Raw genomic sequence first — 114,635 nt, forward strand, 5'->3', positions numbered from 1 at the left:
CAAGACGAGCGACCGCGCCTTCTACGACACCGCGCGCCGCGCATCCGGCATGGATGAGGTGATCTTCGAGCGCAGCGATGGCCGCCTCACCGAAGGCAGCTTCACGAACCTGTTCGTGGAGCGGGACGGCCTGCTCCTCACGCCCCCCGCGAGCGACGGCCTGCTCCCCGGCGTCCTCCGCCGCCACCTTCTCGAAACCGGCCGCGCGCGCGAAGCGTCTCTCACCCGCGCCGATCTCGAAGGCGGATTCCTGCTCGGAAATGCGCTGCGCGGACTTTTTCGTGCCGCGCTGGTTGCCCCCGCAGGCGAGTGACTTTAAGAGGCCCGCGCACCTCTCATGCGGAGCCTCCCGATGACCTTCCTCTCCGACGCCATCCAGCGCATCCAGCCCTCCCCCACGCTCGTCGTCACGCAGAAGGCGGCGGCGCTCAAAGAGGCGGGGCGGAACGTTATTGGTCTCGGCGCGGGCGAGCCGGACATGCCGGTGCCGGATTTCGTCGCCGAGGCCGCCATCGCCGCCATTCGCGGCGGGCAGAACAAATATACCAACGTCGACGGCACCAACGCGCTCAAGGAAGCCGTGCGCGGTAAGTTCAAGCGCGACAACAACCTCGATTACAGTCTCGATCAGGTCACGGTGAACGTCGGCGGCAAGCACACGATCTTCAACGCGCTGCTCGTGACGCTCAACCCCGGCGATGAAGTGATCGTTCCCGCGCCTTATTGGGTCTCGTACCCGGATATCGTGCAGTTCTGCGGCGCGAAGCCGGTGTTCATCGCGGCCGGGATCGAGGCGGGGTTCAAGATCACGCCCGCGCGGCTCGAAGCGGCGATCACGCCGAAAACGCGTTGGCTGATCCTGAATTCGCCGTCGAACCCCACGGGCGCCGTCTACACGCGCGATGAAATCGCCGCGCTCGGCGAGGTGCTGCGCCGCAATCCGCACGTGTGGATTCTGTCAGACGACATGTACGAGCATATCATCTACGACATCGCGTTCGCCACGATCGCTGACGTCTGCCCGGACCTTTACGACCGTACGCTCACCGTGAACGGCGCTTCCAAGGCCTATTCGATGACCGGCTGGCGTATCGGCTTCGCGGGCGGCCCCGCGCAGCTCATCAAGGCGATCGCCAAGATCCAGTCGCAGTCGACCACGAACCCCTGCTCGATCGCGCAGGCGGCGGCAACGGCGGCGCTAAATGGCCCGCAGGATTTTCTGAAGGCGCGCGTCGAAACCTTCCGCGGCCGCCGCGACCTCGTCGTGTCGATGCTGAACCAGACCGACGGTCTCAAGTGCGCGACACCCGACGGCGCCTTCTACGTCTATCCGGACTGCACGGGCCTCATCGGCCGCAAGACGCCTTCGGGCACGACGCTGGCGACCGACGAAGACGTTGCGGGCTATCTGCTGGAGGCAGAGGGCGTGGCGGTGGTGCACGGCGGCGCGTTCGGCGTTTCGCCCGCGTTCCGCATCTCCTACGCGACGTCGACAGAGCTTCTGGAAGACGCCTGCACCCGCATCCAGCGCGCGTGCGGGGCGCTGAAAGCGGCGTAGCCTAAAGCAATTCCGTCACGACGTGGATGGTGAGGCCGACAAGGCCGCCCACCAGCGTGCCGTTGATGCGGATGAACTGGAGGTCACGGCCCACTGCGGCTTCGACGCGCTCGGTGACGGTGTCCGCGTCCCAGCTCCGCACGGTGTCGGAAACGATGCGCACAAGCTCGTCGCCGTAATCGGCAACAACGCCGACGATAGCGCGCCGCGCATATTTGTTGAGCGCGCCCCGTAGCGCAGGGTCGTTCTCGATGGTCTTGCCGATATGGCGCGCCGCCTCGCCGACACGCCCCGCCAGCGCCTGCTCCGGGTCGGCGAGCGACGCACGCAGCGATGTCTTGGCGTTCGTCCAGATGCCGTCGAGGAAACCACCGAGTTCGGGATTGTCGATCACCTCGAGCTTCAGCGTCTCGATGCGCGCCTGCGTTTCCGATTCGAACTGCATGTCGAACGCGAGGTCCTTCAGCGCCACCATCACCTTCAGGCGCAGCGGGTGTTCAGGATCGGCAGACATCTCGTTCAGCAGCCGCCGCAGCGCCTCGATGATCGAGTTCGCCAGCCGCTCGTCGAGCGAGGCCAGCCGCAGCAGCCACATCGTGCGCGCCTCCACGAGATCGCGGATCAGCCCTTCGTTCTGATCGAGCACGCGCGCGAGCCACGTGATCCCGGAATCGACGAGCGGCTGCAGCCGGCCTTCGTCGATCGAGCGGTCGAGCACTCGGCCTATCAACGGCGCGAGTTCGAAGCGGCGCAGGTTGCCGCCGATCGCGCCGCGTATCCAGCCCGAGACGGCCTCGTTGTCGAGCGCATCGAGAAGCTGGATGCCGAGCTTGCCAATGCTACCGCTGAGGCGCGTTTCGGCGGGCGGCGCGGAGAGCCAGCGGCCGACGGCGCCCGCCATGTCCACGCCCCGCATCCGGCGCGCAACGATCGCGGGTTTCAGGAAGTTGGTTTTCAGGAACGTGGCGAGGTTGTCGCCGAGCCGGTCCTTGTTCTTCGGGATGATCGCCGTGTGCGGAATCGGCAGGCCGAGCGGGTGACGGAACAGCGCCGTCACGGCGAACCAGTCCGCAAGTCCGCCGACCATCGCCGCCTCGGCGAAGGATTCGACGTAGGGCGCCCAGACATATGTTTCGCCAAGCAGGCGAGCCGCCACGAACACCGCCGCCATCAGCAGTAGCATTCCCGTCGCGACGACTTTCATGTGCCGCGCCGGGTCGGCGTTCACCCATGTGCGCGCTGAACCGATCGCCCCGTCCTACTCGGCGGGGGCAGCAGGCGCCGCCGCCGGCTTGCCCGGATGGTCGTGGGTCAGGAGCTTGCCAAGCTTGCCGCCGATCCAGCGCTCGAAGTCATCGGCAAGGCTGAAGCCCGCAGGAACGATGACCAGCGTCAGCAGCGTCGACAGGATAAGCCCGCCGATCACGGTGATGCCCATCGGAGAGCGCCACGCGCCGTCGCCCGTCAGCGAGAGCGCCGTGGGCAACATGCCCGCAGCCATCGCCACCGTGGTCATCACGATGGGCTGCGCGCGCTTGTGGCCTGCGTCGATGATCGCCGTCACCTTGTCGACACCCTTGTTCATCTCCTCGATCGCGAAATCGACGAGCAGGATGGAGTTTTTCGCAACAATGCCGAGCAACATCAAGAGGCCGATCAGCACGGGCATCGAGATCACCTGCCCCGTGAGATGCAGCGCCAGCGCACCGCCGAGCGGCGCAAGCAGCAGCGACCCCATGTTCACGAAGGGCGGCATGATGCGCTTGTAGAGCAGCACGAGCACCGCGAACACGAGCAGAATGCCCGAAACGACGGCGATCGTGAACTGCGTGACCAGTTCGGCCTGCATTTTCGATTCGCCGAATTCGACGCGCTCGACACCTGCCGGAAGGTTACGGAGGGTGGGCAGCGCAAGCGCCACCTTCAGGCCCTCGCCCTTCACATAGCCCTCGGCAAGGTCGGCACCGACGACGATACGGTCGCGCTGGTTGTAGCGGCGAAGGATCGACGGTCCCGCCCCGAAGCCTATATCGGCCACAACCTTCAGCGGTACCGATCCGCCGCTCGACGTCGGCACCGGCAGGTTTTCGATCGTCGTGATGTTCTTGCGCGAATCCGCCGGCAGGGCGACGCGGATCGGAATCTGCCGATCCGACAGCGAGAACTTCGCCACGTTCTGGTCGATGTCGCCGATCGTGGCGATGCGGATCGTCTCGCTGAGGTCCGCCGTCGTGATGCCGAGCTCGGCGGCAAGATCGAAGTGCGGCGAGATGACGATTTCCGGACGCTGCAGATCGCCTTCGACGCGCGGCGCGACGAACATCTTCTGCCCGCGCATTTCCTCGACGATCTTCATTGCCGTATCATGCAGCAGCTCGCTGTCGTCGCCGGCGATCATCACCGTCACGTCGCGCCCACCGCTCCAGCCGTCCATCGACTGGAAGGTGATGCGGGCGTCGGGAATCTTCTGAAGCTCTGGCGTCAGCTGCTTCTGATACTCGATGCTCGTGCGCTTCCGCTTGTCGCGAAGCTGCGTGTAGATCATCGCGTCGCCGGGCTTTTCGATATCGATGTAGCTGAGCTGCGTTTCCGGCTCCTTCAGAAGCACGGCGTTCGCGCGTTCGGCCACCGCGCGCGTCTGTTCGAGCGTCGTGCCCGGCACCATCTCGATCTTCAGCTGGGTCGAATCCTGGTCGGATTCGGGCTGGAAGGTGAACGGCAGCGTCGAGAACGACACGACCGTGAGCAGCAGCGCGAGTGCGCCCATCCCCATCACCCAGACACGGTGATCGGCAAGGCGCCAGAAGTGGCGTTTCCAATCCTGCCGCGCCCGCGCCTTCTCGGCCTTCCGCGTGTCGAGCGACCAGTGCAGCAGCGCGAGGTAGCGGTCCATCATCGGGCCGTCGCCGTGATTCTGCTCGCCGTGCGCCTTCAGGAAATAGGCGGCGATGAGCGGTGTGATCATGCGCGCGACCGCAAGGCTCATCAGCACGGCGACGACGACCGTGAGCCCGAACTGCTTGAAGAACTGACCCGTAACGCCGCCCATCAGGCCAACCGGCAGGAACACCGCCGCGATGGCAGACGTGGTCGCCACAACGGCGAGCCCGATTTCGTCGGCCGCATCCATGGAGGCCTGATAGGCCGTCTTCCCCATGCGCATGTGGCGCACGATGTTCTCGATCTCCACGATCGCGTCGTCGACAAGCACACCCGCCACAAGGCTGAGCGCCAGCAGCGACAGGTTGTTCAGCGTGAAGCCCATCAGGTCCATGAACCAGAACGCCGGGATCGCCGAAAGCGGAATGGCGGTCGCCGAGATCAGCATGGCGCGCCAGTCGCGCAGGAACAGGAACACCACGATCACGGCAAGCACGGCGCCTTCCAGCAGCGCCGCCATCGAGGCTTCATACTGCTGCTCGGTATACTTCACCGTGGTGAACATCGGCGTGATCTTCACCTTCGGATATTCTTCGGCGAGCTGGTCCATGACCTTGAGCGCGTCGTTGTAGACGGTGACGTCCGACGAGCCCTTGGCTTTGGCAAGGCGGATGCTCACCACCTGCCGCCCGTCGATCAGACCGAGACCACGCTGCTCCCCATAGGAATCGCGCACGTTCGCGACATCGGAAAGCCGGAGCGTGCGTCCGCCGACGCTGAGCTGCGTCGCACCGAGCGCCGCGGCGTCGGCCGCGTTGCCGAGCACGCGCACCGATTGTTCGGCGCCCGCGATTTCGGCGCGGCCGCCCGTTGCGTTGAGGTTGAGCTGGCGGAGCTGCTGGTTGACCTGCGCGGCGGTGATGCCCTGCGCCTGCAGCTTCATCGGATCGAGCTCGACGCGCATCTCGCGCGAAACGCCGCCGCCCCGGCTTGCCACCGCCATGCCGGGCACGGAAAGCAGCCGTTTCGAGGCAACGTTATCAACGAACCACGACAGCTCCTCGAGCGTCATGTCGACCGACTGCACCGTCCAGTAGGCGAGCACGCCGTCGATGTCCTCGCGCACCACCTGTGGTTCTAGGATGCCCTGCGGCAGGTCGCCGCGAACCTTCTGCACGGCGTCGCGCACGTCGTTGACGGCGCGGTCGATCGGCGTGCCGATGTCGAACTGCACCATCGTCGTCGATGTGCCCTCGGTCACCCACGAGGTGATCTCGTCGACGCCGCTCACATTCCGCACCGACGCTTCGACGATCTGCGTAATCTGCGTCTTCATTTCCGAAGGCGCGGCGCCCGGCTGCGTGATGATGATCTGTGCGACCGGAAAGCTCACGTCAGGGTTCTGGTTGATGTCCATGCGGATAAAGCTGACGATGCCCGCCAGCGTCAGCGCCACGAACAGCACGATCGGCGGAACCGGGTTCCGGATCGACCAGGACGAGATATTCCGCATCGTTTCGCTTCCTGCCGGCCGTAAGTTATTTCTGCGGCTTGTGCAGAACCGGGCTGACCTTCTCACCCGGATTGAGGAACGCACCGGCCGACAGCACGACCTGCTCCTTGCCGGTCAGACCGCTGGCAATGCCCACCCCGGCGGATGAGACCATGCCCACTCTGACCTCGCGGCGCTCCACCGTGCCATCTTTCGCCACCACGTAGACATAGCTGCTTTCGGCGTCGCCCATCACGGCGGATTCGGGCAGCAGCGGCCGGTCGGCCTTGCCCACCTCGATCCGGCCCGACGCAAAGCCGCCGGGACGCAGCGCCCGGTCGCCGGAAAGCGAGACGCGCACCAGTCCCTGACGGGTCTGCGGATTGATCACCGGCTCCACCATCCAGACCTGCCCGGCATACTGCGTCCGCGATCCGATCATCTGCACCGTCGCAGCCTGGCCGACCTCGATGGCGGCAAGGTCCTGTTCGGCGACGAGGGCGCGCATTTCCATCGCACCGTCCTGCGCCATGCGAAATACCGCCGGGCTGCCGGAGCTGACGACCTGTCCGGGCTCGACATTGCGTTCGAGGATGAGGCCGGCCTCCGGCGCGCGGATATCGAGCCGTCCGAGGCGTGCCTGCGACTCCCGAAGCTGCGCGGCGGCGACGCCCACGGAAGCATTGGCGCTGTCCCGGGTGGCCGTGCGCCGCTCGATGTCGGCTTTCGAGATGAACCCGCGCGCCACCAGCGACTGCGCCCGGTCGAGTTCGGACTGTGCGAGCGCCGCATCGGCGCGGGCACGCGTCAGGGAGGCCCTCAGCTGGTTCACTTCCTGTTCGAGCACCGAACGGTCGATGCGCGCCAGCACCTGTCCCTTCTGCACATAGTCGCCGGCATCGACGAGAACCGCCGTCACGGCCCCGCCCTCGCCCTGCACGCCGACCGGCATGTCGCGGCGCGCGGCAATGCTGCCGACCGCCTTCACGCTGTCCGCCACCTGCGTGACGCCGGGCACGATGACCGTGATCGAGGGGCGGCTGACTTCCGGGTTCTCGGCGGGCGCGTCGGCGCCACCGCCGAAGAACAGCCACGCCGCGACAGCCGCCGCGACGAGCACCGCCGCAACGATCAGCAGACGGCGACGACCGCCATCATCGGCCGATGCCCACGACCGGGAAACGCTGCTCTTGAAAGAGCTATCGACGGGTTGATGCATGTTCATCGCCAGTGACTGTGCCTGTTTTGTATCGAAAGGTGTATTACCTGAATAGGTCAGTTAGCGCAAGGTCCGCCCGACAGCATGAAAATTCGAGTTGCGCTCGAAAATCGTGTAAAGTCAGCGGCGATTAGCACGTTTCCGGCAGTCAAACGAGCCAATAACCGAATATTTCGAGACACGTTGCGTAGACTCCACACCAAGTTTCGGCTCGACAGCAATTCGATAAACGGATTTTATCATCGACGAACGCACGACAGGAGGATGCGTTCGCGGATCGCCTGTGCGGCATCCAGCCGCTCGGGCCCGCCCGCAGGAAACGTCAGGCACATCTACGGTTGTTCTGAAAACAACAGAAGGAGTGAGCAGATGGACTACGGTTTTCTCGGTTGGATCGTCGTCGGCCTCATCGCCGGCGCGCTCGCGAAGTGGATCATGCCGGGCAAGGATCCCGGCGGCATCATCGTCACGATCCTGATCGGCATCGCCGGTGGTCTCCTTGGCGGCTACATCGGCAGTATGCTCGGTCTTGGCGGGGGCAATCTCGTCAATATTCTTCTCGCCACGGCAGGCGCGGTCCTGCTTCTCTGGATCTATCGCATGATCAAGGCCCGGCAGGCGTAAGCACCTTCCAGTTCTTTCAACTTCGGTTCATGTCAGGCGGCGGATAGGGCAACCTGTCCGCCGCTGATCCGTTGGGGCGGAAAACGAAAGGAATGAAACACATGCGTACTGCAACGCTTCTCGCCATCGGCGCCCTCGCCGCTGCCGCGACCCCGGTCGCTGCACAGACGGCGCCGAGCGTCCCCGCCGAAACCCTGCTGTCGCTGACGGCGACCGGCGAGAGCACCCGCGTTCCCGACATCGCCGTGATCTCGGCGGGCGTCGTCACGCAGGCCGTGGAGGCGCGCGCCGCGCTTACCGCCAACAACAACCAGATGACCCGCGTCGTCGCCGCGCTCAGGAAGGCAGGCATCGCCGACCGCGACATCCAGACTTCGAACATCAACCTCAACCCGCAGTATACGTATGAGGAGCGCAAGGCGCCGCAGCTGATCGGCTATCAGGCGAACAACACCGTCACCGTGAAGCTGCGCAAGCTCGCGAGCGCCGGCGACGTGATCGACGCGCTCGTCACCGAGGGCGCCAACCAGGTGAACGGGCCGACATTCGGTCTCGACAAGCCTGAGGAGGCCAACAACGAAGCCCGCCTTGACGCCATCAAGAAGGCCCGCTCGCGCGCCGACCTCTATGCGGGTGCCGCGGGAATGCGCGTGAAGCGCATCGTCTCCATCACCGAAGGCGGCGGCTACCAGCCGCCCTACCCGATGCCCAAGATGATGGTCCGCGCCGAAGCCGCCGACATGGCGGCCGCGCCGCCGGTCGAAGCCGGCGAGGTCGGCACCAACGTCAGCGTGACGGTGGTGTTCGAGCTACAGTAGCCTCGGATCGCCCGACGAAGCGAGGGTACGCCATTGTGCGTCCCTCGACTTCGCTCGGGATGGTGGATGTAGCGCGAAAAAGGGTCTTCCTCCCGAGCGAGGTCGAGGGACGCACAACCCCGCTACAGCCCTAAACGACGGTCGCACCGCCGTCGATCACGAAGCCCTGCCCGCTCGTGAACCCGCCCGCCTTTGCGGCGAGAAACACCGCCATCCCTGCGATCTCATCGGGCTCGCCGATGCGCTGCAGCGTCGAATGCGCGGTCGCCTGCTTCAGGATTTCGGGATTGTCCCACAGTGCCTTTGCGAAATCGGTCTTGATGAGGCCGGGGCAGATCGCGTTCACGCGCACGTTGGCGGGGCCGTATTCGGCGGCGTAGTTGCGCACGAGCTGCAGGTCCGCCGCCTTCGAGATGTTGTAAGCGCCGATCATCGTCGAGGCCTTGAGCCCGCCGATCGACGAAATGACGATGATCGCCCCGTCCTTGCGCTCAACCATCTGCGGCGCGGCCATCTGGATCAGCCAGTGGTTCGAAACGATGTTGTTGTGCAAAATCTTGGTAAACTGGTCGTCCGCGATCCCCGCCATCGGCCCGAAATACGGGTTCGACGCGGCGTTGCAGACGAGGATGTCGACCTTGCCGAGCTTCGCCGTCGCACCGCTGATCAGCGCCTGAAGCTCTTCCTTCACGGAAATGTTCGCGGGGATCGCGATCGCCGCGTCGCGGCCCACGGCGGCATTGATCTCCGCCACCGCCGCCTCGCACGCGTCCAGCTTGCGGCTGGAGACGACGACACTCGCGCCGTGTTCCGCCATGCGGTGCGCGATCGCCTTGCCGATCCCCCGCGAGGAGCCGGTGATGACGGCAACCTTGCCGGTCAGGTCGAAAAGTGCGGGTATGCCCATGGTGTGTCTCCCTCAGACGCATTCAATGATGATCGCAGGCGCCGCTCTAAAGGAAAGCGCGGGCGTCCGGATACGCTTCAAACTCACAGCCTGTTTGCATCCTTCCCGCCTTTGGGCCACGTTCGCGCTTGAAACCGCTGGGAGAGATCGTGCGCCGGTTCAGACGCCTGCCGCCCCTTGAACCGCGCCTCCAGAGCGAAGCGCTGTCCGATACCGAAGGCACGCGGCTCGGGCGCAGTATCGAGCAGGAAGCCGCCGCGAGGCCCGGTCTATCGGGCATCCATTTGCTTGCCGACGCGCATCAGGCCTTCGCCGCGCGCATCCTGCTCGCTCGCGCCGCCGAGCGCAGCCTCGACGTGCAATATTATATCTGGCGCGGCGACCTTTCCGGGATGTTGATGCTGGAGGCGTTGCGCGAGGCGGCGGACCGGGGCGTGCGTGTCCGTCTGCTCCTCGACGACAACGGCATCGCGGGGCTCGACAACGTGCTCGCCGCGCTCGACGTTCATCCGATGATCGAGGTACGGCTGTTCAATCCGTTCTTCTTCCGCCACCCCAAGGCGCTCGGCTACCTCACCGATTTCAAGCGTCTCAACCGGCGGATGCACAACAAGAGCTTCACCGCCGATTGCCAGGCGACGATTATCGGCGGGCGCAACATCGGCGACGAATATTTCGCCGCGCGCGACGGCGACCTCTTCGCCGATCTCGATGTGCTCGCGATCGGCGCTGTGGTGAGCGATGTGTCGCGCGATTTCGACCGCTACTGGAACTGCGCCTCGGCATGGCCGGCGTCGCGCGTCCTCCCCGTCGTCGGCGCCGCGCAGCTTGAAGAGCTCGCGCAGCGCTCCGCCGCCGTCCACGCCGACCCGCGGGCGCACAGCTACGTGGAAACCGTCCGCTCGCTGCCTTTCATCACCGATATGCTCAGCGCCTCGCTGCCCTTCATCTGGGCGCCCGTGCGGATGGTGAGCGACGATCCCGCGAAGGTGCTCGATCGGGCGCGGCCCGGCACCTCGCTCGGCGAACAGCTGCAGGAAGCGATCGGCCGTCCGTCACGCCAAATGGGCCTCGTTTCCGCCTATTTCGTGCCCACCGCCGCGGGCGTCGAAGCGTTCGCCGCGCTCTCGCGCGAAAACATCGAGGTGAGCGTGCTGACGAACGCGCTTGAATCCACCGATGTCGCCATCGTCCACGCGGGTTACGCGAAGCGCAGGCAGGCGCTGATCCGCGCCGGGGTCCGCCTGTTCGAAATGCGGCGTCTCCGTGTGGGCACGCGCCGGAAGCGCCGCCTGCCGCTCGGTGTCGGCGGATCGGGCGCGAAGTCCGTCACCGGCTCGATCCTGCGTTCAAGCGGCTCGATGCTGCACGCCAAGACCTTCACGGTGGACCGCGCGCGACTCTTCGTGGGCTCGTTCAATTTCGACCCGCGCTCGGTCGCACTCAACACGGAGCTCGGCTTCGTCATCGAATGCCCCGAGCTTGCCGCCGACGTGCAGGACGCCTTCAAAAGCGCGATCCCCATGAGCGCCTACGAGGTAACGCTCAGCGACAAGGGTCGGCTGCGCTGGATCGAACGCGAGGAAGACGGCGAGATCGAAATCCACGACGTTGAACCGGGCACGACCCTGCTGCAACGCCTCGCAATCCGGGTTCTCTCCCGCCTGCCGATCGAATGGTTGCTTTAGAAAACCACCACGCTGCGGATCGATTTGCCCGCGTGCATCAGGTCGAAACCCTGGTTGATCTCCTCAAGGCCCATGACATGCGTGATCATCGGATCGATCTCGATCTTGCCGCTCATGTACATGTCGACGATCTTGGGAACATCGGTGCGGCCCTTGGCCCCGCCGAACGCCGTGCCGCGCCAGTTGCGCCCGGTGACGAGCTGGAAGGGCCGCGTGCTGATTTCTTTGCCCGCCTCGGCCACGCCGATGATGATGCTCGTGCCCCAGCCGCGATGGCAGGCCTCGAGCGCCGTGCGCATCACGTCGGTATTGCCGGTTGCGTCAAAGGTGTAATCCGCGCCGCCATCCGTCATCGCGACGATCTTCGCGACGACATCCTCTCGGCTCATCCCCTTGGAGTTGAGGAAGTCGGTCATGCCGAAGCGGCGGCCCCATTCCTCGCGATCGGGATTGATGTCCACGCCGATGATCTTGTTGGCGCCCGCCATCCGCGCGCCCTGCAGCACGTTGAGCCCGATGCCGCCGAGGCCGAACACGACGACATTGTCACCGACCTGCACCTTGGCCGTATTGATGACCGCGCCGACGCCGGTGGTCACGCCGCAGCCGATGTAGCAGCTCGACTGGAACGGCGCGTCTTCGCGGATCTTCGCCACTGCGATCTCCGGCAGCACGGTGAAGTTCGAAAAGGTCGAGCAGCCCATGTAGTGGTAGATCGGCTGGCCCTTGTAGCTGAACCGCGTCGTGCCGTCGGGCATCAGTCCCTTGCCCTGCGTGGCGCGAATCGCGGTGCAGAGGTTGGTCTTGCCCGAAAGGCAGCTTTTGCACTGGCGGCATTCGGGCGTGTAGAGTGGGATCACATGATCGCCCGGCTTCACGCTGGTGACGCCCTGCCCCACCTCGCGCACGACGCCCGCGCCTTCGTGGCCGAGCACGCTCGGGAAGATGCCTTCGCTGTCGAAGCCGTCGAGCGTGTAGGCGTCCGTGTGGCAGATGCCCGTCGCCATGATCTCAACCAGAACCTCGCCCGCCTTCGGGCCTTCAAGATCGAGTTCTACAATCTCAAGAGGCTTCTTCGCCTCGAAAGCCACAGCCGCGCGCGTCTTCATGAATCACCCCTCCGTCAGCGTATTGGTCACCCGTCTAGAGCCTGATCGTCTCAGATGGAAGCGCGTGCGCTTTCATCTGAAACGTGAATCAGTCTCTATTCAGAGGCTTAGATCCCATCAGGGATCTAAGCCGGGAACCTCCACCGCGCCAACCCCTTCCGCCTCGAAACTGGCGATGGGGTACGCGCAATAGTCCGCTGCGTAATACGCACTCGGGCGATGATTTCCAGAGGCTCCGAGTCCCCCGAACGGCATATTCGCCGCCGCGCCCGTCGTCGGCCGGTTGCGATTGACGACGCCCGCGCGACTTTCCTCGATGAAACGCGCCCAAAGCCCTGCGTCTTCGCTGATGAGCCCGGCGGAAAGCCCGAACATCGTGTTGTTGGCAGCGCGCATCGCCGCGTCGAAGTCGCGCACGCGGATCACCTGCACCACCGGCGCGAAAATCTCGGCGTCCGGTACATCGATGCCGGTCACGTCGAAGATTCCGGGCGTCACGAACGCCGCGGGACGTCCCCCAATGCCTGCGAACGGCCGAATCACCTTCGCCCCGCGCGACACGATCCCGTCCGCCGCCATCCTTGCCCCGGCCGCAGCCGCATCGGACACGAGCGGCCCCATGAAGGCACTGCCCGGTTCGTCCCAGGCGGCGATGCGCAGCCGCCCGGCCATCGCGTCCACCGCTTCGACGATCGCGTCGCCCACCTTGCCTTCGGGCACGATCAGCCGCCGCGCGCACGAGCAGCGCTGGCCGGTCGTCACAAAGCTCGACTGCACGATGATCGATGCGGCAGCGTCGGGCGAATCCCACGCGACAAGCGGGTTGTTGCCACCAAGTTCAAGCGCGAGGCTCACATGCGGACGGTCGATGAGCGCGCGCCGCAGTGCCGCGCCCGCCCCCGCCGAGCCCGTGAACAGCAGCCCGTCGATATCGCCTGCAACGAGCGCCTCGCCCGTCGTCCGCGCGCCCTGCACGATATTGAGAACGCCGTCCGGAAGCCCAGCCTCCGCCCACACCGCCACCATCGCCGCGCCGATGGCGGGTGTGATCTCGGAGGGTTTGAACACCACCGTATTGCCCGCGATCAGCGCCGGAACGATGTGCCCGTTCGGCAGGTGGCCGGGGAAGTTGTACGGCCCAAGCACCGCCATCACGCCATGCCCGCGGTGGCGCAACACGGCGCGGCCGAACGGCATGTCCGCCGCCCGCTCGCCGGTACGCTCGGCATAGGCGCGGACCGAAACCTCGACCTTGCCGACCATCGAGGCGATCTCCGCCTCGGTTTCCCAAAGGAGCTTGCCCGTCTCACGCGAGATCAGCCGCGCCAGCTCCGCCTTGCGGCTGCCGAGCACCTCGGCATAGCGCCGCGCGAGTGCGATCCGCTCGTCCACCGGGCTCGATCGCCATGCGCCGAGCGCAGCGCGCGCGCGTCCGATGGCAGCATTGCAGTCGTCCGCGCTTGCGGCGGAGCCTTCCCAAACCACTTCACCCGTGGCTGGATCGATCGATTGGAAAGTGGTCATGCCGATACCCTCACCGGATCGCCATTGCCGAGCTTCAGCGCGTCGGCGGCTTCCTTGCTGATAGTCACGGCGGTCTCGCCAACACGCGCGGCAGCACGAAGCGAACGAAAACCGTCGATCTGCGTCGTCGAAAGCAGCGCCTGCGCCTCGCCGGGCTCCCCGATTTCAAGCCGCAGCGTCCGCGTCGCGCGGATCGTGGCCACCTCGGCCGCCGGGCAGGTCATTGTCGGCCCACCGTCGAAAATGTCGATCAGACCCGAGCGTTCGAAGCCTTCCTTCTCCAGCAGCGCCAGCGCCGGCTCACCGTCGCGGTGCACACGGCCGATCGCCGCGCGCGCGTCCGCGTCGATGAGATCGACGTAGATCGGGTGGCGCGGCGCGAGATCGAGGATGAACTGCCCGTCGGTGGAGGTCACCATTCGGTCCGCCTCCTCGAAGGGCAGGCGGAAGAACTTGGAGGCGACGCCCTCCCAGAACGGCGACTTGCCGTTCTCATCGAACCAGCCGCGCAGCTCGGCCATGATCGTGTGCGAAAAGCGCGTCGGCTCGGCGCCGATCAGCATGTAGCGGGAGCGCGCGAGCAGGCTTCCCGCGCCGCCGCTCCGCCGCTCGGGCCGCAGGAACAGCGAACCGACCTCGGTCCAGCCGCCGCATTCGTTCACCAGCACCAGCGCCTGATGGTCGAAGCGCGTGGCCGTGGCCGACGAATATTGCGCGAGCGTCATCACGCGGAACGAGAAGTGCGGGCGTTTCAGCCCCACGGCGGCACGAACCCCGGCCAGCCCTTCGACCCGCCCGGTCTCCGTATCCTCAAGCATGATCGTGTACCACGCCTCGGCGGGCGCCACCGCGCCCGTGAAGCTCGCCTCGGCGAGTTCGAGACGCGCGGCAAGCGTCGCCTCGTCATCGGGCAGGCTGGTGAACCCGCGGCCCGAAAGCACCGCGAGTTCCATCATCACATCAAGATCGGCCGGCCGCGCCGGCCGGATCACCAGCATCAGGCCGCCTTGGCGAGGCGCGTCCGCGCATCGGCGAACGCCGCGTCGAGCCGCGTCACGACCTCCGCCGCCTCGGCGCTGGAAAGCAGCAGCGAAGGCAGCAGGCGCACGCAGTTCTCACCGCCGCCCGCAACAAGAATGCCGTGATCGCGCGCCAGCGCCATGAACTCGCGGTTGTTGGGCACGAGCTTCAGGCCGATCAGCATCCCCTTGCCGCGCACTTCGACGATCAGATCGCTGTGCTTGTCCTTCAGCGCGTTCAGCTGCTCCACGAGTTCCGCCGCGATCGCGCGGGCGTGCGCCAGCGTCTCTTCTTTCGCGATCTCGTCGAACGCCGCGATGCCCACGGCCATCGCCAGCGGATTGCCGCCGAAGGTCGAGCCGTGCGTGCCGACGACCATGCCCTTTGCGGCTTCCTTGGTGGCAAGGAACGCGCCGATCGGGAACCCGCCGCCGAGCGCCTTGGCGATCGCCATGATGTCGGGTTCAACGCCTTCGAACCACTGGTGAGCGAACAGCTTGCCCGTGCGCCCCATGCCGCTCTGCACCTCGTCGTAGATCAGCAGCACGCCGTGCTGCGTGCACAGGTCGCACACGCGCTTCAGCCACTCGCCCGTCAGCGCCCGCGCGCCGCCTTCGCCCTGCACCGGCTCCACGATCACCGCGGCCGTCGTCGGCCGCGCGATGGCCTCCGCGATGCCCGCTTCGTCGTCGAGCGTCAGTTGCACATAGCCCGGAAGCCGGGGACCGAACCCTTCAAGGTACGAAGCATTGCCCGATGCGTTCACCGCCGCATAGGTGCGACCGTGAAAGGAGCCTGCAAAGCCGATCACGTCGATCCGCTCCGGCGCGCCGTTCACGAAATGATAGCGCCGCGCGGTCTTCAGCGCGCCTTCGATCGCCTCGGAGCCCGAGTTGCCGAAGAACACGACGTCCGCGAAGGTCGAATCGATCAGGCGCTGCGCCAGCGCCTCCTGTCCCGGAATGCGGAAGATGTTGGAGACATGCCACAGCTTCTTCGCCTGCGCTTCCAGCGCCGCGACCAGCTTCGGGTGCGCGTGGCCGAGCCCGTCGGTGGCGATGCCCATCACGCAGTCGAGCCAGCGGTTGCCGTCGACATCATAGAGCCACGACCCCTCGCCGCGATCGACGACGAGCGGCGCCCGATTGTAAACCCCAAGCAAATTGTCGGACATGATCTTCTCCATCAAAAACTGTTCGGCGCTGCTTACCGCGTTACGCTGCGCGCGTCATCGCGAAGATGCCGGTCGCGTTGCCGCTGTCGAAGCGGAGGTCAAGAGCGCCGCTCGCGGGGTCCGCGTCGCGTGTGATGAACTCGTAGAACGAGCCCGGCACGGTGCGGCGCACACCGCCCGCGAACCTGCGCTCGAAGCTGTCGGCGCGAAACGCCGTCTGCCGTACGCGGCCGCTGCTCGACACCTCCACCGTGTCCTTCATCGGCCGGCCTTCGGCCTTCAGCCGCGCCGCGAGCGCATCGACATCAGCCACGCGGTCGGTCGCATGGTTGAAAGCGTTACCCTCCGTCGCGATCCACGCCGCCTCGCCCGAGCGCGCCAGCAGCGCCTCATAGTCGCCGAGCGTCACGAGATCGTGGTGGCAATCGAAACAAGCGACGATCGCGGGTAGCGCGACCAGCGCATCGGCAAACGGCACGCTGCCGTCCGTCGCGAACGCCGCGAGCACGTCCTGAGCGTCGGCGTTCAGCGGGTCGCGCGTCGTGCCGAACACGCGCTCGGCGACACGCACGAAACCCTCATCGAAACGCTCGACATGAAGCTCGCTCACGAAGAACTGCGGGATCGCCTCCGGTGCGTCCAGATGGCAATAGGCACGGCCCGTCATGCGCAGCGCGGGCAGCGGATACGTGTCGGCAACCCGGTAGCCGAGCGGCTCCAGAATGCGCTGAAACGCATCCTGCCCGGCGGGAAGCGCGCCGGTCGGGCCTTCGCGGAAGCGCACGGTGCGCAGTGCGCCGTGGTCGAAGGTGATGCGCTCGCCGCGCGCCACCGTGTCCGCCACATAGGCCGCGCCGCTCGGCACGCGCTTCAGCAGGTCGTCGAACAGCAGCACGTTCAGCGCCATCGCGAACGCCGCGCGCGAAACCGTCTCGCCGGTTTCGGCGAGCAGCGCCGGATCGATCGCAAGCGCGCCCAGCGCCCGCGTCCCCGTCACCAGCCGCTCGATCGCTCCTTCATTCGCATTCGACATGACAAGACTCCCTGCGTTCCAGCGCCGATTGTCAGGAAATAAACGATATGGCAAACAAGGAGCCTTCATTTGTTCATGCGAGTTTGGAATGAGCGAACGCCGCCACCTGCCGCCCATCGGCGCCCTCGCCAGCTTCGCCGCCGCCGCACGGCACGGCAGCTTTTCGCGCGCGGGCGAGGAGATCGGCCTCACGCAAAGCGCCGTCAGCCGCCAGATCGCGCTCCTCGAGGACTGGCTGCAGACGCCGCTGTTCGACCGCGCCGGCCGCCGCGTCGCACTCAACGCCGATGGTCGCGCCTATGCCGACGAAATCGCCCCCGCGCTCGATCGCATCCGCCGCGCCACCGCTCGCCTTGCGACGAAGCGGCCAGATAATGCTCTCAGCATCGCCACCCTGCCCAGCTTCGGGATGCGCTGGCTCGCGCCCCGTTTGCCCCGCTTCACGGCGGAACACCCCGACCTTGTCGTCAATTTCGCCGCGCGGTCGGACACGTTCGATTTCGCCGAGGAGGATTTCGACGCCGCGATCCACTTCGGCCTGCCCGATTGGCCCGGCGCCGCGCACGATTTCCTCTTCCGAGAAACCTCGATCCCCGTCTGTTCGCCCGCCTGGCTCGCCGCAAACCCGCTCGCCGCGCCCGCCGACCTCATCGGCAAGCCGCTCCTGTTCCAGACCTCGCGCAAGGACGCATGGACACGCTGGTTCCGCCTCGCCGGCGTCGCCGCGCCGGTTGCGCCCGGCCCCACCTTCGAGCATTTCCTGATGCTCGCGCAGGCCGCCGCGGCGGGCGCGGGCGCCGCGCTCATCCCCAGCTTCCTTATCGAGCCGGAGCTTGCATCAGGCACGCTCGTCTCGCCCTTCAATTTGCCGCTCGCCACCGACGACGCTTATTATCTCGTCTCGCCCGAAAGCGGCGGCAGCGAAGCCCTCGCCCGCTTCCGCGACTGGGTCGTGCGTGAGGCCGCAGCTTAAATGCCCTGCGTCCCTCGACTTCGCTCGGGATGAAATACCTTTGAACTCTGCGATCATCATCCCGAGCGAAGTCGAGGGACGCACGACGATCTCCCGCGACCGAATGGCCGCTTGGCCTGCGCTGCGCCTTCGCCTAATCCGCAGCGTATGACCTCCGCTGCCCGCCCCCGCGCCATTGCGCTCTGGCTTTATGTCGTCGCCGCGCTCGTCTTCGCGATGGTCGTCGTCGGCGGCATCACCCGGCTCACCGAATCCGGCCTGTCGATGGTGCGCTGGGAACCGATCTCGGGCGTCGTCCCGCCCTTGAACGACGCCGAGTGGAACACCGAGTTCGAAGCCTACAAGGCCTATCCCGAATACCAGAAGGTCAACCGGGGTATGGCGCTTGCCGAGTTCAAGGCGATCTTCTTCTGGGAGTATCTGCACCGCGTGCTCGGCCGCTTCATTGGCCTCGCCTTCGCCTTGCCGCTCGCGTGGTTCTGGGTCCGCCGCGCAATTCCCGATGGTTACAAACCGCGCCTGCTCGCACTTCTCGCGCTCGGCGCCTTGCAGGGTGCGATCGGCTGGTGGATGGTCGCCTCCGGGCTTATCGACCGGCCGGACGTGGCGCACGATCGTCTCGCCGTCCATCTCGGCACCGCGCTTTTCATCCTTGGCGGCCTCGTCTGGACCGCGCGCGATCTCACCGCCCACGCGCGCGGCGAGCGCCGTGCGCGGCTCACCGGCTTTGGCGCGTTCACACTGCTGGTCCTCGCGGTCCAGATCGTCCTCGGCGCCTTTGTCGCCGGCCTCAACGCGGGCCATGCCTTTGCCGAATGGCCGCTGATGGGCGGGCATTTCTTCCCCGAAGGCGTGCAGTGGCTGGAGCCCCTCTGGCGGAACGCTGTCGACAATCCCGTTGTCGTGCAATGGATTCACCGTTGGTGGGCATGGATCGCCGCTGCGTTTCTCATCGCCCTCGCCCTCCGCACGTCGCGCGAAAGCGGCGGCGGTGCGCCGCGTCTCGTCCTGCTGCTGCTCACCGCGCAGATCATCCTCGGCATCGCCACATTGCTCACCGGCGTCGCGCTCCACGTCGCGGTCGCGCATCAGGCCGTGGCCGCGCTCCTGGTCTGGGCGGCGGTCGCCTGCGCGCATGGACTCGGCAGGCCGGGGCGTCGAATGCGCTGATTCCGCACGCAAATTTCCTTGAATACTATAATACCCCACGCCTAAGCACCTATTTCGCTTGACGCTTTTGCGGCGCTCCATCATATGCCGCGCCGTTCACGCGGGCGGCTTCATGCGGCCCGCCTTTGTTTTGGGATCGAACCATGCACACCAAGTCCACGGTCTCGGCGAAGCCCGCCGAAGTCGAAAAGAAGTGGCTGCTGATCGATGCCGATGGCCTCGTCGTGGGCCGTCTTGCTTCGATCATCGCCAATCGCCTGCGCGGCAAGCACAAGGCGATCTACACGCCGCACGTCGATTGCGGCGACAATGTCATTGTCATCAACGCGGGTAAGGTCCGTTTCACGGGCAACAAGCTCAAGGACAAGACCTACTACCGCCACACCGGCTATCCGGGCGGCATCAAGGCCGTCACCGCCGGCAAGATTCTCGATGGCCGCTTCCCGGAGCGCGTGCTCGAGAAGGCCATCGAGCGCATGGTTCCGCGCGGGCCGCTCGGCCGCGCGCAGATGCGCAACCTTCGCATCTATGCGGGCGCAGAGCATCCGCATGTCGCACAGAATCCGCAGGTCGTCGACGTCGGGTCGATGAACCGCAAGAACAAGGTGGGTGCCTAAGTCATGGCTGAAGAGAAAATGGGTCTTGAGGATCTGAAGGATCTCACCGTCGAGACCGTGGCGAGCGCAGGCAGCCCCGTGGCTGTTTCCTCCGCGCCGTTGCGCGAGAAGGAAATCGACGCGCAGGGCCGTGCCTATGCGACCGGCCGCCGCAAGGATGCCGTCGCCCGCGTCTGGATCAAGCCGGGCACCGGCAAGATCACGGTCAACGGCCGCGATCAGACCGTGTATTTCGCACGTCCGACGCTGCGTCTCGTCATCAACCAGCCCTTCGACGTGTCGGAGCGCGGCGGCCAGTTCGATGTGATCGCCACCGTTTCGGGCGGCGGACTTTCGGGTCAGGCCGGCGCGGTGAAGCACGGCATCAGCCAGGCGCTCACCAAGTTCGAGCCGGAGCTGCGCGGTGTCGTCAAGGCTGCGGGCTTCCTCACCCGCGACAGCCGCACAGTCGAGCGCAAGAAGTACGGCCGCGCCAAGGCGCGCAAGAGCTTCCAGTTCTCGAAGCGCTAGTCCGCTCTCAAAAGCACGTTCAAAGGGCCGGCCGCAACGCCGGCCCTTTCCGTTTGCGGACAGTGCCATTAAGCCTTGGCGCCATGCTTCGAACCGCGCTTCTGTTCCTGATCGCCTTCGCGGCGCCCGCGCTTGCCGCGAGCGCTGTGCAGAACCCGCACACGCGTGTCGAACTGATCGCGGAAAGCACGGCGCCCGCACCGGGCAAGACGGCTGCGCTCGCGATCGTGACGACGCCGCGTCCGGGCTGGCACACCTACTGGAAAAACCCCGGCAGCGCGGGCATCGAAACGCAGGCGGCGTGGACGCTGCCGGGCGGCGTCACCGCGTCACCGATCCGCTATCCGGTGCCCTCGACGTTTACGGTCTCGGGCATCATGAACTATGTGTTCGAAGGCGAAGCGGCGCTGCTCGTCGACCTTTCCGTGCCTCAGCTTGCCCCCGGCACGCCACTCCCCGTGGCCGTGCGCGTCGACTACCTCGTCTGCGACGATGAACTCTGCGTCCCCGAAAGTGCCGACCTCGCGCTCGACCTCACGGTCGGAGACGGCGCGGCGGACGCCTCTACACAGCCCCGCTTCGAAAAGGCGCGCGCCGCTTTGCCCCGCCCGGTCGACTGGCCCGCGCGCTACGCCCATGCGGATGGCAAGTTCCGCCTCTCGGTCGATACCACCGGCGCGGGCAACGTCAGCCGCGCCTATTTCTTCCCCGAAGCCGACGGCGTCCTCGATTACGATGCCCCTCAGGCGGTGAGCCGCAGCGGCGACACGCTCATCATCGAAACCACGGCGGGCGCCAATGCCGATCCGGGCGCGGTAAGCGGCGTGCTGCGCCTCGACCGCGCCGACGGCAGCCATTTCGGCGCCAGCCTCACCGCAAGCGCGGGCGAAGTTGCGCCGGCGGGCGCGCCGCTCGCCTCCGCCGGACACGACCAGCATCAGCCGGGCCTTCCCTCCGCGCTCACCGCCTTCGCACTCGCCGTCCTCGGCGGCTTCATCCTCAATGTGATGCCGTGCGTGTTCCCGATCCTCGGCCTCAAGGCGCTCAGCCTGGCGAACGGCGGCCATTCCGAAAGCGCCGCACGCCGCGAAGCGCTCGCTTATACGGCGGGCGTCGTCGGCACCTGCGTCGCGCTCGGCGCGGTCATTCTCGCGCTTCGCGCGGCGGGCGCGCAGGTCGGCTGGGCGTTCCAGCTCCAGGATCCGCGCGTCATCTTCCTGTTGCTGCTGCTCGTCACCGCCATCGCGCTCAACCTCGCCGGGCTGTTCGAAATCAGCGCACCCCGCGTCGGCGGCGATACGCTCGCGGCGCGCGGCGGCACGCAGGGCGCGTTCTGGACCGGCGCGCTCGCCGCGATCGTCGCCACGCCCTGCACCGGGCCGTTCATGGGCCTCGCGCTTGGCGCCGCCATTCTACTGCCTACCGCGCTCGGCCTGCTCGTCTTCGCCGGGCTCGGGCTTGGCCTCGCCCTGCCCTTCATACTGATCGGCTTCATCCCCGCGCTCCGCCGCCGCCTGCCAAAGCCCGGCCCGTGGATGGTGACGTTCCGCCGCGTCATGGCGCTGCCGATGTTCGCGACCGCCGTCGCGCTCGCCTGGGTGCTCGGGCGGCAGGCGGGCGTTGCGGGCATGGCCTTCGGGCTCGCCGCCGCCGTGTTTCTCGCCGCCGGGCTCTGGTGGGTCGGCATCCGCCAGCACGGCGGGCGCCCCGCCACCGTGCCGCTCGCGGTTGCGGCGCTCTCTGTGGCAATGATCCTGCTCATCACGCCACGCGCGGAAGCGCCGGTCGCCAATGCGGCGCTGCCGAATGTCGAGCCCTTCACCGAAGCCCGCCTCGCCGCGCTTCGCGCCGAAGGCCCGGTGTTCGTCTATTTCACCGCCGACTGGTGCATCACCTGCAAGGTCAATGAAAACGGCGCGCTCTCCGCCCCCGCCGTCACCGCCGCCTTCACGGACGCCGGTATCCCCACGCTCGTGGGCGATTGGACCAACGCTGATCCGGCGATCACGCGCTTCCTCGAAAGCCATGGCCGGGCAGGCGTTCCGCTCTATCTCTTCTACGCGCGCGGCAAGGATGCAGAGGTGCTTCCGCAGCTTCTGAGCGAGGCGCTGATGCTGGAACTCGCCCGCCGCGCCTGATTATGGCATCCTCGCCCTTCACCAAAGGGAGACGAGACATGAAAACAGCCATCGCCGCTTTCGCTGCCATCGCCTTCGCGGGCACAGCCGCCGCAGCCCCGCAAGTCGGCAAGCCCGCCCCGGCCTTCACCGCGCAGACGGCAGCGGGAAAGACCGTCAGCCTCAAGGATTTCGCCGGGAAGACCGTCGTTCTCGAATGGACGAACAGCGGCTGCCCGTTCGTGAAGAAGCACTACGAGTCGGGCAACATGCAGAAACTGCAGGCCGATGCGAAGGCGAAGGGCGTCGTCTGGCTCACCGTCAACAGCAGTGCGCCGGGCAAGCAGGGTCACGTCGACGGTGCGCTCGCCGCGAAGGAGATGAAGGACTGGACCTTCCAGCCGACCGCTTACCTCCTCGATCCGGCAGGCAAGATCGGCAAGGCCTATGATGCGCGCGCGACGCCGCACATGTACGTCATCGACGGCAAGGGCGTGCTTCGCTACGCGGGCGCGATCGACGACAAGCCGACCGCGAACCCGGCGGACATCAAGGCCGCGAAGAACTACGTCACCGCCGCGCTCGCCGATGTCGCCGCCGGCCGCGCTGTCGCCGATCCGGTCACGCGCGCCTACGGTTGCTCGGTGAAGTACCCGGAGGCTTAAAGCGCCCTTAACCAGCGCGGCCCCACCATGACCCTCGCGTACGTGTATCTGTCTCGCGGGGTCGTGGGTCGTGATTATCTTTTTCGGGCTGGCCATAGTGCTTGTCTGCGTGTTCGGCAGTTTCCTGATCGCGGGCGGCGAACTCGGCATCATCGCCGGGGCGTTGCCGCAGGAACTGCTCGTCATCGCGGGTGCGGGCGCCGGTGCGTTCATCATTGCGAACAGCAGCACGACGCTGCGCCGCGCCGCCGCGGGCGTGCGCCGCGCGTTCGAAGGCGAGCGCTGGGGGAAGGCCGATTACCGCGATCTGCTCTGCCTGCTCTTCCTCCTCATCAAGACGCTGCGCACGCGCGGCGTCGTCGCGATCGAAAGCCACATCGAATACCCGGAAGAATCGCGCCTCTTCGCCGCCTTCCCCCGCATCGCTGCGGACCCCGCGCTCGTCTCCTTCATCTGCGACTACGTGCGCATGATGGCGATGAACTTCGAGGATCCGAACCAGATGGCCGACGCGATGGAGGCTGATCTCGATCGCCACATCGCCGAGGAGTATCAGGCGCAGGGCGCGCTCCAGACGCTCGCCGACAGCCTCCCCGCGCTCGGCATCGTTGCCGCCGTGCTCGGCGTCATCAAGACCATGGGCGCGGTCGATCAGCCGACCGAGGTCTTGGGCGCCATGATCGGCGGCGCGCTCGTCGGCACCTTTCTCGGCGTGCTGCTCAGCTACACCGTCGTCGGCCCCATCGCCTCCCGCCTCGCGCAGGTGATCGACGCCGAGGCGAAGTACCTCAGCCTCGTGAAAACCGTCATCGTCGCCCACCTGCAGGGTCAGGCCCCGCAGGTCGCCGTCGAACTCGGCCGCCGCACCACGCCTTCGAACCACGCCCCCAGCTTTGCCGAAATGGAAGCCGCGCTCGACGCCCTGCCGCGCGACCTCGTCTAGCGCTGGAATCCCCCCGGCATATCCGCTAAGCCGCGCGCCATGTCGCAAAAAATCCGCATCGCCGTGCTCGGAGCGTCGGGATACACCGGCGCCGATCTCGTTCGCCTCGCGCTCACGCATCCCAACATCGAAATCGCCGCGCTCAGCGCCAATGCCAAGGCGGGGCAATCGATGGCGGACGTATGGCCGCATTTCGCCCACGTGCCTTTGCCCGCGCTGGTACGCGCCGAGGAGATCGACTGGGCAGGCATCGACGCCGTGTTCGGCTGCCTGCCGCACGCCGCCTCCGCCGCACTGCTCTCGACGCTCATCGGCCCGCGCATCATCGATCTGTCGGCGGATTTCCGGCTGAACAGCGCCGAGACCTACGCCGAATGGTATGGCAACCCGCACCCGGCGCCCGAGCTGCTGCCCGATGCGATCTACGGCCTCACCGAATATGCCGCCGAGCTTCTGCCCGCCGCGCGCATCGTCGCCTGCCCCGGCTGCTACCCCACGGCGGCGCTCCTCGCCCTGCTCCCGCTCCTCGAAGCCGGCCTCGTCGGCCACGAACGGATCACGATCAACGCGCTTTCGGGCGTCTCCGGCGCAGGCCGCAGCCTCAAGGAGGCGAACCTCTTCGCCGAGATCGCGGAGGCCGTGCACCCCTACGGCATCGGCCGCCACCGCCACATGCCGGAGATCGAGCAGGAGCTTGCGAAGCGCGCGAACGGCGCCGTCACCATCAGCTTCACGCCGCATCTCGTGCCGATGAACCGCGGCGAGCTTGAAACCATCACGGTCGAGCTGATGCCCGGCAAGCGCGCATCGGACCTGCGCGCCGCGCTCGGCCACCGCTATGCCGCCGCGCCGTTCGTGCACCTTCTGCCCGAAGGCAAGGCCCCGTCGACGCGCATGGTGCGCGGCTCCAACCACTGCGTGATGAACGTGTTCGAGGATCGCATCCCCGGCCGCGCCATCGTGATCGTCGCGATCGACAACCTCGTGAAGGGCTCGTCGGGTCAGGCGATCCAGAACATGAACCTGATGTTCGGCCTTCCCGAAACCACCGGACTCCTGCAGGCGCCGCTTTTCCCATGATCGTCACCGAACGCCTGAAACTCCGCCCCTGGCGCGAGTCCGACCGTCTGCCGTTTCGGATGCTCTGCGCCGACAAGCGCGTCATGGAGCATCTCGGCGGCCCCCGCAGCGCGGCAGACGCCGACGCCGCGATGGAGCGCATGATCAAGAGCGAGAAGGAGCGCGGCCACTGCTTCTGGGCGGTCGAGCGCAAGTCGGACTTTTCGTTTATCGGCTTCTGCGGGCTTCTCGTCTGCGAAAAGCCCGGCACGCCCGTTGACGGCGAGATCGAGATCGGCTGGCGTTTCCGGCACGATTGCTGGGGCCAGGGTTTCGCCAAGGAAGCCGCCTACGCGAGCTTCGACTGGGGCTTCGCCAATCTCGATGTGGAGCGCATCATCGCGATCACCATGTCGGAAAACACGCGCAGCTGGGGGCTGATGGACCGCCTGCGGATGCGCCGCAAGCCCGAGCTCGATTTCTACGAAACCTCCGCCACCACGGGCGGCAAGGAAATGCGCATCATCACCTATTCCCGCTCGCGAGCGTGGGACTGATGCCGGTCTACAGCTACGAGGGCGCCGTGCCCGAAATCGCCGAGGACGTCTTCATCGCCCCGGGCGCGCACGTGATCGGCAATGTGAAGATCGGCGCGGGCTCCAGCGTCTGGTACAATTGCGTGCTGCGCGGCGATGTCGGCACGATCACCATCGGCGAATTCACAAACATTCAGGATGGCACCGTCGTCCATGTCACGGGCGGCGCGTACAACACCGTGATCGGCAGCCACTGCCTCATCGGCCACACCGCGACCATCCACGGCTGCACGCTTGAAGACAACGCCTTCGTCGGCCTCGGCGCCATCGTGATGGACGGCTGCGTCATCGAAGGCGACGCCATGCTCGCGGCGGGCGCGATGCTCACGCCGGGCAAGCGCATCCCTTCGGGCCAGATGTGGGCGGGCCGCCCCGCCAAATACGTGCGCGACCTGACGCCAGAGGAAATCGCCGGAAACCGCAGGGGGCCGAAGCACTACGCAAGGCTGGCGGAGGTCCACCGGAACCTGCCCGTCATCCGGCCCTGATGTCCGCCGCGATCACGCGCCGCCTCGCCGTTTCCGGGCTGGCCGCGACCGCGCTTGCGGCGTGCCTGCCCCGCCGCGATGCAGAAGGCGCTGCGGCGCGCATCGCCGAAATCGAGGCGCGAAGCGGCGGCCGCATAGGCCTTTTCGTGCGCGATACCGGCAGCGGCCGCACGCTCGCGCACCGCGCCGATGAACGCTTCGCCATGGCCTCCACCTTCAAGGCCCCGCTCGCCGCCGCGGTGCTTGCCCGGGCGGAGGCCGGAGCGTTCCGCCTCGATCGCCCCGTCCCCTACACCGCCGCCGATCTGCTCGCTTATGCCCCCGTCACCGCGCGCCATGTCGCGGAGGGGGCGATGAGCGTCGAGGCGCTCTGCGCCGCGACCGTGGAGCTGAGCGACAACACCGCCGCGAACCTGTTGCTTCCGCTCGTCGGCGGCCCCGCCGGGCTCACGCGCTGGCTGCGCGGCCTCGGCGACAGCGAAACGCGCCTCGATCGCACCGAGCCGACGCTCAACACCAACATCCCCGGCGACCCGCGCGACACCACGACACCGCGCGCGATGGCCGGAACGCTCGAAAAACTGCTGCTGACGGACGCCGCGCTCACGCCGGCCGCCCGCGCGCGCCTCACCGGCTGGATGGTCGCCTCGCCCACCGGGAAAGACCGACTCCGCGCCGGCCTCCCGGCAGACTGGCGCGTCGCAGACAAGACCGGCACGGGCATGAACGGCGCCGCCAACATCATCGCCGTCCTCTGGCCGCCCGCAGCAGCCCCGCTCGTCGCCGCCGTCTACATGACCGGCTCGAAAGCCCCCGTCCCCGACCTCAACACCGCCCACGCCGCCCTCGGCCGCGCAATCGCCGCCTGGCAAAACCCCTGAATCCCTGAAGCGGAGGGCAGAACGCCCCTCCTCTCCCGCCCGCGGGAGAGGATACGAAGCCTTGGCCAAAGGCCTAGGCGAAGTTGGTGAGGGACGTTACCCGACCGGAGACCAGCCCAGCCCGTCCCCGTCCTCGCCCACCGGCAGCCGCCGCAGCACCTTGCCGCTCGGCCATTCGACCTCCGCGACCGTGTTCGTCCCCGTCTCCGCGACGAACAGCCGCTTGCCGTCCGGCCGGAACAGGATCGTCACCTGCATCGCCTCGGCCTTGCCGCTCACCGGGATCGACCGCACACGCTTGCCCGTCTCCACGCTGTAAACGCCGAGCGCGCCCGCCTGCAGCTCAGACGTCACCGCGTGCTTCCCATCCGGGCTGATCGCGATGCGGATCGGAAACGGCCCCGTCTCGATGCGCCGCACCAGCGTATCGGTCGCCGTGTCGTAAACATGGATCTCGTTCGAGGCGCGGCTCGAAATCCACACCTGCTTGCCATCGGGCGTGATCGCGATGCCCTCCGCCTCGCGCCCGGCGGGCAGATGCGCAACCGTGCGCCCGCTACCCAAATCGATCACGCTCGCGTTGCCGCTCTTCATGTTCGCCGTGTAGGCGCGCGGCCGCGTCGGGTGCACCGCCACCATGTGCGACCCCTCCGCCTCCGTCGGGATCGATTGCAGCACGCGGCCGTCCGTGCCGTCGATCACCACCAGCGTCTTCGAAGCCTCAGCCGTCGCCAACAGGCGCCCGTCCGCCAGCCAGATCAGCCCATGCGGCCGCGAATTCGGCCCGATGTCCCACGTCGCGAGCCGCTTGCCGTCCGCCACCCCGTAAACGTCGATCGCCGCGCCGCCATAATTCACCACCGCCGCCCGCGCCCCGTCCGGCGACAGCGCCACCTCATGCGGATTGGCCCCGCTCGCCACCCGCGCGTGCTCCTTGCCGGTGGCAAGATCGATGAAACTCACCGTATCCTCGCCCTTGTTCCCCACAATGAGCGTCTCGGCCGAAGCCGGAAGCGCCGCAATCAGCAGCGCGGCGGTGAAGATGGTACGCATGAAGCTCTCCCGATGGTTCGGAGCATATTGGCTTAGGTGGGGCGGGAGGTCACGTGATCGTCCAGATTTCCCAAAAGAATCGAAATCTACGTGCTCTATTTGCGCCACCCTTCAATAGCTTTGCGAAGCCAATCCAGCTCTAGAGACCTTTTCGGCGTCGGTTTCACAATTTCCCTTAAACGTGAACAAAAAAGATCAACATCTAGAAAGTAATTTGGGTACGCCGTCCGCAGATCGGCTGCCCGGTCAACTTCAACAAGAACAGTATTATCACCCTCATTTTTCTCAGCATACTCATATCCTGTCATCGAAACACCTCTCGAAACAGGAGACACTGAAACAGTATTCTTCTTAGAATCAAACGTAATAAAGTAAAATTTGGATCCGGGTTTGATTATATTTTCCGCTATTTTAAACGCCTTATTATAACTAGAGAGCGTTTCTAATGCCCGCAATTTCCTATCTAAGTTAACAATTTCAGATTTTCGCTCCCCACCGTCTTCGGGCGTTCCAGGAACAATGCCGCACCCCTCCTCTCTCGCAATTTCAGACGACATAAGCGCGAAAAGGCGGAGCCAATCTTCGTTTCCGTACCCTCCTTTATTATCTTCGCCATTGACCATTCCAACAGCTTCGACAGCAGTGGCCCAAGCATGCTGTAATCGGGTACGAATCTGAATTTCAATAATAATAGGCTTCTTATTTAAAGAAACATATTCTCCAGTACCGACATATCTATATATAAGATGATGTGATCTGTACCCAGTTTCTCGAGGACTACTAATATAATCGTCCTCGCCTCTATATTCGTGAATTCCTTTTTTCTTATATATTCCCGATATATCCTTAACCTGCTGAACGCTGTCGACAATTGCGCGGCATCCAGCGATATCTTGCATCTGAAAAAAGGTATATGGAGCCGAACGCAGCTTTCTTCGAATAGATAGCAAGCGTTTCATACGAGCTGCAGTAGTAGCACCACTACAAACGCTTCCTGCTTTTCCAATAAGCTCTCGCCTCATGTGCTGCATGGGCAAAAGGTGACATGCGCGCCAGTTGTGAATAACGTTAAAAACTTCTTTGGCTTCGTGGAGGCGGTCCGGGTCATATGGAACACCATCACGAATGGCCTTGCCCGCTTCGACAATTTGACGTTTCGAATAGATAGGAGCGATTAAATCGGCCATTTCGTAAAAAGTCGATCGCCCGCCCCAGAAATTTAAGAAGTGGAACACTTACCACGGCTCCCAGAAAATTGGGTACGCGAATATTATCATTCACCGTTAAAACGGAGTGCGATCGGACAGCCTCATCTTGCCCACTTTGATCGGCAAGAAGAGAACTAGAACTGCCCCCTACCGATCCGCCCCCTTCGCCTTCCCCCAGCTCCGCGCTGCCGTGTACCCAAGGTAGCCCGTGCCGAAGAGCATGTAGAGCGGTTCGGGGATCGCCTCCAGGTAGGCGCCCATCCCCGCGCCGATCGCCTTCGCCATCGCGGGGTCGGCGGCGGCGATGAGGCCCATGGGGATGGACCAGAGCAGCAGCACGTACATCACGTAGAGGAAGCTTGGGCGCGCGCGGCTCGTCCACGGGTCCGCCGCGTTCGCCTCTGCGACGATCGCGGCCATGCGCGTTTCGATCAGCTTCAGTTCGTGGCTCCCTTCCAGCTGGATCAGCTCCAGCTTGGCGCGTTCGCGCGCCTCCTTGTCGGGGATGATGCGGTCGAGGAGCTTGGCGACGGGCGCGATGATGCCTTCCACGAGCGACATGGGGGTCTTCCTTTCGTGCGGGTTCAGGCGTGGAAATCGCCGATGCGGCCGGCGAGCCAGCCGAAGGTGAAGCTTTCGTTCGCGGGGCGCGCCTCGGCGAGTTCGATGTAGCGGGCGCCCTGCAGCGCTTCGAGCGCGCGCAGCAGCACGGTTTCGCCCGCCTTGCCGCGCGTCTGGATGATCGCTTTCAGCGCGGCGAGCGTCGCGGTGTCGATGCGGCGGCTTGGCGGGATGTCCGGCCAGTCGCGTTCGCGGCGGTTGAGCGCGTTGAGTGCGCGCTGGAGGAAGCCCACCGCCACGGCTGGCCCCATGTTGACGCCCGTGTCGAATAGCTCCGCCGCGATGCGCGGGGCGAGCGCGTTCACGCGGTCGAAGCCGGTGTCGTGCCAATAGCGTTTCCGGTAGATGTCCGCCGCCGCCGCGCGCGGCAGGTCGCGCATGGCGCCGCCGTATCCCGCCGCGCGCGCCGTGGCCTGCGTAATGCCGAAGTTGGTGGGGCCGCCGCGGTCGTCCGGGTGGTCGATGTAGCCGCCTTCGCGGCGCAGCAGCATTTCGATGAGATCGTCGATGGACGCCATGATGGGGCTCTCCTGCCTTGGGCGGCAGAACGAACCTATCCGGTTCCTATTTGTCAAATCCTATCGCGAAACCGGTACGCGACGGGTAATTTCGTCTACTTCGGGAAAATCTGGTCGGAGCGACAGGATTCGAACCTGCGACCCCCACACCCCCAGTGTGATGCGCTACCAGGCTGCGCTACGCTCCGACCGTGGCCCGCACTTAAGGGCCTTGGCGGGCAAAGGCAAGCCTTGCCCGCCGGTTTCTGCCTAGCTGCCCTGAAGGCTCGTCAGCAGCTTCTGCGCCGCCGGGCGGCTGTCGAACTTCGGCGCCTTCAGCGCTGTTTCCAGCGCCTCCACCGCCTTGCCCCGCTGCCCGTTCATCGCATAGGCGACCGCGAGGTGGAACCGCACGTCCGGGTCGTTCGGCGATCCCGCCGCCGCCTTCTGCAGCAGGCTGAGCGCGAGCTTCCTGTCGCCCTTGTTGCGGATCAACAGCCAGCCATACGTGTCCTGCACCGCCGGCACATTCGGCCCCACCGCATAGGCCTGCTTCCCCGTCGCGAGCGCCCGCTTGTCCCCCGTCAGCGAATAGGCCCAGGCAAGGTTGTTGAGCACGGTCACGCTCTTCTCGGCGTTCGGCAGTTTCCGCAGCGCCTCGTAGTTGGCGATCGCCGCCTTGTATTGCCGCTGGTTCATCTGCAGCTCGGCGATCGCGGCGAGTGCGATCGGATCGCGCGGGTTCGCCTTCTGATAGGCCTGCATCATGGTCACGGCCTGAGCGGGCTTGCCGGTCTGCACATAGGCCTGCGACAGCGCGCGCGCCGCCGCGATGTTGAACCTCGTCTTGCGCGCCGCCTCCAGATACGGGAGCGCCGCAGCGGCCTTGTTCTGCGCAAGATAGGCGCGGCCGAGCGCGAGGTCGGCGAAATTCTCCTTGGGCGCATGCTTGCGAAGCCGCTCCGCCCACTGCTTCGCCGCGTTCCAGTCGCCCTGCCGCGCCTCGAAGAACACGAGCTCGGAATAGACCGGAGTCGGATCGACTCGGGGCATCGTGAGGATACGCTGGTAGGTCGCGCGCGCGGCCGCGATCTTCTTGTTGGTCTCCTGCGCACGGGCCAGCATCACGCGCGGCTGCGGACTGTCCGGCTGTGCGTTCACGAGCCGGTTCAGGGCTGATTCGACCTGGTTCTTCTGTCCCGCCGCTTCATAGACGCGGGCCGCCGCCGACAGGGCCTGCGGCTGTTCGGGGAAGTCGCGCAGGATCGAGGCGACCTCGTCGAGCGCGCGCTTGTTCTGGTTCGTGTCGAGATAGGCGTCGGCAAGCTGCACACGCGGGCCGAGCTGCTTCGCGTCCACCGCAGCAGCCTGACGCAGCCATTCGACGCGCGCGGTCGCATCACCGCGCCGCGCCGCCGTTACGGCAAGCAGCGTCAGCGCGCGGCCATCGCGCTTGTTGTATTCAAGCAGCTGCTTCAGTTCACGCTCGCCCTCGGGGATGCGGTTCGTCGCGATCAGCACCTGCGCGAGGTTGCGCCGCGCTTCGGTGTAGTCGGACTTCTTCTCCAGCGCCGTGCGGAAGCTCGCTTCGGCCTTCTTCGTCTGTCCAAGGCCAAGCTCCGCCCCGCCGCGGATGTTGTAGCCCACCGGCAGGTTCGGATAGAGCGTGATGATCCGGTTGCTGGTCACGAGCGCCTTGTCAAACTCGCGGTCGCGAATCTGGATCAGCGTCAGCACCATCAGCGCCTGCAACGACTTGCTGTCGTCCTTCAGGACGTCCATCAGCCCTTCTTCGGCGGACTCGGCGTTGCCTTGCAGGAGCTGCGTCATCGCGAGCTGGGTTTTCAGTTCACCAGCCTTCGGCGCCTCTGTGACGGCCTTTTGCAGGTACTGCTGCGCTTCGGCCATCTTGCCCTCGCGGGCGAAGGCCGCGCCGTAGAGCGCGTAGGTACGGCCATCGGCGCTCCCGGAATCGATGATCGGCTTCAGCGTCTCGATGGCGCCGCGCGTATCGTTGCCCTTGAGCTGCGAGGCTGCATAGAGCTTGCGGGCAAGCACGGCATTCGGCGAGGCGCCGACGACCTTGCCAAAGAAGTCGGTGGCCTGTGCTATGTTGTTTGCCTGATAGGCGAGCATACCCTGCAGCATCAGCGCGGGCACATAATTCGAAAGCAGGCCCTTCGTGCGCGTCATCAGCTGGCGCGCCTTCTCGTACTGCCCGGCACGGGTTTCGAGCACGGCCTCCAGATAAAGCGCGAGGGGGTGATCGGGCACCAGTCCGTTAATACGCTTGAGATCAGCGCGCGCCTGGACTTCGCGCTTGAGGTCACCGAGCGTCGCGGCGCGCTCCAGCAGCGCCTCGATGTTGTTGGGATCGACCTCGAGCGCGCGATTGAAATAGGTGAGCGACGGTTCGAGCCCCTGTGAACGGCGCACAAGGTCGCCCTTCAGCATCAGGCCCTTCACGTTCGTCGGCTTTGCCGCAAGCACCTGATCGGCAAGCGCAGAGGCTTCCTTCAGCTTGCCGTCGGACGCATAGAAGCGCGCGACATCAACCAGTGTTTCCGGGTCGTTGGGCGCGATGCGGCGGGCACGCTCGAACTCCGCGCGCGCTTCGGGAACATTGCGCTGTTGGGTCAGTATCTGTCCGCGCAGCCGCGCTGCATAGGCGGCGAACTGCGGCTCGATCGTCCGTGCGTCGAGGAGATCCATCGCCTCGCCGTACTTGCGCTGCATCATCAGCGCGTGTGCGCGCAGGTGGCGGACCTTGGCCGAAGGAATACCCGCCTGCATGGCGCGCTCCAACTCCGTCTGCGCCTGAATGCCCGAGCCGAACTCCAGCGCGACACGCGCCTGAAGCAGCCGTGCGAGCCCGTTGTTGGGGTTCGCCTTCAGCGCCTTCATCAGCTGGATGCGTGCACTGCGGTAGTCGCCTGCCTGAAAGAGGCGGAAGCCCTGGACGTAGGCGTCGTTCGATTCGCTGCGGGCGTCGGCCTGCGCGGGAAAGGCGGCAATGCCGATGGGAGCCGCAAGCGCAAGGGTCGCCGCTGCAAGCTTGAAGAAGGTCTTGTTCAACATCTTTTTATCCTCAGTAGGACGGTTCGACTTGCCGTGGCCGCGTGCGACCTTTTTGTGTGATCCACGGCATTATGAACGTCAGGTCTCAATATTATATTGCTTTAGAAGATCATACAGTGTCGGCCGGCTCACACCGAGCAGCTTGGCTGCGTTCGACACGTTGGACTCGGTACGCGCCAGCGCCATGCGAATGGCGTTTCGGTCCGCCCGCTCGCGCGCGGACCGGAGGTTCAGGAAATCGTCGTCCTCGACTTCGGCAAGATCAAGATCGGCCGCCGAAAGCCGGCTGCCGTCCGCCATGATGACAGCCCGCTTCATGCGGTTTTCAAGCTCGCGCACGTTCCCGGGCCACTTCCAGGCCTCGATCGCCGCCAGCGCATCAGCATTAAAACCCTTCACCGGGCGCTTCATGTCGCGGGCATATTTGCGCAGGAAATGGTGGGAAAGCAGCACGGCGTCGCCCTGCCGTTCGGCAAGGGGGGGGATCTTGATGACGACCTCCGCGAGCCGGTACCAGAGGTCTTCGCGGAAGGCGCCGTCCGCGATCATCGCCTCAAGGTTCTGGTGCGTTGCGCAGACGATGCGGACGTCGACGGGGATCGTCTTGCGGCCACCGATGCGCTCGATCACGCGTTCCTGCAGAAAGCGGAGCAGCTTCACCTGCAGCGGCAGCGGAATGTCGCCCACCTCGTCGAGAAACAGCGTGCCGCCTTCGGCGAGTTCGATCTTGCCCTCGGTGGTTTTCACAGCGCCCGTGAACGCGCCCTTCTCGTAACCGAACAGCTCGGCTTCGAGGAGGTTTTCGGGGATCGCCGCGCAGTTGATCGCGACAAACGGCGCACCCTTGCGTCCGGAGCTGTCATGCAGCCCACGCGCCAGCACTTCCTTGCCGGTGCCGCTCGCGCCCAGCAACATCACGGAAACATCGGTGTTGGCCACACGCTCGATCATGCGGCAGACGCGGAGCATACTGTCCGAACTGGTGATGAGGCCGCCGAGCGCCTCGTGTCCGTCGCGCTCGGCCAGCTGACGGTTTTCCGCCTCGATCTCGTGGAGGTGGAATGCCCGCTGCACGATGAGGCCGAGCTGATCGATATCGACGGGCTTCTGGTAGAAATCATACGCACCGAGCGCGATCGCCCGCAGCGCGCTCTCCCGGGCGCCGTGGCCGGACGCGACGATCACCTTGGTATCGGGCTTGAGGGCCAGGATTTCCACGAGCGTCGCAAAACCCTCACTGGTGCCGTCCGGATCAGGCGGGAGGCCGAGATCGAGCGTCACCACCGCCGGCTCTTGGGCGCGCAGCAGCTCGATGGCAGCGCGGCGATCGCCCGCACAGAGCACTTCATAGTCCTCGTAAGACCACTTGAGCTGCCGCTGCAGCCCTTCGTCGTCTTCAACGACCAGTAGTTTCGGTGCCGTTTTGTTCGCCATTCAGCCTTCTCGCCTGTTCGCCAGCGGCGCCGCAGCCGCCGGCAACTCGATCGTAAAGCAGCTTCCCACGCCCGGCTCGCTTTCAACCAGGAGTTTGCCACCCATGTCCCGTGTCATTTCCCGTGCCTCGAACGCGCCTATACCAAAGCCCCCGGATTTGGTCGACTTGAAGGGGGCGAAGAGTTCGTCACGAATGAAGTCGGCGCTCATGCCTCGACCACAGTCGCGCACGCGCACGCGCACGACGTCGCCGGGCTCCACCGCGATCACGACCGGGCTTCCCGTTTCGCTTGCATCGACGGCATTCTGGACAAGATGGGTCAGCACCTGTTCGAAACGCTCCGCGGTGCCCTTCACCATGACATCCTGCCCGCAGCGATCGACGGTCAAGCCAGGCCATGAGCGGCGCGCCGTATTCGCGACCGCCTCCACAGCACAGCAAACATCAAATGTGTCCCCGGAAGGAACCGCCTGCACGCTTTGCTGGGAGAGGCGCGCCAGCAAATCGTTCATCTTGGCAACCGAGCTTTGTAGCGTTGCGATCATATCCGCCCGGAACTCGGGATTCTCGGCATGGCGTTCGGCGTTGCGCGCGACGAGGCTCAACTGGCTCACAAGGTTCTTGAGATCGTGCATGATGAAGGCGAAGCGCCGGTTGAACTCGTCGAACTTACGGGATTCCGCTATCTTCGCGAGCGCCGCCGCCTCGGCAACATAGCTCGCCGCCTGCCGCCCCACGGTACGGAGAATGTCGAAGTCCTCCCAGTTGAGCTCGCGCTGGGTGAGTGGCCGCTCGATGAGGATGAAGCCGATCGCCTCGTCGATATGAATGAGCGGCACCATCAGCCATGCCTGGGGGTCTTCAATCAGCCATTGCGGCAGCCTCAGCGCTGCATTCTCCCGCCCGCCCCGATGCTCCTCGATATCGAGGACACGGCCGCTCGCTTCAAAATGCGCCTTGAGGCGGGCCGCGCCTTCGATCCGTCCCGGCCGCAGCGTCCGGTAGTTCCAGCGGGCCAAGTGGGCGAAGCTATCGTCTTCCGCCGCGATGAACAGCGCACCGCCGGGCGAATCCACCGGCTGGCAAGCGGCCTGCACGACGCGCAGGTGCAGTTCGCCAAGCCCCGGCCCTGAACTCGAGACCGTGTTCACGAAGCGCAGCCATTCCTGTCGGTAATCGTACTTGTAGGCGAAGAAATGCTTGTTGATCTGAACACGCAGCCACGCGCGCGCGCGGCCCGAGAACAAGATGACAGCCGCGAGCACGGCCGCCGCGAAGATGAAGCTGATCTGGAGCAGCCGCCCCCAGTCCCCCCCCACCAGTCGCAGGCCGTAACCCGCGAGCGACATCAGCACGAGATAAAAGCCGATCGCGCCGAGCGACAGCGTATGGAACGCCGCCTGCCGTGAAACCTGCAGCTTCAGCCCCCTGTTGCGCGCGGCGGACAGATAGATGAGCGGCACGACAAACGCATTCACGAGCCCGCGCACCTCGACGAGGTCCGGTCCCATGTTCGGATCGAGCAGAAACAGCGTGTAGAGATTGAGGTCGTAGGCGAAGATACCGGCGAGCGCGATGCAAAGCAGGCGGATGCTCCAGCGGTTCGCGGGCGCGGAGTTCACATAAACGTTGTGCGTCAGCACCAACCCGCCGATGGCGACGGCGAGCCGCCCCATCGTATAGAAGTACTGCAGCCATCCCGGGACAGCGGCGCCCCGCATGAGGCTCCAGACGTCCCCCGCCAGCTGTAGCGCCACGACGACGCCAAGCGCGATAAGCACGCTTCGCGAAGGATTGTGCTCGGTATCCTGCCAGTTGCTGATGACGAGAACCGCCGCGAAAACGGCCCACGACGCCGAACGCAGCGTCTCCGCGATCGAGACGAGCACCGAATAGGCCGGATCGACGATGGGAACGAGCACGACGAGCATCGCCCACGCCGCCGTCGCCAGCGCCGCGCCGACCAGCCACATGTCCGCGCGCGACTGCAGTCGCCGATAGATCAGCAGCCCCGCGAGCAGCAGATAGCCGATCGCCGCCACGCTGTGGCTGAAGGCGCTGACATCGCTGTAGGCGGGCACGGCGCTAGCGCACCCCGTCTTGCCAGACGACGACGCGGACGGTCTGGATCAGGATGAGCAGGTCGAGAAACAGGCTGTAGTTCTTAATGTAGTAAAGGTCGTATTCGAGCTTGTGGCGTGCATCCATCACGCTCGCGCCATAGGGGTAGTTGAGCTGCGCCCACCCTGTGATGCCCGGTTTCACGATGTGCCGTTCCCGGTAGTACGGGATTTCCGCCGCCAGCTCCTCCACGAACACCGGCCGTTCCGGGCGGGGGCCCACGAAGCTCATGTCGCCTGTGAGCACGTTGTAGATTTGCGGAATTTCGTCGATTCGCGAGGCGCGGAGGATGCGGCCGACCGGCGTCACACGCGGATCGCCGGACTTCGCCCACTGCGCTTTCCCGTCCTTTTCGGCATCCGCCACCATTGAGCGGAATTTCACGACGTTGAAGGTCTTGCCGAACTGCCCCACCCGCTCCTGCCGGTAGAAGATGTCGCCCGGGCTGGTCAGCTTCACCGCGAGCGCGGCCACAATGAGGATCGGCGATGCGAGCAAGAGCAGGATGAGGCTCGCCGTGATGTCGAACAACCGCTTGAACATGATTGCAAGCGGCTCGGCGCCCAGAAAACCGTCCGAATAGATCAGCCAGGAGGGCGAGATCGAGCGCAGATCGACGCGCCCTGTCTGTCGCTCGAGAAAGCTGCTGATCTCCGAGACTGGAAAGCCCGCCAGCTTCACTTCGAGAAGCTTTTCGCTTGGTGCCGCGCCTCGGCGCTCATCGAGCGCCAGCACGACCTCATCGATCCGCAACTGCTCGCACAGATCGACAAGCGATGGCACCGAATCGATGGCCATCGCATCATCGATCGCGTTGCTGGTATCGGTGAGCCGCACCACACCGGCGGCTGTGAAATTCGAATCGGGCGCCTGCGCCGCGCGGGCGAGCCGCGCACCCCGCTGTCCCGCACCGATGATGAGCACACGGAATCGGAAGCTCTTCCACTTCACGATCCGCGACATGAGGACCCGCCATGCGAAGATCACGACGAACGTGAGCGCGATGGCATAGAGAACGACCGACCGCCAAAGATCGACATCCGGGAAGAAGAACAGGATCACCGAAATGGCCGTGATGCTGACCAGCATGGCCACGGCAAGCCGGCTCATCGCCATGCGCAGCGACCGGAAACAGTCCATCTGGTATGCGCCGATGCCGAGCATAACGAGGTACACGGTCAGCGAATAAAGCGCGAACTGCGGCGCCTGCTCGGCGATGCTGCCCGGGTCCATACCGATCTGTTGCGCCCGGAAAAGCCAGGCGGCCTGTGCCGAAAGATAGATCAGCACGATCTCGACAAGGCCGAGGATGAGCAACGGACGCGGGAGATAGTGGTTGAAAAGTCGAATCAAACGTGGCCACCCCTGCTCATAGGCTTCGACTACCCCCCTGCTTTGCCGACAGTTTACAATAGCTTGCTAGGAACACGCCAGCGACGGATTTATGGCGTGGATGCGCCAGACCGTGTTCGGCACCGCTTGTGACTGCCTTAACCCGGGCCTATTGGCTGTGCAGGTAGAGCAAGGCGGTGAACAAAGTGCAAACCACGCCCGTTATCCTTTCCGGGGGCGCCGGAACCCGCTTGTGGCCGCTGTCCCGCAACGCGACCCCAAAGCAGCTCCTCCGCCTCCTTGGTTCCGAAACGCTGATTCAGTCGGCCGCGCGGCGCGCGCCGGCCGAAAACGGCTTCCGAGCGCCGCTTATCGTCGCTGGAGAAGCGCATCTTACGGAGATCGAAGCGCAGCTCGCCGAGATCGGCGTTGCGCCGCGCGCGATCGTCCTGGAGCCTGCGGGTCGGAACACGGCGCCAGCAGTGGCGCTGGCCGCGCTCATGCTTCCAGAGGACGAGCTGATGCTCGTGATGCCGTCCGATCACATCATCAACGATGTCGACGCCTTCCGCGCCGCGATCGCACGCGCCAAGCCCCTCGCGCAAGACGGCTGGCTGGTCACCTTCGGCATCACGCCCGATCGCCCGGAAACCGGCTACGGTTACATCGAAACGGCCGAATCAATTGCAGAGGGCGTGCATCGCGTCGCCCGTTTCGTCGAAAAGCCGCCGCTGGAGACGGCGAAAGCCTATCTCGAAACCGGCCGTTTCTACTGGAACGCAGGTATCTTCCTGCTTCGTGCCGGCAGCTTCCTTGCCGAACTGCGCCGCCATGCCCCCGACATAGACGCCGCCGTGCGCCACTCAGTCGCGGACGCTGCCCATGAAGGCCCGATCCTTCGCCCCGACCGCGCGAGCTTCCTCGCCTCCCCGTCCGACAGCATCGACTATGCCGTGATGGAGAAGGCCGAGCGAGTCGCCGTCGTTCCCGTCGAGATGGGCTGGTCGGACATCGGGGCCTTCAACGCGCTTCTCGAACAGCTTCCCCGCGACGCGGCCGGCAATGCCGTGGGCGGCGACGTCATCGCACTCGATACTGCGGATTGCCTCATCCGCAGCGAAGGCCCCCTCGTTGCGGCCATCGGCGTCTCCAACGTCACCATCATCGCCACCGGCGACGCCGTCCTCGTCGTTGCGAACGAGCGCGCCCAGGACGTGAAGCGTATCATCGACACGCTAAAGGCGAACGGCCGTCACAACATGAGTTGAACGCGGCGAACGGCTTCGCTATAGCCGCGCCTTCGGCTGGAGACGTGGGTGAGTGGCTGAAACCAGCGGTTTGCTAAACCGCCGTACGGGGATACCCGTACCGAGGGTTCGAATCCCTCCGTCTCCGCCACCGAGCGCCTTCGAGGATGCTCAAAAAGTCCCAGAAAACCTTGCTTTTCAGCCGATTTCCGGCTAGCCTGTTCTCTCATTTAATCCCTTTGGATGCCCCCAAATCCCATGCTGTACGGGACAGTTTTGGGGGCACCGGTTTGAGAGATGGGGGCACTCGTGCTGACGGACCTCCAGGTGAGGAAAGCCAAACCCGCCGAGCGGGACTACAAAATCACCGATTCTGGTGGGCTGTACCTCTACGTGACGCGCAAGGGCGCGAAGTCCTGGCGCCTCAAATACCGATTCGCAGACCGGGAAAAGCGGCTGGTGTTCGGCCTCTACCCCGAGGTGTCTCTGGATGCGGCGCGGAAGCTGCGCGACGAAGCGCGGCAGCAGCTCCGCGACTTCCGCGACCCTGCCGTCGAGAAGCGCAAGCGGAAGCTCGCGGCGTCTGCCGCGGCGATGGAGACGTTCGAGAAGCTGGCACGCGCGTGGCACGCGCTGCAGGCGCCGCGTTGGGCACCGGTACATGCGGCAGACGTGATTTCCAGCCTTGAGAACGATGTCTTCCCGCACCTCGGCAAGCTTCCGATCCCGGCCATCGACAGCCGGGTGATCCTCGCGACCTTGCGCAAGGTCGAGGCACGGGGTGCGATCGAAACGGCGCGGCGGCTGCGCCAGCGCATCTCGTCGATCTTCTGCTACGCGATTGCCGAAGGCGTCGCCGATCATGATCCCGCCTCCGGCATCGTGAAGGCGATGAAGCCGGTGCCGAAGAAAGGCCGGCAGCCGGCGATGTTGCGGATCGAGGATGCGCGCGGCGTGCTGCTGGCGGCGGAAACCTCCGATGCAACGCCCGTGGTGAAGCTCGCGTCGCGGCTGCTCGCGCTCACCGCAGTGCGGCCCGGCGTCATCCGCGGGGTGACCTGGGACGAGTTCGAGAACATCGACTGGGATAGGTTCGATCCTGTCGTCAGCGGCGAGCTGCCGCTGTGGCGTATCCCCTCTGCGCGAATGAAGCTGGTGCTTGCGCGCAAGGACGAGACGGCGTTCGATCATCTGGTGCCGCTCTCCCGGCAGTCTGTTGCCGTGCTCCGCGCCATGCGAACGCTCACGGGCAGGAACCGGCTGGTGTTCCCGTCGCAGCGCCATGCGCATCGGCCGATGAGCGAGAACGCCATCGGCTATCTTTACAACCGCGTCGGCTTCCACGGCCGTCATGTGCCGCACGGCTGGCGCGCGAGCTTCTCGACGATCATGAACGAGGTTGCCGAGCGCAGCGCCCGCGAGAGCGGCCAACGCATCCTTGCCGAGCTCGATGCCAAGGTCATCGACCTGATGCTTGCGCATGTTCCTGCGAACACGGTGGAAAGCGCCTACAACCGGGCGGCGTTCATGGATCGCCGCATCGAGATCGCGCAGGACTGGGCGGACCTGCTGTGCGAGGGGCTCGCCGAGCCTGTCGATTTGCTGGAAGGCAACCGCCGCTAGCGGATCTCTGCGATCCATGCGTCGATCTCGGACTCATACCAGCCAACGCACGTCGCGCTGAATCGAACCGGCGCCGGGAATGATCCGGCCTTCACAGTGCGTGCGATCGTCGTGCGGCTGAGGCTGGTACGCCGGGTCACGTCACGGATCCCAACAAACCGGTCGGTGAGCAGCGGCACGCCCTACTCCGCCGGCAGGTCGTCGACATGGAAGAACATCGGGCTCTTCATCCATGCGCTGACGGCGGACTCGCGCCAGCCGGTGCAGCGCGTGGCGATCCGGACCTGGCGTGGGAACGTGCCGCTTTGCATCTTCCTGTAGAGTGTCGAGCGGCTGAGCCCGGTGCGGTCGAGGACGGCGTGCAAGCGCAGGATACGGTCATGGGACATGGCTGGTCCTTCCTTAAGCGGTTGTCAGCCCCCCTTGCGAAGATCAGGAAGTCCAGAATTGGCGCACGCGTCAAGAGTGCCAAAACAGTGCGCAAACAGGGAGATAGTACGTTCTGGAAGCATACGGACGCACGTGAACGCCGATTGATGCTTATTGACGCAAAGATATTTTTGATAGGGGCTGATAATTACCATCTCAGGAGGTTCCGCGGTGCAAAAGTCACGCGAATCACTTCGCGTCAAAAGTATAAAATCATGGAACCGGATGTCATTTCAGCAATTCCGCGTTCATGCGCATTGGTGTAGGCAGCGCGCAAGTCCGGCAATACAGCGGGACGCAAAGAACAGGGTCTTTTCTCATGACAGAACAGAACACGGCGCATCAGGAACTCCTGATGCTCACCGCCGAGATTGTCTCATCGCATGTCGCCAACAACACGGTCGCGGTCTCCGATCTGCCGATCCTCATCGCGAACGTCTACGCGGCGCTCGCGAAGCTCGGCGGCGTGGTTGAAGTGGAGAAACCCAAACAGGAGCCTGCCGTCTCTGTCCGTTCGTCGGTGAAGCCCGACTTCATCACCTGTCTCGAAGACGGCAAGAAACTCAAGATGCTGAAGCGCCACCTGATGACGCACTTCAACATGACCCCCGACGAATACCGGGCGAAGTGGGGTCTTCCCGCCGACTATCCGATGGTCGCACCGAACTACGCGCTGCAGCGCCAGGAACTGGCGAAGAAGATCGGGCTCGGCACCAAGCGCACGACGCCGGGGCGTGGCAAGAAGAAGGTCTGAGGCTACAGCCCCGCGCCGCCGCGTGCGGCGGCGCGGGGCTTCCTGATTATGTGACGCCAAGCGTCGAAGCGGATAGCCACCCCGCCCTCACGGGCGGGGTGTTGTCGTTTGTACCGTCCTGAGGATCGGGAGCGGGCGTCACGGGCTTTAGGCGGGCCTCGCCGGCCTGCAACCTGCCTGCGGCAGGTCTTCCACTCGCGTTCCAGCCCTTCGGGTGCACGCCGCCTCATGCGGTCCGCCTCTCCCCGTTCCTGCCGCCCGCCCCGCCCTCCGGCCGGGGCCGCGGCTGTTGGCAGGAGAAAGACGATGAACGGCAAATCTGTACCTGAACCCAGTGTGCCCCTTGAGCGCGACCGGCACGCGGTGATGCGGGCATGGCTGCGGAAGCTGCCCGAGCGGACTTTGATGGTGTTCATCGCCCACAGGGTCGAGGGCAAGGCCTACGCCGAGATCGCCGGTGAGCTGAGGATCGGCGAGTGGCGGGTGCGCTGGCATATGCGGAAGGCCATCCGGCACATACTTAAGATCGGCAAGCCCTACCGGGAAGCGTTCGCCGCGCTCGACCCGGTATCGCAGCAGGTCATGGAGCTGGCCTGGGACGGGCTCCTCAACGACCGGATCGCGCTGCGGCTCGGCCTCTCTGTCCGCGATGTCGAGACGCGCATGGCGGCGGCGCTGGTGGCGCTGCACAAGGCCGCAACCCTCTGATCAGGGGGTTGCGGCGTCCCTACTCGCGGCAACAGCCTGTTCTTGCAGTGCAAAGTCATGTCTGAGTTGCTAGGAAGGTCTCCTATGCGCACGAGCCTCGATCATCTTCCCTTGCCCAAGCAGCGCGAGCTCGAACGCGTCGTTGAGATTCTGTTCGAGGAGTTTGGTGACACCCTCGCGCTTGCCCAGCACCAGTGGAAGAAGAAGGGCCGCATCACCAAGGTTATCCTCTACGGCAGCTACGCGCGCGGCGGCTGGGTCGACGAGCCGCACACCGCCAAGGGCTACAAGTCCGACTTCGACCTTCTCGTCATCGTCAACGACAAGCGGCTGACCGACTATGTGACGTACTGGGCGAAGGCCGAGGAACGCTTCCACCGGGAGTACGGCATCACCAAGTCGATCAAGACGCCGGTCAACTTCATCGTGCACACGCTGCAGGAGGTGAATGACGGCCTTGCCCATGGCCGGTACTTCTTCATGGACGTCGCGAAGGACGGCATCGCGCTCTACCAGAGCGACGACAGCGTGCTCCATACGCCGAAGCCCAAGACGCCGAAGGATGCGCTCAAAATGGCGCAGGAATACTATGAAGAATGGTATCCAAGTGCCGGTGAGTTTTACGATGATTTTCGTTCAAATGTAGAACGGCAGCGTTTCAAAAAAGCGGCTTTTGAACTGCATCAGTGTGTAGAACGCCTCTATCACTGCGTCCTTCTCGTCTGCACATTCTATACGCCCCACGTTCACAACCTCGGTTTCTTGCGGTCGCAGGCCAACCTGATCGACCGCCGATTGATGTATGTCTGGCCCGAGGACAACCGCAAGCAGCGCGCGATGTTCGAGAAGCTGAAGCAGGCCTATGTCAAAGCCCGCTACTCGAAGCACTACCGGATCAGCGAAGAAGAACTAACATGGCTGGGGGAGCAGGTCGAGGAGCTCGGCCGTGTCGTCCATGCCGTATGCAGCGAGCGGATTGCGGAGCTGAAAGGGACGGCAAAGGGGTGAGTTTACCCTGTCTCGATTGCCCCCGTTCTCCACGATCCGGCACAGAGTGCAGCCTTTCAGTCTTGCAGCGGAAAAGCTGCCCGGTAGATCATGTCCGCGGCAAGGGACTGTCGGGCTCCTGCGTCTGCTTCGCGGCCGGGTCCTCATCATCCTCGTCTTGGTCATCGGGTGTCTGAAAGGTCGGTGCTGTGGGAACCGTGTCGTCAATCGGCGCGGCATCGGGGAGCATGTCGAACTCGTTGTCCATCGCCTGATCGCCCACCAGCATGAACCCGAAGAGCACGGCAGCGGCCAGTTCTGGCCTGATCGACCAGCGACGTGCAGATGCTGCGCGTGCCGGGCGAACCGCCGGCTGCGGCTCGCGGAGGGGCTGTGGCTGCGCGCGATTGAGCCGATCGGCCACGGCATCGCCCGTGCGCTTGGCGAGCGCGACGATGGTGAGGGTCGGGTTTGCCCAGCCCGAGCTGGGGAACAGCGAACTTCCGGCGACATAAAGGTTTGCGACGCCGTGCACGCGGCCTTCGGGGTCGCACACACCCTCGGCAGGGCTTGCGGCCATGCGCGTCGTGCCGATGTGATGGTAGCCGCCGATCGGATGCGAACTGATGAGCGGGTCGGTCGTCCAGCGGCGCCCGCTGCCGAGCAACCACTCGGCCACCGCGACGCGGCCCATGCCGAGACGTTCGAGTTCGTGCCCGAAATCCTCCACGAGTACGGCGACGCTTTCGACGTCGAGTTCGGTGAGGCGCCAGTCGAGCTTGATGCGCGGCACGCCGAGGGGGTCGCTTTCCGTGTCGAGCTGCACGCGGCTATCGGGGTTCGGCGCTTGCTCGGCGCGCACGAGGAGTGCGAGATCGAGGCCGCCCATCTTGTGGAGCAGCCATGGACGCAGCGGGTCGGCGTGTTCCTGAACGAACGAGGCCGCGCGCTTGGTGAGCATCCAGAGCCCGCGCCCGGCGCGGGTCGGCGCCGTCTTGTGCTTGAGGCCCGAATAGGCGCGCATACCGATGAACTGGCGCGCATCCGCAGGCTGCCGTCCCGCGACAATCATCGAGGTGTTGAGAATGCGGCGCTCCGCCTGCCGCGCGGCGCTCGGCGCGATGAGCGCGGCGACCTTGCGGCCGTTCAATCGGTGCCGCCGCGCGAAGCCCTTGAGCAGCGTCCATGCGGCGCCCTCCACCACGCGTCCGCCGCGCGCGTGCGGATGCTCCATGAAGAAGCGGCCGACAAGGTCGCGGTCGTTGCCGAGGCGATTCGCGAGCAGCAGGCGCGGGTTTTCAAGACCGCCAGCGGCAAGCACGAAGTAGCGGGCGTGGACGCGAAGCGTGCGCCCGGTGAGACTTTTCGCCTCGACATGCGTGACGGCGCCCGCTCCGCCGGCCGCGATGCGGGTGACAGTGGCGTGGGTGACGATGGTGCAGCGCGGATGCTCGCGGAGGTCCGCGCAGGCATCGAACGTGAAGCGATTGAAGCGCTCGTCGAACTGCCATGTGCCAAGCGTGAGCCGGGCAGGGTCGAGGTCGGGGAGCGGTACGCCCGCGGCCTTCATCGACTCGGCCGTATCCGGGCCCTGTGGGAAGCCCAGTTCCGCCCACGCCTCGCGGTAATAGGGTTCCAGCGTTTCGCGAGAGATCGGCCAGCCCGAGTGGGGCACCCAGTCGCGGTGTTCGAAATCGATGGGATCGAGTTCGGCACAGCGGCCGCCCCAGATCGCCGTGGTGCCGCCGAAGAAGCGCAGGCGCGAATCTTCGAGGTCGTAATAGTCTTCGCCGACATTGCGGCCCGCGCCGAGGCCCGCCGTGTCCGGCTCGTAGTCGAGGCCGCCGCTTTCGAGGAGGACGACGCTGCGCCCTTGCGCGAGCAGGCGGCGGGCAACACCTATGCCCGCCGCGCCTGCGCCGATGATGCACACTTCCGTCAGCCGCGTGGCCGGAATATCGTCATGTTCAAGGTCGAAGTGCATGGGCGTTGCTGCGATGGCAGATGATATCTGAACCAGCGATCAATGGGGAGAGAAGATTTCCAGAATCTGCATCGCGCATGGTGATGCGTACTTTTTTACGAAACGCAGAAGTGGCCGAAATCAGCCGCAAAGCTGTCATTGCCTGTGGCTTCTAGCCTGCCATGTGAGAGTTTCGGAAACTTGCCGTCACAATGAACGATCCGTCGCCGGCGCATCGCCACGGGGGTGAGGCTGTTACCAACCTCGGCACGGACGAAGCTCGCACTGCATAATGGCTACGGTCAGCACAGTGGCGAGAATAAGATACATATGTTTCATTGAATGATTTTCTATGATACATATGCCACTATGTCGCATTCAATCGGCTCCGAACACTGGTTGGCGCTGCTCCATCAGCTCCCGGCGAAGCCGCCCTACCTGCGCGTGAAGATTTGGCGCCGCCTGCAGGCGATCGGCGCCGTGCCGCTCAAGAACGCAGTGCATGTGCTGCCCCGGCAAGAAGAGAATGAAGCCGCCTTCCGCGAACTGCTCGCCGAGATCGAGTCGAGCGGCGGCGAGGCCGTCCTGATCGATGCGCGGATGATTGAGGGTCAGAGCGATGCCGATCTGCGCGGCCTTTTTGATGCGGGACGCGACGCTGACTATAATGAGTTGACACAGGCCGCGCGCCGCCTGCTCGAGACAGGGCCGCCCTCGGGCGCGGAAATCGCGAAGCTCCAGCGACGGCTCTCGGACATCATCCGACTCGACTTCTTCGGCGCGCACGGCCGCCAGGATGCCGAGGCGACCCTGCGTGAGCTGGACGCGCAGCGTTATGTCCATCCGGACGTCGGCCGCACAGGCGAGCAGGCACCCTTGTCTACCGCCGACCTCAAGAACCGCGTCTGGGTGACACGGCGCGGCGTCCATGTCGATCGTATTGCCAGCGCGTGGCTGATCCACCGGTTCATCGACCCCGAGGCGTGTTTCAAGTTCGTCGACGGCAAAAGCTACGCACCGCGGCCGGGTGAGCTGCGCTTCGATATGGTCGATGCAGAGTTCACACACGAAGGCGATCAGTGCAGCTTCGAGACCCTGTTGCTGCGCGCTGAACTGGAAAGCGACCCGGCGCTCGTCGCGATTGGCGAGATCATCCACGATCTCGACATTGGCGACGGCAAGTTCCGGCGCCCGGAGACGCCGGGTCTCGGCGCGATGCTGTCGGGGGTTTGCGCGTCGACTGACGATGACCTGCAACGCATTGCCAGTGGCGGTGACGCGCTCAACCAGTTCCACGCCTTCTTCAGTAATCGAAAAGCCGAGCGATGACCGTCACAACCGAGCTTCAGGAGAGCGCTGCCACGCCAGCGAAAGATCATGGCATCCCATTCGGCGATGCCGTGCGGGTGTGGGCGCGGATCGCGTCGCTGAGTTTCGGCGGCCCCGCGGGGCAGATCGCGGTCATGCACCGCATCCTCGTCGAGGAGAAGCGGTGGATCGGCGAGGAGCGGTTTCTGCACGCGCTCAACTATTGCATGTTGCTGCCCGGCCCGGAGGCGCAACAGCTCGCCGCCTACATCGGCTGGCTGCTGCACAAGACCAAGGGCGGGCTGGTCGCGGGCGCGCTGTTTGTGTTGCCCGGCTTTCTCGCGATCCTTGGGCTCAGCTTCGTCTACGTGTTGCTCGGGCAAACACCGCTGATCGAGGGGTTGTTCTTCGGTTTGAAGGCTGCGGTCCTCGCGGTCGTGCTTCAGGCGGTTGTCCGGGTCGGTTCGCGGGCACTCAAGAACAACGTGATGCGCGGGATCGCGGTTGCGGCCTTCGTCGCCATCTTCTTCCTTGGCGCGCCGTTTCCGCTGATCGTACTGGCGGCCGCGCTTGGCGGCTATGTCGGCGGACGCCATGGCGTTCCGGCCTTCAAGGTCGGCGGCGGGCATGGCCCGGCGAGCGGCGATGTGGTCCACGATCGCGACACTGCCCTCGGCGAAGGACTGCCAGACCATGCCCGCCCCGATCTTGCATGGTCGCTCAAAATCTCCGGCACGCTGCTGTTTCTTTGGCTGGCACCCGTCGCGGCGATGCTCGCGCTGTTCGGGCCGGATGACGTATTCACGCGCATCGCGACATTCTTCAGCCAAATGGCGGTGGTTACCTTTGGCGGCGCCTACGCGGTGCTTGCATACGTCGCGCAGGAAGCGGTCGGCACCTATGGCTGGTTGCAGCCCGGCGAAATGCTGGACGGACTCGGGCTGGCGGAGACGACGCCGGGGCCGCTGATCATGGTCACGCAGTTCGTCGGTTTCCTCGCGGCATTTCGGGATGCGGGCGATTTGCATCCGCTGGTCGCCGCGACGCTCGGCGCGATCCTGACAACCTGGGTAACGTTCGTGCCCTGCTTTCTGTGGATTTTCGGCGGCGCGCCCTTTGTGGAGCGGCTGCGTGGTAACCCGGCGCTTTCAGCCGCGCTCGGCGCAATCACTGCGGCAGTGGTCGGTGTGATCCTGAACCTCGCGCTCTGGTTCGCGATCCACACGCTGTTCAACGAGGTGCGGACGGTGAGCATCCTGGGCGGCGCTTTCGATGCACCGGTGCTCGCCTCGCTCAACCTGCCCGCCTTCATTCTCGCAGCCGGGGCGGCAATCGCGGTGTTCCGCTTCAAGGCCGGAATGATCCCGGTGCTGCTGGCCTGCGCCGGTCTCGGCGCGGCCTATGTATTCATTGCCTGAAGGAGACGCTCCAGTGACCGAAATCTCACGACGCACCGCCGTGCAGACCCTTGGAATGGGCGCCGTTGCGATGACCGCAATGGATAGCGCGGAAGCACAGCAGCCTGCGTCGGCCCTCGCGCCCGCCTTTGCCGGCACTTATCAGCCGAGGCCACTCAAATTCGATCCGGCGAAGCTCGACGGTCTTTCCGAACGACTGATCCGGTCCCATTGGGAGAACAACTACCAGGGGTCGGTCAAGACGCTGAACGCTCTCCGCCCCCGTCTGGCGGCGGCGCTTGCCGACAGTGAAGCGCCGGCCGCGATCTATGGCGGCCTCAAGCGCGAAGAGCTGCATCGCACCGGCTCGGTCGTATTGCACGAAATCTATTTCGACGCGCTGGGCGGCGACGGCGCGGCGGCAGGCTCGATCCGTGACGCGATCACGACGGCGTTCGGTTCTTTCGCAACCTGGGAGGCCGAATTCCGCCGCATCGGCATGAGCCTGGCCGGCGGGTCGGGCTGGGCGATTCTCGCCTACAACCTGCATACCCGCTCACTCAACAATCATTGGGCATGGGATCATATGCACGGCGCCGCCGCCGGCGTTCCGCTGCTGGTGCTGGATATGTACGAGCACAGTTTCCACATGGACTACGGCGCCCAGGCAGCCCGGTATATCGATGCCTGGTTCCGCAATCTCGATTGGGAGGCGATCGACCGCCGCTATGCGCAGGTGATCTGAGCCGCGTGGAGGGCGCGCCGGGCTCAGACGCTCATCCGTATTGTCAATGTGCGGCGCGCTGAGTACATGGCAATCGTGCTCGAACTGTTCGCCTCCCGCGCGCGGCGCTTTATCGCCGCACTTTGTGCAGCGCTCATGCTGCTGTACGCAGGGGCCGTTCCTGCAAAAGCGCTGAACAACATCCAGCACGCGTCGTCTGCGACAATCGACCATGAGCATGCGGCGCCTGGCACGCTTTCATTCGATGCGGTCCATGAACACGATGACGCACACCATGATCAAAGTGACGAGGCAGGGCGTGAACAGCCCGGTGATCATATTGCCGGTGGTCCTCACCATCATCATGGCGACAATGGCTCTAGCCTGATATTCCCAAGTCTCGCACGTTACCTCGAAATTGATTTTTCAGGAAAAATGCACGGTCTCCGCGCGGACCGACCGATCGCCGGTCTTGGCGCACTTGGACAAGAGCGCCCTCCCAGAACCCCGCTGAACGCCTGAGTTCCTGCGCCGCATCGTGAGGCGCGGGGTGTTTCCACGCCTTTCAGCGAGGCCGTTATCTCATGTTTTCCCAATATCGAGCGCGCTCCGGCGCGTGTGCCGTCCGTAGAGCGCTGCTCTTCGGCGTTCTGCTGGCCGCAGTCGCGCAGCCCGCACGGGCGCAGACCCTAACTCTGGACGAGGTTCTTTCCCGGGTCGCAAGCAGCGACCCCGCCGTTGCTGCCAACGCAGCGAGACTTGAAGCCGTGGATGCCGGCATATTGCAGGCTGACGTCCGGCCACGCGACGTGATCGGTCTCGATGTCGAGGATTTTGTGGGCACCGGTGCCTATTCGTCGCTCGACCGGCCGCAAACGACCGGCTGGTACGAGCGGACCTGGGAGCGCGGGGGCAAGCGGGAAGCGCGCATCGGCGCGGCGCGTGCCGATGTCGAAGTCGTGGCACAGCAAAACAGCGTTCGCCTGCTCGATCGCCTTGCGCGCGTGCAGGCGGCCTGGGTCGAGGCGCTGGCCGCCGAAGCGGCGATACCCGTGGCCGAAGCCCGCCTGACCGACCTTCAGCATGTCGAACGCGATGTGGTGAAGCGCGTGCGGGGGGCACTCGATCCACAGTTCGCGGCCGAGCGGGCGCGGACCAATGTGGCACAGGCCGAGATCGCACTGGAGCAGGCACGGGAAGCAGCGCAGATCGCCCGCGCGAACCTCGCGGCCTGGTGGGGCGGTTCGGGCGACTTCAAACTTGATCCGGCAACATTTAAGGCGCTGGACGTCACTGTCCCACCTCGCGGGGAGTCCGCCGATATTGCCTCTCTCCTCGCGGAACGCGCGGCCGCGGACGCGAAGGTGAAGCTCGCCGAAACCGGCAATGTCTCCGACCCGAGCGGTCGCATCGGGCTACGCCATTTCGGCGATGGCAATGATGTCGCCGTGATGATCGGCGGCTCGATACCGATCGGCGCCAAACGTGCCAATCGCGGCAATGTGATGCGGGCCGAGGCCGAACGACGCGCGCTGGAAGCGGATATCGCCGTGACGCGCGTCGAGATTAGTCGCGAGATCGACAAGCTCGCCGCCGATCGCCGGCTGATCGCCGCCGAGATCAGGCGGATCGACGCTGACGTGCTTCCCAGCGCTGAACGCGCGGTGCGGCTGATCCGTGACGGGCTCGCGCGCGGGGGCACGGCCTTCACCTTTCTTGAGTTCAGTCAGGCCCAGACCGTTGCCCACGACGCGCGCGCGCGTCGCGTCGACCTGCTTCGACGCTTTCATCTTCTGAGCGTGCGCCTCGACCGCCTGGCCGGCCGTCATGCGCCCCTGCTCGCAACCCTGGAGACCGTTCGATGAACACGAAACACTTGTTGAGGACGCTGCCCCTCCTGGCGGTCGTGCTGCTGGCGTCGTGCAGCGACGGCCCGCCGCCAAAAGAAAGCGGCGAAAAAGCTGCTGTCGCCGCCGGCGAATATGAACGTGGCCCGCATCGAGGCCGTATGCTTCGCGACGGTGATCTTGCGCTCGAGATCACCATCTTCGAGGACGGCGTCGATCCCGAGTTCCGCGTCTATGCCTATCGGAACGACGAACCGATCAAGCCGTCGGAGGTCAAGCTGACGATCGAACTGGGCCGTCTCGGCAACAAGACCGATCGCTTCAGCTTCACCCCGCAGGAAGACTTTCTGCGGGGCAGCGGTGTCGTCACCGAACCGCACAGTTTCGACGTTCGCGTTCAGGCCTCGGAAGGCGGGCGCAATCACAAATGGTCCTATCCCTCCTATGAAGGGCGTACCGTCATCACTCCGGAGGCTGCCAAAGCCGGAGGCATCAAGACCGAAGCGGCGGGGCCTGCAACCGTCAGCGACCTTGCCGACATGGGGGGGCGGATCGAGATCACGCCCGAGGGCAAGGGCGAAGTGCGTGCGCGCCTGCCGGGCCTCATCGTCTCGCTCAGCGGCAAGCTTGGGCAGCAGGTGTCGCGGGGCCACGTTCTCGCGCGGGTGGAGTCGAGCCATTCGCTCCAGACCTACGCGATCACAGCGCCGATCAGCGGCACGATCGTGGAGAAGAATGTCAACGTCGGCGATACGACCGGTGACCGCGCGCTTTTCGTCGTCGCGGATCCGACCAAGCTCCATGCCGAATTCTTCGTCTATCCGCGTGATGCTGAAAGGGTCCGCGTCGGGCAGTCGGTGAACCTCCGCAGCCTGTCGGGCGAGGTGCGCTTCGAAGGCGAGGTTGAGGCGATCCTGCCAACGGCCGATGTCGCGAGCCAGACGATGATTGCCCATGTTCATTTGCCGCCATCCGCCTCGCGTGTGTTCCGCCCGGGCATGGGCGTCGAGGGCAGCTTTGCGGTGGCGCAATCGAACGTGCCGCTCGCAGTACGGACGAAGGCGATCCAGCGCTTCCGCGACTTCGAGGTGGTCTTCGCGAAGGTCGGCAACACCTATGAGGTGCGGATGCTCGAAATCGGGCGCCGCACGCCTGAGTGGACCGAAGTGCTCGGCGGGCTTGAGCCGGGCGAGGTCTATGTCGTCGACGGTGCCTTCCTGATCCGCGCCGACATCGAGAAATCGGGGGCGAGCCATGACCATTGAGACAGCACCGCTGCAGGGAAAAACGCCCTTGCTCGAGCGGATGATCACAGGTGCGATCCGGTTCCGCTGGGCGATTCTTGCGATGGTCGCACTGCTTTGCGCAATCGGCGTCTGGAGCTTCCAGCGGCTGCCCATCGACGCCACGCCCGACATCACCAATGTTCAGGTGCAGATCAACAGCGAGGCGCCGGGTTTCTCTCCGCTCGAAGCCGAGCAGCGCGTGACCTTTCCGGTCGAGACGGCAATCGCCGGGCTGCCGGGGCTGCAATATACAAGGTCGGTCTCGCGCTATGGGCTTAGCCAGGTCACCGCGGTCTTCGAGGATGGCACGAGCATCTATTTTGCCCGTCAGCTCATCAATGAACGGCTGCAATCGGCACGCGAACAACTCCCGCCCGGCGTCACTCCGGAAATGGGTCCGATCGCAACCGGCCTCGGCGAGATTTTCATGTATACGCTCGAAGCCGTGCCGGGCGCGAAGAAACCCGACGGCACCGCCTATACGCCCGAGGATTTGCGGACGTTGCAGGACTGGGTGATCCGGCCGCAGCTTCGCAGCACGCCCGGCGTGACCGAGGTCAACAGCATCGGCGGCTACGAACGCCAGTATCATGTGACCCCGCTCCCCGCACGACTGTCTGCCTATGGGCTGACGCTCGGCGACGTCGTTCGCGCACTTGAGCGCAACAACGACAATCGCGGCGCGGGGTATGTCGAGCGCTACGGCGAGCAATATCTCGTCCGCACGCCCGGCCAGGCCGCGGGCATCGACGACCTTGGAATGATCATCGTCAGCAACCGCGGCGGCGTGCCGATCCGCATCGCCGACGTCGCAGACATCAACCTCGGCGAGGAACTGCGTACCGGCGCCGCGACCGAGAATGGCAAGGAAGTCGTGCTCGGCACGGTCTTCATGCTCGCGGGCGAGAACAGCCGCATCGTCGCACGCGCTGCCGCACAGAGGCTTGAGGAAGCCGCAAAGGCACTTCCGGGCGGTGTGAAAGCCGTACCGATCTACGATCGCACCGATCTCGTCGAGCGCGCGATCTGGACCGTCGAGAAAAACCTTCTAGAGGGCGCGCTGCTCGTCATCGTCGTGCTGTTCCTGCTGCTCGGCAACGTCCGCGCGGCGCTGATCACGGCGGCGGTCATCCCTATAACCATGCTGATGACGATCACCGGCATGGTCCGTGGAGGCGTGTCCGGAAACCTCATGAGTCTCGGGGCTCTCGACTTCGGCCTCATCGTCGACGGGGCGGTAATCATCGTCGAGAATTGCCTCAGGCGTTTCGGCGAAGCACAACACCAACTCGGTCGCCTGCTTGATCGGGAAGAGCGCTTCCGCCTCGCCGCTTCGGCAACGTCGGAGGTGATTCGTCCGTCGCTCTTCGGCGTGCTGATCATCGCGCTCGTCTATGTACCGATCTTCGCGCTCACGGGCGTCGAAGGGAAAATGTTTCATCCGATGGCGATCACCGTCGTGATGGCCCTGAGCGCGGCGCTCATTCTCTCGCTCACCTTCGTACCGGCGGCGGTCGCGCTGTTCGTCACGGGCAAGGTCGAGGAAAAGGAAAGCCGGCTGATGGGTTGGGCGCGGCGTATCTATGCACCCTCGCTCGACAGAGCGATGCGGCTGAGAACGCTGTTCGTGGCGGGTGCGGTCGGGCTCGTGCTCATCTCGGGCTTCGCCGCGAGCCGTATGGGGTCGGAGTTCGTGCCGAACCTCGACGAGGGCGATATCGCGCTTCATGCGCTGCGCATCCCCGGCACCAGCCTCAGCCAGGCGATCAGTATGCAGACCGCCCTGGAGGCACGCATCAAGCAGTTTCCGGAGGTCGACCGGGTGGTGGCGAAGATCGGCACGGCGGAAGTCGCAACCGATCCGATGCCGCCATCGGTTGCCGACACCTTCATCTTCCTGAAGGACCGGGAGGATTGGCCTGATCCGCGCAAGCCCAAGGCGGAGCTTGTTCGCGAACTGCAGGTGGCCGTCGCTGAAATTCCGGGAAACAACTACGAGTTCACCCAGCCGATCCAGATGCGCTTCAACGAACTGCTCTCGGGTGTTCGGGCCGATGTCGCGGTCAAGGTGTTCGGAGACGATCTCGATACGCTGCTCGAAGTCGGGCAGCAGATCGAAGGCGTCGCGTCGAGCGTCGAAGGGGCGCAGGATGTCAGCGTCGAGCAGGTCACCGGTCTGCCGGTGCTGCAGATCACGCCCGACCGCGCGGCGCTCGCCCGCTTCGGTCTCAATGTCGCTGATATCCAGGATGTCGTCGCCATCTCCATCGGCGGCGTCGAGGCCGGGCAGATATTCGAGGGTGACCGGCGTTTTCCGATCATCGTGCGCCTGCCCGAGGAAGCGCGGGAACGGATCGACGAGATCGGTCGTCTGCGCATTCCGCTGCCCGCCGTCGGCGCCTCTGTGGCGGAGACGATGGGCGCAGCATCCGACACGGGGCTGCGCGGCTTCGTGCCGCTCGCGGATGTGGCGAAGGTGGAGGTCGTCATCGGCCCCAACCAAATCAGTCGCGAGGACGGCAAGCGCCGCGTCGTGGTGACGGCCAATGTCCGCGGACGGGATCTCGGCTCTTTCGTCGAGGACCTTCAGGCCAGGGTCGGGGCAGAAGTCGAGGTGCCTTCCGGTTACTGGATCAGCTATGGTGGCACGTTCGAGCAGCTCATCTCGGCGGCGAAGCGCCTCCAGATCGTGGTGCCGGCTGCAATGCTGCTGATCTTCGGACTGCTCTATGCGCTGTTCCGTTCGGGCAGGGATGCCGCGATCGTCTTCTCGGGGGTGCCGCTGGCGCTCACCGGCGGTGTTGCCGCGCTGCTCATCCGCGACATGCCGTTGTCGATCTCGGCCGGTGTGGGCTTCATCGCCCTCTCGGGCGTTGCGGTGCTGAACGGCGTCGTGATGCTGAGCTTCATCCGCCAGCTCCGCGAGGGCGGCGCGGCGCTGGAGGAAGCGATCCGCGAAGGCGCGCTCACCCGTCTGCGTCCGGTACTCATGACCGCGCTCGTCGCCAGCCTCGGGTTCGTCCCGATGGCCTTCAACGTCGGCGCGGGTGCGGAGGTGCAGCGGCCGCTGGCTACCGTGGTGATCGGGGGGATCGTGTCTTCGACGATCCTGACGCTGCTCGTGCTGCCGGCGCTTTACCGCATGGTGCATGGCCGTGCGGCCGGGAAGCACGCGGCCCCGCAGAGCGAGCCCGCGCGGTCCTTTCAGTAATTCAGGAGACTATTGCATGTTTACTCGCACGATCGCGCCGCCGTGGATGTCCACCCGGAGGCTCCTGCTCGGCGTCAGTTTGATCCTCCTGACCCTCGCTGCGGGCGCGGAGGCCTGGGCACATAATGTCGCCGAAGGCGACAAGGGCTATATTCAGGAAAGCACCGGCTTTCTCTTCTGGCCCTTCGTCTATCTCGGCGCCAAGCACATGGTCACCGGCTACGACCATCTGCTCTTCCTCTTTGGGGTCATCTTCTTCCTTTACCGGATGAAGGATATCGGCCTCTATGTAACGCTGTTCGCGATCGGTCATTCGACGACGATGCTGTTCGGCGTCCTGAGCGGCATCAGCGCCAACGCCTATATCATTGATGCGATCATCGGCCTTTCGGTCGTTTACAAAGCGCTCGACAATCTCGGTGCCTTTCAGCGCTGGTTCGGCTTTCAGCCGGACACCAGGGCCGCGACGCTGATCTTCGGATTCTTCCATGGCTTCGGTCTTGCAACGAAGATCATCGAGTTCGAGATCGCGAACGATGGGCTGATCCCGAACCTCCTTGCGTTCAACATCGGGGTCGAGATCGGGCAATTGCTCGCGCTCGCCGCAATTCTCATCCTCATGGGCTACTGGCGCCGAACCTCAAGTTTCATGCGTCACGCCTTCGCCGCCAATGTGCTGCTGATGACCGCGGGCTTCGTGCTCGTCGGCTACCAGCTCGCCGGCTACGCAATCAGCTAATTCAAAGGAATCCGCCATGTTCAATTCCCAGCGCCCCCGTCTCGAAGACCTGCCGACCACCGGCCAGCTCCTTCGCGCAACTGGCCTTGCCATCATCAGTGCAGGTGCGATTCTGATCGCAATCGTTCTTCCCAGCGAATATGCGATCGACCCGACCGGCGTCGGGCGACAGCTCGGCCTGACGAAGATGGGCGAGATCAAGACTCAACTCGCAGAAGAAGCGGCACGTGATGCCGTGTCCGAAACCATGGCCCCTACGACCACGGCCGTACCGGCTGTGACCGAAGCCCCCACCGCCGCTGCGTCGACCGTTGCCACCGCGCAGCGGTCCGACACGATGACGCTTACCCTTGCGCCCGGCGAGGGCGCCGAGATCAAAGCGAAAATGACGAACGGTGCGCGTCTCGCCTTCGACTGGTCGGTTGAAGGTGGTCATGTCAATTTCGACACGCACGGCGATCCCGAAAATGCGCCGCGCGGTTTCTATCATGGCTACGGCAAGGGGCGTGAGTCGACCGGCGAGAAGGGGGAACTCGTCGCCGCTTTCAACGGCACGCATGGCTGGTTCTGGCGCAACCGCTCGGGGAGTCCGGTGACCATCACGCTGCGTACCGAAGGCGCCTATAGCGAAATTCGCCGCGTCGTCTGAGGACGCAGGCGTGACCTCCGGCCGGCCGGCTCGGCCGGAGGCATAGCAAGGACCAAAGCCATGCTCGATGTGCTTTCGAACCGGACGTATCGCCACCTCTTCCTCGCGCAGATCATCGCGCTCGTCGGCACGGGCCTCGCAACGGTCGCGCTCGGGCTTCTCGCCTATGAAATCGCGGGGGCGGATGCGGGCGCCGTGCTCGGCACCGCGATGGCAATCAAGATGATTGCCTATATCGGCATCGCTCCTGTCGTCGGTGCCTACGCGAACCGCCTGCCGAGGAAGACCTTCCTTGTCGCGATGGATGTGGTTCGCGGACTTGTCGCCTTGATACTCCCCTTCGTCGACCAGGTGTGGCAAATCTACATCCTGATATTCATTCTCCAGTCCGCGTCGGCGGGGTTCACGCCGTCCTTCCAGGCAACGATCCCCGATGTCCTGCCCGACGAGAAGGCGTATACGAAAGCACTGTCGCTCTCGCGGCTTGCTTATGACATGGAAAGCCTCGCAAGCCCCCTGCTCGCTGCGGCGCTGCTCGGCATCATGAATTTCCACTGGCTCTTCTCGGGCACGGCGATCGGCTTTGCCGCCTCGGCGCTACTCGTGCTGTCAGTGACCTTTCCGCAGTCCGAAGCGAAACCCGCAAGCGGCGGCATCTACGACAGAACGACGCGCGGCGCCCGCCAATATCTGAAAACCCCCCGCCTGCGCGGCCTTCTCGCCGTTACGCTTGCTGCTGCCGCAGCGAGCGCAATGGTCATCGTCAACACGCCGGTGCTCGTTCGCGGCGCGCTTGGACTCGGTCAAAGCGAGGTTGCGATCACGTTTGCAGCCTTCGGCGGGGGCTCAATGATCGCAGCGTTACTCCTGCCGCGCCTTCTCGACCGCACGACGGACCGCAGCGTCATGATCGCCGCGGCAGCTTGCATGAGTGTCGTGCTCGCACTGCTTGCCGCCTCATGGTCGCTTGCCAATGCACCGGGCCACTGGCCGACCGTCCTCGCGGGCTGGTTCGCGCTGGGGCTCTGCTATGCCGCGAGCATCACCCCAGGCGGCCGGCTGCTGCGGCGCTCGTCAGGCGCAGAGGGCCGCCCCGCATTGTTCGCAGCACAATTCGCGCTCAGCCATGTCTGCTGGCTCATCGCCTATCCCCTCGCTGGCCAGTTCGGTGCGCGCGCCGGCTTGGGCACGGCGTTCGGCGCAAGCGCGGCGATGGCGTTCGTCGGCACGTTGGTCGCGTGGTGGATCTGGCCACGGAAAGATCCCGAAATCATCGAGCATCGTCACGACGACTTGTCCGCCGACCATCCGCATCTTCGAAAAGAACACGCCGGAGGCACCGCTGGGCATCCTTACATCATTGACGAGCTGCACCGCAGTTGGCCTGATCACTGATTGCAGACGCATGCTACGTTTGGAGCGTCGAATGCAGATGCTTGTTGGAACGATTTTTCCGCTTTCCGGATGTGACCAGCTCAGAAAAGCGGGTGCGAAGTCGATGTCATGTCTGGTTCTGCTCGGCTTCGAACGCCCGTTTCCCCTTGCGCCGCCACAGCGCAACGACCGCGCCGCGCCGCTCCCTGTCCGCCTGCTGCACGAGCCCGAGCAGCGCCCCGTAGATCGCCGCCCTGTCATCCTCGACGAGCACGTCGAGCCTGGCCTTCACGACGAGCCCGCCGAGTTCGATGAGCCGGCGCGTCCGCTCGCGGCGCTTCACGACCCAGTCCCGCGTATCAGCCCGCGTCCGCCGCGCCTGTAGCCGATTGCGGAGAACGCGGAGCCGCTTCTCGGCGCGCAGTAGCCTTCGCAGTGCCAGCCTGAGCCTGTTTCCCGCGCAGAAAGAAAGCCGCGCCCGCCGTGCGCCATTCCTCCCTCTGTACCATGTCGGTGGCCGCGGCGGCGGTGATCAGCACGCCCGCAAGCACATCGGCCCCAAGCGTATCAGCACCAGTCGCGGTGACGAGCTGCCCAAGCTCTCTCAGCTTCCGGTCCTGAAGCGCCTTGGCCTTGTCAGCAAGCAGCTTCATCTCAGCATCATAGTCACGGGGCCTGCGCATGGGATGTAGTCCTTCCATTTGCGGTGATGTGCCCGAGGCTACGAGTCGTTCTGGCGCGCGGTAAAGAGGCCGAACCTTGGTGAGACCACCCGGTCCCTCGCGAGATTCGATCTTGTGAGGGCGCGCTTATACGTCGTGCCGACGTGGCTTGCCGGGTGTAGATCGTGTGCCGCCATGGCAATCTATCACTTCAGCGCGAAGGTCATCAGCCGGAGTACCGGCGCGAGCGCGCTTGCGTCCGCCGCGTACCGCTCGGCCTCGCGGCTGCACGACCAGCGCCTCGATCGCCATCACGACTTCACGAACAAGGCCGGCGTCATCCACTCCGAAGTGATGCTGCCCGAGAACGCCCCTGAGCAGCTTCGGAATCGCGAAGCGCTCTGGAACAGCGTCGAGGCCGCCGAGGTGCGCAAGGACGCGCAGCTCGCCCGCGAGGTCGAGTTCGCGCTGCCAAGGGAGCTGGAACAGGCGGACGCCGTTCAGGTGGCGCGCGAGTTCGTGCGAACCGAGTTTGTCGAGCGCGGCATGTGCGCAGACCTCAATGTCCACTGGGACATCGGCGCCGACGGCATGGCGAAGCCCCACGCCCATGTCATGCTCACCATGCGCGAAGTGGACGCGGACGGCTTTGGCGCCAAGGTGCGCGACTGGAACAGCACGCAGCTGCTGGAACATTGGCGTGAAGCCTGGGCTCAGCACCTCAACCGCGCGCTCGCCGAGCGCGACCTCGACATCACCGTCGATCACCGTAGCCTCGAGGCGCAGGGCATCGATCTCGAGCCGCAGAACAAGATCGGCCCGGCAGCATCGCGCATGGCGGACGTAGGGCTCACCGGAGAGCGTCTCGACGAGCACCGCGCCATCGCGCGCGCCAACGGCGAACGTATCCTCAAGCAGCCCGAGGTGGCGTTCGATGCGCTGACGCACAGCCAGGCGACGTTCACGCGGCGCGAGCTTGCGATGTTCGTGCACCGACACAGCGAGGGCAAGGACCAGTTCGACCGTGTGCTCGCCGCCGTCGAAGCCTCGCCGGAGCTTGTCGCGCTCGGGAAAGACGGCCGCGAGCAGGAGCGGTTCACATCCCGCGCGATGCTGGAGACCGAGCAGCGGCTCGAGCAGGCCACGGAACGCCTACAGAAGCAGGACAAGCACGTCGTCCGCGACCTGTTCCGCGACCATGCTGTCGCGCGCGCCGAGCGGCACGGTCTTGTGCTCTCGTCCGAGCAGCGCGCAGCGCTCGACCATGTCACCGAGCCCAAAGGCCTCTGTGTCATTGTCGGCTATGCCGGAACGGGAAAGTCGGCGCTGCTCGGCGTGGCGCGCGAAGCGTGGGAGGATGCCGGCTACCGCGTGCGCGGGCTCGCGCTCTCCGGCATCGCCGCCGAGAACCTCGAAGCAGGGTCGCGCATCGCGTCGCGCACGATCGCCGCGCAGGAGCACGCCTGGGCAAACGGCACCGATCGCCTGACGTCCCGCGATGTGCTCGTTATCGACGAGGCCGGGATGATCGGCACGCGGCAGATGGAACGCGTGCTGTCACATGCGAGCGAGGTCGGTGCGAAGGTGGTGCTCGTCGGCGATCCGCAGCAGCTGCAGGCGATCGAGGCGGGCGCGGCGTTCCGCTCCATCCATGAGCGTCACGGCGGCGTCGAGGTCACCGAGATCCGCCGCCAGCACGACGCCTGGCAGCGCGACGCCGTGCGGCAGCTGGCGACGGGCAGAACCCAGGAGGCGATCCAGGCGCTCAAGGAACATGACCGTGTCCATGCAGCGCCGACCGAGGCCGAGGCAAAGAAACAGCTCATCGACCGCTGGGACAGGGACCGGAAGGCGCAGCCGCAGAAGAGCCGGCTGATCCTCGCGCACACGCGCGCCGACGTCGCATCACTGAACCCACTCGCGCGCCAGCGCCTGCGGCTTGGCAAACAGCTCGGTGATGACGTCCGCGTCGAGACCACCAAGGGGCCAAAGCCGTTCGCGCGCGGCGACCGGGTGATGTTCCTGCGGAACGAGAAGAGCCTAGGGGTGAAGAACGGCTCGCTTGGGCGGGTCGAGAGCGTGGGCCCCGCGCGCATGGCGGTGATGCTCGATGACGGTAGGCCCCTGCAGTTCGACACGAAGCTCTACACCGACATCGACCATGGCTATGCCGCCACGATCCACAAGGCGCAGGGCGTCACCGTGGACCGGTCCTATGTGCTCGGAACATCAGGCATGGACCGGCACGGCGCCTATGTGGCGCTGTCGCGCCACCGCGAACGGGTCGATCTCTACTACGGCAAGGAGACGTTCAAAAACGAGCAGCAGCTGATCCGCACGCTCGGCCGTGACCGCGGCAAGGACATGGTCGGCGACTATGGGCCGGTCGCAGACAAGGCCGAGGCGTTTGCCGCGAGACGCGGCATCACGCTCCGGGAGCGGGTCAAGGCGATCACGGTCAAGGTCCGCGACATGTTCGAAGGGCTGCAGCTCAAAAGCACGCCGATCCAGGCTCCGCAGCCCCAGCTGGAGCCGGCGGTCGAGCAGTATGCGCGCACCGTGCACAAGGTCCGCGAGATGGGCATCGCAGGCGTGCCGATGAGCGAGCCCTTGCGCGCCATGCACGAACGCGACGAGGCCGCGCTCGATGCGATCCGGCCCGTCGCGGCGCGCGACCTTCGGAATGCATGGCGCGCGGACCTGAAGCTCCTCGACACGATGGCGCGCGGCGATGTGCGGCAGGCGCGTGCTATCCTCGATGAGGCCGAGCGTGTCCGCAGCGATCCCGCGTACCGCGCCGACCGGTTCGTCGCGGAATGGACAAAGCTCAGGAAGCAGCAGGAGCACGCCCGGTTCTGGGGCGAGGAGCACAAGCTCCCGAAGATCAACGCGGGCATGGCGGGACTTGCGAAGAGCCTCGAACGCGATGCGCAGATGGAATCCCTGCTGCGTCCTCGTGCCCGCGAACTCGGGCTCGGTATCGGCATGGAACCGGCGCGCGGGCTGTCCCGGGAGCTCTCAGACTGGTTCGGCCTCTCGCGCGGGCGGGGTCTTAGCCGTTAGGTTCAGACCATGGCAACCGACTCATCCCCGGCAGAGGCGTTCGAGGCGCTCAGGCGCGAGGTGGCGCTGCTCCGCCGCGCGCTCGAAGGGCTCGCCGCCGAGCAGAAGGCGCAGCCCGATTACAGCGGCGTGCTCACGGGCATCGGGGAGCGGATCAAGGAACAGAACGCAACGCTCGGCGCTATGGCCAAGGCGCCTGCGCTTCAGCTGACCCCCGAGGCGATCGGACAGCACATCCTGCGCGCCAGCCAACAGGTGCGCGCAGAGGAAGCCCGGCTGCTCGGGCACGCGCAGAACGGTATGGCGGCAGCAGCGCGTCAGATCGAGAGCGCGCTTGCCACCGCGCGGACGGCGCAGGACCAGCAGCGAGCCGTCAAATGGTACGCAGCGGCCGGCGCTTTCGTCGGCGCAGTGCTTATGCTGTTGGCATCGCTGATTGCGCCGGTTCTAGAGGCGCAAATTCAAGACGTCGCAGTCACCACCAATGCGATTGATGCCTCATATCGGGGGCATTAGGAGGGACATCTTGTACAAATACATTCTTTAAATATTTGATTTTACATTGTGATTATTAAAATTTCACTTTCCTCCGTCTCCGCCAAGAAGGGACTGTAAGCATTTGCTTTTTCACAGAAACTTGTAATTTCGGTCTGTAGTGCCAACTTGGCGCCAACTCTCGCGCCTCGTCGCAGGTTTTAGTGGGAGGGTCCCACACGCACTGATTCGCGCTTTAGTTTTTATTTTAATCGTCCGCACATATTGTTCAGTCGAGTGTGGACTCCAAGCGGGCGCGGAACTGGGGCAAGGCTCGCCCGAAATCAGCAAGACCGGCAAACTTCTCCGCTTCGCGAGCTCGGTAGTGGACGTGAGAGCGGCATTGCTTGCGCCCGGGCGCGTTCTCATCTGCGCACGACGGAAATTTCCGGTTGTTTCGCTGGATTCCTGCTCCAACTTCGGAACTCTTCGACGTCCCCCAACATTGAACGACGGATGGAACAGCCCAACCTACTCGACGGCTCCGCAATGCTCTGCAGCGCGCGGCGTTACTAGGGTTCGCGTTGCGCCCCGTCATTCTTTTTACGGTTCTTTGTGCGGGCGCCTTGCTCGCCGTCAGCTATTTGTCGGAACGTTACCCCGAGCATTTGCCTTGGACCCCGCTTAAACTCACACAGCCGATCGGATACTTCACGCCCTTCAAGCTCGCTCAGAGCCGGACGGATTTTGCCGCGTGTCGTGAACTGCTCACAGAAGCAGGCGTCCCTCACATGATTTTGCCGCCCGTCCACCAAGGCTCAGTGTGCGGTTACACAGATGGAGTTCGCAGCACTGGCAGGGTCGGTATTCGCTATTCGCCCACCGTTTCTGCATCCTGTGTGGTTGTGGCAGGGCTTCACGTGTGGGAGCGCGAGGTCGTACAGCCCGCTGCGAGGCGACATTTCGGGCGACCAGTTTCCGACGTAAAGACATTTGGAACCTACGCTTGCCGGCGTATCGGCGGCGGCTCCCGAGGCCGCTACTCCCAACACGCTCACGCTAATGCGATCGATATTGCCGCTTTCACCCTTGAGAATGGGCCGGATGTGAGCATTGCCGCCGACTGGCACGGGGGCGGAGCAGAAGCCGCTTTCCTTAGGGAGGTGCGGGACGGGGCCTGTCGCCTTTTTGGTACGACTTTATCCCCCGATTATAATGCCGCGCACCACGACCACCTCCATATTGACCAAACAGCACGAGGCGGGTCCACGGTTTGCCGATAGCCCCGTCGTACGCCGACTTCGCTCGTAAGAGGACTGTTTCTTTGTCCAGAGTGCTTGCAGCCTTCTGTGAAGTCGCGGCCCACAGAGCTGCCTATCACGCGGGAATGCGCCGGCCCACTGCAGGAGGCAGTTCTTGGGGCGTTTCGTGCGGCCTATCCTGGTCGGGTTCGTGGGGTACGATTTCGGGCGGGCTCTTTAATGGCTCATCCGGGGGAACAACCGGCGGCGGGGTTTCGGGCGGCGATTGCGGCTCGATCTTGTCCGGCTCTGGCAATCCCGGGTGCGTGGCCATTTTTATCGATTCCGATCGGCAATTGACCTGCCGTCTTCTTCCTCTTCCAGAAGAACCGCATTGTCCCCGTTTGCCGATAGCCGTACCTTCCCGTTTTCTACCGCCGCGACCAGTCCTGCGGAAACGTAATGATGATGATTGCCGTGCGACCCGCTGTCCGCTTTCGTGAGCTTAATACGGTCACCCTCAACCTGGTCGACCGTGCCAATGTGCACCCCATCGGCGCCGACCACTTCCATGTGCTCGGCAATTTTGTTGAGGTCGGTCATCTCTTATTCCTTTCCAGTGTCGGCAAATCCAACGCCCGCTCGGGTCTCGCCATTTGCTCAAAGATGCATCCGAAACGCGCCCAAGGGGCATATCGTTCCTCTCGGATCCCCCTCCTACAACGTTGCTGACCGTCATGATCGCGTGTTCCGAGACAAACCGGACGACGGATAGATATTCGCAGCCACGCTCATGTCGGCGACAACGGCGCCGCGCCGCCCGAGGGGACGCGGGACACCCGTCGTGGTGTCGCAAGCGGTCTGACGCTCTGCCTCGGCATTGACGAGTCCGCCTAGGAGTACCGCATAGGCGGACACATAAAGCCAGACGAGCAAAACCACGACGGCCCCCAGCGATCCGTACGTGGCCTGATAGGAAGCGAATTCGGCGACATAGAGACCAAATCCCAGCGTCGCAGCCAGCCACAACAGCGTGGCCAGAACCGACCCGAGCGTCAACCACCGCCAGTGCGCGTCTGCCCGGTGCGGCGCAAAGCGGTACATGGCGGCAATGGTAAAACTGCACAGGAGCGCGGCGGAAAACCAGGTGACGCCTCGCATTGCGTGCGCTGCAACGGGTCCAAACCCCTGCGCGAGCTCTCGCGCAAAACCGAGAGCCGAGGCCGCGAGCAGACCAAAGATGCCGAGGAGCACAGCCCCCACCACCAGAACCGCTGAAACGGCCGCACTGCGAACGATGCCCCGCACATCCTGCTCATCGTAAATCACATTGAGCGCCGCCATCACGGCGCGCGCCGCCCGGCTCGCACCAAAGATCGAGATGCCGAGGGCAATCGCTAGACCAAACCCCTTTTGCGCCGCCGCGGCGCGCGTGAGATTGAGCAATTGCTCGTAGATCAGCCGCGCCGCGTCCATTGGCACGAGATCGATGATGAGGCGCATATGGGCCGCGACTGTGGCCGGATCCGCGACGAGCCCGTAGCTCATCACCAGCGCCCCCAGCAGCGGCACGAATGACAGGAACGCGTAGAAGGCCACACCCGCTGCCATGAGCGAGAAATTGTCCGCTCTATTGCGACGCCAAACACGCAGAAGGATTTCACGCCAAGCCCGCGCCGGGAAAGCGAGAGGGGTGCTCGCCGTGGCGCCGCGTTCGGAAGGGGTCGGCACCTGCTCAGATTCCGGGGTACGTCTCGTCCTTCAACGCGGCGGCAAGGTGAACCGCGTTGGATGCAAGTGTCTCGGCCATCTGCCGCACAGTCTGTGGGAGCTGCTTGAGATCCTGGAAATCCGTCTTGCCCATGGCTTCCCCCACCCAGTAACAGGCGGCGTTCGCCGGCAAGGTCCACCCGACATCATTCAACGCCTGGAAAAGCTGCGCTGTCACGGCATGCGCGCCGTCCTCATTGCCGACAATCGCGACGACGGCCACCTTGCCGCTGGACGGCATACGACCTTTATCATCCGTTTCCCCCAGAAACGCGTCCATGCGTTCGAGCACGCGCTTGGCGACGCTGCTTGCCTGTCCAAGCCAAATGGGGGTTCCGAAGACAAGTATGTCGGCACCGAGAATACGGGTCCGCATGTCAGGCCAGGCATCGCCCTGCCCCTCGTCCGATGTGACACCGGCGCGCACGTCGTGCGCCGCAACACGGATCGTGCTGGCAATTGCCACGTCACGAGCCCTGAGTGCGTCCGTAACAACGCCGATCATGACATCGGTCGAACTTGTGGTGGTCTCTTCGCTTTTCAGCGTACAGTTGAGCGGCTGAGCGCGCAGCTTCATAAAGATGACTCCTGCTAACCGATCTAGAAACCATCGGCGTGGCAGATGTTCCCTGACTCTGGATCAGCGTTCGCAGGTGCAGGATAAGCTCTGCGGGTCAGACGGTGCGGGCGACATCAGACACGATTTTGATCCGAAGTGGCAGCCTCCCGTATGCGCGGCTTGAAGGTGATGACGCGGTAAACATAAAAAACAAGCAGCCCACCCATGATGGCCGCACTGACAGGTCCCAGGTATTTTTCAATCTGCGTATATTCTGAACCCAGCCAGAACCCGCCGGCCGCCAGAAGGCTTGTCCAGATGCCCGCCCCTAAAATGGTGAGCAGCGCAAAGCGCAGCGGCCGCATCTCGAAAATTCCGGCCGGAATGGAGACGAGCGTGCGAAGCCCCGGGACCACGTGCGCCAGCGGCACAGCCCATTTGCAGTGACGCGTGAACCAATCTTCGAGATCGTCGATCTGCGCGGCCGAAATCGTCAGCCAACGACCATGCCGGCTCGCTAAGCGGCGCAGCCGATGCCCGCCCAATCTGCGGGCCAGAGTGTACCAGAGAAAGGCGCCTGCGGTGGTTCCGATGATACCCGCCACAATCACGCCGACAATAATGAGATCACCCGACCCCGACGTGAACCCAGCAAGCGGCATGACAAGTTCGGAAGGAATCGGCGGAAACACGTTCTCGGCGAGCATGAGAAGCGCGACCCCCGCATAGCCGAGGTCCTCGATGAGTTGTGTGATCCAGTCGTTTATCGCCGTGTTCCTGAAATGTGCGGGACGTTTAACGATCAATTCATGACGGCGTTACGAGTTCCCGCCGCCGTCACACGAGAGCGGCCGGCAGCGCTTGCCAGAGTATTGCAACGACGGAGAGTGAAACGCCAAGAAGCGCGAGCGAGCGCATCCAGCGGGTGAGTTCGACGTCCGCCTGCACTGAGACGACGCGCACGAACAACAGCGCATTCAACACAAGACACAGCAGGGTGACGGCGACGGTCAGCAGTCGCGCGGTGTCGCTCGTGAGAAAAATGCTGGCAACTGCATAGAGCGCGAAAAAATGAAGCGCCCAGACCAGAAGCCCACCAAGGAAAAGCGTCCACGACATCAGGCCGCGCCCGGAAAGAGCCGTGTCAGCGAAGCGGCAAGGCCGCCTTGCGCGCCGGTGTAGGCCAGAAAGAGCACGACGAGATCCATCGTGTTGCAACGGGGGCGGACCAGCAAACCCCGCGCATTCCGCGCCGAAACATAGGCAGCCATGAGCATGCAGACGGCGATAAGCGCGCCCTGCTGCGCAAGAAAGGCGGAGACCACGGCCCCCTGCCCGCTTGCGCTCGGCGCGAGCCCGGCTTCAGTCCAACTTCGGATATCCAACGCGAAGGTCCCAAGCAGCAGAACGGCCGCGCACACGACGAGGACACCGGGCGTCCAGAGATGCGTTGCCGGCCGCGCGAGCATTCGCCGGGCAAACAATGCGAGGCCCGCGCCGCCACCGTATCCGGCGAGCAGTGGCACAAGCGACGCCGGTGGCGGCGGAGGCGTCCAGAAGGCGGGATGGATACCGTAGAGATACAGATAGGCGAACGCCGTCATGACAAACATCATGCCGATCACGATGAGGAGGATCACCATCGCCCACCAGCCGTGACTGTCGGAGCCCGTGCGATACGTCGGCACGCGAACCCCCGCACCGATATCGACCTCATCTGCTTCCACTTCGCGGTCAGTGTCCCAAAGCCATCGCATCATGGCGAGCACGCCGAGTACACCCGCCGCGAAGCCCGGCGTATAAGCCTGGACGGTGAGAAGGAGGAAGAACGCGGCCGTGAAGATCGCTGCGAGCAGTGGCCACGCCGATGGGCCAGGCATGATCTGGAGATATTGCGGCTCAGCACGCAGCGGGCTGGTGATCAGCGTTTCACGCCGGCCGGTTGCAGTGCCCGGGAGGAAATAGCGTCCCTCCGCTACGTCTCGCGGGAGATCAGGATCATCCCACAGGGGCTCGCGGCTCCTCACCACAGGAATGCTTCGCGCCGAGTAGAGACCTGCTGGCAGCCATTCGAGCGTCCCCCCGCCGTAGACGTTTCCAGCCCCGCCTTCCACTGTGAAGCGGAAGTTCCGTGCCGCATCCACGAGGAAGACGAGCACGCCAGCGGCAATCGTGAAGGCGCCCACCGTCGAGACAAGATTGGTGAGCTCGAGATCACGGCCAGGCAAATAGGTATAGACCCGGCGTGGCATGCCCATCATCCCAGTGAGATGCATCGGCAGAAACGTCACCTGCATGCCGATGAACATCAGCCAGAATGCCCATTTTCCCCAGGTTTCCGAGAGCGCCCGACGGCTCGTCATCGGTGTCCAGTAATAGAAGGCCGCGAACATCGGGAAAACCATGCCACCAATCAGGACATAGTGGAGATGCGCGACGATGAAATAGCTGTCGTGCGCCTGCCAATCGAACGGCACGAGCGCTACCATCACGCCGGTGAGCCCACCCATCACGAAGGTGACGAGGCCGCCGAGAAGAAACAATGTCGGCGTGTTGAAGCGCGGTTTGCCCAGCGCGAACGTCGCGATCCAGGAAAACACCTGGATGCCGGCCGGGATGCTAACCGCCATGCTCGCGGCCGAAAAGAAGCCGACTGACAGTGTCGGCATGCCCGTGGTGAACATATGGTGCGACCAGACGCCGAAGCTGATGAATCCCGTAGCGAGAAAGGCGAGAACCACGAGAGTGTGCCCGACCTGCGGCGTTCGCGCGAGCGCGACAACCATCATCGAAACAAGGCCCGATGCGGGAAGAAAAATAATGTAGACTTCGGGGTGCCCGAAAAACCAGAACAGATGTTGCCAGAGCAGGGGGTCGCCCCCGCGCGTCGCATCGAAGAACGGCCAGTTGAACGCGCGCTCGAGTTCCAGAAGCAGGGTACCGAGGATGACGGCCGGAAATGCGATGATGATCATCACGGCAAAGACGAGCATCGCCCACGCGTAGACGGGCATCTTTTCGAGCGTCATCCCCGGCGCACGTGTGCGCAGCACGCCGACAATGATCTCGATCGCGCCCGCGATCGCCGAAATCTCGATAAAGCCGATCCCGAGCAGCCAGAAATCGGCGTTGATGCCCGGCGAATAGGTCGTGCTGGTGAGCGGCGGATACATGAACCAGCCGCCGCTCGGTGCGAGGCCGACAAAGAGCGATGCGAAGAAGCAGAGGCCGCCCACAAAATAGGCCCAGAACGCGTAGGCAGAGAGACGCGGAAATGGCAGGTCGCGCGCCGCAAGCATCTGGGGCAGCAGCAGAACGCCGAGGGCTTCCATTGCCGGCACCGCAAACAGAAACATCATCACGGTGCCGTGCATCGTGAAGAACTGGTTGTAGGTTTCCGGCGGCAGCATGCCCTGAAGCGGCAGAGCGAGCTGGACCCGCATCGCGAGTGCCAGAATGCCTGCGAGCAGGAAAAACAGAAATGCCGTAGCGACGTAGAAAAACCCGATATAGTTGTTATTGACTGCGGTCAGCAGTTCCCATCCCTGGGGAGCACGCCAGACGTGTTCGAGCGCCTCGAGCTCGCCTTTTGGACGCGCCTCGCTGGAGGGCAGGCGTTTGTAGGCCGCCGGATCGAACCCGGTTTCGCTCACGTCTGCGCCTCGAGATAAATCGCAAGCGCTTCCAGTTCCTTGCCGCTGAGCACCTTGTACGGCGGCATCCGGTTGCCCGGCTTGATCGCCTGACTATCCCCGATCCAGCCCATCATCGTGCCCCGATTGTTGGGCAGGATCCCCGCCCCCAGCGACCGGCGCGAACCGACGTGTGTGAGATCGGGACCAGCCGTTCCGTTCGCGGTGCCAGCGATGCGGTGGCAGGCCGCGCAACCGCTTGAGCGAAACAGCTCCGCTCCCGCAGTTTCCCGTGCGCGCGCCTTGGGAGCACTCCGTTCCGCCATCAGACGTTCGAATGCCGCCGGCGTGTGCGCGACCACGACGAACCCCATCAGAGCGTGCGGACCCCCGCAATATTCAGCGCATTGCCCGCCGAATACCCCGGGGGCCGTCGCCTCGATCTGCATGATGTTGCGGCGGCCCGGGATCATGTCGAGCTTGCCCGACAGACGCGGTACCCAGAAGCTGTGAATGACATCGTTCGATTCGAGTTCGACGACGACGGGCCGGCCCGCGGGAATGTGAAGCTCGTTGGCGTCGCGCATTTGAACGCGCCCGTCCGCGCCGAGATAGTCGACACGCCACCACCACATTTCTCCCGTTACGCGCACGCGCATAGCGCCGTCCGCGGGCGATGCCGTGAGGTGCCGCGTAAGGGTCAGCCCGTAAATCAGCAGGGCCGTCAGCACGACGACGGGAAAAACGATCCCACCCGCCCAAATGACCGCCTTGCCGCCGAGCCGTGCCCGCAAGCGCTGCGATCCGAACAGCGCTGCCCACAGCGCAGCCAGCACGATAATGAGCACGAGGATCGCCATGGCGACCAGCACCCAAGATAGGGTCGCGATCGATCCAGCATAGGGGCCCGCCGGATCGAAAACCGGCGGCGGCCAGCCGGCGAGCGCCTCAGGCGTCATCGAGCGTATAAAGATAGGCGGCCACATCCGCTGCTTCCCTTTCGCTCAGCGGCATTGCCGGCATCGTGGTATCCGCAAGCAGCGCAGGCGCATTGCGGACAAAGCGGGCGAGCAGGTCCGGACGGTTCGGCAGGCGGCCGGCGATGAGCCCCTGCCGGGCAAAGCCGGCCAATGCTGGGCCGACGCTGCCCTCCGGCCAGGAAATCCCGGGAACGCGGTGACAACTCGCGCAACCAACGCGCGTCATGACAGCGCGTCCCCGCTCCACATTTGCCTGCGGCAGCGCATGCCGTGCGTCAGGCGGCGGCGCGCAGGCGAGAACAGCCGGCAAGAAAATCCATGCTGCCCACGCGTTTGGCACCCGTGTCCCCAATGTTGCACCTGTCAAGTCGTCGCAAGGCGGAACCAATTCAGCTGGCGGAGGTTCCGCAGAAATCGTGTTCGCCCCGTCCATCAGCCCAGGAAGTCTTTCCACCCTGTGCCTGGTGTTTGCGACGGGCTGCGGCATCGCCGAGCGTACCGCTGCCGACCGCTTTACCGAGACCGGCGAACTGATTGCGCTCAGCGGCGGCGACGCAGGCGCCGCGAATGCCTGCTTCACCTGTCATGGTCGCGACGGCCAGGGCAACGGTGCCGACACCCCCCGTCTCGCCGCGATCGATGCAGGCTACCTTGCTGCGCAGCTCGAGGCCTATGCAAGCGGCAGGCGCAAAAATGCCCGCATGGAAAACATCGCGCGCAAGCTGACGCTGGATGAATTGCGGATGGTCGCCGCTTATTATGCCTCGCTTCCCGCTCCGGTTCGCGTAGGCACGTCTTCCGATGGACGCGGTCGGAAGCTCTATCATGAGGGCGATTCCCGCCGCGGCATTCCCGCCTGCGTAACATGCCACGGAGCCGATGGGAGCGGCGTCGGTTCCGCTAACCCGCCACTCAGCGGTCAACCGGCCGCCTATCTTGCCGAACAGATTGCCGCATGGCAACGCAGCGATCGGCGCAACGACCCCGAAAATCTGATGTTGGACATCAGCCGGCGCCTTTCTCCAGAAGAGGCCGAGGCTGTCTCGGCGTATGCTGCTGCTCTGCCTTTGGGTCCTCCTCGTCCGGAATCTCGGGGAGCATCCCTCGAAGGACATCGTGGCGATCCCAGAAATGATGTTTCAGTGCCGCTGCCACGTGCAGCGGCACCAGGACGGTGAGTACAACGACAAGAACAAGGTGTATGTCCTCGGCAATGTCCATAATCTGCCAGCGCAGGACCAGCGGCAGCGAGTCGAACGGCAGCTGAGGCCACGGAACCACGCCTGCAAGATAGAGCGGCCCCGGCTCGGCGATCGCCGACCACATGACCCAACCGCTCAAGGGCAACCCGAAGAAGCAGACGTAAAACACCAGATGCGTGATATGGGCGAATTTGGTCTGCCAACCCAGCCGGTCCGCATCATTGACCGGCCCTGGAATCATCAATCTCCACACCCCCCGGCCAATCGCGAGGACGAGGATCACCAGACCTACGGCGCTGTGGACCTCATAGCCGGCCAGTTTGCCGCCGCCTGGCGGAAGAAATCCCACATAGGCGCCCCAGCCGAGTTGAAAGATCACGAGCGCTGCCATGACCCAGTGGAAGGCGATGCCCACGGGTGAATAGCGGCTGCGTTCGGTATGCCGCTTCGCCCAGCGTCGAAGTGCCGCGATCACGAACGCCCCACCACCTGCTCACTGGCGACCCAGCGCATGAATACATACAGGGCCGCAGCGAGATAGAGGCCAGCGGCCGGCACCCACATTATGAGCCCGGCGAGTTGCTGATCCTCGAGCGGCGACAGGCCCCACACCTGCGGTCCGAGAAGATGCGGCGCATAAAACGGATAACTGCTGAATGTCAGCAACGCGCCGAGCAGTCCCATCTGCACCATGGCCATCAGCAGTGCCGCGACAGCGTGGAGCGCGGGTGCACGCTGTACTGCGGCCCAGAAACCGGCTGCGCTGCCGAGCAAGGTAACTTGCATCACCCAATAGGCCGCGTCGTGCGAAAGCGCCCATGAATAGGCGGCGGGCGCATGCCAGAACCAGAAGATAGCGACATGCGCTGCGGTCCAAATGCCGACTGCAGGGCGCTTCGCCCCGGGCCATGCCACCGCGAGCAGCGGCGCCAGCACCGCCGTGAGCAACACGTGGTGGACCGCTCTTGCCGAGAACAGCGCGGACGTGAGCGCACATAGCGGTGAGACAAACAGCACGGCGGCAAGCGCTGTCGCGCCCAAAAGATTCAGACGCGCCGCCTCATCAGTTCGCCGCCAGACGATCCCGACAACGAGCAGGAGAGAAATAAGGACGAGCGGATCCATGTTCCACCGCTGCCATATTTCGGCAGGCGCCGGCGCCGCGCCGCAATAGGGAAACCAGGGATGCGTGATGTCCAACGTCGCTGCTCCCCTGCCCTGATCCGTTATGCGTGAACCCCGGCCGTGCCGCGCGGTTCCGAGCACACCGGGCGCGAAGGCCTGCTTAGCCGCTCGGCCAGAAAGCCGAGAAGCACGCCCGCGGCGACGTCGCTCGCGAAATGCGCCTTTCGCGGCAGCTGCAGCAAGCCGACGATTAGCGCGCCCGTCAACGCCAGCGGTGCCCGTTCTGGAAACACGTGAGCAAATGCCCGCGCGACGGCGACAGCGCCAGCCGTATGCCCCGAGGGAAAGGATTGGAGCGCGTGGGAAGACGACGTTCCCGGCTCCATCCTGTATGTCCGGTCTTCAAGCAGCGCTGTCGGCCGCGTGCGGTTGACGCTGCGCTTCCCGAGCGTCTTCAGAACGATCGCGACAAGTTCGGCGCGCGCCATGCGGAAACCTGCGTCGGCGACACGCCGCTTCGATGCGGCGATGCCGTACAGCGCCGTCAGTGCGGCAATGCCGAGCAGTGGGGCCTCGTCGCCGATCTTGCCTATATTTCCGAGTACTCGTCCGGCGGGGCTGTCGTAGAATCCGGCAGCTGAGTGCGTAATGGCGATATCGACCTTCTCAATGCGGTTGAGCGGCGCATCTTCCATGCCAATGTCCCCGGTCACTGGGCGACCGGCGATGCGGCAACCGGAGCAACGCGCCAGACCGTGTTCGACAGATCGTCGGCAACGAACAGCGCTCCCCGCGGATCAACCGCGACGCCGACGGGACGCCCACGGGCCTCACCATCGCTCAGGAACCCCGTGACGAAATCCACCGGCTTTCCGGCCGGACGCCCCTCTCGGAATCGCACGAAGACGACCTTGTAACCGCTGAACGATCGACGGTTCCAACTGCCATGCTCGCCGACAAATACGCCCTCGGCGAACGCCTGACCCAGCGCCGGCATGGAGAAGGCGAGACCGAGCGGAGCGACGTGCGAACCCAGGCTGTAGTCTGGGCGGACCGCCGACGCGACCATTTGCGAATCCTGTGGATGAACGCGCGGATCAACGTGCTGCCCCCAATAGCTGTAGGGCCAACCGTAGAACGCGCCTTCGCGAACCGCGGTCATGTAATCCGGAACGAGGTTCGCGCCGAGCTCGTCGCGTTCGTTCACCGCCGCCCAAAGACGCCCCGTTCGCGGCTCAATCGCCAGCGCGCTCGGATTGCGGAGACCCGTGGCATAGGGGCGGTGTGCGCCGTCCTCAGGGTCGATCTCCCAGATCATCGCGCGGTCGACTTCGGCGGCCATCCCCCTCTCCGTGATGTTGCTGTTGGAGCCGATCCCGACGTAGAGGCGGGATCCATCCGGCGAAGCCGCGAGCGCTTTCGTCCAGTGATGGTTCAGCGCCGAAGGAAGGTCTGTAACCTTCCTGCCGGCAGCCGTTATCCGGGTCTGCCCTGGCGTATAAGGATAACGGTAAAGTGCGTCCTGATTGGCAACGTAGAGTGAGCCGTCGACGTAAGCGAGACCATAAGGCGCGTTCAAGTCGTCCAACAGTATCGTTCGCAGTTCAGCGCGGCCATCCCCGTTCGTATCGCGGAGCAGCGTGATCCTGTCGCCGCCCTCCACATCGCTATGTCCACGGCCTTTGATGATGCCAGCGATCACGTCCTTGGGACGGAGCTTTGGGGCCCCACCGCCGCTACCTTCGGCAACCAGAATGTCCCCATTGGGGGCAACCAGAATTTGCCGTGGTATACGCAGATCGGTCGCGAGCGCAGTGATCACATAGCCGTCCGGTACAGTCGGCAGGGCGCCCCTCCAACTTGCCGGGGTTGCGATCTGCATGGCCGGAACCAGGCCCGTCTGCTGCTCTGGAAGCCGCGGCTCGCCACCGTACTGGGCCACGTCACCTTCACTGCCGCACGCGGCAAGCGAGGCTACACACAGAGCTGCGTATAGGAATTTTCCCATCAGACTGAGTCCCCCTGCCCTGCCGAAAAGGTCAGCCAGGCCGCTGCGATCGCCAACGCCGCGGTGAGAACAGAAAGAAACAAACCGGTTCCGGTGACCGAGTACCAGGCATCACGGCTGTGAAGGAGGATGTTGATAAGGCCCGTTACGAACATTGCGAGCCACAAAAGTACGATCACGATCGCGCGCCTGCGCCGAGTGCGCGCAATATCCACAATCGCCCATGCCAACGTCGGCACACCCGTCAGGAGACCGCCCACGATGAGCCATGCTGAAAAATTCGACCACTGAATCTCTGCCGTTTGCAGATAGGCTACATCCGCCGGAATCACGCTCGCAAACAGCGCGAGGGGGAAAGCAACGACGATGGCCTGCAACGGATGCGGACGCTGTGGCGAAACCCCCGATCTCATGCGTGTGCTCCTTTGATGCTCGGGCGCACAGGTCGCGTCTGCGGTACACGTGGCCCTGCATGGCCAACCGACCGGGCGCACAAAAGTTGCATAGCACCTTTAATTTGTCCGGAAATTCCGCACTTGCGCAAAGGAACTATCGGCTGTGCCGACGTTTAAGAGCGGCATCTACGCTTTTCGGGAGAAGAACGATGTCCAAAGCACGGTCACCACAGCAATCCAAAGCGACACATTCGCTACCCCGGCGAGGGCCGCTCGGCGACACCATTCCCGAAAGTGAGGACTATGGAACCGTCGAAGGTGGTGAGCCTCAAGAGCGCGTCGAGAAGCGCCCCAACATTGGAACAGTGAAACCGGATGAATATCCCGACCCTGCGCGTCTCGAGAAGGGAAACCCACGCAGCCGTTGAGCTCCTTTGCCGTTCAGGTGCGGTTACTGCCGGGGAAAAAGCGCTGTTGCCCGGCAATACCCAACCCGCACGCCGCTTGATGTCTCAGGCGAGTTTCATGCCTTCAAGATTCATAACATAGGTAAGATGCTTGTTCCCCGCCTCGCCCAGCGCCTTGTGAAGCTCGGGAAACAAACGGCTTTCCTCGTCCTCCATGTGCGCTTCCAGCTCGCCGCGGAACGCCCTGACCTTCTCGGACCATTGTGGCTGATCGCTCGGCAACTCGGACAGTTCGAACAACTTCTGTTTCACGTAGCCGTGCTCGTGATTGAGATGGTCAGCCGCTTCAACATCGCCGTGCTGCCGCAATGCCGGATAGACGACGTTTTCCTCCTGAAATGCATGATGCGCCAATGCCGACTTCAGCTTTCGCAACAAGGTGCGGCGCTGCAGCCTGTCTCCATTGTCGGTGCGCTCGATCGCATCGAAAATTCTTAGCACCGCACGGTGCTCAGTTTTGAGGCCATCCAGCCAGTCCCCCTTTACAGCCGTCATCGATTGCACGGCAGCCTTGCGACCCATGGTTGCGGCCAATCCCGCCAGCAGGCCCGCTGCAGCAGCGCCAAACATCGCGCCGCGTCCGTAGTGAGGTGGGGTGTTAGGTACGTCGTGCATTTCAGGTCTCCTTTTCTCTATTCATTTCAACGAGTGGTCCCCGCGCGGCTCCCACTCGCTGCATCGGTAGTCGGGACTAAAGAGCTGGAACCGTGTTCCCTCCGCCGAGCGGCAAATCCGGCTTCAATATGATCTTCGTTGCCTGGTCCTGTTCGTCATGGAAAAGCCTGTACCCTTCCGGACCCTCGTCGAGCGGAAGGCGATGGCTGATGAGGAATGTGGTATCGAGCTTGTCCTCGGCGATCGCCGCATAGAGCGCAGGCAAATAACGCTGCACGTGGGTCTGGCCCGTTTTCAGCGTCAGGCCCTTCTCCATAAGTGCGCCGAGCGGAAATTTGTCCACAAAGCCGCCGTACACCGCCGGCATCGATACGCGTCCGCCCTTTCGACACGCAATGATCACCTGGCGGATTGCATGCGCACGATCTGTCCCGAGGAACGTCGAAACCTTGATCTGATCGAGGATGTTGTCGGCAAACGCGCCATGCACCTCAAGCCCGACACAGTCGATGCAAGCGTCGGGACCGATACCCCCCGTCATTTCCATCAGCGCCTCGTAGGTCTTCGTGGTTTCGAAATTTATGATCTCGGCGCCGAACTGGCGCGCGAGTTCGAGCCGGTTTGGAAAGTGATCGATCGCGATCACGCGCTCCGCGCCCATCACGAAAGCGCTCTGGATCGCAAACAGTCCCACCGGACCACAACCCCAGACAGCAACGGTGTCACCCGGTTCGATCTCGGCGTTCTCGGCAGCCATCCAGCCGGTCGGCAGAATGTCAGTCAGGAACAATACCTTCTCGTCCGGGATGCTGTCGTCTGGAATGACGAATGGTCCCACATCCGAATAGGGCACCCTCACAAGCTCAGCCTGCCCGCCGGCATATCCGCCGGTCATGTGACTATAGCCGAACAGCCCTGCCATCGGATGGCCATAGAGTTCGCGGGCGATGTCCTGATTGTCCGCAGGATTCGAATTGCCGCAGGCGGAAAACTGCTGCTTCGAACAATGATAGCATGCGCCACAGCTGATCGTGAACGGAACCACGACGCGCTGCCCGATTTGAAGCGTGCTGCCCGACCCCACGTCTACCACTTCCCCCATGAATTCGTGGCCGAGGATGTCTCCGGCCTTCATCGTTGGAATGTAACCGTCGTAAAGGTGCAGGTCAGACCCACAGATCGCCGTGGAGGTCACGCGGATGATCGCGTCGCGGGGGTTCACGATTTCGGGATCGTCAACCGTCTCGACGCGGATATCATGTTTGCCATGCCAGGTGACAGCGCGCATCGTTATGCCTCCAGCTCTTTTGCGAGCATCTCGCGATTCATTGCATTGGTGGAGATTTCTCCCGTCTCCATAAGCTGCTTGAAACGCCGCAAATCGCGCCGGGCCTGAAGGCGGGGCTCGCGCTGAAACAGCTTGGCGACCAGCCTTCCGGCCAGGCCAGCGGGAGGATCATAGGCGATGATGGCCCGTACAACGGTGCCGCGCAGCCCCGCGTCGATGAATTCGACTTTGCCGCTGTTATCGATGTCAGCCCCTTCGGCCGATTGCCAGGTTATCGCTTGCCCCGGAATATCTTCGGTTATGATTGAATCCCACTCCACGGTCTTTCCCGCAGGTGCTTTCACGCGCCAGCGGGAACGCCGGTCGTCAATACAGGTTATCGACTCGATATTGTCCATGAAGACGGCCAAGTTCTCGAGATTGCGCCAGAAATCATAGAGCTCCTCCCGCGGTCTGTTGATCGTCACGGTTTCCGCCAGAAGTGCCCGGTCGGGCTTCGACGTCTTCGACGTCGTAATAGGCGCATCGTCGCGCGGTGGGTCGGCCTGACGCGTTTCCGGCATCTTCGTCTCCATGTATGAGAGTCTCGGATGCCAACCGCTGTCCGCCCCCATGGTTCCGCCGTTCGTCGCGATCCGCAACGTAGTGACGTCCTCGCGTTTCGCGTTCACGCCTACCCCGGCCTGACGAGCGGAACTCGGCCGCCTCAACATCGTTACTTATGTGCGTATTCTACGGCCTCTCACGCATCACAACGCCCGCAGAAACAATTTGCATATGCTGTTCGACAACTACCACGGCCTCTTACGAGTCGCAGTCATCTCGGTGATGGCCTACGCAGCACTGGTCTTCGTACTTCGCTTTGCGGGGAAACGGGCGCTTGCAAAACTGAATGCCTACGACCTCGTCGTCACGATCGCCCTAGGGTCCACATTAGCCACTGTGCTGCTGACAAGAAATGTCGCATTTGCGGAAGGGTTTCTGGCCTTTTTCATGCTCGCCCTGCTGCAGTGGTGCGTCGCCCGCCTGTCTATAGCCTCCCCCCGGTTTCGTAGCCTTATTCGTAGCCAGCCACGATTGTTGCTGAGCGACGGCCAATATCAACATGATGCCATGGTAGACGAACGCGTCACGGCATCCGAAGTCGATGCGGCCATCCGAAAAGCTGGTGTAGGCCGACGAGAACGGATTGCTGCCGTCGTGCTTGAAACGGATGGAAGCATGAGCGTGATCGAGAAGGACGACAAACCGTCCACCGTACTAGGCGACGTGAAGCGTTAGGACCCAAAAACAGGAGGCTTCGTGGATCGTGACGACAATCCTGCGCGTGATCGCACCGATCTTGCCGAGGATCGTACTTTACTCGCCCACGAGCGCTCATACGCTGGATGGATAAGAACGGGAATGGCGTCTTTGGGGATCGGGCTGGGGCTGAACGCACTCTTCCGATCACTCGAGCCGACTTGGGTAGCGAAAGCCATCGCGACCGGGTTTTTCCTAATGGCCGTCTTCATTTTCATCTCGGCGCAGCGGCGGGCCTGCCGTGTTCTCGAGCGCCTTCACGCGCACTGGATTTCGGAACTCCGTTCGGTCCGGATTCGCCTGCTCACCTGGGTACTTGTCAGCGTCACCTGCGTGCTGATCGTGGCCATATGGCTACTCGTTCCCGCCTAAGCAAACCTGCTATTGCGGGGCCAGCGTTTGGGCGACACGCATGGCGTCATCTCGAATACGCAGTAAATGCTCGGTTTCCACAGGCCTGTAGCGCCCAGCGTACCTCATCAGCGCAGGCACATTTCCATATTTTTCATATTGTTCGTGGAGTTGAACCATATCTTCGAAAGCGGCCTCCTGCTGACGTCGATAAAGTTGCTGCAAGCGGGTTCCCGTGGCGCCGCGGAGTTCATCAAGCTGCTCTGCCTGTTCCTGATTGACCGTTTCCGGAACCAGAGATGCGTGGCCGCTTGCCTTCGCCGCCGTGCGGAGGTCTTCCAACGCAGCCGTGTGCGTCGCTTGAAGCTCTTGCGCGAACGCCTTCATCGCCGGAGGTAAATCCCCCTTGGCCACAATTCGAGCGGCTTCCACCTGGTACAGGCTCGCCTGCGCGACTCGCAGGACGTAGTCGCGCGCAGACGACAAGGGTTCGCTCACGCCGGTTTCGGCGATGCGGTCCCGCGTCGCATTCAAGGCAGCTTCGGCGCCCTCCGGCGTGCGGGCAGGCACGGCGCCCGGTCCCCCGCGATCACCTTCGTCCGCCGTTTGCGCGGCGGTTCCGGAATCCGAGCCGCTTTGACCACAGCCCGCAAGCGCCGCGGTTAGAATGAGAAGTATGTGAATACGCATGACCGGGTAACGCAACGCGATGGAAATAGTTCATACCCGGTGTTCATTCATCTTGACCGCATCGATCGCGGAAGGGGGGTACGCAGTTCGTCGCAAAACTCATGTGATGTTTCGGATGCTCCGGAACGGATCGAAATTCCGTGCGCTCATGGGTGCATAAGACACTGAGGCCTCTGTGAAGGTCTGAGACCAACGGAGATTTGTATGGCAAGACCTTTCGCCGTCATTACCGGAGCTTCAACGGGCATCGGGTTCGAGCTGGCACGGATCGCCACCGGCAGCGGGTACGATGTCCTCGTTGTGGCAGATGAAGCACTGGTGGAAGCGGCCGCAGATGATCTGCGGCGCACGGGGACGGACGTGACCTGGCTACAGACCGATCTTGCCACGCTGGAGGGTGTCGACCGCCTGCTCGAGTCCGTGGGAGGGCGCCGGATTGATGTCTTGTGCGCGAACGCAGGACGGGGACTCGGCCGATGCTTCCTTGATCAGGACCCGGACGACTGGCGCCGCGTCATCAACACCAATGTGGTCGGCACTGTCTATCTTTTGCAGAACGTGCTGCGCCAGATGGTGAACCAGGGCAGCGGCCGGGTGCTCGTCACCGGATCGATTGCGGGCTTCATTCCGGGCAGTTTTCAGGCCGTCTACAACGGCACGAAAGCCTTCATCGACAGTTTCGCGGATGCCATTCGCAATGAGCTGAAGGAATTCGACGGTATCACCATAACGACATTGATGCCCGGCCCTACCGACACGGCCTTTTTCGAACGCGCCGACATGATGGACACGAAGGTCGGGGTCGATCCGGACAAGGCCGATCCCAAGAAAGTCGCGCGAGACGGATGGGATGGGATGATCGAAGGCAAGGATAATATCGTCTCAGGCTGGAAAAACAAACTCCAGGTGGCCGCCGCACATGTAACACCCCCAGGCGTTATGGCCGAGCAGCATCGCCGCATGGCCGAGCCGGGCACAGCCAACAGCTGAGGTGTCCGTTCGATTTCGCCCAACCCTGCTCAAGAAGCTTTAAGGATGCTCAAGCCGAGTCTCGACGCGCATCAGTGAGACCGCTGTTCTGCGCGGCTGTGAGAGCATGAAGTGAACGGCAACCGCAATATCTTCCGCGCGGAGCATTTTGTCCTCGTTTATAAGCTCTGCCTGCTTTCCAGCGGGAAAATCCGGATATTGGAAATCGGCTCCGGTAAACCCGGGTTCGACGAGGCCGACCTTGATATCCCGCTCGGCAAGTTCCTGGCGCAGAGACTGCGCGAAGCCCTGAATGCCGGCTTTCGCCGCAACGTAAACCGAAGTGCCCATTTTTCTCGATACCGCTGACATGGATCCTATGAATATGATATCGCTGCCGGGCTCCATCCGATCCGCTGCCAGCATAGCGGTCGCGAGATAGGCTGTGAAATCCGTTTCGATCTGATATCGCATGGCATCCTCCGCCGTGTCAGCGAGAGCTTCCGCCGGGACGGCGGCATTAACAACGGCGATATCAACCCCGCCGAGCCATTCCTCCGCCGCATCGAAAAATCGCCGCAGCTCTGCTGCGTCCGAAACATCCAGCGCAAGGCCCTCCCCCACCCCTACCTCGCGAATGCGCGCAAGCGCATCTTCGAGATGTTGTGGTGTACGACCGCAAACAAAGACTTTTACCCCGTAGCTCGCCAGCAAGACGGCGACAGCCCGGCCGATACCCGTTGTGCCGCCCGTTATGACCGCCCTCCGGGCGCCGAGAGGGGGTTGATACGTATGAGCATCCTCGCGATTCGTCATTTGCAGGTCTCCTTGGCAATACGGGACGCACGACGCCGAGCCATGTTCCGCGACGATTGTCCTCTCGTCGCAAATGCCACCGATGGGCAGGCGTCGATCGCCTGGCGCCTCGCGCGGAAAGCCGTGGAACGCAACTGCGTCAGGCTCGTTGCTTGGTCGATGTCAACAACAACCTGCGGCGCCGTCAACACTATGGACCGGGGCAATCCGGATATCGGGCGCAAGAGCAGATAGCAGGCAAGGAGACGCACATGAGCGGCGACAGTGAGTACGAGCCCAAAGACTCCAGAAATGTTACGGGTCAGGCCCACACCAAGGATGGCCGCTGGAGCGGAGATGAACAGCCGGCAGGGCACGGCAGCGAATACGAACCGCGCGATTCCAGAAATGTAACAGGGACGGCATCCTCTCCGGATGGGCGGTGGACGAACAAGAAACGGAAATCCGAACAGGCGGATGGAGATTCCGGCAATCCCGACACGGAGTGACGATAGCATTACAGGAGAACGCGGATGAAGACGGCTAGGGAGCGCGTGGTGGAGTGGCTTCGCGATGCTCATGCGATGGAGGAGCAGGCGCATACTATGCTCGGCAAGACTGCGCAGCAGATCGACGGACATCCGAATTTCCGGGCAGGATTGGACGCGCACGGAAAGCATAGCGCCAGACAAGCGGCGCAATTGAAATCGTGCCTTGAAACTCTGGGCGAAAGCACCTCGGCCGTGAAAACCGTGACGGGCCAGATATCGGCTTTCGCGCAAACGCTGAGTGGATACATTGTCGGTGATGAGCCCGTAAAGGCGGTATTGGCATCAGCCACATTTGCGCACATGGAAGCCACTTCATACCGAATCCTCGTCGCCGCCGCTGCGGAAGCCGGGATGAACGAAGTCGCCGCTGTCTGCCGTCCGCTTCTGACGGAAGAACATCAATTCGTCCGCTGGCTTGACGACCAGGCAGATATCGTCACGCGAGATTATCTGGACGCCAACGCCGCCGGAGGCTGACCGCGAGCGCGTCATTCGGAGGACATTCAGGTCCATGTTGTGAACCTTGCTCCGCAGCCGAATGTCAGCGACGCCGAACGCGAACGCGGCGTGCGGCTGCTGGTGGTGGAGGCGGCCTTTTCAAGCGGCACGAGTGCACTCACCAGCGGCGTGATTCTCACGGCCTTTGCCCTCCATCTTGGCGCATCCAATCTGTGGGTCGGCATTCTTGCGAGCGCCCCCTTTCTCACCCAGCTGCTTCAGCTGCCCGCAATTCTCGTCGTCGAGCGAGTGCGCGCGCGCAAACGTATCGCGGTGCTTTCCAGCGTTGTCGGCCGATCGATGCTGCTTTTGATGGCAGGAACCGCATTCTTTTCCGGGACGATGCCGCTTCTGGTATTTCTTCTCGCCCAATACGTCCTTTGCGGACTTGGCGCGTTGGGCGGCTGCGCGTGGAACGCGTGGATTCGTGATCTGGCACCCGAAGGCCGGCTCGGGCGTGTCTTCGCACGGCGGACAGCGTGGACGGCAGCTGTCAGTCTCGCCGCAGGCATCGCGGCGGCGCTCATTCTGGAACACACCGCGGATGGCTCTTTCGAGCGTAGCTTTGCCTTCGCCGGAATGTTCGTCGCAGGCTGCATCAGCGGTTTCATCAGCGCCGGGATTGTGGGCCGGATGCCCGAGCCCGAGATGCCCCCGCAAACGCGGCGCGCGAGCTTTCTCGATCTTCTGGGCGCGCCCTTTGCGGACATCAATTTCAGACGGTTGCTAGGGTTTACAGTCAGCTGGCAGTTCGCCGTCAACTTCGCAACGCCGTTTTTCACGGTCTTCATCGTCCAGCAGCTCGGCTTCGATGTCAGTCTCGTTATGATCTTGAGCGCGGGTAGCCAACTTACGAACCTTGTGGCACTCCGTTTCTGGGGCACGCTCAGCGATAGGTTTTCGAATAAATCCGTGCTGCTCGTTTCCGCTCCGGCCTACATCGCCGGCATCGTCGCGATGGCTGGCGCATCGCAATCGACAGACAGCACGTTCGTAATCGCCTGGCTTGCCGCCCTCCACCTGTTGATGGGCGCCGCTGTTGCCGGCGTAACTCTGGCGTCCACGAATGTCGCGCTCAAGCTTTCACCGCGCGGTGAGGCAACCGCATATGTCGCTGCAAATGCGCTTGCGACCGCACTGGCCGCCGGCCTCGCTCCGATCGTCGGTGGGATCCTCGCCGACTTCTTCGCAAGCCGGCAACTTGAGCTCCTCTTCCGCTGGACAAGCCCACACGGCGCCGTCATCTTCCCGCTGCGCCTCAGCCACTGGGACTTCTATTTTCTGATTGCAGGCGCGATCGGACTCTATGCCGTCCATCGCCTCACCCTGGTCGCGGAAGAAGGCGAGATCGACAGGCGCGAAATGGTAAGCGAGGTCATCCTGCATGCGCGTCGATCTATCCGAAATGCGTCGGGTATCGCCGGTCTCCGTGCGGCAACCGAGCTGCCATCCGCGTTGCTTCGCGATGCGCGCGTCCTGTTCCGCCTCGCACGGGCCCGGGGCCAGATGGAAAGCGCGCGCACTCTGGAGCAATGAACGACGAAGAACGATCTACCGCACGCTCAGCAAGCGCGGTATGATCCAGCGATCGGCAGCATAACTACTGCGCATTACTGCCATGTGATCACAAGGCTGCCCTGGGCCGGCACGCGGTAGTCGATCCGGTCTGCCGAATGGCTTATCGCTTCGAGCACCTCTCCCGTGGTCAGCGACACGTCGACCTTTGGCAGACGTCGGCGTTTTCGCCGAACGAGACTTAAACCCGCCGCGCAATGTTCGCCGCCGTGAAGGGTCATGGTGTATGTCCGCTCGCCGGTTCGCTCGAGCGCATGGACGAATTGATCGCAGTAGAGCCGGAAGGCGGCGCCCTCGATATCGTGAAATGCACGCGTGGCGAAGATGAGGGCGGCTCCAGCCCCATAGACTTCCTGACCGACTTGCCCGGCCGGCTGGCCATCAGGATAGATATCTTCCAACGGAAAGCTCAGTTTGCGGTCAATATGGCCGTTGCCTTCCCGCTGCTCGTCGGAAATGGCTTCGGGCGGAAGCGTGTCTGGATAGTAATACCACGCACGGTCGAGGGCATATCTGCAATATTCGGCGATCAGCATTCGCGCCGCCGGCTCCACGCCGGGTCCCGCATCGTTCAGATAGTGTTCGAAGGCCACGAACGAATCGAAACATTCGTATATGGCCATGTAAGGCGCATCCTGCAGACACGTCACGCCCAGGAAATTGCGATAATGAACGGCGCGTTCAATTTCACTTTCCCAGATCGCGCAATTGTGCAGAAAACTCGCGAGATAGACGTAACTTTGCTCGCGATAGACTTCCCGGTCCGTGATGCGCCATAGCCGCATACATGCTGCAGCGCCCCAGGCAGTCAGATTCGCCTGATAGTTGATGTTGAACCGGAGACCGACCGCCGCATCGATCGCCTTGCGTGCCTCGTCGAGATATTGCTTGTCGTCGGTAAGCGTAAACGCCTGCAGCATGACCCACGCATAGACGCCCGCCACATCGGTCTGGCCCCGTCCATCGGCGCCGGCTTCGGCCGTGATCACCGAAAAGTTCGTCACCTTGTACTGAACGGGCCATTTGTAATCAAAATGCCGTGCGGCCCGGATTCCAAAGCCTACAGACTTCAAAAATAGTCTCCGAGCACTCGCATCGCCATCGAGCACAAGGATGCCGAGATTGAGAAGTGGGTGATAGAGATACCAGCTATCGACCGCATCCGCGTCCTTGTCGTCTCCGACGTTTGGCAAATAACGCCGAAGTGTTTTCAGTCGGGCATCGTAGAACTTCCCGAGACCGGCCTTGAAAGCGGCTTCGAGCGGATGTGCCTTGCGATTCCATTTCCCCCAAGCATGAATGGCGGCGACCAGCGACATCTGGACCATGACATCGGGATATTCAGCATTCGTGTAGGGACGGACATACCGATGACCGTAATGACGGACGGTTGCTTCTGGAGCGTGCGACAAGTCATGAAGCGTTCGCTCTCCGCGCCAGATCCAGTCACGAAATTCGTATGTGGGCAGGTCAAGCATTTGATAGGCTGCGCCCAGCATCTGCAGAAACTGCCGCGCGGAATCGCGCTCGTCCATGGGTTCGTCGAAGCGAAAGACAAGGATCGCATCAGAGATCGTGAACTGAATACCGGCAGGGAGCGGGTCGGTTGGCGGCGTCCCACTCTGCGGCGGTGTCGGTAGAAGATAGCCAAGTTCCGGCCATTCTCCGCCCACGGCCCCATCGGGCTTTGTCTTCGTAGCCCGATAATAGTCGTTCATCGCTGTGAGATTCTGGAAATAGAGAATATTGCCGAACGCTGGTTCCGAAATCCGGAAATACAGCAATCCGGCGTTTAGGCCGCGCTGCGCCGCCTCAACGTGACCGGTCGCGCCAAGTGGATCGCCCCGCGCGTCTAACGGATAGAGGTCGCGCGGCATGAACGGTACGAGCATCGCAACCCTCGGCGTGAAGCGCACTGTCATGCGGAACTTGGTCAGCACACCTGCCCCAAGGCTGAACATCGCGACATGCTCGCCCATTGCGCTCAGAATTCTGAGACGAACGACTTCGTCGGACTCCGGCGATAGCACCGTACAGGAAAAATCTTCCGGAAGAAAAGCAACGCGGAGCGCTACCCCCCCGCGCTTTTCCCGCCGAATGAAAGCCCAAATGGAATCACCGCCGGCACACAATTCGACGGTCAAGTCATCCTTTTTGAAATCGAGCAAATGTCGCATGCTTTGCTCGGCAAGCGCATGTTGCAGCGCCACCACGTACGGGCTCACCCCCGGCGAGTGCCGACCGGCCGTTGGGCTCATAACATAAGCGCCATCTGTTCCAATGTTGTTCTACGTCCCAGACGATACCACTTCACAACGCTGGGTATCCTCATGGCTTGAGACCCCGCGCCTCCTCGAGATGCCCCTCCACGACAGAGGCGGTTTCATTCGCGAATGCCTTGAGCGCCGGCTCTGTACCCGACACCGCATAGTTGCGCAGCATCTTCAGGGCATTCTGGTGGGCGTCTACCTGCTCGGCGCTGTAAGCCTTGTCGAATGCCGCGCCTTCTAATGCCCGTAGCGCCTCGAGTTTTTCCGCCATTACGGGGTCCGGCGTCTCGGCCGGCGATACAACGCCTTGCGCCTTGCTTACCGCTTGCTTCAATTTCGCTGTCGATTGAGTGTGTGCGTCTATCATAGTCTGGGCAAAGGCCTTGACTTCGTCGGATGCGCCCCGCGACAGCGCGATGCGGGCTCCTTCGATCTCGAAGGCATCGCTTGCGGCGGCCGCATTCGCGAATTCCTGCGCCGATTGTGGTAACGCCGCGTCCAGAGCGCCGTCCGGCGCCATCACAGTCGTTGGATCGGCGGGTTTCGTAGTTAAACCCGAATCAGCCTCCCGGTCGGGGGACGGGTCTGGCGCATTCTCGTTTGCGGGTTTTTCATTGCACCCGGCAATGCCCAGCGCGACAACGGCAAGAACAATGCTCTTCTTCATGACAACGACTCCCAAGACCATTCTTGACCGAAACGTTGGTGCGTCCCGCCTGTTCCCCGCCCCTGCACGATCGGCCTGCAGGAGATCGAGATTTCGATACCATTGCAGGGGATGAAACGATCGGATGGCGGGCGGCGGAAACCTCTGCGTCGGTCATCCGTTCCTGCACGGCAATCAATTCAGGCCGAAGGCATCAGGCGCAATGACAGTCGTTACCAACCCGGCAGAGCTTGAAGAGGGTCTGTACCATCGCATTTCCGATCCCTCCTTTCCCTGCGTCGGCGCTAAGTCGGCGATGGCGCGAGGCACGCTCAGCGTATTGACCTGCTATTCCCTCACAAGTGGATGGGATGACCTCCGAATCCATCAAACCTTGCTGCACTGGGCTGCCGACTATCGCTCCCGGCCTGACGGCTTGCGGAGCCTTGCCGTGGTGTTTGGCGGACCTGCCTCGCTTAATGAGCAGGAATTCGAAGCCGCGATGTGGGAACGCATCCAGTCCTTTGCTGACAAGGACCACTGGCTGGGCCAGCCCTACGATCGCCGCGTCAGCGCGGACCCGGACGATCCCCATTTTTCGCTGAGTTTCGGGGGTGAAGCGTTTTTCGTCGTCGGCCTGCATCCCCATGCGTCGCGCCCTGCCCGGCGCTTCCCTTCGCCCACGCTCGTCTTCAACCTGCATGAGCAGTTCGAGCAACTGCGTGAGGAAGGCAAGTATGAGGGCATGCGCGAAAAGATCCTGGAACGGGATCGCGCACTCGCCGGCGACATCAACCCCATGCTTGCGCGCCACGGGGAAAAGAGCGAGGCACGGCAATATAGTGGCCGCCAGGTCCCGCCAGATTGGCGCTGCCCATTCAGGGACCCCCGGGCATGACCGAACCTATCGTAATTCCGCCCCGCCACGGCACCGCGTTCATTCTGCACGCCGGCGAAACCCTGGAGGTGATCGACCCGCTCGGCGAGCAGGTCAGCGATATGCTCGCGTTCAGTCGTGCCGATGTCCGTGAGCTGATCTCCAATGGCCGCACCTTTGACTACGAAGAAACCATCAGCCTCACGGTGGGCAATCGCCTCTGGTCTAATCGGTCTCGTCCGATGTTGGAGATTGTCGCCGACAGTGTCGGCCGGCACGATTTCCTGCTTACGCCGTGCAGCGAAGCCACCTTTCGACATTTCTATCCCGCAAAACCCGTTTACCGCGGCTGCATGGGCAATCTCGTGTCTGCCCTGCAATCCTATGATGTCACCGAAGACGCGATCCCGACCGCCTTCAACATCTTCATGAACGTTGTCGTCGACGGTCAGACCGGGCGCCTGCAGGTCCTCCCCCCGACAAGCAAGCCCGGGGACAGCATCCGCTTCCGCGCGCTCATGGATCTCGTCATCGGCCTGACCGCCTGTTCAGCCTACGCGTCCAATGGCGGCAGCTTTAAGCCGATCCATTATCGCGTCGTGCCAGAATGATCGTTTCTCATTTCGCTTTGCCGATGCGCGCCTGCAACGCGCTCACCGGTGTCGCGGCGTGTTTCAACCGCGTTGTCCGGTAACGAACACCGCCAAGCAACAGACGGGTAAGGAGCGCTGCCCACGATGTCACCGCACGCTCGGCAATCCACGCCGGCGCCCAAAGCGCGCTCGTCGCGGGATAGGCCTTGCGGCCGCCGTCTTTCCGGCGTCCGGCCTCTGCTGCGGCAATGCCGAGGGCGGCGAGCGCCAGCAGGGCCGGCATCCCCTTTTTTCGCGCCAGCCAGATGCTGGCCGGAAGCACCGTCAGCTGGGCGGCTAAGCGCACCGGTCTCGCCCATTCGTCATAGGCCTGGCGCGTGCGCTGCGAAAGAAAATGCCGCGCACTTGGAGGCCTGCGGGCAACGAATAGGTCGAGCTCAACGGCTTCCCGTCCCCCGGCCGCCTTCACCGTGCGTACCATTTCCAGATTTTCAAACAGCACCTCGCCGCTGTACCCCCCGGCATCCAGAAGCACAGACCTGCGAACACCCAACGTCCCAGGCCAATCCCCGCCGGACAGACGATTAAGCAGACTGCGCGCCGTATCCCAGCGGGCATGCCAGGGCAAGGGCACGAACATATTCTGGGGTCGAACAACATCGTAAGCCGACAGCAGATCGGTCATGCGCCCGATTTCAGCCCTCCGATACCGAATGTCGTCGTCAGCCACGATCACGGCTTCGTGTCTGGCGCACGCCAGCCCTGTCATGACGCCTGCGACCTTGCCGTTCGTCGTGCGGATCGACGGGCGTATATGCCGGACATAATTGCCCCAGGCATTCGCGTGCGCGTCGAAAATGGCATTTTCCGAACCATCGACCACAACGACATCGTCGATCGTTCGGCTGAGACGGCGCAGATACCCGCCCAGCACCCGAGCCTGTGAGACATGCGAAGCGATCGGAAGCACATAGCTTGCCGCGATCGGTGGCTCGCCTACACGCCATTTCGTTATGTTGGGCATGGACTCGCAACGAAGCCGATCTGGATTGGTTTCATGTCAGCGGGAGTGCTTGAACACAATCTCTCCCCAGACACGGGACGAACAGGAGAAGCCGTATGGAATTTACCGTTGATCGTCTTGTCTTTGGGCCCGACGACGTCGATCTCACGCGCTCCCCGCTTGCAGGGCACCTAGGAGTCGAGACATATGTGCTTGGCGCCTTTAATCCCGGCCTCACCCGCCTGCCCTCCGGTAATCTCCTCATGATGGTGCGGGTAGCAGAGGCTCTGCGGGATCCCATCGTAAATGGCTATGTTCACAGCATTCGCTGGGAGGATGGCCGCTACGTGCTTGACGCCTGGCCACTCGACCTCTGCGATACTGCGGACCCCCGCAAGTTCATGGTGCGCAGCGGCGCCTGGCGTGTCATGGCGCTGACATCCCTCTCATGGCTCTTGCCGGTCGAACTTGCGCCCGACTCGCTGGAGGTGGTTGCCGTTCATTATGATCGGGCCATCGCTCCACACGCCTCTTTTCAATGCTACGGCGTTGAAGATGCTCGAATTAGCCGGGTCGGCGGGCGATGGCTCATGACGACCTGCTCGGTAAGCCCGGAACGCCATTCAACGACGCTCTACAGTTCGAATGATGGTCTTCATTGGTGCTTCGAAGACATTGTCCTCGATCACCAGAACAAGGATATGTTAATCTTCGAGGGCTTGATCGACGGCACACACTGGGCGCTGACACGCCCGCTGGGCGACCTGTATTTCGCCTATCCGCCGCACTGTCCGTGGCGCGCGGGTCCTTCAATCAATTTTGCGACATCGCCCGATGCGCTCCACTGGAAGCCGCACGTCAACCCCGGAATTCGTCCGCGCGCCGATACCGTGGCATCCGCACGCATCGGCGGTGGTACGCCCCCGATTCTCACCAGCAAGGGCTGGCTTACCCTGTGGCATGGTGTCGAACCCAAGGAGATCGTGGGTATCTACCGCACCTATTGGTCATTGCTCGCCGCCGATGACCCTTCGCGCATACTCTCGACAGAGACCGCACCGCTGCTGGAGGCAAACGCCGAGCTCACCCAACCGCTCGAGGACAAGATGTACGTCCGCGACGTCGTCTTCTCCACGGGTATCGTTGAAGATGGTGACGATTTTGTCGTCGCCTCCGGGGAGGCTGACCTTGCCTGCCGGATGACACGCATTCCTCGGACATGCTTCGGACTATGAGTATCTCCGCCGTTTCCGCACGCGCGGACATACCGCAGGAGCCCAGGGAGATAGCGTATCTGGAGCAGCATCTCGCGCCGTAAGCGCCTTCGCGGAACCACCCTTCCCCCCCGTGCGTAGGGGAGCGCGGCTATCGGCGGGAGGAACATGATGAATAATCCTGAGACGTGCTGGGACATTGTCGTCATTGGAGCCGGCCCGGCTGGGCTCACGGCCGCGCTTTATTTGGCTCGCTATCGCCGCAAGGTGCTCGTCGTGCATGACGGCAACAGCCGCGCGCTGCGCATTCCCACGACCCACAATGCACCAGGATTCCCCGAGGGGATCGACGGCCCGTTGCTGATCGAACGCATGAGCCGGCACGCGGCGGCTTACGGCGCATGTACCCAAAAGGCCGAGATTATTGATATCGAGCGGTCGGCGGACAGCTTTCGGATGCGGTCCTCCGACGGCAGGGTGTGGGAGAGCCGGGCCGTCGTCCTTGCCAGCGGCATCCTCCTCAATCAGGTCGATCTCGCCGAGGATGTCCACGACGCCGCATTGCGCGCGGGCGTACTTCGCTACTGTCCGATCTGCGACGGATTTGAACACACGGACCAACGAATCGGTGTGATCGGCTGCGACAGCGATGGCGCCGCTGAAGCCCTGTTCCTGCGGCAATACTCGCCGGACATCACCCTGATGCCGCTGAGCCATCCCGCACTGTCCGAGGAGCAGGCTTCCGAACTTGCCCGCGCGGGCATCGTTGTGAAAACAGGCGCACTTCACGCGCTGAACCCCGGGCCGGACGGTATGGAGGTTCATCTCGAGGGCGAGGCTGCGCCGCTCCTCTTCGGTGTGATTTACCCGGCCCTCGGAAGCCGGCCACGTGCCGAGCTCGCTGTGCGAATCGGCATTGAACTGGAAGCCGAAGGGTGCGTTCCGGTGCGCTCGATCCGCGGCCGATGTGTTCCTGGCGTGTTTGCGGCAGGCGACGTCGTCGAAGGCCTCGATCAGATCAGTGTGGCAATGGGCCATGGCGCCCTGGCGGCGACCAGCGCGCACAACTGGCTCCGCGAGCAGGATCGGCAAACGCTTCAGGCGGCGTGCTAGTCTACCGGAAGGTTGAAATGCCCGCCCGCACCAGCGCGGCCCGGTATGAGGAAGCGCCGGAACGATTCCAAGGGTTGGAAGGTTGTGTCTGGAAGGGGCGCGGCGCACCCACGCGAGCGCATCGGACGACGGTCTTCAGGCTGCCGATCGTTCAATATTGGCTGAAAATTTTCATTCCTGAACACCGTGTTAAGGAGGGGTACGATGGCACCACGCCTGCCCGACATCGAGGGCGCAGAGACTGCGGAAAAGCGGGCGCTGACCGGGGTGGTCGGATTGGATGATGTTCTTGGGGGCGCTCTGGAACGCGGCTGCCTGTTTCTTCTGGAAGGAAGTCCCGGCACCGGAAAGACGACCGTCGCGACCCAGTTCCTGATCGAGGGTGCGGCTCGCGGTGAGCGTTGTCTCTACATCACGCTTTCGGAAACAGAGAAGGAGATGCGAAAAAGCGCGCGGTCGCACGCATGGGATCTTGCCGGGATCACGATATTTGAGCTCGTGCCGCCCGCCAGCCTGCTCGACGACGAGCACCAGCAGAGCCTGCTTTACTCGTCCGACCTCGAACTTGGCGAAACAACGCAACGCATAATCTCGGCGTTCGAAGCTTTGAAACCGGACCGCGTCGTGCTGGACAGTCTCTCGGAGATCCGGCTGCTCGCGCAAAGTTCGCTGCGGTACCGCCGGCAGATTTTAGCTCTAAAGCACTTCTTCGCGCTTCACCATGTCACCGTGCTGATGCTCGACGATCTGACGGCTGAAGTCGCCGACAAGACCGTGCATAGCGTGGCTCATGCCGTGATCCGGCTCGAGGAACTATCGCCGCACTACGGACCTGAACGTCGGCGGCTGCGGGTTGTCAAATATCGCGGTCACAAGTTTCGCGGCGGATTTCATGACTTTGTCATCAACACGGGGGGCGTGCGCGTTTTCCCACGCCTCGTTTCGGGGGAACACAAGGGGAGCTTCACGCGTGACACGCTTCCGAGTTCGTCCGCGGAACTCGACGCATTGCTCGGGGGCGGCATCGATCGCGGATCGAGCGTTCTCGTCCTCGGACCTGCCGGCACTGGAAAGTCCCTGCTCGCGCTCACCTTCGTTCTCGCGGCGATCGAGCGAGGCGAACGCGCTGCCATGTTCATTTTCGACGAGGAGTTGGGCGTCCTGTTTGCACGGGCTAAGGGCCTTGGTATCGACATGCAGTCAATGGTCGATGACGGCGCACTCCTCATCGAACAGGTCGATGCGGCACAATTGTCACCCGGTGAGTTCACACAGCGCGTTCGTGACGACATCGAAACAAATGGGGTCTGCACGGTCGTTATAGACAGCCTCACCGGCTACCAGGCCGCGATGCCGGAAGAAAGCGCGTTGGTCCTCCATATGCGCGAACTCCTGCAATATTTGAATCGCCAGGGTGCGACGACATTCCTGACGGTTGCGCAGCATGGCCTGGTCGGCGACATGAAGGCGCCGGTCGATGTGACCTATCTGGCGGATACAATCATCCTGCTTCGCTACTTCGAGGCATCAGGCAGGGTCAAACGCGCGATGTCCGTCATCAAGAAGCGAACGGGTGTCCACGAAAATACCATCCGGGAATATCGGATCGGCGGTGATCGCGGTCTCGAGTTGGGTCCACCCCTGGTCGGCCTTCAGGGGGTGCTGCACGGCGTGCCCACGTTCACGGGAGACCGATCGCCCCTGCTCGACGAGCGCCCGTGATCCCTCATCTCTCAGAAAGCGCACTCGTCCTGGCGCCTCATGGCCGCGATGCAGGGATCGCAGCCGCCGTGCTCACCGAAGCGGAAGTGCGTACCGTCGTTTGCGATTCACTCGCGGAGCTTCAGCGGAGGCTCCAACGTGGAGCCGGCTTTGCGCTCCTGACCGAGGAAAGCCTCCGCGGAGCCGACCTACGTGCACTTTCGGGATGGATTCGGTCACAGGCTGAATGGTCCGATTTTCCGTTCGTTCTCGTGACGCACAGGGGTGGTGGGCTTGAGCGCAATCCCTCCGCCAAGCGCTTTCTTGAGCTGCTCGGGAACGTCACGTTTCTCGAGCGGCCATTTCACCCGACGACGCTCGTCAGTCTCGCCCAATCGGCTCTGCGAGGTCGCCGGCGTCAGTACGAAGCTCGTGCCCGACTGGAGGCGCTTCACCGCGGCGCGGAAAAGTATCGCTCGTTGTTCGAATCGATCGACGCGGGTTTTTGCATCATCCAGATGATATACGACGACGCCGGCAGGCCGATCGACTATGTATTTCTCGAAACCAACCCTGCCTTCGAGAAGCAGTCGGGTCTCGTGGACGCCGTGGGACGCTCGATGCGCGCGCTCGTCCCCGCTCACGAGCGAAAATGGTTCGACATATATGGCGAGGTCGCGGCGACCGGAAACAAGGTGCGCTTCGAGGAGCATGCCGAGGCGCTCGGCAATATTTGGTATGATGTCTACGCATTCCGTGTGGGCGATCCGTCTGCACAGCAGGTCGCCGTTCTTTTCAACAATATTTCCGCTCGCCGCGAAATGGAACAGGCACTACGCGAGAATGAAGACAGACTGCGCCGTTTGAACGAGACGCTCGAGGCGCGCGTTACCGAGCGCACTGCCGAACTCGCCACAACCGAAAACGCGCTGCGGCAATCGCAGAAGCTTGAAGCCATCGGACAACTTACCGGCGGCGTCGCTCACGACTTCAACAATCTCCTCATGGCGATTATGAGCAGCCTGGCACTGCTGCGAAGGCGCGTGCCCGATCATCCGACGGTCCATCGCCTGATCGACAATGCCTTGCAGGGCGCCGAGCGGGGCGCCGCGTTGACCCAGCGCATGCTGGCCTTCGCAAGGCGGCAAGATCTCGCGGCAGAACGCCTTGATGTGCCAGAACTCGTCAACGATCTCGCCGAACTCGTCGGGCGCACGCTTGGACCTGCATGGCCTCTGGAACTGCACTTCACGGCCGATCTGCCTGCGGTGTTCGCTGATACCAACCAGCTGGAGATGGCGCTCCTCAACCTCGCGGTCAATGCCCGTGACGCGATGCCGGGCGGTGGTACCATCCGTATAACGGCCGAAAAGCGCGAATTGCCCGATGCAGACATCGCCGGCGTTCATTCCGGCACGTATATCGGGCTTTCAGTGATCGACACCGGGCACGGAATGGATTCAACAACGCTGGAACGCGCAACCGAACCGTTCTTCACGACCAAGGGAGTCGGCAAGGGCACAGGGCTCGGGCTTTCCATGATCCACGGCCTTGCGAGACAGCTGGGCGGCACGTTTACGCTGAAGAGTGCTCCGGGCGAAGGCACGACTGCGACGCTCTGGCTCCCCGTCGCGGCTGGCGTCGCTGGCGAACAGAGGCCAGTCTCACCGCCCCCTGCGGACGCGGAGCCTGCCGTTGGCCGTCTCAAGGTGCTTGCAGTGGATGACGACAGCCTGGTTCTTCTCAACACGTCCGCGCTTCTTGACGATCTCGGGCACCATGTTCTCGAAGCATCCTCCGGAGGCGAAGCACTGAAGCTTATTCAGCGCCATCCCGACATCGACCTTCTCATTACAGACCAGGCGATGCCCAACATGACCGGTACTCAGCTCGTCGAACACGTCGCGGATCTTCGGCCCGCATTGCCCGTCATTCTCGCGACTGGATACGGCGAAGTGCCGCCGGGGTTTGAAGACAGGATCATCAAGCTCGGCAAGCCTTTCAGCCAGAAACTGCTCAAGCAGGCTGTCGCCAAGGCCATAGGGCGCACTCATGCTGAGACCTAGCGAGGTCGCGGCTCATCATGGCAGGAAGGGCGCCCGATCAACCATCGCAATTTTCGTGAAACGGCAGTGCCGCAGCGTGCGCTTATCAGCGCGAAGTTTGGTCGCGTATCCGCCGCTACCCCCCGGGCTTTCGGCTTATTGAACAATAGCACCGCCCGGCCGCAGACGAACGCCCGCTGGTGATGCCGGCTTTTTATTTCGTAGGCGCGGAACGCTTCGACGTTCGACACATTGTTTCGTGAGGAGCCATTCAATAAAAGGAGCGCGCGTTGATTAAGTGGGCCATCATTTTCGCCATCGCCGCATTAGTGCTCGGTGTTCTGGGCTTCGGCGGGCTCGCCGGCGCCTCGATGGGTATTGCCAAATTCTTATTCGTCGCAGCCCTGATTGTGGCCGTTATCTTCCTCGTGCTGGGTGTTACCGCTGCGAAAAAGATCACGTGAAGATCCAGTCGATCGACCATTTGATAAGAGCGCCCGGCCCATTGTGCCGGGCGTTCTTTATTCGCGACCGGCCATGGGGCTTTCCGGCGCCTGCAGCGTTAGGGTAGTCGTGCGTTGAGTTCCCTTCGCGCGGCCGTGTCCCCGGCCCGGCGTTCTGCGTTGGGTTCGGCGGCGCGTGCGCTGGCTTCGGTCGCCTGCCGACCATACCGTTCGGCCAACTCCAGATGGATGCGTCGGGCTTGGGGATCATTGCTGGCTTCGGCCATCATACGGCAATGCGATGCGCGCATCCGGAGATAATCAGATGACATCGTCGCTTCTCCTGCTGGAATTCAAGGGCAGCTTCTCCCGAGGTCAGTCGAGACCGGCTCAATAGGTTCAAGGAATCGACTCGGCCTCCTTAACACACGGCGGGCGCTGTCCCGAATCAGGACAGGCTGATTTGCGATGAACCGTTCATCGCGTTCGTCCTCGTCCCCTTTTCCTTGTCATAACGCCCCCATGCCGCGCTCGATGACCAGCTTGCGCCGCCGCAGCAAAGGGCGCCGCCGCGTCGGGCGGGCTGCTCTAACCCGACCTTCGCGCGCGCCCAGAGCGAACTGAACCAAAGCCCGCCTGATCCGTTGAACGGCCGGAGGCCGCAATGGATCACGATCCGAAGATGGGCATGGGATGGGGACGCTTCGCGGCGATGATCGCGACGTCGACCGTCGTTATGTTCCTCCTGATGTACCAGCTCGTGTATGGCTGGGACCATGCGCTGTTCAGCCTGACACGGTTTATCGCTTCTCTTGTAATGGGCTGTGTCATGACAGCGGTGATGCTTGCTTTCATGTGGCGCATGTACCGGCCCGAGAAAGCAAAAATTGCAGTGCTTGCCACGGCTGTTATCGCGGGCGTGACGCTGCTTGCCGTGAACCGTAGCCAGGCCCTTATCGGCGACACGAGCTTCATGAAGGCGATGATCCCGCATCATTCGATAGCCATCAACAATGCACGAAAAGCTGATCTTCGTGACCCGCGCGTGCGCTACCTCGCAGATCGCATCACGCGCGATCAGGTGAAGGAAATTGCTGAAATGAAGATGCTGGTTCGCGACATCGAAAAAAATGGTAGGCGTGCAAACGCACCGCTGGCGGCCGGCCCTGCGACGTTGACAGCCGATGGCGCAAAAGAGGCTCAGGATTTGGTGAGCGGCAGGTTGCTTATAGACGAACCTTTATAGCAACGGCGGCGGGATTGCCTCGCCATGCCATCGCATTCCTGCATGACTATCTTAAGCCTGTCGGCCCCTGCCCCCTTGCCATGCCGGCTGTACCGCTATCGACATGGCACCGCCTATGCCGCCGCGCCACGCTTGTTTACGTGAAATACGGTTTGCGAAATTTTCCAGCGCAGCGCAGGGCTCCTATTTGGGCGCGCCGCTATACCCCGCCGCCTCTCGCAACTCTGCGGCATCCATCACATAACCATCGCTGACCACGGTCGTGACGCGTCGGAGCGCACCGAACTCGGTCGAGACGTCGCCGTCCACCAGGACCATGTCGGCCTCCTTCCCCACCGCGATCGAGCCGGTGCGCGTGTCTGCGCCGACGACGCGCGCCGGGACGATGGTCGCGCTCTGTAGCGCTTCGGCGGGGGTGAACCCGGCCTGCTTATAGATTTCGAGCTCGCGGACGAGCTCGATCCCCCAGCCGTCCGTGCCGGCGACGATCGGTACGCCGGCCTTGTGGAGCCGACCGACGAGCTCCACCATCTTCGCATAGCTGCGGCGATAATCGTCTCGCGTCAGTCCCTCGACCAGCGGATAGCCGCCGGCGGTGAACTGCGAGCGTTCGAGCACGGGGGAGACGATGCCCATGTAGGGCGCGTAAGCCGGATGGGGCTTTCCGCCATCGTGCGTGAGCATCCCTTCGAAGATGACGATGGTGGGGTCCACCTGTGTCTTGCGGCGGGCGAGATCGGCGATGAAGCCCGACATCAGCGGGCCATCGAGATCGACATCCTTGAAGTAGCGCGCCGGCCCCTCCATGCGCTGGCGGGTGTTCGCCTTGTCGATCACCGCGCGCGGCATCGCCTCCATCACCACGAAATTGAGGTGAGTGAGCTCGTCGTAGCCGGCGGCGACGGCCTCGCTCGGCTTCATCGTGGCGGGCACATGGCCGTGCACGTGGAGGCCGAGGCGGTGCGCCTCCGCTGCCGCAGGCGCGATCCACGCGGGGTTCATCGATGTGTAGAACTTCACGCCCCAGAGGCCCGCATCCTTGATGCGGCGCACGGCGGCGACAGTTTCCTCCGCGCTACTCACCACCTCGGCCCCCTGCGCGGCGAGCGGATCCTTCTTGTCCACGATGGCGGAGATGAAGGGCTCTCCCATCAGGAGTTTGCCCGCGGCGCGGCGCTTCACCACGTCCACCGCGCGGTCGAAGGTGGTGCCGGGGCTGCGGAAGCTGGTGATTCCATTCGCGATGTTGCTGAGCACGCTCCAGTCGTCGCCGATGTGGAGGTGGCTATCCCATATGCCGGGCACCAGCGTCTTGCCGCGACCATCGATGATGCGCGCGCCGGCGGGGGCTTTCAGCGATCCCGCCGCGCCGATGGCCGCGATCTTGCCGTCCCTCGCCAGAACCGCGCGGTTTGCAAGGAACGCGCCCTTGTCTGCATCGAAGAGCTGGACGTTATCGAAGAGGACCGGGGCTTTCGCGGCGGGATCAAGGAAGCGCCTGGCGATGCCCGCGACAGCCTCTGCCGTGGCAGCGTCCTGCGCGTCGCGAAGCTGGCGCAGCGCACCCTCGTAGCCCGCCGGGAGCAGCGAGATGTAGCTGACCTCGCCAAAATAGCGCTTGTTTTCGTCAAGCCACACGGGAACCGGCGAGGGCATGACGCCGCTGATAAAGGCGAGCTGGACTGTCTTGGGGCCGGAGGGGCCCTCGATCGTCTCCGTGCCGCCGAAGGTCATGCGGCCCTTGCCGCTCGGCAGGAAATCAAGGCCCTTGTCGCCCGCCGCCGCGAGCGCCTCGATGAGCGGAGCGCCCGCGATGCCGACGCCGCCCGCGGGGATGTACCAGCCTCCGGCCGGGGCCTCGCCTGCGTCGTTCGCGGTCTTCCAGGTCGCGCGGCCGTTTTCGACGCGGTACGCCTCGGCCGCGTCTCCCGACATGGTGACGCCGCGCACAGTCAGCGCCTCGATCGTGCCGCCGGGGCCGAACGTCGTCACCTGATCCATCTCGGTGATCCAGCCGCGCAGCTCCTGCGACCAGCGATAGGCCGTGCGGCCACCCTCAAGCTGCCAGCGCCACTGGCTGCCGTGCTGGCCCGCCTCGGACACGACGACATAGTGCGCCGCGTCCGCGGGCGGCTTCAGCAGCTGATCCTTCGGGACGGGCTTCGACTGCGGGGCTGGCGCGGGCGCGTCATGCGCACGTGCGGAGGCAAGAGCGGCAGACGCCAGCAGCGCCGCAATCAGAACCAAGCGCATCATCGGTCTCCCCATGTGCCAAGCACGGCAATATGTGGGAGCTAAGGGCAACATGCGCCGCAAAGCAAGCGTCGACCGTAAGGCCAGCCACCCTCGCTCACGTTTTTGATCCGATGGCTCGAGTCCGGAAGTGACCCCCAAGCGTGCCTCAAAGTCCTGTTTCGTAAAGAGAGGAAGTGCCTCCCCTTTGCCGAACATCATTCTCGACAAGACTTGGCAACACATCATGTGCCAGTCGCTGCAAGACGTCGATATAGTCGATCGCGCTGAAGATCACGCCATCGATGCCGGCATTGGCCATGCTTATGAGCTTCGCCGCCGCAGTCTGCGCATCACCGACAATTGGCGTTCCGGAACCGAGCGCCACCGTGCGCCGCATGAAGCGCATATGTTCCGAATCCTCGGCGACGCCGTTTTCGCGTGCCAGCGTTGAAATGAAGCCGTCGATGGCGGCGTGGTCCGCCCGGTCTTCGGAATAGTAGCGCAGATAGTCGGCCGCCTCGGCATCCGTGTCCTTCAGCACGAGCTGAGCATTGGTCCAGACCTGAACATCCCGACCATATTCGTCTCGCGCCAGCGCTTTGTATTTATTGACCTGAACCCGCCACTGATCGGGGTTCTCGCCGAAGAGACCTATAAGGCCTATGTTCGAATGGCGCGCCGCGAAGCGCATGCCGGTCTCAGAGAAGCCGGCATTCATGATCGGTACCGCACTGCCCTGCAAGGGCTGTGGGCGAGAGAGCGCGCCCTTCATGCTGAACCAGCGGCTGTCGACATCGAACTCGTGCGTTTCCGACCACAGGCGGCGGATCAGTTCCAGCCATTCCGCGAGATACTGATAGCGCTCTTCATGATCGAGCATCTCGATGCCAAACATCTCGAACTCGCGGCGATTCCAGCCGCCAACGACGTTCATGCCGAAACGGCCACCTGAAATCGCATCGATCGTCGCCGCCTGCTTCGCGACGATCAGCGGATGCACGGTTGGCGCATGCGTGGTCGCAAAAATCCCGATACGGCGCGTCGCCTGCGCGATCGCAGCGGCATAGGTGAAAGGCTCGATTACATCGTGCGAGGCGTGCCCAAAGTCTCCGTCCACATAGCCTTTCCAGCGCGCGATGGGTACGATGGCTTCAAGTCCGGTCTCGTCAGCCAGCTGCGCAATACGCAGACACTCTGCCCAGTTCGGCTTGAACAGTTCCGGCACGGTCGTAAGGGCCGGCATGGTGTTGGCACAGAATACACCAAGTTTGAGCCTGTTGTCGGAGTAAACGGGATGGTGCGAAACCGTCATTGCGCCAGAGCCTCGCGGCGGACGCGTATCCCGGCTTTCTCACGGTCCCATGTGTCCGCAGTCAAACCCTCTTTTCGCAGATCACCCTTGAGCACTTTGGCTGACGGCGTCTTCGGCAAAGCACTCATCACGCGGATATAGCGCGGCACCATGAAATAGGGCATGCGCGCCACAAGGAACTCCGTCAGCTCCGTCATATCGATCGTGCTGCCAGGCACGGGCGCCACCACGACCATCACCTCATCTTCCGAATACTCGCTGGGCACCCCGATCGCGGCGCACTCGCGCACGGAGGGGTGCGCGCAGACTTCCGCCTCCACTTCAAACGAAGAAATGTTCTCGCCGCGGCGGCGGATCGCATCCTTCATGCGGTCGACGAAATAGAAATAGCCATCTTCGTCCATGCGAAACGCGTCGCCAGTGTGGAACCAACCGTTTCGCCACGCCTCCGCCGTCGCTACCGGATTTGCGTTGTAACCACTGTTCATGCCCCATGGACGGTCAGTGCGGACGAGCATCTCGCCGACTTCCCCCACCGGAACCTCGCAGTCGTTCGCATCGACGAGTCGCACATCGACATCGGGGCGCGGACGCCCGCAGGTCCCCCGCTTTGTCGGATTTGCTTCTGACACGATCGGAGAAGAAATCTCCGTCATATTGAAGATCGTGTAGATATCGATACCGAACCGCGCCTTGAACGTCGGCGCGTCATCGGTGAACGGCACCATGAACGCAAGCTTCACCTTGTGGTCCCGGTCCCGGTCCGAAGGCGGCTGCTTGATGAGGAACGTCGCCATCACGCCGAGCAGGAAGACGACCGTGGTTTCCGTTTTTCGCACCACATCCCAGAACGTATCCGTCGAGTAGCTGTTGACCACCGCAACGGATGCGCCGCGCGCGAGCATTACGAACGGCGGACCCATGCCGCCGATATGGAAAATCGGAGCAACGGTCATGTAGCGGTCGTCTTCCGTCACCATCGGCCAGCTTTCGGGGCCGGCGTTGGAGAACATGTGAAGATACGACGACAGCACACCTTTCGAAGGGCCCGTTGTCCCCGATGTGTAGATGATCGACTGAATGTCCCATGGATTGATCGGCCGCTCGAGCGGCAGCAGGTCGGCTTCTGTACCGGAGAGATCGCCGAAGCGGCACGTTGGCAGGCCGAAATCCGTGGCCTCAAGATCGGTCGTCAACACGGCACGCTCAAGTCCGGCGATGTCAATCTCTGAAAGGCGCGGTGCGAGTTCCGGGTGGACGACGATCACCTTGGCGCCGGAATTCGCCACGACATGCGCCAGCAGCGCGCCGCGGTACGCCGTGTTGAACGGCACGAATACCGCGCCGATGTAATTAATGGCATAGAACACGAGCAGCGCATCGGGTCCGTTTGGAAGCCAGACCGCGACGTGATCGCCCTGCCGGATTCCAAGCGCCTGCAGGCCCGCGGCTTTCTCGATCACGCGCCTGCGAAGGTCGCGAAAGCTCCACTCCTCGCCGTCTTCGAAGATGACATGGGTCTTGTCCGGGCGCTCCACCGCCCAGCGATCCACGAGATAGCGTAGAACACACTGGTTCCTGTTCGGAATGCGTGGATCGTGAAAATCACGCGCGGCATCCTTCGGGTCCGCCATGGAAACTCCCCTCGTCCGTTTGTTCGTTGTTGCGGTTGGAAACGCTCCAACCGATGTGCACGCAGTCTTGCGCGCCAGCCTCAGTCGAGGCCAATCAGCCGCATGCAGGCGTGGGATACCTGCTCGATCACATCTTCGCGCTTGCGGCGGCTACCCCGCCAGTAGCAGTTGGGGATCCACGACAGCAGGCCGCCCATCCAAACCGACATCGCGGCAGCGTCATGCATCTTCACGAGACCGTCCGCCCGGCACTGCTCCACAAGGTGCGCGATCCTGAGATCGAACTCGTGGCGCAGCCGTAGAATCTGCTGCGCATCGACGTTGGTGAGGCTTTTCATCTCGCGCTGGTAGACGACGATATATTCCATGCGATCGATGATGATCGCGGCCACCTCGTGAAGTGCTGCCCGTAGACGATCGACCGAGTTTCCGGGCGCCGCCGCAGCGCGGTCCAGCGCATCCAGAGATTCCGTTACGCCCACAGCGCAAACAGAGGCCAGAATCTCGGCCTTGTTCTTGTAGTAGGTGTAAAGGTACGGCTTGGTGACGTTCAGCTCGTCTGCCACCATGTCGAGCGTTGCCGTTTCATAGCCTTTCTCGTGAAACAAGCGACTCGCAACCTCCAGGATACCCTGCCGCTTCAGCGCAACAACATCTGGCTTGGACATACGGCGCCCCCGAGGCCGTGCCTGACGCGATGCAGTCGCCGGCGGGACTTCGACCGTTCTGCTGCGTGTTGCTCTCTTCATGCGGCCCTTCTCAGGATTTCCAGTATATCGTCGGGCGACCGCACCGGACGTGGATTGGTCCGCCCCCAGATATCAAGCATGGTATATTCGGCAACTCGTTGGAAGCAATCTTCGCCAACACCCACGTCCGCCAGCGTGCGCGGCATGCCAAGCATTCGGATGAAACGGTCGAGCGCAGCGGAAGCCGTGCTTTCAGGTTCGCCAAGGCAGGCGCTGATCCGCTTCTGGCGGCTGTCATCGTATTCGGCGTTCCATGCGAGCACATAGGGCGACATCACGCAGGAGGTGTAGCCGTGCGGCACATCGCAGGTTCCGCCGAGAATATGGCCGATCGCATGGCTCGCGCCCATCGGAACGCCGCCGATGATGGAGATCATCGACTGCCAGGCGCCGACCTGACACTTCAGGCGCCCCTCGATATCACCGGAATCCCGCCTCACGCGGCTCAATCCCTCGACAAGAAGGCGCAGCGCGCTGTCCGCAAGCCCATCGGCGAAGTCGTTGGATTCGTAGGAGGCCAGCGTCTCCACCGCGTGATCGACCGCGCGCACGCCGGTCGAAAACCACAGCCACTCGGGCGTATGCTGCGTCAGTTCCGGATCGAGCACCACGGCGATGGGCGCCATGTTGCGGTGTTCGTAGCCTTGCTTGTGCATCACCGCTTCATCCGTCGCCCCGGACAGGGCATTGAACTCGCCGCCCGAAAGCGTCGTGGGCACGCAGATCACGCGTACGTCGGGACCAACAGTGATCGGGTTGATGACCTGCCCCTCGTCGGTGACATAGGTTCTGAGCGGCTCAAAGGCCTCCACCGTCCGCACATCATGCTTCAGCAGCAGCGCCATGATCTTGCCCGCGTCCGTCACCGATCCGCCGCCGATCGTGACGATCAAATCGGCATTGGCGGCACGCGCGGCATTCGCACCGGCAAGCACGCCCGATCGCGGCGCGTGCGGCTGTATGCCAGTCCAGGTTGCCGCGTGGCGCGCGCCAAGCGCAGCTTCGACATTGCGCACGGCATCCGTGGTGCTCGCAAGCGTTGTGCCAGCAAGAATAAACACGCGCTGCGCGCCCGCAAGCGCAGCCTGTTCCGCGACAGCCTCTGCAGCGGGCCGACCGATGACGACGCGCTCAGTCGAGGTGAAGCCCATTGTCGTGCCAGTCATGTCATTCTCCGCAGTTTTTCCGATGCTGGCATAACAAAATTCTACTGTCTAGTATATTCAATGAAACCCCGCACTACCGAGGCGCGATCGACAGCTTGACAAAACCATACCCACGGGTAGGCGAAGATGCAGTGTAATCGCTGATACAACTGGGAATGGACGACCGTGGCAACAGAAAGCGACAAGAACGCGGCAGGGCCGTTGTCAGGCATTCGCATCGTGGAGTTCGCCGGCCTCGGACCCACACCCTTTGCGGCCATGCTTCTTGCGGATTACGGTGCCGACGTGCTGCGGATTGACCGCAAGGGTCATGCCGCGCTCTCTCCCGGTGACGGCAGACAGGACTTTCTGAACCGCAGCCGCGCTTCGATCGCGCTCGACATCAAATCCGCCGATGGTTTCGCGCTTGCACGGCAACTGATCGGCAAGGCCGACGTCCTGCTCGAAGGCTATCGCCCCGGCGTGATGGAACGGTTGCAACTTGGTCCCAATGAGGCGTCTGCCCTCAATTCCCGGCTTATCTATGCACGCATGACAGGATGGGGCCAGAGCGGTCCCTTGGCGCACAAGGCGGGACACGATATCAACTATGTTGCGCTGACCGGGGGTCTCCACATGATGGGCAGCGCAGACGCCCCGCCCCCAGTCCCGCTCAATGTCGTCGGCGACTTCGGCGGCGGAGGGATGCTGGTCGTTTCGGGCATCCTGGCGGCGCTCGTGGAGCGGCAATCGAGTGGACGCGGCCAGATCGTCGATGCTGCCATGATCGACGGCGCAGCCCTGCTGCTGACCCAGCTTTATGCGTGGAAGGCGATGGGATTCTGGTCGCCTGAGCGCGCCGCGAACCTTCTGGATGGCGGCGCTTATTTCTACCGCTGCTATGAAACCGCAGACGGCTATGTTGCGGTCGGCGCGATCGAACCCCAGTTCCACGCCGCACTGATCACGGGGCTTGGCTTGAACCTTGAGGATTTTGCCAATCATATGAACCGCGCTCTCTGGCGTGAACGTGCGCGGACACTTGAAGCGCTATTCAAAACGCGCACGCGTGATGAATGGATCACTATTTTAGAACCGTTCGACGCGTGTGTAACGCCGGTACTAACGCAGGACGAAGCGGTACGTCACCCCGCGAACGCAAGCCGAAGTGTCTTCACAGGTGTCAACCGTGCACAGCCCAATCCCGCTCCGCGGTTTTCACGCACGCCTGCGCAAATCCGCAGCGCGCCGACATTGCCCGGCGAAGGCGGCTATGCTGCACTGAAAGCGTGGGGCATCCCTGAAGTAGAGATCAATGCTCTCGTGGCCCGCAAGAGCCTTTCCGCTGAGTAGACGCGATAAAGGCCTACCAGGCGACCTGAAGTTCGGTCAGACCGCGAAAGTGCACACCGCGCCAGTGCGGGTCCTGGATATCGACACGCATCTCCGGCAATCGCCTTGCAAGCGTGGCAAGCCCGATCTCCCCTTCCAACCGCGCCAGTTCCGCGCCAACACAGAAATGAATGCCGCCGCCGAATGTCAGATGTCGAGGCCCTTCGCGCGCAATGTCGAAGACGTCCGGGTCCGCAAAAACACGCGGATCGCGGTTGCCCGCGCCCAGCATCGCCATTACGCGCTGCCCGGCCACGATCGTGTGCCCACCCAATGTCGTATCGGCAAAGGCCGTGCGATACGTCATGGTAAGCGAGCTTTCGAAACGCAGGATTTCCTCGGATGCGGATGCTGCAAGCGTTGGATCGTTCACAAGCCTCGCCCACTCTTCGGAATACCGGTGCAGTGTCAGCAGCCCGTTGCCGAGCATATGGGCGGTCGTTTCAAACCCCGCGCCGAACAGTGCGATTGCAACGGTTGTCATCTCCCATTCGGAGAGGCCATTGCCGCCATCCCGCGCGTTTAGAAGTGCCGTGGCGAGATCGTCGCGCGGCTCGATGCGCCTGCGATCGAAGACCTTCTTGAAGAAGCGTTCAAGGAACAGAATCTGATCGTTAGCCAGCTTCAACTCATCCGGCGGTAACGGCCGCATTTCGAGGACGAGGAAGCTGTCCTGAATCGCCTTATTGAGCGCCATGAGGAGATCGTCATCCGCCTCGTCTGCATCAATGCCCAGCATATCGCACATGACGGCCGTGGGAAGCTTGTAAGCGAAATCATGGATAAACTCCATGCGGCCGCGATCAAACACTGCGTCCAGAAGCCGGTCAGTGATCTCCTGAATACGCGGCCGCATGGCCTGCACGCGACGGGCCGTAAGCGCCTGGGTCACCAGACCGCGAAGCCGCGTATGCTTCGGTGGATCTTGAAACACGAACACATCAGCGAGCCAGCGGTACGCGGGATGCGACAACACGTCAAAGTCATCACCGTAGAGAAGGCGAATGTTCCGCTCGAAGTCCCCCTGACCGAAGTTCTGGCGATCCATCACGATCGCACGAATATCGTCGTAGCGTGTCACCACCCAATACCCATGGTCGGACCAATGCACTGGATCGTGTTCGCGAAGCATCGCAAACGCCGGATAAGGATCGGCGAGCAATTCCGCATCGTTCGGATCCATCGCGAAACTGCGAAGCCAGCGCTCAGACGCGGTATCTGCCATCACGTAAGCCTTTCGGGGCTGTAGACCGGCCTGAACACCGAGCCCTCCGGCAAAACACGGACTGCGTGCACGCCGCCGAAATGCGCGGGAACGAGAAGTGACCCCATTTGCGCCGCTTCTTCGAGAACGGCACGGCGGCTTTCGCGCGCCATATCCTGATCCTCGCAAAACTGGCTGTTCCAGTCCGGATTATGAATTTGAATCGGATGGTGAAGGACGTCGCCCACAAAAAGGGCGGAATCGCCCCGCGCAAGAACACGCATCGCCAGATGCCCCGGCGTATGACCCGCGACGGCAAACAGATCGATTCCGGGTAGGACTTCAAAACCGGATTCGGCCCACTCCACACGGTTTTGATCGATCAGCGGCTGAACACTGTCTTCGAACACGCCGGCATTCACCGCCTTACCCGTCGCCGACGGCTCTGCGCTGGCATCATTCGGATCCCAGCAAGCACGATCACCCAGCGGCAGGATATATCGCGCATTAGGGAATGTCGCTTTCCAGCCTTCGTCCGAGCGTGTGGTGTTCCAGCCGACATGATCGATATGGAGATGCGAACAGACGACCGTGTCAATGTCACCGGGCTGGAAGCCCGCTGCGCTCAGCCGGGCCAGGAAATCCGTCTGCAGACCGCCGAAGATCGGAATTCCCGGCCGCTCCTTGTCGTTCCCCGCGCCGGTGTCGAACAGAATCTTTTCGGCGCCGGTATCGATCAGCCAGCTTTGCAGGAAGCCGTAGATGAGCCCGGTTTCGGCCTGATGATAATCCGGCACAAGCTCGTGTTCGTGTGGCAGCCAATGCGCTTCGTCGAATCCCCGGAACATTGCGGAGGGCGGCGCGAAACCGCCCTGCCATTCCTCAATCCTGTGAAGCGTCATGTCTCCAATGCGGAACCTGTTCATTCCCGGCGCCTCCCAAGCTGTCCGGGTCCGGACTACGGAACCCCCGACGTCCAGACCATGAAGATGCCGCGATCAGAATGCGTAACCTAGCGTGAACCCATAGGTACGCGGCGGGATGACCGAGCCGACTCGCACGAGCGCGAAAGTCGGCGCCGTTACGATGTTGTTGGAGATCGCGAACTTGTCCGTAAGGTTGCGCGCCCAGAGGCTCGCGGACAAGCCGCTTTCATGCTTGTAGGTGAGGTTCGCGTTCACAAGCGCATAGCCACCCTGTGCCGCATCCATGTTATTGAACTCGGTGAAATAAACCTTGCTTTGATAGCTCATGTCCGCACCGAGCGTCAGCTCGCCCGGACCGACCTCGACCGTGTAATCAAAGCCCGCGCCAAACGAGAATTTCGGTGCATTTGGCAGGCGCTTGCCATCAAGATCCGCGAGAGCGGGGTCCGACGGGCACGGGTCGTAGGAGATACCCGGTCGACTGACGGCCGCACCATAGTAGCCGTTGCAGAAATCCTGGAACTTCGCGTTGAGATAGGCGGCATAGGCATTGAGCGTCAGGTTTTCGTTCACACGCCCGCTGAGTTCAAGCTCGGCGCCATAATTCTTCGCCGCACCCGCATTGATCGTCTCCACGATGCTCTGCGCGTTGACGAAGCCCACCTGAAGATCGGTATAGTCGTAATAGAACACAGCGCCGCTCAGCAGGATGCGGTTGTCGGCAAGCTGCTGCTTGAAGCCTGCCTCATAGTTCCACACGAATTCTGGATCGATCACGGAATTCGCACTGCCAACGTTGATAACACCGGATTTGAAGCCGCGCGTGACTGTACCGTAAATCAGCGTTTCGTCGGCCGGACGCCATTCGACGAGCAACTTCGGCGTGATCGCGCCCCACCCCTTCTTCCGGTCGGTGGGAATATCGATCCCCGCCGCCTCGAAAGTGAACTGGCCGACGCCTTTGCGCCGTTCATAGCTGTAACGCGCACCGGCCGTGACCCGCAGCTGCGACGTCAGATCGAACGCAGCCTGCGCGAAGACACCGTAAGACTTCGTATCGACCGTACCACGCTGGAAATAGTTGCCGTCGTCGAACGTGTCCGCCGGCAATCCGAAGAGAAGGCCGAGATTTACCGTCGGCACCTTCACTTCGCCGTAGAGCTCCTCCTCGAAATACATGGCACCTGCGAGGATATCGAGGCCGCCACTCTTGTAATTCAGCAGCAGCTCCTGGCTGAACGAGTTGGCATCCTCCACGTAATTGTTCTGGCCATACATCCAGACGTCCGAAACGTCGAGGTCGGTCCTGTTGAAACGCTTGAAGTCGCGGTACGCCGTGATCGACTTCAAGTTGAAATCACCGGCGTCCCATTCGACAAGAGCGGTATAATTCTCGCCGTTCCGCTTGTTGATCGGCTCCTCGTCGGAATAAATGTTCCGAAGATTCGGCTTCTCGCCGCGCGCGGCGTAATAGTCGAAGATGGTTTCACCGCCGAGCAGATTGTGCGGCAGCGAATCCGCCGGAACGATCGTCGGTCCGAAGTAGTGGAAGGCGTAGTTGTTGTCGTCTTCCTCATAGTGCTCGACGATGAGCGAGGCTGTCAGTTCAGACGACAAACGCGCCTCGAGAATCCCGCGCACCGCGTAGGCATCACGGTTGTCGACATCAGAGCCTGTGAAGAGGTTCTTGCCGTACCCGTCGCGTTTTTCCTTCTTGCCCGCGATCCTGAAGAGCAGCGTGTCTGACGCGATGGGGCCTCCAACAGCGCCTTCCAGCGTAACGGCATCGTAGTTGGCGTAAGTGCCGCGAATATAACCCGAAAAATCGTCGGTCGGTTTTGCTGTAATAAGGTTGATCGCGCCGCCCGTGGCGCCGCGTCCGTAGAGCGTTCCCTGCGGCCCCCGCAATACCTCGATCTGTGCGAGATCGTAGAAGCCGGCCAGCTGCGCCGCCGGCCGCGAGATCATCGCCCCGTCCTGAAGGAACGCCACGGCACCGTCGGCACCAAGATCGATGCTGGTCATGCCGATACCGCGAATGAACGTACGGTTCACACCGAATTGGTCGCCGATCGAGACGTTCGGCACCGAAGACTGCAAGTCACCGATGTCCTGGATTCCTCCCGGCCCAAGATCCTGAGAGGAAATGGCCGAGACCGCCGCCGCCGTATCAGCCAGCGATGTGTTCTGGCGAGTCGCCGTGATAACGATTTCCGAGTTCTGAGGCTCGCCGGTGCCATCCGCGCCTCCCGCCTGCTGCGCGAGGGCAACGCCGGAGAACGACGCCGTCGTCAGCAGGCTCACACCGAACACAAATGCACATGAGTTCCGTCGCATAACAGCACCTCCCCGATCGTCTTATGACTTATGTCGTCAATGAGTATACTTGTGAGTAGTTTTTTGCAAGCGCCTTCGAAGTTCGGCCGTTTCCTATCAAAACGCGAGATTCAGGGCGAAAAACAGCCGTTTCTTCAATCCAGGCGCGGGACTGGTGGACCCTGACCCTCACAGGATCATACTGTTGAGTATAAACCGATTGAAGCGCGGCAGCGTTGTGTCAGCCGTTTTGGGTTCGATCGTGTTTGAAAACGAAATCGGCCGGATTAGCTTCCCGGGTCATCCGCCAGAAGGCATCGTTCCGCCATGGCGTGATCGCGACAATGCGGCCTCGCGCGTTTCGATACCAGTTTTCCGTACCGGGATGCGTCCACACCAGCTTTTCGTGCGCGGCGTCGACCCGATCCGAATAGTCGGTATAAACGTCTTCCCTGACGTCGACGGCGAGCGCATTTTGCCGGACCATTTCCTCGACGATCCGTAGCGCATAATGCGTCTGGTTCTCGATCGAACGGATCATGCTGCCGCCATGGCCGGCCCCGACATTCGGACCAAGCAATATGAAAAAGTTGGGAAAACCGGCAACAACGGTGCCGAGATAAGCAGCGGCATTGTCACCATCCCAAAAGTCGCTGAGAACCCGGCCGCCGCGACCGACGACCTCGTAAGACCCCAGGACATTGGCAGCCTGAAAGCCGGTGGCGAGGATCAGTACGTCTGCCGACGCGCTCTCCCCACTGCCCGCAACCAGCTTATCCCCTTGAACTTCCGCAAGCCTTTCCGGAATCAGACGAACATTTTCCCGTCGAAGCGTGCGGTACCAACCGTTGTCGAGCAGCATGCGCTTCGCAAACGGCGGGTAATCGGGTAAAACATGCGGCAGAAGATCCTGCCGATCTCCAAGCTCTTCAATCACATAGCGGGTGAAGTACTCGCGGTGACCATCATTGATGGCATTGACGGCACGTTCAGGGTGCGCCCACTCGGGATCCCGAAATAATGTACCATGCACGCGATCGTTGAACGTCCACGACAGACGCTGCTCGCACCACGCCCGGTACAGCGGCACGATTTGCAGCAGGTAGCGAACCCCTTCCGGCACAGGCTTCCTGAACTGTGGAAATGGGGCCGCCCACTGCTTCGAGCGCGCAAAAATCGTGAGTTCTGAGACACTTTCCGCAATCGCAGGCACGACCTGCATGGCAGATGCGCCGTTACCCACAACCGCAACGCGCTTTCCCGTCACGTCCAGGTCTTCCGGCCAATCGGAGGTGTGCACAACGCGCCCGGTGAAACTTTCGAGTCCCGGAATCTCCGGCACCAGCGGCATATTGAGTATGCCGACCGCGCTGAATACGAGATCGGCATAATGCTGCTCCGTGCCGCCATCCTTGTCGGTTACGCTCACCTTCCAGCGATTTTCGTTTTCAATCCATTCAGCCTTCTTAACGGTCGTCTCGAAGCTGACGCGATCGTAAAGCCCGTATTCAACCGCAGTTTCAACGAGATAGTTGGAAATCTCGCCCCGAAGCGGGAAATACTTGGACCAGTCCGCTCCGCGGAACGAGAAGGTGTAGGTAAGGTTCGGCGTATCGACGCCACAACCCGGGTAACGGTTTTCCCACCAAGTGCCTCCGAACTGCGTGTTCTTCTCGAAGATCCGGCATTCTATGCCCATCTCGGCAAGCTTTATCGCTGCGCATATTCCGGAAACGCCCGCACCGATGACAATGGCGCTCAAAGGCCGCTGGGAACGAGGCGTCGACACCTCCCCTTCAAGCCTCATCGTCGCCGCGATGACATCGCCATATTCTTCCGGCACGTCCTCGACCATGGCAACGCTCAGCATATGCGCAAGCTGGGCGTTAGAGGGGCGAGGCAGCGCAAGCTCGCCCCCTTTGAGCCAAGCGGTTATCGCTTCATAAGCCGCATCGCGAATTTGCCGCTGAAGCGCGTCGGGAAGTCCCGCGGAATCATTGTCATCAAGCCCTTTGCCGCGCTTCGGCGCAAACGGCGGCTGCAGCCATTTGGCATCGCCGGTCATCTGGAAGAGACACATGAGCAGAGAAGGTATGTTGCCCTCGTCGACACCCAAACGAAGTTTGGCATAGTCGACGCCTGCGTCCCCGGAAGGCCTGCCGGTAATCTTATCCAACCTCTATTCCTCTCACAGCGCCGCCATCATAGGTGGCAATAGCGCGAATTTAACATACTTGCCAGTATAATTTTATATAGAAACGCCGCGCAGCGTACCGTGATCGGAATACCATTTAGTATATTTAACGCATGTGCGCGCTCGCTCCAGGTTGCCCTGACAACCACCATGACCCAGCAGTTCCCTCTCAAGACCGAGCTTGGGCGTCTCACGCGGTTTCGCGTTGCGGACCGCCAGCGCCGAGAGCCGCATGGCACCACCTCAGGAAGGCAACTCGATACCACGAAAAATTCCATTGTATCGTGCGGGATCGGCGAGTTTTGCCCGATGCAGCGCAGGCACCATGACCGGCACCAAGAGACCTTTTAACCCAATGGTTCGAGTCCACGTGCTCGAAGCGAATCAGCTCCCAAGTTCGTCATAACTGAGGAAAAACACCGGGCCGCCGTACGTCAGAATGTGCTCGTCATATGCACTTTCCTCGATCCGTCGTGTCTCGCAGATCGTCACGATTTCGTCATCGTCGAGCATATAAGGCGTATCGAAGTTCTTGAGGTGGACCATCTGACCAGCGGCGTTCCTGAACGCAAGCACGGTCAGGGTGAACGCGATATCGCCGCCGAATATGCCGCTCTTTTCCCATGTTTCCGTCGTCATATCGACGGTTTCTCCGAATTGTCCGTAGATTCGGTTTCCCCTGAGGACCTCAACGACTGTACCCGTCTCCGCCGCAAAGCTGCGGCTGAAATCGAGGAAGCGGGCACCGGGACCGACGATACTCATCGGCGAGGGGGCATAAGCCATCCGAATCTGAAGCTGCTGTTTGAGGCAGGATGCATTCGAGGTTTGCAACATCGTGCGCATCCGATGGCGAAGCTGCAACGAGGGCAGGTCATGCCCGTTCTCCCATCGCGAAACCGACGCCTGTCGCACGCCAAGCTCTTCCGCCAGTGCGGCCTGAGAGAGGCCTGCCCTTCGGCGTAACTGCTTGATCAGGTTGGGCCAGCGCCGCGATTCAGCAGGTCTATTCGTCGGCAGGTCGGGCCGCCATACGTTTCCATACGCTCCTGACCTCCAGTGTTCATGGTCGCGAAATTGATCAGTCATGCAGCAGCCCTAGGTGCCCCCTGAAGCAAAACGAACAGGTAGCCCCCTATGACCGCGCATCGTTACATATCCGCGTTACTCGCCCTTCCCCTCTCCGCCGTCCTGGCGCCCTCCGCACACGCAGACGACGCCGCAACAGAAGACGAACAGATCATCGTCACCGCGATGCGCGGCAAGTCGAGCGCCGAGAGCGTCGCTGCGCGGACGGAAGTCATCACACGCGACCTCATCGAGCAGAAAGGCTACGTAACAGCCGCCGACGTGCTCAAGACGGTTCCCGGCCTCAGCGTCGTCCAAAGCGGCGGCGCCGGCACGCTGACCTCAGTCTTCTCGCGCGGTACAAATTCCAAGCATACGTTGGCACTCTTCGACGGCATCCGGATGAACGATGCATCGACACCCAACGGTCAATTCAACTTC

Annotated in this window: 104 protein-coding genes, 2 tRNA genes and 1 pseudogene (1 of these 107 running past the window's edge); 52 read left to right on the top strand and 55 right to left on the bottom strand. The window is 63.2% G+C overall.

The window, feature by feature from the left end:
* Both H2052_RS07375 and H2052_RS07380 read left to right on the top strand, forming a co-directional pair.
* A partial coding sequence (locus H2052_RS07375; protein ID WP_293779716.1) for an aminotransferase class IV occupies positions 1-313 on the top strand: 313 nt, incomplete at its 5' end.
* Between the two features lie 39 nt (positions 314-352).
* Entirely contained in the window at positions 353-1,558 is a 1,206-nt protein-coding gene (locus tag H2052_RS07380) for a pyridoxal phosphate-dependent aminotransferase (RefSeq protein ID WP_293779718.1), read from the top strand.
* A gap of 1 nt (position 1,559) precedes the next feature.
* Here the strand turns inward: H2052_RS07380 and H2052_RS07385 are convergent, their stop codons facing one another.
* From H2052_RS07385 to H2052_RS07395, 3 genes are read right to left on the bottom strand one after another with little or no spacing between them, the layout of a single operon-like run.
* On the bottom strand, positions 1,560-2,762 hold the full coding sequence (locus tag H2052_RS07385; protein WP_293779720.1) for a DUF445 domain-containing protein: 1,203 nt from the start codon (positions 2,760-2,762) through the stop codon (positions 1,560-1,562).
* Positions 2,763-2,816: 54 nt separating this feature from the next.
* Positions 2,817-5,951 (bottom strand): efflux RND transporter permease subunit, encoded by a 3,135-nt coding sequence (locus tag H2052_RS07390; RefSeq protein ID WP_293779722.1) that lies wholly within the window; start codon positions 5,949-5,951, stop codon positions 2,817-2,819.
* A 25-nt stretch (positions 5,952-5,976) separates the two neighbouring features.
* Entirely contained in the window at positions 5,977-7,149 is a 1,173-nt protein-coding gene (locus tag H2052_RS07395; RefSeq protein WP_293779724.1) for an efflux RND transporter periplasmic adaptor subunit, read from the bottom strand.
* A 369-nt stretch (positions 7,150-7,518) separates the two neighbouring features.
* On the opposite strand from H2052_RS07395, the gene H2052_RS07400 reads away from it, so the two are divergent.
* Complete coding sequence (locus H2052_RS07400; protein ID WP_293779726.1) at positions 7,519-7,773, top strand: GlsB/YeaQ/YmgE family stress response membrane protein; 255 nt, start codon at positions 7,519-7,521, stop codon at positions 7,771-7,773.
* 101 nt (positions 7,774-7,874) lie between these two features.
* Positions 7,875-8,591 (top strand): SIMPL domain-containing protein, encoded by a 717-nt coding sequence (locus tag H2052_RS07405; protein WP_293779728.1) that lies wholly within the window; start codon positions 7,875-7,877, stop codon positions 8,589-8,591.
* A 130-nt stretch (positions 8,592-8,721) separates the two neighbouring features.
* Here H2052_RS07405 and H2052_RS07410 read toward each other — a convergent pair whose 3' ends face one another.
* A complete protein-coding gene (locus H2052_RS07410; RefSeq protein ID WP_293779730.1) occupies positions 8,722-9,498 on the bottom strand; it encodes a glucose 1-dehydrogenase in 777 nt (258 codons plus the stop codon).
* Between the two features lie 149 nt (positions 9,499-9,647).
* Between H2052_RS07410 and H2052_RS07415 the strand changes: the two genes are divergently transcribed.
* The gene (locus H2052_RS07415) at positions 9,648-11,186 is read left to right on the top strand and encodes a phospholipase D family protein (protein ID WP_293779732.1); all 1,539 of its coding nucleotides are present in this window, start codon (positions 9,648-9,650) and stop codon (positions 11,184-11,186) included.
* Here H2052_RS07415 and H2052_RS07420 read toward each other — a convergent pair.
* The 5 genes from H2052_RS07420 to H2052_RS07440 form a co-directional block, all read right to left on the bottom strand.
* Positions 11,183-12,295: an S-(hydroxymethyl)glutathione dehydrogenase/class III alcohol dehydrogenase gene (locus H2052_RS07420; protein ID WP_293779734.1), complete on the bottom strand. Its 1,113-nt coding sequence runs from the start codon at positions 12,293-12,295 to the stop codon at positions 11,183-11,185. The two genes, H2052_RS07415 and H2052_RS07420, sit on opposite strands and share 4 nt — an antisense overlap.
* Positions 12,296-12,412: 117 nt before the next feature.
* Complete coding sequence (gene astD, locus H2052_RS07425) at positions 12,413-13,819, bottom strand: succinylglutamate-semialdehyde dehydrogenase (RefSeq protein WP_293779736.1); 1,407 nt, start codon at positions 13,817-13,819, stop codon at positions 12,413-12,415.
* A complete protein-coding gene (locus H2052_RS07430) occupies positions 13,816-14,817 on the bottom strand; it encodes an arginine N-succinyltransferase (protein ID WP_293779738.1) in 1,002 nt (333 codons plus the stop codon). Before H2052_RS07430 ends, astD begins: the two co-directional genes overlap by 4 nt.
* Positions 14,817-16,013, bottom strand: a complete 1,197-nt coding sequence (locus tag H2052_RS07435) for an aspartate aminotransferase family protein (protein ID WP_293779740.1) — start codon at positions 16,011-16,013, stop codon at positions 14,817-14,819. The genes H2052_RS07430 and H2052_RS07435 overlap by 1 nt, the downstream gene beginning before the upstream one ends.
* A 40-nt stretch (positions 16,014-16,053) precedes the next feature.
* On the bottom strand, positions 16,054-17,046 hold the full coding sequence (locus H2052_RS07440; RefSeq protein ID WP_293779742.1) for a DUF1338 domain-containing protein: 993 nt from the start codon (positions 17,044-17,046) through the stop codon (positions 16,054-16,056).
* 88 nt (positions 17,047-17,134) lie between these two features.
* On the opposite strand from H2052_RS07440, the gene gcvA reads away from it, so the two are divergent.
* The 11 genes from gcvA to bla all read left to right on the top strand — a co-directional run bounded on the left by gcvA (position 17,135) and on the right by bla (position 27,065).
* A complete protein-coding gene (gene gcvA / locus H2052_RS07445; protein ID WP_293779744.1) occupies positions 17,135-18,019 on the top strand; it encodes a transcriptional regulator GcvA in 885 nt (294 codons plus the stop codon).
* A gap of 147 nt (positions 18,020-18,166) precedes the next feature.
* On the top strand, positions 18,167-19,189 hold the full coding sequence (locus H2052_RS07450; RefSeq protein ID WP_293779746.1) for a COX15/CtaA family protein: 1,023 nt from the start codon (positions 18,167-18,169) through the stop codon (positions 19,187-19,189).
* Between the two features lie 143 nt (positions 19,190-19,332).
* Positions 19,333-19,806 carry a 50S ribosomal protein L13 gene (gene rplM, locus H2052_RS07455; protein WP_293779748.1) on the top strand — a complete coding sequence of 158 codons (474 nt, stop codon included), beginning with the start codon at positions 19,333-19,335 and terminating at the stop codon, positions 19,804-19,806.
* Positions 19,807-19,809: 3 nt separating this feature from the next.
* Positions 19,810-20,316 (top strand): 30S ribosomal protein S9, encoded by a 507-nt coding sequence (gene rpsI / locus H2052_RS07460; protein WP_293779750.1) that lies wholly within the window; start codon positions 19,810-19,812, stop codon positions 20,314-20,316.
* An 83-nt stretch (positions 20,317-20,399) separates the two neighbouring features.
* Positions 20,400-22,454, top strand: coding sequence for a protein-disulfide reductase DsbD domain-containing protein (locus tag H2052_RS07465; protein ID WP_293779752.1), 2,055 nt, complete (start codon positions 20,400-20,402; stop codon positions 22,452-22,454).
* Between the two features lie 38 nt (positions 22,455-22,492).
* Positions 22,493-23,098: a thioredoxin family protein gene (locus H2052_RS07470; protein WP_293779754.1), complete on the top strand. Its 606-nt coding sequence runs from the start codon at positions 22,493-22,495 to the stop codon at positions 23,096-23,098.
* A 70-nt stretch (positions 23,099-23,168) separates the two neighbouring features.
* Complete coding sequence (gene motA, locus H2052_RS07475; RefSeq protein ID WP_293779756.1) at positions 23,169-24,041, top strand: flagellar motor stator protein MotA; 873 nt, start codon at positions 23,169-23,171, stop codon at positions 24,039-24,041.
* 39 nt (positions 24,042-24,080) lie between these two features.
* Positions 24,081-25,121, top strand: a complete 1,041-nt coding sequence (gene argC / locus H2052_RS07480) for an N-acetyl-gamma-glutamyl-phosphate reductase (protein WP_293779758.1) — start codon at positions 24,081-24,083, stop codon at positions 25,119-25,121.
* Complete coding sequence (locus tag H2052_RS07485) at positions 25,118-25,657, top strand: GNAT family N-acetyltransferase (RefSeq protein WP_293779760.1); 540 nt, start codon at positions 25,118-25,120, stop codon at positions 25,655-25,657. The genes argC and H2052_RS07485 overlap by 4 nt, the downstream gene beginning before the upstream one ends.
* On the top strand, positions 25,657-26,184 hold the full coding sequence (locus H2052_RS07490) for a gamma carbonic anhydrase family protein (RefSeq protein WP_293779762.1): 528 nt from the start codon (positions 25,657-25,659) through the stop codon (positions 26,182-26,184). Before H2052_RS07485 ends, H2052_RS07490 begins: the two co-directional genes overlap by 1 nt.
* Positions 26,184-27,065, top strand: coding sequence for a class A beta-lactamase (gene bla, locus H2052_RS07495; protein WP_293779764.1), 882 nt, complete (start codon positions 26,184-26,186; stop codon positions 27,063-27,065). The genes H2052_RS07490 and bla overlap by 1 nt, the downstream gene beginning before the upstream one ends.
* A gap of 96 nt (positions 27,066-27,161) precedes the next feature.
* On the opposite strand, the gene H2052_RS07500 is transcribed toward bla, so the two are convergent.
* From H2052_RS07500 to H2052_RS07540, 9 genes are all read right to left on the bottom strand, one after another.
* Positions 27,162-28,118 (bottom strand): beta-propeller fold lactonase family protein, encoded by a 957-nt coding sequence (locus H2052_RS07500; protein WP_293779766.1) that lies wholly within the window; start codon positions 28,116-28,118, stop codon positions 27,162-27,164.
* 95 nt (positions 28,119-28,213) lie between these two features.
* Positions 28,214-29,353, bottom strand: a complete 1,140-nt coding sequence (locus H2052_RS07505; protein WP_293779768.1) for a RelA/SpoT domain-containing protein — start codon at positions 29,351-29,353, stop codon at positions 28,214-28,216.
* Positions 29,354-29,473: 120 nt separating this feature from the next.
* The gene (locus tag H2052_RS07510; RefSeq protein WP_293779769.1) at positions 29,474-29,887 is read right to left on the bottom strand and encodes a 3TM-type holin; all 414 of its coding nucleotides are present in this window, start codon (positions 29,885-29,887) and stop codon (positions 29,474-29,476) included.
* 23 nt (positions 29,888-29,910) lie between these two features.
* Positions 29,911-30,465 carry a glycosyl hydrolase 108 family protein gene (locus H2052_RS07515; protein ID WP_293779771.1) on the bottom strand — a complete coding sequence of 185 codons (555 nt, stop codon included), beginning with the start codon at positions 30,463-30,465 and terminating at the stop codon, positions 29,911-29,913.
* 111 nt (positions 30,466-30,576) lie between these two features.
* Positions 30,577-30,653, bottom strand: a tRNA-Pro gene (locus tag H2052_RS07520).
* 61 nt (positions 30,654-30,714) lie between these two features.
* Positions 30,715-33,522, bottom strand: coding sequence for an XrtA/PEP-CTERM system TPR-repeat protein PrsT (gene prsT / locus H2052_RS07525; protein ID WP_293779773.1), 2,808 nt, complete (start codon positions 33,520-33,522; stop codon positions 30,715-30,717).
* Between the two features lie 78 nt (positions 33,523-33,600).
* Positions 33,601-34,956 carry a PEP-CTERM-box response regulator transcription factor gene (prsR, locus tag H2052_RS07530; RefSeq protein ID WP_293779775.1) on the bottom strand — a complete coding sequence of 452 codons (1,356 nt, stop codon included), beginning with the start codon at positions 34,954-34,956 and terminating at the stop codon, positions 33,601-33,603.
* Complete coding sequence (prsK, locus tag H2052_RS07535; protein WP_293779777.1) at positions 34,957-37,038, bottom strand: XrtA/PEP-CTERM system histidine kinase PrsK; 2,082 nt, start codon at positions 37,036-37,038, stop codon at positions 34,957-34,959. It lies immediately after the preceding gene.
* 4 nt (positions 37,039-37,042) lie between these two features.
* The gene (locus H2052_RS07540) at positions 37,043-38,431 is read right to left on the bottom strand and encodes a TIGR03013 family XrtA/PEP-CTERM system glycosyltransferase (RefSeq protein WP_293779779.1); all 1,389 of its coding nucleotides are present in this window, start codon (positions 38,429-38,431) and stop codon (positions 37,043-37,045) included.
* A gap of 176 nt (positions 38,432-38,607) precedes the next feature.
* Between H2052_RS07540 and H2052_RS07545 the strand changes: the two genes are divergently transcribed.
* The 3 genes from H2052_RS07545 (at position 38,608) to H2052_RS07555 (ending at position 41,280) form a co-directional block, all read left to right on the top strand.
* Entirely contained in the window at positions 38,608-39,678 is a 1,071-nt protein-coding gene (locus H2052_RS07545) for a mannose-1-phosphate guanylyltransferase/mannose-6-phosphate isomerase (RefSeq protein ID WP_293779781.1), read from the top strand.
* Positions 39,679-39,716: 38 nt separating this feature from the next.
* Positions 39,717-39,808 (top strand) — tRNA-Ser (locus H2052_RS07550).
* A gap of 158 nt (positions 39,809-39,966) precedes the next feature.
* The gene (locus H2052_RS07555; protein WP_293779783.1) at positions 39,967-41,280 is read left to right on the top strand and encodes an integrase arm-type DNA-binding domain-containing protein; all 1,314 of its coding nucleotides are present in this window, start codon (positions 39,967-39,969) and stop codon (positions 41,278-41,280) included.
* On the opposite strand, the gene H2052_RS07560 is transcribed toward H2052_RS07555, so the two are convergent.
* Positions 41,277-41,459 carry an AlpA family phage regulatory protein gene (locus H2052_RS07560; protein WP_293779785.1) on the bottom strand — a complete coding sequence of 61 codons (183 nt, stop codon included), beginning with the start codon at positions 41,457-41,459 and terminating at the stop codon, positions 41,277-41,279. The genes H2052_RS07555 and H2052_RS07560 overlap by 4 nt on opposite strands.
* Before the next feature lie 3 nt (positions 41,460-41,462).
* On the bottom strand, positions 41,463-41,669 hold the full coding sequence (locus H2052_RS07565; protein WP_293779787.1) for an AlpA family phage regulatory protein: 207 nt from the start codon (positions 41,667-41,669) through the stop codon (positions 41,463-41,465).
* Between the two features lie 359 nt (positions 41,670-42,028).
* Here H2052_RS07565 and H2052_RS07570 point away from each other — a divergent pair, with 359 nt between their 5' ends.
* From H2052_RS07570 to H2052_RS07580, 3 genes are all read left to right on the top strand, one after another.
* Positions 42,029-42,463 carry a MucR family transcriptional regulator gene (locus tag H2052_RS07570; protein WP_293779789.1) on the top strand — a complete coding sequence of 145 codons (435 nt, stop codon included), beginning with the start codon at positions 42,029-42,031 and terminating at the stop codon, positions 42,461-42,463.
* Positions 42,464-42,769: 306 nt separating this feature from the next.
* Positions 42,770-43,171 carry a sigma factor-like helix-turn-helix DNA-binding protein gene (locus H2052_RS07575; RefSeq protein ID WP_293779791.1) on the top strand — a complete coding sequence of 134 codons (402 nt, stop codon included), beginning with the start codon at positions 42,770-42,772 and terminating at the stop codon, positions 43,169-43,171.
* An 84-nt stretch (positions 43,172-43,255) separates the two neighbouring features.
* Complete coding sequence (locus H2052_RS07580; protein ID WP_293779793.1) at positions 43,256-44,179, top strand: nucleotidyltransferase and HEPN domain-containing protein; 924 nt, start codon at positions 43,256-43,258, stop codon at positions 44,177-44,179.
* An 88-nt stretch (positions 44,180-44,267) separates the two neighbouring features.
* Here H2052_RS07580 and H2052_RS07585 read toward each other — a convergent pair whose 3' ends face one another.
* Positions 44,268-46,142: a GMC family oxidoreductase gene (locus tag H2052_RS07585; RefSeq protein WP_293779795.1), complete on the bottom strand. Its 1,875-nt coding sequence runs from the start codon at positions 46,140-46,142 to the stop codon at positions 44,268-44,270.
* A 348-nt stretch (positions 46,143-46,490) separates the two neighbouring features.
* Here H2052_RS07585 and H2052_RS07590 point away from each other — a divergent pair, with 348 nt between their 5' ends.
* The 10 genes from H2052_RS07590 to H2052_RS07635 all read left to right on the top strand — a co-directional run bounded on the left by H2052_RS07590 (position 46,491) and on the right by H2052_RS07635 (position 58,677).
* Positions 46,491-47,450, top strand: a complete 960-nt coding sequence (locus tag H2052_RS07590) for a chromate resistance protein ChrB domain-containing protein (RefSeq protein WP_366484335.1) — start codon at positions 46,491-46,493, stop codon at positions 47,448-47,450.
* Positions 47,447-48,847 (top strand): chromate efflux transporter, encoded by a 1,401-nt coding sequence (chrA, locus tag H2052_RS07595; RefSeq protein WP_293779799.1) that lies wholly within the window; start codon positions 47,447-47,449, stop codon positions 48,845-48,847. Before H2052_RS07590 ends, chrA begins: the two co-directional genes overlap by 4 nt.
* Before the next feature lie 13 nt (positions 48,848-48,860).
* Positions 48,861-49,571: a Fe-Mn family superoxide dismutase gene (locus H2052_RS07600; RefSeq protein WP_366484336.1), complete on the top strand. Its 711-nt coding sequence runs from the start codon at positions 48,861-48,863 to the stop codon at positions 49,569-49,571.
* A gap of 66 nt (positions 49,572-49,637) precedes the next feature.
* Positions 49,638-50,072 (top strand): hypothetical protein, encoded by a 435-nt coding sequence (locus tag H2052_RS07605; protein WP_293779801.1) that lies wholly within the window; start codon positions 49,638-49,640, stop codon positions 50,070-50,072.
* Positions 50,073-50,134: 62 nt separating this feature from the next.
* Complete coding sequence (locus H2052_RS07610) at positions 50,135-51,415, top strand: TolC family protein (protein WP_293779803.1); 1,281 nt, start codon at positions 50,135-50,137, stop codon at positions 51,413-51,415.
* On the top strand, positions 51,412-52,662 hold the full coding sequence (locus H2052_RS07615; protein WP_293779805.1) for an HlyD family efflux transporter periplasmic adaptor subunit: 1,251 nt from the start codon (positions 51,412-51,414) through the stop codon (positions 52,660-52,662). The genes H2052_RS07610 and H2052_RS07615 overlap by 4 nt, the downstream gene beginning before the upstream one ends.
* 28 nt (positions 52,663-52,690) lie before the next feature.
* A complete protein-coding gene (locus tag H2052_RS07620) occupies positions 52,691-55,894 on the top strand; it encodes a CusA/CzcA family heavy metal efflux RND transporter (protein ID WP_366484346.1) in 3,204 nt (1,067 codons plus the stop codon).
* A gap of 16 nt (positions 55,895-55,910) precedes the next feature.
* A complete protein-coding gene (locus tag H2052_RS07625) occupies positions 55,911-56,633 on the top strand; it encodes a HupE/UreJ family protein (protein WP_293779809.1) in 723 nt (240 codons plus the stop codon).
* A 16-nt stretch (positions 56,634-56,649) separates the two neighbouring features.
* Complete coding sequence (locus H2052_RS07630) at positions 56,650-57,282, top strand: transmembrane anchor protein (RefSeq protein WP_293779811.1); 633 nt, start codon at positions 56,650-56,652, stop codon at positions 57,280-57,282.
* Between the two features lie 60 nt (positions 57,283-57,342).
* Positions 57,343-58,677 carry an MFS transporter gene (locus H2052_RS07635; RefSeq protein ID WP_293779813.1) on the top strand — a complete coding sequence of 445 codons (1,335 nt, stop codon included), beginning with the start codon at positions 57,343-57,345 and terminating at the stop codon, positions 58,675-58,677.
* 106 nt (positions 58,678-58,783) lie between these two features.
* Here the strand turns inward: H2052_RS07635 and H2052_RS07640 are convergent, their stop codons facing one another.
* Both H2052_RS07640 and H2052_RS07645 read right to left on the bottom strand, forming a co-directional pair.
* Complete coding sequence (locus H2052_RS07640; protein ID WP_293779815.1) at positions 58,784-58,999, bottom strand: conjugal transfer protein TraD; 216 nt, start codon at positions 58,997-58,999, stop codon at positions 58,784-58,786.
* A gap of 16 nt (positions 59,000-59,015) precedes the next feature.
* On the bottom strand, positions 59,016-59,339 hold the full coding sequence (locus H2052_RS07645) for a conjugal transfer protein TraD (RefSeq protein WP_293779817.1): 324 nt from the start codon (positions 59,337-59,339) through the stop codon (positions 59,016-59,018).
* Positions 59,340-59,513: 174 nt separating this feature from the next.
* On the opposite strand from H2052_RS07645, the gene traA reads away from it, so the two are divergent.
* The 3 genes from traA (at position 59,514) to H2052_RS07665 (ending at position 64,138) form a co-directional block, all read left to right on the top strand.
* Positions 59,514-62,381 (top strand): Ti-type conjugative transfer relaxase TraA, encoded by a 2,868-nt coding sequence (traA, locus tag H2052_RS07650; protein WP_293779819.1) that lies wholly within the window; start codon positions 59,514-59,516, stop codon positions 62,379-62,381.
* 9 nt (positions 62,382-62,390) lie between these two features.
* Positions 62,391-62,897, top strand: a complete 507-nt coding sequence (locus tag H2052_RS07655) for a hypothetical protein (RefSeq protein WP_293779821.1) — start codon at positions 62,391-62,393, stop codon at positions 62,895-62,897.
* 626 nt (positions 62,898-63,523) lie between these two features.
* The gene (locus H2052_RS07665) at positions 63,524-64,138 is read left to right on the top strand and encodes an extensin family protein (protein ID WP_366484348.1); all 615 of its coding nucleotides are present in this window, start codon (positions 63,524-63,526) and stop codon (positions 64,136-64,138) included.
* 294 nt (positions 64,139-64,432) lie between these two features.
* Here the strand turns inward: H2052_RS07665 and H2052_RS07675 are convergent, their stop codons facing one another.
* From H2052_RS07675 to H2052_RS07710, 8 genes are all read right to left on the bottom strand, one after another.
* On the bottom strand, positions 64,433-64,699 hold the full coding sequence (locus H2052_RS07675) for a DUF2171 domain-containing protein (protein WP_293779825.1): 267 nt from the start codon (positions 64,697-64,699) through the stop codon (positions 64,433-64,435).
* Between the two features lie 132 nt (positions 64,700-64,831).
* Positions 64,832-65,827 carry a YihY/virulence factor BrkB family protein gene (locus H2052_RS07680; protein WP_293779827.1) on the bottom strand — a complete coding sequence of 332 codons (996 nt, stop codon included), beginning with the start codon at positions 65,825-65,827 and terminating at the stop codon, positions 64,832-64,834.
* A 4-nt stretch (positions 65,828-65,831) separates the two neighbouring features.
* Entirely contained in the window at positions 65,832-66,443 is a 612-nt protein-coding gene (locus H2052_RS07685; RefSeq protein WP_293779829.1) for an NAD(P)H-dependent oxidoreductase, read from the bottom strand.
* A 116-nt stretch (positions 66,444-66,559) separates the two neighbouring features.
* Complete coding sequence (locus H2052_RS07690) at positions 66,560-67,231, bottom strand: DedA family protein (RefSeq protein ID WP_293779831.1); 672 nt, start codon at positions 67,229-67,231, stop codon at positions 66,560-66,562.
* A 31-nt stretch (positions 67,232-67,262) separates the two neighbouring features.
* A complete protein-coding gene (locus tag H2052_RS07695; RefSeq protein WP_293779833.1) occupies positions 67,263-67,544 on the bottom strand; it encodes a hypothetical protein in 282 nt (93 codons plus the stop codon).
* Positions 67,544-70,078, bottom strand: coding sequence for a cbb3-type cytochrome c oxidase subunit I (locus tag H2052_RS07700; protein ID WP_293779835.1), 2,535 nt, complete (start codon positions 70,076-70,078; stop codon positions 67,544-67,546). The genes H2052_RS07695 and H2052_RS07700 overlap by 1 nt, the downstream gene beginning before the upstream one ends.
* On the bottom strand, positions 70,075-71,043 hold the full coding sequence (gene coxB, locus H2052_RS07705) for a cytochrome c oxidase subunit II (protein WP_293779837.1): 969 nt from the start codon (positions 71,041-71,043) through the stop codon (positions 70,075-70,077). Before coxB ends, H2052_RS07700 begins: the two co-directional genes overlap by 4 nt.
* The gene (locus tag H2052_RS07710; RefSeq protein ID WP_293779839.1) at positions 71,006-71,263 is read right to left on the bottom strand and encodes a c-type cytochrome; all 258 of its coding nucleotides are present in this window, start codon (positions 71,261-71,263) and stop codon (positions 71,006-71,008) included. Before H2052_RS07710 ends, coxB begins: the two co-directional genes overlap by 38 nt.
* Between H2052_RS07710 and H2052_RS17860 the strand changes: the two are divergent.
* Positions 71,262-72,029, top strand: a pseudogene (locus tag H2052_RS17860) (c-type cytochrome); the annotation flags it as partial. The gene H2052_RS07710 and the pseudogene H2052_RS17860 overlap by 2 nt on opposite strands.
* 13 nt (positions 72,030-72,042) lie before the next feature.
* On the opposite strand, the gene H2052_RS07720 reads toward H2052_RS17860, so the two are convergent.
* The 8 genes from H2052_RS07720 to H2052_RS07755 form a co-directional block, all read right to left on the bottom strand.
* On the bottom strand, positions 72,043-72,714 hold the full coding sequence (locus H2052_RS07720; RefSeq protein WP_293779843.1) for a cytochrome b: 672 nt from the start codon (positions 72,712-72,714) through the stop codon (positions 72,043-72,045).
* The gene (locus H2052_RS07725) at positions 72,711-73,439 is read right to left on the bottom strand and encodes a cytochrome c oxidase assembly protein (RefSeq protein WP_293779845.1); all 729 of its coding nucleotides are present in this window, start codon (positions 73,437-73,439) and stop codon (positions 72,711-72,713) included. Before H2052_RS07725 ends, H2052_RS07720 begins: the two co-directional genes overlap by 4 nt.
* A gap of 26 nt (positions 73,440-73,465) precedes the next feature.
* Positions 73,466-74,059 carry a phosphatase PAP2 family protein gene (locus H2052_RS07730; protein ID WP_293779847.1) on the bottom strand — a complete coding sequence of 198 codons (594 nt, stop codon included), beginning with the start codon at positions 74,057-74,059 and terminating at the stop codon, positions 73,466-73,468.
* A gap of 14 nt (positions 74,060-74,073) precedes the next feature.
* Entirely contained in the window at positions 74,074-75,372 is a 1,299-nt protein-coding gene (locus tag H2052_RS07735) for a sorbosone dehydrogenase family protein (protein ID WP_293779849.1), read from the bottom strand.
* Entirely contained in the window at positions 75,372-75,785 is a 414-nt protein-coding gene (locus H2052_RS07740; RefSeq protein ID WP_293779851.1) for a DUF2231 domain-containing protein, read from the bottom strand. Before H2052_RS07740 ends, H2052_RS07735 begins: the two co-directional genes overlap by 1 nt.
* Positions 75,786-76,279: 494 nt before the next feature.
* The gene (locus tag H2052_RS07745; RefSeq protein ID WP_293779853.1) at positions 76,280-76,849 is read right to left on the bottom strand and encodes a hemerythrin domain-containing protein; all 570 of its coding nucleotides are present in this window, start codon (positions 76,847-76,849) and stop codon (positions 76,280-76,282) included.
* Between the two features lie 76 nt (positions 76,850-76,925).
* Positions 76,926-78,137, bottom strand: coding sequence for a zinc-dependent alcohol dehydrogenase (locus tag H2052_RS07750; protein WP_293779855.1), 1,212 nt, complete (start codon positions 78,135-78,137; stop codon positions 76,926-76,928).
* A gap of 2 nt (positions 78,138-78,139) precedes the next feature.
* Positions 78,140-78,700 carry an SRPBCC family protein gene (locus H2052_RS07755; RefSeq protein WP_293779943.1) on the bottom strand — a complete coding sequence of 187 codons (561 nt, stop codon included), beginning with the start codon at positions 78,698-78,700 and terminating at the stop codon, positions 78,140-78,142.
* Between the two features lie 214 nt (positions 78,701-78,914).
* Between H2052_RS07755 and H2052_RS07760 the strand changes: the two genes are divergently transcribed.
* Together H2052_RS07760 and H2052_RS07765 are read left to right on the top strand one after the other, a co-directional pair.
* Complete coding sequence (locus H2052_RS07760; RefSeq protein WP_293779857.1) at positions 78,915-79,418, top strand: YetF domain-containing protein; 504 nt, start codon at positions 78,915-78,917, stop codon at positions 79,416-79,418.
* Positions 79,419-79,439: 21 nt separating this feature from the next.
* Positions 79,440-79,811, top strand: coding sequence for a DUF202 domain-containing protein (locus tag H2052_RS07765; RefSeq protein ID WP_293779859.1), 372 nt, complete (start codon positions 79,440-79,442; stop codon positions 79,809-79,811).
* A gap of 9 nt (positions 79,812-79,820) precedes the next feature.
* Here H2052_RS07765 and H2052_RS07770 read toward each other — a convergent pair whose 3' ends face one another.
* The gene (locus tag H2052_RS07770; protein ID WP_293779861.1) at positions 79,821-80,360 is read right to left on the bottom strand and encodes a DUF4142 domain-containing protein; all 540 of its coding nucleotides are present in this window, start codon (positions 80,358-80,360) and stop codon (positions 79,821-79,823) included.
* A 324-nt stretch (positions 80,361-80,684) separates the two neighbouring features.
* Between H2052_RS07770 and H2052_RS07775 the strand changes: the two genes are divergently transcribed.
* Entirely contained in the window at positions 80,685-81,470 is a 786-nt protein-coding gene (locus H2052_RS07775; RefSeq protein ID WP_293779863.1) for an SDR family NAD(P)-dependent oxidoreductase, read from the top strand.
* Positions 81,471-81,509: 39 nt separating this feature from the next.
* Here H2052_RS07775 and H2052_RS07780 read toward each other — a convergent pair whose 3' ends face one another.
* The gene (locus tag H2052_RS07780; RefSeq protein WP_293779865.1) at positions 81,510-82,265 is read right to left on the bottom strand and encodes an SDR family oxidoreductase; all 756 of its coding nucleotides are present in this window, start codon (positions 82,263-82,265) and stop codon (positions 81,510-81,512) included.
* A 251-nt stretch (positions 82,266-82,516) separates the two neighbouring features.
* On the opposite strand from H2052_RS07780, the gene H2052_RS07785 reads away from it, so the two are divergent.
* The 3 genes from H2052_RS07785 to H2052_RS07795 are packed head-to-tail and all read left to right on the top strand — an operon-like array spanning position 82,517 to position 84,829.
* Positions 82,517-82,753 carry a hypothetical protein gene (locus tag H2052_RS07785; protein WP_293779867.1) on the top strand — a complete coding sequence of 79 codons (237 nt, stop codon included), beginning with the start codon at positions 82,517-82,519 and terminating at the stop codon, positions 82,751-82,753.
* 24 nt (positions 82,754-82,777) lie between these two features.
* Complete coding sequence (locus H2052_RS07790; RefSeq protein ID WP_293779869.1) at positions 82,778-83,272, top strand: DUF892 family protein; 495 nt, start codon at positions 82,778-82,780, stop codon at positions 83,270-83,272.
* A gap of 39 nt (positions 83,273-83,311) precedes the next feature.
* Positions 83,312-84,829, top strand: coding sequence for an MFS transporter (locus H2052_RS07795; RefSeq protein WP_293779871.1), 1,518 nt, complete (start codon positions 83,312-83,314; stop codon positions 84,827-84,829).
* A 74-nt stretch (positions 84,830-84,903) separates the two neighbouring features.
* Here H2052_RS07795 and H2052_RS07800 read toward each other — a convergent pair whose 3' ends face one another.
* Complete coding sequence (locus tag H2052_RS07800) at positions 84,904-87,081, bottom strand: hypothetical protein (RefSeq protein ID WP_293779873.1); 2,178 nt, start codon at positions 87,079-87,081, stop codon at positions 84,904-84,906.
* 115 nt (positions 87,082-87,196) lie between these two features.
* Complete coding sequence (locus H2052_RS07805; RefSeq protein ID WP_293779875.1) at positions 87,197-87,805, bottom strand: DUF4142 domain-containing protein; 609 nt, start codon at positions 87,803-87,805, stop codon at positions 87,197-87,199.
* Between the two features lie 124 nt (positions 87,806-87,929).
* Between H2052_RS07805 and gntA the strand changes: the two genes are divergently transcribed.
* Positions 87,930-88,682 carry a guanitoxin biosynthesis heme-dependent pre-guanitoxin N-hydroxylase GntA gene (gntA, locus tag H2052_RS07810; protein WP_293779877.1) on the top strand — a complete coding sequence of 251 codons (753 nt, stop codon included), beginning with the start codon at positions 87,930-87,932 and terminating at the stop codon, positions 88,680-88,682.
* Positions 88,679-89,272, top strand: coding sequence for an urea carboxylase-associated family protein (locus H2052_RS07815; protein WP_293779879.1), 594 nt, complete (start codon positions 88,679-88,681; stop codon positions 89,270-89,272). The genes gntA and H2052_RS07815 overlap by 4 nt, the downstream gene beginning before the upstream one ends.
* Before the next feature lie 7 nt (positions 89,273-89,279).
* Here the strand turns inward: H2052_RS07815 and H2052_RS07820 are convergent, their stop codons facing one another.
* On the bottom strand, positions 89,280-90,278 hold the full coding sequence (locus tag H2052_RS07820) for a glycosyltransferase family 2 protein (protein ID WP_293779881.1): 999 nt from the start codon (positions 90,276-90,278) through the stop codon (positions 89,280-89,282).
* Positions 90,279-90,373: 95 nt separating this feature from the next.
* Between H2052_RS07820 and H2052_RS07825 the strand changes: the two genes are divergently transcribed.
* The 5 genes from H2052_RS07825 (at position 90,374) to H2052_RS07845 (ending at position 96,794) form a co-directional block, all read left to right on the top strand.
* Positions 90,374-91,492, top strand: coding sequence for a glycosidase (locus tag H2052_RS07825; protein WP_293779883.1), 1,119 nt, complete (start codon positions 90,374-90,376; stop codon positions 91,490-91,492).
* A 150-nt stretch (positions 91,493-91,642) separates the two neighbouring features.
* Complete coding sequence (locus H2052_RS07830; protein ID WP_293779885.1) at positions 91,643-92,584, top strand: NAD(P)/FAD-dependent oxidoreductase; 942 nt, start codon at positions 91,643-91,645, stop codon at positions 92,582-92,584.
* A 204-nt stretch (positions 92,585-92,788) separates the two neighbouring features.
* On the top strand, positions 92,789-94,306 hold the full coding sequence (locus H2052_RS07835; protein WP_293779887.1) for an ATPase domain-containing protein: 1,518 nt from the start codon (positions 92,789-92,791) through the stop codon (positions 94,304-94,306).
* A complete protein-coding gene (locus H2052_RS07840; RefSeq protein ID WP_293779889.1) occupies positions 94,303-96,351 on the top strand; it encodes an ATP-binding protein in 2,049 nt (682 codons plus the stop codon). The genes H2052_RS07835 and H2052_RS07840 overlap by 4 nt, the downstream gene beginning before the upstream one ends.
* A 269-nt stretch (positions 96,352-96,620) precedes the next feature.
* Complete coding sequence (locus H2052_RS07845) at positions 96,621-96,794, top strand: DUF1328 domain-containing protein (protein WP_293779891.1); 174 nt, start codon at positions 96,621-96,623, stop codon at positions 96,792-96,794.
* A 98-nt stretch (positions 96,795-96,892) separates the two neighbouring features.
* Here the strand turns inward: H2052_RS07845 and H2052_RS07850 are convergent, their stop codons facing one another.
* Complete coding sequence (locus H2052_RS07850) at positions 96,893-97,105, bottom strand: hypothetical protein (RefSeq protein ID WP_293779893.1); 213 nt, start codon at positions 97,103-97,105, stop codon at positions 96,893-96,895.
* A gap of 332 nt (positions 97,106-97,437) precedes the next feature.
* On the opposite strand from H2052_RS07850, the gene H2052_RS07855 reads away from it, so the two are divergent.
* Positions 97,438-98,019, top strand: a complete 582-nt coding sequence (locus H2052_RS07855) for a DUF305 domain-containing protein (RefSeq protein ID WP_293779895.1) — start codon at positions 97,438-97,440, stop codon at positions 98,017-98,019.
* A 183-nt stretch (positions 98,020-98,202) separates the two neighbouring features.
* Here H2052_RS07855 and H2052_RS07860 read toward each other — a convergent pair whose 3' ends face one another.
* The 5 genes from H2052_RS07860 to H2052_RS07880 all read right to left on the bottom strand — a co-directional run bounded on the left by H2052_RS07860 (position 98,203) and on the right by H2052_RS07880 (position 105,115).
* Positions 98,203-100,272 carry an amidohydrolase family protein gene (locus H2052_RS07860; RefSeq protein WP_293779897.1) on the bottom strand — a complete coding sequence of 690 codons (2,070 nt, stop codon included), beginning with the start codon at positions 100,270-100,272 and terminating at the stop codon, positions 98,203-98,205.
* 148 nt (positions 100,273-100,420) lie between these two features.
* On the bottom strand, positions 100,421-101,566 hold the full coding sequence (locus H2052_RS07865) for an LLM class flavin-dependent oxidoreductase (protein WP_293779899.1): 1,146 nt from the start codon (positions 101,564-101,566) through the stop codon (positions 100,421-100,423).
* A complete protein-coding gene (locus tag H2052_RS07870) occupies positions 101,563-103,200 on the bottom strand; it encodes an AMP-binding protein (RefSeq protein ID WP_293779901.1) in 1,638 nt (545 codons plus the stop codon). Before H2052_RS07870 ends, H2052_RS07865 begins: the two co-directional genes overlap by 4 nt.
* An 80-nt stretch (positions 103,201-103,280) precedes the next feature.
* A complete protein-coding gene (locus H2052_RS07875) occupies positions 103,281-103,868 on the bottom strand; it encodes a TetR/AcrR family transcriptional regulator (protein WP_293779903.1) in 588 nt (195 codons plus the stop codon).
* Positions 103,869-103,945: 77 nt separating this feature from the next.
* Positions 103,946-105,115 (bottom strand): iron-containing alcohol dehydrogenase, encoded by a 1,170-nt coding sequence (locus H2052_RS07880; RefSeq protein WP_293779905.1) that lies wholly within the window; start codon positions 105,113-105,115, stop codon positions 103,946-103,948.
* A gap of 165 nt (positions 105,116-105,280) precedes the next feature.
* Between H2052_RS07880 and H2052_RS07885 the strand changes: the two genes are divergently transcribed.
* Positions 105,281-106,447, top strand: coding sequence for a CaiB/BaiF CoA-transferase family protein (locus tag H2052_RS07885; protein ID WP_293779907.1), 1,167 nt, complete (start codon positions 105,281-105,283; stop codon positions 106,445-106,447).
* 13 nt (positions 106,448-106,460) lie between these two features.
* Here the strand turns inward: H2052_RS07885 and H2052_RS07890 are convergent, their stop codons facing one another.
* The 5 genes from H2052_RS07890 to H2052_RS07910 form a co-directional block, all read right to left on the bottom strand.
* Positions 106,461-107,711, bottom strand: a complete 1,251-nt coding sequence (locus H2052_RS07890) for a cytochrome P450 (RefSeq protein ID WP_293779909.1) — start codon at positions 107,709-107,711, stop codon at positions 106,461-106,463.
* Complete coding sequence (locus tag H2052_RS07895) at positions 107,711-108,616, bottom strand: MBL fold metallo-hydrolase (RefSeq protein WP_293779911.1); 906 nt, start codon at positions 108,614-108,616, stop codon at positions 107,711-107,713. Before H2052_RS07895 ends, H2052_RS07890 begins: the two co-directional genes overlap by 1 nt.
* A gap of 72 nt (positions 108,617-108,688) precedes the next feature.
* The gene (locus H2052_RS07900) at positions 108,689-110,953 is read right to left on the bottom strand and encodes a TonB-dependent receptor (RefSeq protein WP_293779913.1); all 2,265 of its coding nucleotides are present in this window, start codon (positions 110,951-110,953) and stop codon (positions 108,689-108,691) included.
* Between the two features lie 220 nt (positions 110,954-111,173).
* Complete coding sequence (locus H2052_RS07905; RefSeq protein WP_293779915.1) at positions 111,174-113,108, bottom strand: NAD(P)/FAD-dependent oxidoreductase; 1,935 nt, start codon at positions 113,106-113,108, stop codon at positions 111,174-111,176.
* Positions 113,109-113,510: 402 nt separating this feature from the next.
* On the bottom strand, positions 113,511-114,215 hold the full coding sequence (locus H2052_RS07910; RefSeq protein WP_293779917.1) for a helix-turn-helix transcriptional regulator: 705 nt from the start codon (positions 114,213-114,215) through the stop codon (positions 113,511-113,513).
* Between the two features lie 48 nt (positions 114,216-114,263).
* Here H2052_RS07910 and H2052_RS07915 point away from each other — a divergent pair, with 48 nt between their 5' ends.
* On the top strand, positions 114,264-114,635 hold the beginning of the coding sequence (locus H2052_RS07915) for a TonB-dependent receptor (protein ID WP_293779919.1). 1,584 nt of this gene lie beyond the right edge of the window; only the first 372 of its 1,956 coding nucleotides appear in the window; its start codon is at positions 114,264-114,266; the stop codon falls past the right edge of the window.

Origin of the sequence: Sphingosinicella sp., assembly GCF_013911755.1 — a bacterium.
In the GTDB taxonomy this organism is placed as follows: domain Bacteria; phylum Pseudomonadota; class Alphaproteobacteria; order Sphingomonadales; family Sphingomonadaceae; genus Sphingosinicella.

What these genes read in the sequence shown, in the direction of transcription:
- H2052_RS07635 (WP_293779813.1), top strand. Translation starts at nt 57,343, where the DNA reads ATGCTCGATGTGCTTTCGAACCGGACGTATCGCCACCTCTTCCTCGCG.
- H2052_RS07450 (WP_293779746.1), top strand. Translation starts at nt 18,167, where the DNA reads ATGACCTCCGCTGCCCGCCCCCGCGCCATTGCGCTCTGGCTTTATGTC.
- H2052_RS07575 (WP_293779791.1), top strand. Translation starts at nt 42,770, where the DNA reads ATGAACGGCAAATCTGTACCTGAACCCAGTGTGCCCCTTGAGCGCGAC.
- bla (WP_293779764.1), top strand. Translation starts at nt 26,184, where the DNA reads ATGTCCGCCGCGATCACGCGCCGCCTCGCCGTTTCCGGGCTGGCCGCG.
- H2052_RS07860 (WP_293779897.1), bottom strand. Translation starts at nt 100,272, where the DNA reads ATGCGCTTGGTTCTGATTGCGGCGCTGCTGGCGTCTGCCGCTCTTGCC.
- H2052_RS07435 (WP_293779740.1), bottom strand. Translation starts at nt 16,013, where the DNA reads ATGTCCGACAATTTGCTTGGGGTTTACAATCGGGCGCCGCTCGTCGTC.
- H2052_RS07910 (WP_293779917.1), bottom strand. Translation starts at nt 114,215, where the DNA reads ATGACTGATCAATTTCGCGACCATGAACACTGGAGGTCAGGAGCGTAT.
- H2052_RS07740 (WP_293779851.1), bottom strand. Translation starts at nt 75,785, where the DNA reads ATGAGATCGGGGGTTTCGCCACAGCGTCCGCATCCGTTGCAGGCCATC.
- H2052_RS07815 (WP_293779879.1), top strand. Translation starts at nt 88,679, where the DNA reads ATGACCGAACCTATCGTAATTCCGCCCCGCCACGGCACCGCGTTCATT.
- argC (WP_293779758.1), top strand. Translation starts at nt 24,081, where the DNA reads ATGTCGCAAAAAATCCGCATCGCCGTGCTCGGAGCGTCGGGATACACC.
- rpsI (WP_293779750.1), top strand. Translation starts at nt 19,810, where the DNA reads ATGGCTGAAGAGAAAATGGGTCTTGAGGATCTGAAGGATCTCACCGTC.
- H2052_RS07655 (WP_293779821.1), top strand. Translation starts at nt 62,391, where the DNA reads ATGGCAACCGACTCATCCCCGGCAGAGGCGTTCGAGGCGCTCAGGCGC.
- H2052_RS07730 (WP_293779847.1), bottom strand. Translation starts at nt 74,059, where the DNA reads ATGGAAGATGCGCCGCTCAACCGCATTGAGAAGGTCGATATCGCCATT.
- H2052_RS07780 (WP_293779865.1), bottom strand. Translation starts at nt 82,265, where the DNA reads ATGACGAATCGCGAGGATGCTCATACGTATCAACCCCCTCTCGGCGCC.
- H2052_RS07470 (WP_293779754.1), top strand. Translation starts at nt 22,493, where the DNA reads ATGAAAACAGCCATCGCCGCTTTCGCTGCCATCGCCTTCGCGGGCACA.
- H2052_RS07865 (WP_293779899.1), bottom strand. Translation starts at nt 101,566, where the DNA reads ATGACGGTTTCGCACCATCCCGTTTACTCCGACAACAGGCTCAAACTT.
- H2052_RS07410 (WP_293779730.1), bottom strand. Translation starts at nt 9,498, where the DNA reads ATGGGCATACCCGCACTTTTCGACCTGACCGGCAAGGTTGCCGTCATC.
- H2052_RS07835 (WP_293779887.1), top strand. Translation starts at nt 92,789, where the DNA reads ATGGCACCACGCCTGCCCGACATCGAGGGCGCAGAGACTGCGGAAAAG.
- H2052_RS07755 (WP_293779943.1), bottom strand. Translation starts at nt 78,700, where the DNA reads ATGCCGGAAACGCGTCAGGCCGACCCACCGCGCGACGATGCGCCTATT.
- H2052_RS07775 (WP_293779863.1), top strand. Translation starts at nt 80,685, where the DNA reads ATGGCAAGACCTTTCGCCGTCATTACCGGAGCTTCAACGGGCATCGGG.
- H2052_RS07615 (WP_293779805.1), top strand. Translation starts at nt 51,412, where the DNA reads ATGAACACGAAACACTTGTTGAGGACGCTGCCCCTCCTGGCGGTCGTG.
- gntA (WP_293779877.1), top strand. Translation starts at nt 87,930, where the DNA reads ATGGCGGGCGGCGGAAACCTCTGCGTCGGTCATCCGTTCCTGCACGGC.
- H2052_RS07880 (WP_293779905.1), bottom strand. Translation starts at nt 105,115, where the DNA reads ATGACTGGCACGACAATGGGCTTCACCTCGACTGAGCGCGTCGTCATC.
- H2052_RS07395 (WP_293779724.1), bottom strand. Translation starts at nt 7,149, where the DNA reads ATGCATCAACCCGTCGATAGCTCTTTCAAGAGCAGCGTTTCCCGGTCG.
- H2052_RS07565 (WP_293779787.1), bottom strand. Translation starts at nt 41,669, where the DNA reads ATGTCCCATGACCGTATCCTGCGCTTGCACGCCGTCCTCGACCGCACC.
- H2052_RS07585 (WP_293779795.1), bottom strand. Translation starts at nt 46,142, where the DNA reads ATGCACTTCGACCTTGAACATGACGATATTCCGGCCACGCGGCTGACG.
- traA (WP_293779819.1), top strand. Translation starts at nt 59,514, where the DNA reads ATGGCAATCTATCACTTCAGCGCGAAGGTCATCAGCCGGAGTACCGGC.
- H2052_RS07630 (WP_293779811.1), top strand. Translation starts at nt 56,650, where the DNA reads ATGTTCAATTCCCAGCGCCCCCGTCTCGAAGACCTGCCGACCACCGGC.
- H2052_RS07625 (WP_293779809.1), top strand. Translation starts at nt 55,911, where the DNA reads ATGTTTACTCGCACGATCGCGCCGCCGTGGATGTCCACCCGGAGGCTC.
- H2052_RS07485 (WP_293779760.1), top strand. Translation starts at nt 25,118, where the DNA reads ATGATCGTCACCGAACGCCTGAAACTCCGCCCCTGGCGCGAGTCCGAC.
- H2052_RS07875 (WP_293779903.1), bottom strand. Translation starts at nt 103,868, where the DNA reads ATGTCCAAGCCAGATGTTGTTGCGCTGAAGCGGCAGGGTATCCTGGAG.
- H2052_RS07685 (WP_293779829.1), bottom strand. Translation starts at nt 66,443, where the DNA reads ATGAAGCTGCGCGCTCAGCCGCTCAACTGTACGCTGAAAAGCGAAGAG.
- H2052_RS07405 (WP_293779728.1), top strand. Translation starts at nt 7,875, where the DNA reads ATGCGTACTGCAACGCTTCTCGCCATCGGCGCCCTCGCCGCTGCCGCG.
- H2052_RS07855 (WP_293779895.1), top strand. Translation starts at nt 97,438, where the DNA reads ATGGATCACGATCCGAAGATGGGCATGGGATGGGGACGCTTCGCGGCG.
- prsT (WP_293779773.1), bottom strand. Translation starts at nt 33,522, where the DNA reads ATGTTGAACAAGACCTTCTTCAAGCTTGCAGCGGCGACCCTTGCGCTT.
- gcvA (WP_293779744.1), top strand. Translation starts at nt 17,135, where the DNA reads ATGAGCGAACGCCGCCACCTGCCGCCCATCGGCGCCCTCGCCAGCTTC.
- H2052_RS07385 (WP_293779720.1), bottom strand. Translation starts at nt 2,762, where the DNA reads ATGAAAGTCGTCGCGACGGGAATGCTACTGCTGATGGCGGCGGTGTTC.
- astD (WP_293779736.1), bottom strand. Translation starts at nt 13,819, where the DNA reads ATGACCACTTTCCAATCGATCGATCCAGCCACGGGTGAAGTGGTTTGG.
- H2052_RS07590 (WP_366484335.1), top strand. Translation starts at nt 46,491, where the DNA reads ATGTCGCATTCAATCGGCTCCGAACACTGGTTGGCGCTGCTCCATCAG.
- H2052_RS07610 (WP_293779803.1), top strand. Translation starts at nt 50,135, where the DNA reads ATGTTTTCCCAATATCGAGCGCGCTCCGGCGCGTGTGCCGTCCGTAGA.
- H2052_RS07500 (WP_293779766.1), bottom strand. Translation starts at nt 28,118, where the DNA reads ATGCGTACCATCTTCACCGCCGCGCTGCTGATTGCGGCGCTTCCGGCT.
- H2052_RS07400 (WP_293779726.1), top strand. Translation starts at nt 7,519, where the DNA reads ATGGACTACGGTTTTCTCGGTTGGATCGTCGTCGGCCTCATCGCCGGC.
- H2052_RS07850 (WP_293779893.1), bottom strand. Translation starts at nt 97,105, where the DNA reads ATGTCATCTGATTATCTCCGGATGCGCGCATCGCATTGCCGTATGATG.
- H2052_RS07510 (WP_293779769.1), bottom strand. Translation starts at nt 29,887, where the DNA reads ATGTCGCTCGTGGAAGGCATCATCGCGCCCGTCGCCAAGCTCCTCGAC.
- H2052_RS07895 (WP_293779911.1), bottom strand. Translation starts at nt 108,616, where the DNA reads ATGAACAGGTTCCGCATTGGAGACATGACGCTTCACAGGATTGAGGAA.
- H2052_RS07785 (WP_293779867.1), top strand. Translation starts at nt 82,517, where the DNA reads ATGAGCGGCGACAGTGAGTACGAGCCCAAAGACTCCAGAAATGTTACG.
- H2052_RS07890 (WP_293779909.1), bottom strand. Translation starts at nt 107,711, where the DNA reads ATGGCAGATACCGCGTCTGAGCGCTGGCTTCGCAGTTTCGCGATGGAT.
- H2052_RS07750 (WP_293779855.1), bottom strand. Translation starts at nt 78,137, where the DNA reads ATGCGCGCTGTCACCTGGCATGGCAAACATGATATCCGCGTCGAGACG.
- H2052_RS07735 (WP_293779849.1), bottom strand. Translation starts at nt 75,372, where the DNA reads ATGGGAAAATTCCTATACGCAGCTCTGTGTGTAGCCTCGCTTGCCGCG.
- H2052_RS07870 (WP_293779901.1), bottom strand. Translation starts at nt 103,200, where the DNA reads ATGGCGGACCCGAAGGATGCCGCGCGTGATTTTCACGATCCACGCATT.
- H2052_RS07825 (WP_293779883.1), top strand. Translation starts at nt 90,374, where the DNA reads ATGGAATTTACCGTTGATCGTCTTGTCTTTGGGCCCGACGACGTCGAT.
- H2052_RS07645 (WP_293779817.1), bottom strand. Translation starts at nt 59,339, where the DNA reads ATGCGCAGGCCCCGTGACTATGATGCTGAGATGAAGCTGCTTGCTGAC.
- H2052_RS07790 (WP_293779869.1), top strand. Translation starts at nt 82,778, where the DNA reads ATGAAGACGGCTAGGGAGCGCGTGGTGGAGTGGCTTCGCGATGCTCAT.
- H2052_RS07390 (WP_293779722.1), bottom strand. Translation starts at nt 5,951, where the DNA reads ATGCGGAATATCTCGTCCTGGTCGATCCGGAACCCGGTTCCGCCGATC.
- H2052_RS07805 (WP_293779875.1), bottom strand. Translation starts at nt 87,805, where the DNA reads ATGAAGAAGAGCATTGTTCTTGCCGTTGTCGCGCTGGGCATTGCCGGG.
- H2052_RS07695 (WP_293779833.1), bottom strand. Translation starts at nt 67,544, where the DNA reads ATGTCGTGGACGCTTTTCCTTGGTGGGCTTCTGGTCTGGGCGCTTCAT.
- chrA (WP_293779799.1), top strand. Translation starts at nt 47,447, where the DNA reads ATGACCGTCACAACCGAGCTTCAGGAGAGCGCTGCCACGCCAGCGAAA.
- H2052_RS07515 (WP_293779771.1), bottom strand. Translation starts at nt 30,465, where the DNA reads ATGGCGTCCATCGACGATCTCATCGAAATGCTGCTGCGCCGCGAAGGC.
- H2052_RS07430 (WP_293779738.1), bottom strand. Translation starts at nt 14,817, where the DNA reads ATGCTGGTGATCCGGCCGGCGCGGCCGGCCGATCTTGATGTGATGATG.
- H2052_RS07900 (WP_293779913.1), bottom strand. Translation starts at nt 110,953, where the DNA reads ATGCGACGGAACTCATGTGCATTTGTGTTCGGTGTGAGCCTGCTGACG.
- prsR (WP_293779775.1), bottom strand. Translation starts at nt 34,956, where the DNA reads ATGGCGAACAAAACGGCACCGAAACTACTGGTCGTTGAAGACGACGAA.
- H2052_RS07420 (WP_293779734.1), bottom strand. Translation starts at nt 12,295, where the DNA reads ATGAAGACGCGCGCGGCTGTGGCTTTCGAGGCGAAGAAGCCTCTTGAG.
- H2052_RS07820 (WP_293779881.1), bottom strand. Translation starts at nt 90,278, where the DNA reads ATGCCCAACATAACGAAATGGCGTGTAGGCGAGCCACCGATCGCGGCA.
- H2052_RS07830 (WP_293779885.1), top strand. Translation starts at nt 91,643, where the DNA reads ATGAATAATCCTGAGACGTGCTGGGACATTGTCGTCATTGGAGCCGGC.
- H2052_RS07760 (WP_293779857.1), top strand. Translation starts at nt 78,915, where the DNA reads ATGCTGTTCGACAACTACCACGGCCTCTTACGAGTCGCAGTCATCTCG.
- H2052_RS07675 (WP_293779825.1), bottom strand. Translation starts at nt 64,699, where the DNA reads ATGACCGACCTCAACAAAATTGCCGAGCACATGGAAGTGGTCGGCGCC.
- H2052_RS07380 (WP_293779718.1), top strand. Translation starts at nt 353, where the DNA reads ATGACCTTCCTCTCCGACGCCATCCAGCGCATCCAGCCCTCCCCCACG.
- H2052_RS07710 (WP_293779839.1), bottom strand. Translation starts at nt 71,263, where the DNA reads ATGACGCGCGTTGGTTGCGCGAGTTGTCACCGCGTTCCCGGGATTTCC.
- H2052_RS07580 (WP_293779793.1), top strand. Translation starts at nt 43,256, where the DNA reads ATGCGCACGAGCCTCGATCATCTTCCCTTGCCCAAGCAGCGCGAGCTC.
- rplM (WP_293779748.1), top strand. Translation starts at nt 19,333, where the DNA reads ATGCACACCAAGTCCACGGTCTCGGCGAAGCCCGCCGAAGTCGAAAAG.
- H2052_RS07605 (WP_293779801.1), top strand. Translation starts at nt 49,638, where the DNA reads ATGGCAATCGTGCTCGAACTGTTCGCCTCCCGCGCGCGGCGCTTTATC.
- H2052_RS07570 (WP_293779789.1), top strand. Translation starts at nt 42,029, where the DNA reads ATGACAGAACAGAACACGGCGCATCAGGAACTCCTGATGCTCACCGCC.
- coxB (WP_293779837.1), bottom strand. Translation starts at nt 71,043, where the DNA reads ATGTGGCCGCCTATCTTTATACGCTCGATGACGCCTGAGGCGCTCGCC.
- H2052_RS07440 (WP_293779742.1), bottom strand. Translation starts at nt 17,046, where the DNA reads ATGTCGAATGCGAATGAAGGAGCGATCGAGCGGCTGGTGACGGGGACG.
- H2052_RS07490 (WP_293779762.1), top strand. Translation starts at nt 25,657, where the DNA reads ATGCCGGTCTACAGCTACGAGGGCGCCGTGCCCGAAATCGCCGAGGAC.
- H2052_RS07745 (WP_293779853.1), bottom strand. Translation starts at nt 76,849, where the DNA reads ATGCACGACGTACCTAACACCCCACCTCACTACGGACGCGGCGCGATG.
- H2052_RS07465 (WP_293779752.1), top strand. Translation starts at nt 20,400, where the DNA reads ATGCTTCGAACCGCGCTTCTGTTCCTGATCGCCTTCGCGGCGCCCGCG.